At 35.9% G+C, this 115,343-nt stretch carries 96 protein-coding genes (2 of these 96 cut by a window edge); 29 read left to right on the forward strand and 67 right to left on the reverse strand.

The window, feature by feature from the left end; translation table 11 throughout:
- Positions 1–314 carry the 3' end of a L,D-transpeptidase family protein gene (locus KUA55_RS15130; protein WP_218327227.1) on the forward strand. Its footprint begins 865 nt before the window's first position, so the window shows 314 of its 1,179 coding nt (coding positions 866–1,179); the start codon falls outside the window, past its left edge; the stop codon is at positions 312–314.
- 113 nt (positions 315–427) lie between these two features.
- On the opposite strand, the gene KUA55_RS15135 is transcribed toward KUA55_RS15130, so the two are convergent.
- From KUA55_RS15135 to KUA55_RS18585, 11 genes are all read right to left on the reverse strand, one after another.
- The gene (locus KUA55_RS15135; protein WP_281419048.1) at positions 428–1,399 is read right to left on the reverse strand and encodes an aldo/keto reductase; all 972 of its coding nucleotides are present in this window, start codon (positions 1,397–1,399) and stop codon (positions 428–430) included.
- Positions 1,400–1,430: 31 nt separating this feature from the next.
- Positions 1,431–2,381, reverse strand: coding sequence for a carbohydrate kinase family protein (locus KUA55_RS15140; protein WP_218327229.1), 951 nt, complete (start codon positions 2,379–2,381; stop codon positions 1,431–1,433).
- A gap of 16 nt (positions 2,382–2,397) precedes the next feature.
- Positions 2,398–3,447 carry an NAD(P)-dependent alcohol dehydrogenase gene (locus tag KUA55_RS15145; RefSeq protein ID WP_218327230.1) on the reverse strand — a complete coding sequence of 350 codons (1,050 nt, stop codon included), beginning with the start codon at positions 3,445–3,447 and terminating at the stop codon, positions 2,398–2,400.
- A 27-nt stretch (positions 3,448–3,474) separates the two neighbouring features.
- Positions 3,475–4,875, reverse strand: a complete 1,401-nt coding sequence (locus KUA55_RS15150) for an MFS transporter (RefSeq protein ID WP_218327231.1) — start codon at positions 4,873–4,875, stop codon at positions 3,475–3,477.
- 165 nt (positions 4,876–5,040) lie between these two features.
- A complete protein-coding gene (locus tag KUA55_RS15155) occupies positions 5,041–5,799 on the reverse strand; it encodes a DeoR/GlpR family DNA-binding transcription regulator (RefSeq protein WP_218327232.1) in 759 nt (252 codons plus the stop codon).
- A 149-nt stretch (positions 5,800–5,948) separates the two neighbouring features.
- Positions 5,949–6,665, reverse strand: coding sequence for a B3/B4 domain-containing protein (locus KUA55_RS15160; RefSeq protein ID WP_218327233.1), 717 nt, complete (start codon positions 6,663–6,665; stop codon positions 5,949–5,951).
- Positions 6,666–7,100: 435 nt separating this feature from the next.
- A complete protein-coding gene (locus KUA55_RS15165; protein ID WP_218327234.1) occupies positions 7,101–7,553 on the reverse strand; it encodes a MarR family winged helix-turn-helix transcriptional regulator in 453 nt (150 codons plus the stop codon).
- Positions 7,554–7,664: 111 nt separating this feature from the next.
- Positions 7,665–8,738, reverse strand: coding sequence for an NADH:flavin oxidoreductase/NADH oxidase (locus tag KUA55_RS15170; protein ID WP_218327235.1), 1,074 nt, complete (start codon positions 8,736–8,738; stop codon positions 7,665–7,667).
- 12 nt (positions 8,739–8,750) lie between these two features.
- The gene (locus tag KUA55_RS15175; protein WP_218327236.1) at positions 8,751–9,701 is read right to left on the reverse strand and encodes an alcohol dehydrogenase catalytic domain-containing protein; all 951 of its coding nucleotides are present in this window, start codon (positions 9,699–9,701) and stop codon (positions 8,751–8,753) included.
- Between the two features lie 123 nt (positions 9,702–9,824).
- Positions 9,825–10,190 carry a hypothetical protein gene (locus tag KUA55_RS15180; protein WP_218327237.1) on the reverse strand — a complete coding sequence of 122 codons (366 nt, stop codon included), beginning with the start codon at positions 10,188–10,190 and terminating at the stop codon, positions 9,825–9,827.
- 1 nt (position 10,191) lies between these two features.
- Positions 10,192–10,323, reverse strand: coding sequence for a hypothetical protein (locus tag KUA55_RS18585; protein WP_281419047.1), 132 nt, complete (start codon positions 10,321–10,323; stop codon positions 10,192–10,194).
- Positions 10,324–10,777: 454 nt separating this feature from the next.
- On the opposite strand from KUA55_RS18585, the gene emtA reads away from it, so the two are divergent.
- The 3 genes from emtA to emtC are packed head-to-tail and all read left to right on the forward strand — an operon-like array spanning position 10,778 to position 12,995.
- Positions 10,778–11,500, forward strand: coding sequence for a metal ABC transporter ATP-binding protein EmtA (gene emtA, locus KUA55_RS15185; protein WP_218327238.1), 723 nt, complete (start codon positions 10,778–10,780; stop codon positions 11,498–11,500).
- A complete protein-coding gene (gene emtB / locus KUA55_RS15190) occupies positions 11,497–12,168 on the forward strand; it encodes a metal ABC transporter permease EmtB (RefSeq protein ID WP_218327239.1) in 672 nt (223 codons plus the stop codon). The genes emtA and emtB overlap by 4 nt, the downstream gene beginning before the upstream one ends.
- An 8-nt stretch (positions 12,169–12,176) precedes the next feature.
- Positions 12,177–12,995: a metal family ABC transporter substrate-binding protein EmtC gene (emtC, locus tag KUA55_RS15195; RefSeq protein ID WP_218327240.1), complete on the forward strand. Its 819-nt coding sequence runs from the start codon at positions 12,177–12,179 to the stop codon at positions 12,993–12,995.
- A gap of 137 nt (positions 12,996–13,132) precedes the next feature.
- On the opposite strand, the gene KUA55_RS15200 is transcribed toward emtC, so the two are convergent.
- Genes KUA55_RS15200 through KUA55_RS15210 form a run of 3 tightly spaced genes read right to left on the reverse strand, consistent with a single transcriptional unit; the run spans position 13,133 to position 16,498 of the window.
- Positions 13,133–13,972, reverse strand: a complete 840-nt coding sequence (locus KUA55_RS15200) for a class II fructose-bisphosphate aldolase (protein WP_218327241.1) — start codon at positions 13,970–13,972, stop codon at positions 13,133–13,135.
- A gap of 18 nt (positions 13,973–13,990) precedes the next feature.
- Positions 13,991–15,073, reverse strand: a complete 1,083-nt coding sequence (locus tag KUA55_RS15205; RefSeq protein ID WP_218327242.1) for a zinc-binding dehydrogenase — start codon at positions 15,071–15,073, stop codon at positions 13,991–13,993.
- Positions 15,074–15,106: 33 nt separating this feature from the next.
- Entirely contained in the window at positions 15,107–16,498 is a 1,392-nt protein-coding gene (locus tag KUA55_RS15210) for an MFS transporter (protein WP_218327243.1), read from the reverse strand.
- A gap of 316 nt (positions 16,499–16,814) precedes the next feature.
- Here KUA55_RS15210 and KUA55_RS15215 point away from each other — a divergent pair, with 316 nt between their 5' ends.
- Positions 16,815–17,444, forward strand: coding sequence for a hypothetical protein (locus tag KUA55_RS15215; RefSeq protein WP_218327244.1), 630 nt, complete (start codon positions 16,815–16,817; stop codon positions 17,442–17,444).
- Between the two features lie 149 nt (positions 17,445–17,593).
- Here the strand turns inward: KUA55_RS15215 and KUA55_RS15220 are convergent, their stop codons facing one another.
- From KUA55_RS15220 to kdpA, 7 genes are all read right to left on the reverse strand, one after another.
- Positions 17,594–17,848, reverse strand: coding sequence for a hypothetical protein (locus tag KUA55_RS15220; protein WP_218327245.1), 255 nt, complete (start codon positions 17,846–17,848; stop codon positions 17,594–17,596).
- 137 nt (positions 17,849–17,985) lie between these two features.
- Entirely contained in the window at positions 17,986–18,708 is a 723-nt protein-coding gene (locus KUA55_RS15225) for a DUF5131 family protein (RefSeq protein WP_218327246.1), read from the reverse strand.
- Between the two features lie 64 nt (positions 18,709–18,772).
- A complete protein-coding gene (locus tag KUA55_RS15230; protein WP_218327247.1) occupies positions 18,773–19,462 on the reverse strand; it encodes a response regulator transcription factor in 690 nt (229 codons plus the stop codon).
- A gap of 12 nt (positions 19,463–19,474) precedes the next feature.
- Positions 19,475–22,042, reverse strand: a complete 2,568-nt coding sequence (locus KUA55_RS15235; protein ID WP_218327334.1) for a sensor histidine kinase — start codon at positions 22,040–22,042, stop codon at positions 19,475–19,477.
- A 29-nt stretch (positions 22,043–22,071) separates the two neighbouring features.
- The gene (locus KUA55_RS15240; protein ID WP_218327248.1) at positions 22,072–22,596 is read right to left on the reverse strand and encodes a potassium-transporting ATPase subunit C; all 525 of its coding nucleotides are present in this window, start codon (positions 22,594–22,596) and stop codon (positions 22,072–22,074) included.
- Positions 22,597–22,613: 17 nt separating this feature from the next.
- Positions 22,614–24,644 (reverse strand): potassium-transporting ATPase subunit KdpB, encoded by a 2,031-nt coding sequence (gene kdpB / locus KUA55_RS15245; RefSeq protein WP_218327249.1) that lies wholly within the window; start codon positions 24,642–24,644, stop codon positions 22,614–22,616.
- Between the two features lie 14 nt (positions 24,645–24,658).
- The gene (kdpA, locus tag KUA55_RS15250; RefSeq protein ID WP_218327250.1) at positions 24,659–26,332 is read right to left on the reverse strand and encodes a potassium-transporting ATPase subunit KdpA; all 1,674 of its coding nucleotides are present in this window, start codon (positions 26,330–26,332) and stop codon (positions 24,659–24,661) included.
- Positions 26,333–26,561: 229 nt separating this feature from the next.
- On the opposite strand from kdpA, the gene KUA55_RS15255 reads away from it, so the two are divergent.
- Entirely contained in the window at positions 26,562–27,434 is an 873-nt protein-coding gene (locus tag KUA55_RS15255; RefSeq protein ID WP_218327251.1) for a MurR/RpiR family transcriptional regulator, read from the forward strand.
- 115 nt (positions 27,435–27,549) lie between these two features.
- Here KUA55_RS15255 and deoC read toward each other — a convergent pair whose 3' ends face one another.
- Entirely contained in the window at positions 27,550–28,266 is a 717-nt protein-coding gene (gene deoC / locus KUA55_RS15260; protein ID WP_218327252.1) for a deoxyribose-phosphate aldolase, read from the reverse strand.
- Positions 28,267–28,436: 170 nt separating this feature from the next.
- Here deoC and KUA55_RS15265 point away from each other — a divergent pair, with 170 nt between their 5' ends.
- The 4 genes from KUA55_RS15265 to KUA55_RS15280 are packed head-to-tail and all read left to right on the forward strand — an operon-like array spanning position 28,437 to position 29,766.
- A complete protein-coding gene (locus KUA55_RS15265) occupies positions 28,437–29,078 on the forward strand; it encodes a TetR/AcrR family transcriptional regulator (protein WP_218327253.1) in 642 nt (213 codons plus the stop codon).
- On the forward strand, positions 29,068–29,268 hold the full coding sequence (locus tag KUA55_RS15270; RefSeq protein WP_218327254.1) for a hypothetical protein: 201 nt from the start codon (positions 29,068–29,070) through the stop codon (positions 29,266–29,268). The genes KUA55_RS15265 and KUA55_RS15270 overlap by 11 nt, the downstream gene beginning before the upstream one ends.
- A gap of 18 nt (positions 29,269–29,286) precedes the next feature.
- Entirely contained in the window at positions 29,287–29,475 is a 189-nt protein-coding gene (locus KUA55_RS15275) for a hypothetical protein (RefSeq protein ID WP_218327255.1), read from the forward strand.
- A 30-nt stretch (positions 29,476–29,505) separates the two neighbouring features.
- The gene (locus KUA55_RS15280) at positions 29,506–29,766 is read left to right on the forward strand and encodes a hypothetical protein (protein ID WP_218327256.1); all 261 of its coding nucleotides are present in this window, start codon (positions 29,506–29,508) and stop codon (positions 29,764–29,766) included.
- Between the two features lie 106 nt (positions 29,767–29,872).
- On the opposite strand, the gene KUA55_RS15285 is transcribed toward KUA55_RS15280, so the two are convergent.
- The 6 genes from KUA55_RS15285 to KUA55_RS18660 all read right to left on the reverse strand — a co-directional run bounded on the left by KUA55_RS15285 (position 29,873) and on the right by KUA55_RS18660 (position 42,629).
- Entirely contained in the window at positions 29,873–31,738 is a 1,866-nt protein-coding gene (locus tag KUA55_RS15285; RefSeq protein ID WP_218327257.1) for a PTS sucrose transporter subunit IIABC, read from the reverse strand.
- The gene (locus tag KUA55_RS15290; protein WP_218327258.1) at positions 31,731–33,443 is read right to left on the reverse strand and encodes an alpha-glucosidase; all 1,713 of its coding nucleotides are present in this window, start codon (positions 33,441–33,443) and stop codon (positions 31,731–31,733) included. Before KUA55_RS15290 ends, KUA55_RS15285 begins: the two co-directional genes overlap by 8 nt.
- A 51-nt stretch (positions 33,444–33,494) precedes the next feature.
- Positions 33,495–34,493 carry a LacI family DNA-binding transcriptional regulator gene (locus KUA55_RS15295; RefSeq protein ID WP_218327259.1) on the reverse strand — a complete coding sequence of 333 codons (999 nt, stop codon included), beginning with the start codon at positions 34,491–34,493 and terminating at the stop codon, positions 33,495–33,497.
- A gap of 221 nt (positions 34,494–34,714) precedes the next feature.
- Positions 34,715–36,253: an FIVAR domain-containing protein gene (locus KUA55_RS15300; RefSeq protein WP_218327260.1), complete on the reverse strand. Its 1,539-nt coding sequence runs from the start codon at positions 36,251–36,253 to the stop codon at positions 34,715–34,717.
- A gap of 434 nt (positions 36,254–36,687) precedes the next feature.
- Positions 36,688–41,169 carry an LPXTG cell wall anchor domain-containing protein gene (locus tag KUA55_RS15305; protein ID WP_218327261.1) on the reverse strand — a complete coding sequence of 1,494 codons (4,482 nt, stop codon included), beginning with the start codon at positions 41,167–41,169 and terminating at the stop codon, positions 36,688–36,690.
- Positions 41,170–42,140: 971 nt separating this feature from the next.
- Entirely contained in the window at positions 42,141–42,629 is a 489-nt protein-coding gene (locus KUA55_RS18660) for a helix-turn-helix domain-containing protein (protein ID WP_218327262.1), read from the reverse strand.
- A gap of 296 nt (positions 42,630–42,925) precedes the next feature.
- Here KUA55_RS18660 and KUA55_RS15315 point away from each other — a divergent pair, with 296 nt between their 5' ends.
- Both KUA55_RS15315 and KUA55_RS15320 read left to right on the forward strand, forming a co-directional pair.
- Positions 42,926–43,516: a hypothetical protein gene (locus KUA55_RS15315; RefSeq protein ID WP_218327263.1), complete on the forward strand. Its 591-nt coding sequence runs from the start codon at positions 42,926–42,928 to the stop codon at positions 43,514–43,516.
- Positions 43,517–43,531: 15 nt separating this feature from the next.
- Positions 43,532–44,404: a GH25 family lysozyme gene (locus KUA55_RS15320; RefSeq protein ID WP_218327264.1), complete on the forward strand. Its 873-nt coding sequence runs from the start codon at positions 43,532–43,534 to the stop codon at positions 44,402–44,404.
- Between the two features lie 309 nt (positions 44,405–44,713).
- Here KUA55_RS15320 and KUA55_RS15325 read toward each other — a convergent pair whose 3' ends face one another.
- From KUA55_RS15325 to KUA55_RS15335, 3 genes are all read right to left on the reverse strand, one after another.
- A complete protein-coding gene (locus tag KUA55_RS15325; RefSeq protein ID WP_218327265.1) occupies positions 44,714–47,698 on the reverse strand; it encodes a hypothetical protein in 2,985 nt (994 codons plus the stop codon).
- A 96-nt stretch (positions 47,699–47,794) separates the two neighbouring features.
- Positions 47,795–50,413: an MBG domain-containing protein gene (locus tag KUA55_RS15330; protein WP_218327266.1), complete on the reverse strand. Its 2,619-nt coding sequence runs from the start codon at positions 50,411–50,413 to the stop codon at positions 47,795–47,797.
- Between the two features lie 229 nt (positions 50,414–50,642).
- Complete coding sequence (locus KUA55_RS15335; protein ID WP_218327267.1) at positions 50,643–51,026, reverse strand: hypothetical protein; 384 nt, start codon at positions 51,024–51,026, stop codon at positions 50,643–50,645.
- A gap of 550 nt (positions 51,027–51,576) precedes the next feature.
- On the opposite strand from KUA55_RS15335, the gene KUA55_RS15340 reads away from it, so the two are divergent.
- The 3 genes from KUA55_RS15340 to KUA55_RS15350 all read left to right on the forward strand — a co-directional run bounded on the left by KUA55_RS15340 (position 51,577) and on the right by KUA55_RS15350 (position 53,933).
- Positions 51,577–52,332 (forward strand): LytR/AlgR family response regulator transcription factor, encoded by a 756-nt coding sequence (locus tag KUA55_RS15340; RefSeq protein WP_218327268.1) that lies wholly within the window; start codon positions 51,577–51,579, stop codon positions 52,330–52,332.
- A gap of 190 nt (positions 52,333–52,522) precedes the next feature.
- Positions 52,523–53,599 carry a GHKL domain-containing protein gene (locus KUA55_RS15345; RefSeq protein ID WP_218327269.1) on the forward strand — a complete coding sequence of 359 codons (1,077 nt, stop codon included), beginning with the start codon at positions 52,523–52,525 and terminating at the stop codon, positions 53,597–53,599.
- Between the two features lie 133 nt (positions 53,600–53,732).
- Entirely contained in the window at positions 53,733–53,933 is a 201-nt protein-coding gene (locus tag KUA55_RS15350; protein WP_218327270.1) for a hypothetical protein, read from the forward strand.
- Between the two features lie 57 nt (positions 53,934–53,990).
- On the opposite strand, the gene KUA55_RS15355 is transcribed toward KUA55_RS15350, so the two are convergent.
- Positions 53,991–55,076, reverse strand: coding sequence for a C39 family peptidase (locus KUA55_RS15355; RefSeq protein WP_218327271.1), 1,086 nt, complete (start codon positions 55,074–55,076; stop codon positions 53,991–53,993).
- A 234-nt stretch (positions 55,077–55,310) separates the two neighbouring features.
- On the opposite strand from KUA55_RS15355, the gene KUA55_RS15360 reads away from it, so the two are divergent.
- The gene (locus KUA55_RS15360) at positions 55,311–56,483 is read left to right on the forward strand and encodes an AI-2E family transporter (RefSeq protein WP_218327272.1); all 1,173 of its coding nucleotides are present in this window, start codon (positions 55,311–55,313) and stop codon (positions 56,481–56,483) included.
- 54 nt (positions 56,484–56,537) lie between these two features.
- On the opposite strand, the gene KUA55_RS15365 is transcribed toward KUA55_RS15360, so the two are convergent.
- From KUA55_RS15365 to KUA55_RS15390, 6 genes are all read right to left on the reverse strand, one after another.
- Entirely contained in the window at positions 56,538–59,048 is a 2,511-nt protein-coding gene (locus tag KUA55_RS15365; RefSeq protein WP_218327273.1) for a sigma 54-interacting transcriptional regulator, read from the reverse strand.
- A 107-nt stretch (positions 59,049–59,155) separates the two neighbouring features.
- Positions 59,156–59,860, reverse strand: coding sequence for an HAD family hydrolase (locus tag KUA55_RS15370; RefSeq protein ID WP_218327274.1), 705 nt, complete (start codon positions 59,858–59,860; stop codon positions 59,156–59,158).
- The gene (locus tag KUA55_RS15375; protein ID WP_218327275.1) at positions 59,860–60,687 is read right to left on the reverse strand and encodes a PTS system mannose/fructose/sorbose family transporter subunit IID; all 828 of its coding nucleotides are present in this window, start codon (positions 60,685–60,687) and stop codon (positions 59,860–59,862) included. Before KUA55_RS15375 ends, KUA55_RS15370 begins: the two co-directional genes overlap by 1 nt.
- Positions 60,684–61,496: a PTS mannose/fructose/sorbose/N-acetylgalactosamine transporter subunit IIC gene (locus tag KUA55_RS15380; RefSeq protein ID WP_218327276.1), complete on the reverse strand. Its 813-nt coding sequence runs from the start codon at positions 61,494–61,496 to the stop codon at positions 60,684–60,686. The genes KUA55_RS15375 and KUA55_RS15380 overlap by 4 nt, the downstream gene beginning before the upstream one ends.
- A 13-nt stretch (positions 61,497–61,509) precedes the next feature.
- On the reverse strand, positions 61,510–62,001 hold the full coding sequence (locus tag KUA55_RS15385; RefSeq protein WP_218327277.1) for a PTS sugar transporter subunit IIB: 492 nt from the start codon (positions 61,999–62,001) through the stop codon (positions 61,510–61,512).
- A gap of 12 nt (positions 62,002–62,013) precedes the next feature.
- A complete protein-coding gene (locus KUA55_RS15390) occupies positions 62,014–62,433 on the reverse strand; it encodes a PTS sugar transporter subunit IIA (RefSeq protein ID WP_218327278.1) in 420 nt (139 codons plus the stop codon).
- Between the two features lie 402 nt (positions 62,434–62,835).
- Here KUA55_RS15390 and KUA55_RS15395 point away from each other — a divergent pair, with 402 nt between their 5' ends.
- On the forward strand, positions 62,836–63,213 hold the full coding sequence (locus KUA55_RS15395) for a DUF1694 domain-containing protein (RefSeq protein WP_218327279.1): 378 nt from the start codon (positions 62,836–62,838) through the stop codon (positions 63,211–63,213).
- 112 nt (positions 63,214–63,325) lie between these two features.
- Here the strand turns inward: KUA55_RS15395 and KUA55_RS15400 are convergent, their stop codons facing one another.
- The 7 genes from KUA55_RS15400 to KUA55_RS15430 all read right to left on the reverse strand — a co-directional run bounded on the left by KUA55_RS15400 (position 63,326) and on the right by KUA55_RS15430 (position 70,857).
- Complete coding sequence (locus tag KUA55_RS15400; protein WP_218327280.1) at positions 63,326–64,369, reverse strand: WxLIP family cell surface protein; 1,044 nt, start codon at positions 64,367–64,369, stop codon at positions 63,326–63,328.
- A gap of 124 nt (positions 64,370–64,493) precedes the next feature.
- Positions 64,494–65,132, reverse strand: coding sequence for a hypothetical protein (locus tag KUA55_RS15405; RefSeq protein WP_218327281.1), 639 nt, complete (start codon positions 65,130–65,132; stop codon positions 64,494–64,496).
- Between the two features lie 54 nt (positions 65,133–65,186).
- Positions 65,187–65,747, reverse strand: a complete 561-nt coding sequence (locus KUA55_RS15410) for a WxL domain-containing protein (RefSeq protein ID WP_218327282.1) — start codon at positions 65,745–65,747, stop codon at positions 65,187–65,189.
- Positions 65,744–66,136: a hypothetical protein gene (locus KUA55_RS15415; protein ID WP_218327283.1), complete on the reverse strand. Its 393-nt coding sequence runs from the start codon at positions 66,134–66,136 to the stop codon at positions 65,744–65,746. Before KUA55_RS15415 ends, KUA55_RS15410 begins: the two co-directional genes overlap by 4 nt.
- Positions 66,112–68,457: an L-type lectin family protein gene (locus tag KUA55_RS15420; RefSeq protein WP_218327284.1), complete on the reverse strand. Its 2,346-nt coding sequence runs from the start codon at positions 68,455–68,457 to the stop codon at positions 66,112–66,114. Before KUA55_RS15420 ends, KUA55_RS15415 begins: the two co-directional genes overlap by 25 nt.
- 322 nt (positions 68,458–68,779) lie before the next feature.
- Positions 68,780–69,469, reverse strand: coding sequence for a winged helix-turn-helix domain-containing protein (locus tag KUA55_RS15425; protein ID WP_218327285.1), 690 nt, complete (start codon positions 69,467–69,469; stop codon positions 68,780–68,782).
- Between the two features lie 266 nt (positions 69,470–69,735).
- Positions 69,736–70,857, reverse strand: a complete 1,122-nt coding sequence (locus KUA55_RS15430; protein ID WP_218327286.1) for a tyrosine-type recombinase/integrase — start codon at positions 70,855–70,857, stop codon at positions 69,736–69,738.
- A gap of 538 nt (positions 70,858–71,395) precedes the next feature.
- On the opposite strand from KUA55_RS15430, the gene KUA55_RS15435 reads away from it, so the two are divergent.
- Positions 71,396–72,163 (forward strand): LytR/AlgR family response regulator transcription factor, encoded by a 768-nt coding sequence (locus tag KUA55_RS15435; RefSeq protein ID WP_218327287.1) that lies wholly within the window; start codon positions 71,396–71,398, stop codon positions 72,161–72,163.
- Between the two features lie 28 nt (positions 72,164–72,191).
- The gene (locus KUA55_RS15440) at positions 72,192–73,469 is read left to right on the forward strand and encodes a sensor histidine kinase (protein ID WP_218327288.1); all 1,278 of its coding nucleotides are present in this window, start codon (positions 72,192–72,194) and stop codon (positions 73,467–73,469) included.
- A gap of 176 nt (positions 73,470–73,645) precedes the next feature.
- Here KUA55_RS15440 and KUA55_RS15445 read toward each other — a convergent pair whose 3' ends face one another.
- The 4 genes from KUA55_RS15445 to KUA55_RS15460 all read right to left on the reverse strand — a co-directional run bounded on the left by KUA55_RS15445 (position 73,646) and on the right by KUA55_RS15460 (position 76,652).
- Positions 73,646–73,840: a hypothetical protein gene (locus tag KUA55_RS15445; RefSeq protein ID WP_218327289.1), complete on the reverse strand. Its 195-nt coding sequence runs from the start codon at positions 73,838–73,840 to the stop codon at positions 73,646–73,648.
- 1 nt (position 73,841) lies between these two features.
- Complete coding sequence (locus KUA55_RS15450) at positions 73,842–74,432, reverse strand: undecaprenyl-diphosphatase (RefSeq protein ID WP_218327290.1); 591 nt, start codon at positions 74,430–74,432, stop codon at positions 73,842–73,844.
- Positions 74,433–74,527: 95 nt separating this feature from the next.
- On the reverse strand, positions 74,528–75,220 hold the full coding sequence (locus tag KUA55_RS15455; RefSeq protein WP_218327291.1) for a response regulator transcription factor: 693 nt from the start codon (positions 75,218–75,220) through the stop codon (positions 74,528–74,530).
- Entirely contained in the window at positions 75,198–76,652 is a 1,455-nt protein-coding gene (locus tag KUA55_RS15460; protein WP_218327292.1) for a sensor histidine kinase, read from the reverse strand. The genes KUA55_RS15455 and KUA55_RS15460 overlap by 23 nt, the downstream gene beginning before the upstream one ends.
- A gap of 519 nt (positions 76,653–77,171) precedes the next feature.
- Between KUA55_RS15460 and KUA55_RS15465 the strand changes: the two genes are divergently transcribed.
- The 3 genes from KUA55_RS15465 to KUA55_RS15475 all read left to right on the forward strand — a co-directional run bounded on the left by KUA55_RS15465 (position 77,172) and on the right by KUA55_RS15475 (position 79,794).
- A complete protein-coding gene (locus KUA55_RS15465; RefSeq protein ID WP_218327293.1) occupies positions 77,172–77,384 on the forward strand; it encodes a hypothetical protein in 213 nt (70 codons plus the stop codon).
- Between the two features lie 238 nt (positions 77,385–77,622).
- Positions 77,623–78,105, forward strand: a complete 483-nt coding sequence (locus tag KUA55_RS15470; RefSeq protein ID WP_218327294.1) for a hypothetical protein — start codon at positions 77,623–77,625, stop codon at positions 78,103–78,105.
- A 1,143-nt stretch (positions 78,106–79,248) separates the two neighbouring features.
- Entirely contained in the window at positions 79,249–79,794 is a 546-nt protein-coding gene (locus KUA55_RS15475) for a GNAT family N-acetyltransferase (RefSeq protein ID WP_218327295.1), read from the forward strand.
- 528 nt (positions 79,795–80,322) lie between these two features.
- On the opposite strand, the gene KUA55_RS15480 is transcribed toward KUA55_RS15475, so the two are convergent.
- From KUA55_RS15480 to KUA55_RS15535, 12 genes are all read right to left on the reverse strand, one after another.
- Positions 80,323–81,669 carry a HAMP domain-containing sensor histidine kinase gene (locus KUA55_RS15480; protein WP_218327296.1) on the reverse strand — a complete coding sequence of 449 codons (1,347 nt, stop codon included), beginning with the start codon at positions 81,667–81,669 and terminating at the stop codon, positions 80,323–80,325.
- Positions 81,642–82,319 carry a response regulator transcription factor gene (locus tag KUA55_RS15485; protein ID WP_218327297.1) on the reverse strand — a complete coding sequence of 226 codons (678 nt, stop codon included), beginning with the start codon at positions 82,317–82,319 and terminating at the stop codon, positions 81,642–81,644. The genes KUA55_RS15480 and KUA55_RS15485 overlap by 28 nt, the downstream gene beginning before the upstream one ends.
- 18 nt (positions 82,320–82,337) lie before the next feature.
- Complete coding sequence (locus KUA55_RS15490) at positions 82,338–83,081, reverse strand: lantibiotic immunity ABC transporter MutG family permease subunit (RefSeq protein ID WP_218327298.1); 744 nt, start codon at positions 83,079–83,081, stop codon at positions 82,338–82,340.
- A complete protein-coding gene (locus KUA55_RS15495; RefSeq protein ID WP_218327299.1) occupies positions 83,078–83,806 on the reverse strand; it encodes a lantibiotic immunity ABC transporter MutE/EpiE family permease subunit in 729 nt (242 codons plus the stop codon). Before KUA55_RS15495 ends, KUA55_RS15490 begins: the two co-directional genes overlap by 4 nt.
- A 2-nt stretch (positions 83,807–83,808) precedes the next feature.
- Positions 83,809–84,522: a lantibiotic protection ABC transporter ATP-binding protein gene (locus KUA55_RS15500; protein ID WP_218327300.1), complete on the reverse strand. Its 714-nt coding sequence runs from the start codon at positions 84,520–84,522 to the stop codon at positions 83,809–83,811.
- Positions 84,523–84,898: 376 nt separating this feature from the next.
- Positions 84,899–85,489, reverse strand: a complete 591-nt coding sequence (locus KUA55_RS15505; RefSeq protein ID WP_218327301.1) for a DUF805 domain-containing protein — start codon at positions 85,487–85,489, stop codon at positions 84,899–84,901.
- A 127-nt stretch (positions 85,490–85,616) separates the two neighbouring features.
- A complete protein-coding gene (locus KUA55_RS15510) occupies positions 85,617–86,342 on the reverse strand; it encodes a hypothetical protein (protein WP_218327302.1) in 726 nt (241 codons plus the stop codon).
- A gap of 204 nt (positions 86,343–86,546) precedes the next feature.
- Positions 86,547–89,453 (reverse strand): MucBP domain-containing protein, encoded by a 2,907-nt coding sequence (locus KUA55_RS15515; protein ID WP_218327303.1) that lies wholly within the window; start codon positions 89,451–89,453, stop codon positions 86,547–86,549.
- 158 nt (positions 89,454–89,611) lie between these two features.
- Positions 89,612–95,668, reverse strand: a complete 6,057-nt coding sequence (locus KUA55_RS18665) for a Cna B-type domain-containing protein (RefSeq protein ID WP_218327304.1) — start codon at positions 95,666–95,668, stop codon at positions 89,612–89,614.
- An 82-nt stretch (positions 95,669–95,750) separates the two neighbouring features.
- The gene (locus KUA55_RS15525; RefSeq protein ID WP_218327305.1) at positions 95,751–97,985 is read right to left on the reverse strand and encodes a MucBP domain-containing protein; all 2,235 of its coding nucleotides are present in this window, start codon (positions 97,983–97,985) and stop codon (positions 95,751–95,753) included.
- A 527-nt stretch (positions 97,986–98,512) separates the two neighbouring features.
- Complete coding sequence (locus KUA55_RS15530) at positions 98,513–99,205, reverse strand: winged helix-turn-helix domain-containing protein (RefSeq protein WP_218327306.1); 693 nt, start codon at positions 99,203–99,205, stop codon at positions 98,513–98,515.
- Positions 99,206–99,536: 331 nt separating this feature from the next.
- A complete protein-coding gene (locus KUA55_RS15535) occupies positions 99,537–100,646 on the reverse strand; it encodes a tyrosine-type recombinase/integrase (protein WP_218327307.1) in 1,110 nt (369 codons plus the stop codon).
- A gap of 1,076 nt (positions 100,647–101,722) precedes the next feature.
- Between KUA55_RS15535 and KUA55_RS15540 the strand changes: the two genes are divergently transcribed.
- A complete protein-coding gene (locus tag KUA55_RS15540) occupies positions 101,723–102,553 on the forward strand; it encodes a hypothetical protein (protein WP_218327308.1) in 831 nt (276 codons plus the stop codon).
- A 32-nt stretch (positions 102,554–102,585) separates the two neighbouring features.
- On the opposite strand, the gene KUA55_RS15545 is transcribed toward KUA55_RS15540, so the two are convergent.
- Positions 102,586–103,965: an MATE family efflux transporter gene (locus KUA55_RS15545; protein ID WP_218327309.1), complete on the reverse strand. Its 1,380-nt coding sequence runs from the start codon at positions 103,963–103,965 to the stop codon at positions 102,586–102,588.
- Between the two features lie 140 nt (positions 103,966–104,105).
- Here KUA55_RS15545 and KUA55_RS15550 point away from each other — a divergent pair, with 140 nt between their 5' ends.
- Both KUA55_RS15550 and KUA55_RS15555 read left to right on the forward strand, forming a co-directional pair.
- Complete coding sequence (locus KUA55_RS15550) at positions 104,106–104,603, forward strand: PadR family transcriptional regulator (RefSeq protein WP_425514625.1); 498 nt, start codon at positions 104,106–104,108, stop codon at positions 104,601–104,603.
- Between the two features lie 100 nt (positions 104,604–104,703).
- Positions 104,704–105,189: a nucleotidyltransferase domain-containing protein gene (locus KUA55_RS15555; RefSeq protein WP_218327311.1), complete on the forward strand. Its 486-nt coding sequence runs from the start codon at positions 104,704–104,706 to the stop codon at positions 105,187–105,189.
- 115 nt (positions 105,190–105,304) lie between these two features.
- Here KUA55_RS15555 and KUA55_RS15560 read toward each other — a convergent pair whose 3' ends face one another.
- The 3 genes from KUA55_RS15560 to KUA55_RS15570 form a co-directional block, all read right to left on the reverse strand.
- On the reverse strand, positions 105,305–105,880 hold the full coding sequence (locus KUA55_RS15560; RefSeq protein WP_218327312.1) for a DUF1062 domain-containing protein: 576 nt from the start codon (positions 105,878–105,880) through the stop codon (positions 105,305–105,307).
- Positions 105,881–106,054: 174 nt separating this feature from the next.
- On the reverse strand, positions 106,055–106,882 hold the full coding sequence (locus KUA55_RS15565; protein WP_218327313.1) for an AraC family transcriptional regulator: 828 nt from the start codon (positions 106,880–106,882) through the stop codon (positions 106,055–106,057).
- 164 nt (positions 106,883–107,046) lie between these two features.
- Entirely contained in the window at positions 107,047–107,955 is a 909-nt protein-coding gene (locus tag KUA55_RS15570) for a DUF2268 domain-containing putative Zn-dependent protease (RefSeq protein ID WP_218327314.1), read from the reverse strand.
- 345 nt (positions 107,956–108,300) lie between these two features.
- Between KUA55_RS15570 and KUA55_RS15575 the strand changes: the two genes are divergently transcribed.
- The 4 genes from KUA55_RS15575 to KUA55_RS15590 all read left to right on the forward strand — a co-directional run bounded on the left by KUA55_RS15575 (position 108,301) and on the right by KUA55_RS15590 (position 112,848).
- Complete coding sequence (locus KUA55_RS15575; protein ID WP_218327315.1) at positions 108,301–110,040, forward strand: ABC transporter ATP-binding protein; 1,740 nt, start codon at positions 108,301–108,303, stop codon at positions 110,038–110,040.
- Positions 110,037–111,770 (forward strand): ABC transporter ATP-binding protein, encoded by a 1,734-nt coding sequence (locus tag KUA55_RS15580; RefSeq protein WP_218327316.1) that lies wholly within the window; start codon positions 110,037–110,039, stop codon positions 111,768–111,770. Before KUA55_RS15575 ends, KUA55_RS15580 begins: the two co-directional genes overlap by 4 nt.
- Before the next feature lie 350 nt (positions 111,771–112,120).
- Entirely contained in the window at positions 112,121–112,276 is a 156-nt protein-coding gene (locus KUA55_RS15585; RefSeq protein WP_218327317.1) for a hypothetical protein, read from the forward strand.
- Between the two features lie 137 nt (positions 112,277–112,413).
- The gene (locus tag KUA55_RS15590; RefSeq protein WP_218327318.1) at positions 112,414–112,848 is read left to right on the forward strand and encodes a VOC family protein; all 435 of its coding nucleotides are present in this window, start codon (positions 112,414–112,416) and stop codon (positions 112,846–112,848) included.
- 551 nt (positions 112,849–113,399) lie between these two features.
- Here KUA55_RS15590 and KUA55_RS15595 read toward each other — a convergent pair.
- Entirely contained in the window at positions 113,400–114,155 is a 756-nt protein-coding gene (locus tag KUA55_RS15595) for a MurR/RpiR family transcriptional regulator (RefSeq protein ID WP_218327319.1), read from the reverse strand.
- 78 nt (positions 114,156–114,233) lie between these two features.
- Positions 114,234–115,343, reverse strand: partial view of a glycoside hydrolase family 13 protein gene (locus KUA55_RS15600; RefSeq protein ID WP_218327320.1) — the 3' portion only. Its footprint extends 567 nt past the window's final position; 1,110 of the gene's 1,677 nt are visible here — the last part of the coding sequence; its start codon lies beyond the right edge, outside the window; it ends in the stop codon at positions 114,234–114,236.

The raw sequence follows: 115,343 nt of genomic DNA on the forward strand, positions 1-115,343 counted from the left end.
CTATGCTTTCTCAAAATGTTAATTCAAAATATCAAGCCTTAACTGGCAATTATCAGATCAACGGTTATCGCGCAGATACTTTTTGGAGTCTTTGGGGCGGAGCAAACTATGCAGTTGGTTGGCAAGATGCCTTATATCTTTTCCATAGTGTGCCAATTACTTCAAAAAACGGTCCTTATGATGCGTCTTCAGGTGAACGATTAGGCGTCGTAGGTGACGGGGTTTCAGCTGGTTGTGTTATCTTATCTGTAGAAGATTCCAAATGGTTGTACGAAAATATTCCAACTGGAACACCAGTGAATATTCATTGGTAAAATAGACAATTTCAACAATAAAAAATAGATACAGATGTTTATAAAAAAGCGACCACTAAGTTAGACTTTTATGCTAACTTAAAGGGTCGCTTTATTTTATTCAACTTCTATTTTTATGAAATTTTCTCTGCTAATTCCCGCATATATGCCACATCTTCTTTTGATAATTGGATGTCTAATGCTTTACTATTTTCATCTAATTCTTCGGGTGTGGTAGATCCACTCAAAACATTAATATTATCCCCTTGGGCTAAAATCCAAGCAATTGCTAAATTAGCAATACTGCAATCATATTTTTCACACAACGGCTGCCAAAGTTCAATCATATCCACTACTTTAGCTAGGTTTTCTGGCTCAAACCATTTCTTTCCATATCGGGCAGTCCCTTTTGGTGCTACATAATCTTTATCAATAGCGCCTGTTAAAATACCCATTTCTAATGGAGAATAAGCTTGTACAGTTACGCCATGTTCTTTGCATAATGGCAGTAATTCCTCTTCAACTTGACGATCCAAAATACTATATTTCGCTTGGATAATATCCAATTGTCCCTGTTTTAAGTATTCTTTGACATGATCCACATCAACATTGGCCGCGCCGATTCCACGGATTTTGCCTTCAGCTTTCAATTCATTTAAAACTTCCATCGTTTCAGAAATTGGTGTAAAGAATGGCTCTACTGATTGCCAATGACTCATGTAAATATCAATATAATCTGTCTGTAAACGTTCTAAGCTCGACTCCACCTCTAAGCGAATCGATTCTTTTGAGAGATTTTTATATAATGATTGTTCACCAACCTTGTTGAAAAAAGCTCCCTCTCGTTCCCATGTAATCCCAAATTTAGTGATAACTGTGTATTTTTCACGGTTGCCTTTGATAGCTTCACCGACAATTTTTTCACTGTTGCCAAAATTATAGCCTGGTGCCGTATCTAAAAAGTTTAAACCTAAATCTAAGGCATGTTGGATGGTTTTAATTGACTGTTCCTTATTATCTTTGTTGCCAAAGGCCGGTCCGCCACCAATCGCCCAAGTTCCTAAACCAATTCGTGAAACTTCCATGTCTGTTTTGCCTAATGTCATATTTTTCAAGAGTTTTTCTCCACCTTCGTTTTTATTTATAGTTTTTAATCATTGTTTCTACTTGTTCACGATTTTTTACGCCAGCTGTTGCTCCGAGAGATTCGATTGACACAGCTGCGACAGCATTGCCAAAATATGCACATTCTTCAAAAGCTTTGTCTTGTAATAATTCAGCGATAAAACCAGAAACGAAATTATCTCCCGCTCCAATCGTATCAATCTTGACATCACTGTCTTTTCTAAAGGCTGGTACAATTTTTTCTATTTTTGCATTTTTTAAATAGCAGCCTCGTTTTCCGATTTTTATTACCACATTTTTAACGCCTAAATCTAAGAATGTGTCAGCAATTTCGGCCAATTCAGACTTGCCGGTTAATTCTTCCGCTTCTTCTAAGTTAGGAAAGAAATAATCGACATATGATAAAGCCTCAGAAATATCAGCTAGACTTTCCCCTAAACGACTTTTCACCATATCAGCACAAATAATCATTTTTTCAGCCTGAGCTTTTTTAAATATCTTGACTAAAGCGTCATTATTTAACAAAGGATTGTTGAAAATACTTGCCAATGACAAAACTTTGGCGTCTTTTATCGCAGTCAAATCAATATCATCAATACTCATTTTCCATAAACTACCATTGCGATTAGTTACAAAAGTTCGCTCACCATCTTCTCTCACCATGCCGATATTTAAAGATGTGGTCAATTTAGGATCGACCGTTAGATGATCGGTAATAATCTGATTTTCCTTGGCAAATTCTTGAATAAACATGCCGGCACCATCGTTGCCTACTGCACTCATCAAGGAAACCCGGTTGCCTAAACGGGTAATAATTGTTGCTTCATTAATTGCATCGCCGCCAATTTTCATGGAAATATCGTCTAACGGATAAGAAACTTCTTTAAAAATAAAATCTCCCACCGGATATAAAGGAATATCCACAATTGCGGCACCAATACAAATTACATCCACCTTACTCATTCAGTTCAACTCTTTTCTAATCTAATTTCGCCACACGAATAACACCCTTGATCAAATCACTCTTATTATTTACTGAGAATTCAAAAGCTTCTTGCGTATCTTGATAGTCAAAATATTTATCCGCCATCGACAATACATCAAATTTTCCACTAGCAATCATACTGATGGTTTTCGGATAATCGTTAGCATAACGGAATACTGTTTGAATCGAAACTTCTCGATTAATTTTCAAGAAATCAACAGGTGTATCTCCTGGAATTGTCCCAACGATCAAAATTTTACCGCGACGTTTGACTAATTCTAATGCCATTTTAGCCGTTGGAATCGCACCTGCTGTTTCGTAAACCACGTCGGCGCCATATTGCCCAACAACTTCTTTGACTTTTTCCACTAAATTATCTTCTCGACCATCAAAAATTGCCGTAGCGCCTAGTTCTTTAGCTTTATCTAGACGATTTTGTAAGACATCAATCACAACAATTTCCGCAGCACCCATTAATTTAGTTGCTTGCACCGTCATTAAACCAATACAACCGGAGCCTAAAATTACGACTTTTTTTCCTAATAAGTCTCCCGCCATTTCACCAGCGTGAATGCCGACAGCTGCTGGCTCTACTAAAGCACCTTCCACCATTGTCATCTTGTCTGGTAATAAATAAGTCATATCTTCTGGATGAGTTAAATAATTAGTCAAAGCGCCTTTATAATTTGGCTGTGTCGCCATAAAGTCAACAACTGGACAAACATTATAGTGACCTTCTAGACAAAATTCACACTTGTAACAAGGCACGCCAGGCTCGATACATACACGATCACCAACTTTAAATTTGGTAACATCGGCACCCACTTTTTCAACAACGCCTGCCATTTCATGACCTAAGCCAATCGTTTGATTGGGATCTTTTGGTGGAATGTAAGGACCATGCTGGAAGCCGTGGACATCTGAACCACAGATTCCGACATCACCAACTTTGATTAAAACCTCGTGGGCTTTTGGTTCGGGTGTTGCGGTTTCTTTGATAATCATTTTTCCTGGATGCTCTAAAATTGCTACTGTATTTTTCATGTTTGACTTGCTCCTTTATAGTTAAATTTATTTGATTGAACTAATGATGGGTGTGACTAGTTGCTCCTTTGGGTCATCGATACTAATTTCCTCCACTGATTTCTTACGGGTTTCAATCCCGAAAATTGCTAGAATCAAGGCACAAAATCCTAAAGCACAGCCTAAAACAATGAACACAGTGGTGACACTATAATTGGTTAAAATCCAAGCAATAATGTAAGGGATTACAATTGCAACAATTCGACCAATCGAATTGGAAATACCTGAACCGCGCATCTTAGCTTTTGTCGGCCAAATTTCTGGTGCGTAAACTGCCGATGAAAAACTATTGTAAATATATAAAATAAAAATTAATAAAACACCAATAGCAATAATCCCAACTTCGGTTGTTTGTAAAGAATAAACATAGCCGAGTATAGCGATCAATAAAATCAAGCTGACCCCAAACCATTTACGGGGAAATTTATCAACAATTAAAGTTGAAACAAACACGCCACAAGGTGCTCCCAGCATGATTAAGGTGGTCATCAATAAAGATTTCGAAATATTGATACCACTATTGACGAAAATTGTCGGAATCCAAACTGTAATCGTATAAAGGGAAATATTCATCGCTACTAAAACCGTCGTTGCTACAATTGTCCGGATGCCTAAAGCCCCTTTGAAGAATGATCCAAACGAAATTTTTTTCTCTACCCTGTTGGATGAAGTTCCATTACTGTCAGTTTCTAAATTCAGTGACGCTCCTTTTTCTTTTTCAATCCGAGTGACAACTTTGGTCACAATTTCTTCAGCTCGAGCTTCTTGATTATTTTCAGCACACCAGCGTGGTGATTCATCTAAAAATTTAGAAACTAAAATCAAAATAATAAAGGAGGCCGCTGAACCAACCACAAACATCGTTCGCCAACCTAGCGTCGGAATAATTAAGAAACTGGCTGATGCGGCAATCAATGGCGATAAATTTCCTAAAAATGAAATCCGCGCCGACCATTTACCACGGACATTTGCCGGAATAAATTCAGTGAAGGAAGCATAACCAATCACGATGCCAGATCCCATCCCAATGCCCATCCCACCACGACAAACAATCAAGAAATAAATATTCGGCGAAAAGCTTGCTAGTAAAGAGAAAATCGCAAAAAGTAAAATGCTCAATTGGTAAGCTTTTTTTCGACCAAATCGATCACCAAAATTTCCACCAAACAAAGATCCGATGAAAAATCCGATCATCATAGCTGAAGAAAATGCCGCATTTAAATAATTATTTGACCAACCGCTGGCTACCAAATCGGCTAAAATTGAACTGCCGGAAGAATTCAAGAAACCATTAATCTGTAATCCAAAGCCGATAAGCAAAAATACTTGCCAGTGCCATCTGGAGATCGGCAGCTGATCCAACTTTTTACCAATGTCTCTACTGTTCATGATTGACCCTCCTGTTTGTTTACGCTTTCATTTGATATCTATATATTACTTCAACAAAACCAAACTGTCAATATAAACCACAAAATTTTCTTTGAAACAAAGATTAAATTTTAAAAACAAAAAAAGAACCAGTTTTATAACTAGTTCTTTTCTCGTATTTATTCTTTAAAAATGAACTTCAATCCCTTGCTCTTTGAAAAAGTTGCGCCATTCTTGATTTGGTCTTTTGTCGGTAATCACATGTTGGATTTGAGGGAATTCCGAAAGGTGAACAAAGGCTTTTTTATCAAACTTAGATTGATCAACTAATAAAACTACTTGATTGGCTTGCTGAATCATCCGACGTTTGATCCGTGATTCCACTTCATTAGTATCAGTAACTCCGGTTTCCAAGTCAATGCCTTTACAACTAATTAAGGCAACATCAACATTGTAATGTTGAATGGCTTGCTCAGTTAAATCTCCCTGTAGCGACAAAGTACGCTTATTTAATTCTCCCCCGGTTGATAGCACATTCACATTTGAAACCAACAATTCTTTCAAGGCTTCTGATGAATTTGTCACAATCATTAAATCATCACGATCTTTTAATAGCTTCATTGTTTCCATCACTGTTGAACTTGAATCGGCGTACATTGTATTAGTCGTTGCCAGTAGTTCTCTTGCTGTGATAGCGATCGCTTGCTTAGCTTCCATATTTTTTTCTGCCCGTTTATAAAAGGGGATATTGGAGACAGTCTCTTCAACATTTAAGATTGCGCCGCCATAAGTCCTCGTCAATACACCTTCTGACTCCAGCTTATCTAAGTCACGACGAATCGTTTCCTCAGTAACAGAAAATTTTTGACTTAGATCAGCGACAGATACTTTTTTTTCATTTAGCAATAATTGTTTAATAATAATAATGCGGTCTCTTCCAGCCATATGACTCCCTCCTTTTTCTTTGTTTCATTTTAACATACAGTCAATAACAAAAAAAGGATAAAATCTTCGAAACAGACTTTTTATCTTTGTTTTATCAGAAAAACCCAAAAAAATGTTGTTTTAATATAATGATTTATACATTGTAAAGCCTATTCTATTAAGGTTGCTGACGGATTTCCGGCTGTCAAAGTAATGATTTGACTATCAATAGAAAAATACGAGTCAATCTTCTTTTTAAGCTCTTGAACCGCTTGATTAGCTCTTTCAGCTTGTTCTTGATTGATCGATTCCAAGACTAAAACGGCATCTGTTGTCTTTTCCAATAACATAGTTCTTTGGGCCTCTCGCCAATTTAAACAACGACAAACAGCACCTGTTTGATCATAATAAATGATTTCTTCTGGTAATGCCGGGGCATCTTTATCCGCGCCTAACGGAAAGAATGATTCGCCCCCTTGCGCTTTCCCTAAGATTAAATCACCATCAATTGCTTCAAGATCTTCACCGCCAGCTGGCACAGCAAATTCTAAAGATATACTATTGTAAATATCTACCAATGGATTAATCGGTTCAAACTCACGACCTTGACTTGCTCTCTTTAGCAAAGCTTCAATTGATGATCGAGCGCCTTTTTTAGTCTTAAATTGACTAAATGCTTCCCGCCACAGAGCAATTACTTCATTTTGACTAAAAACATCGGCTGTTAAAAATTTTTGACTTTCTTTAACTGCCTCTGCCAACATGTTCTTGAAGTCATCATATTTCTCATCTACAACCTGATTATTTAAACCTTTTGCAATTACTACTTGAATTTGTGCCGTTGGAAAAATCTCCCAAAAGTCTTTTGTAACAATGATTTTTTTCATATAATTTTTTCTCCTTGGTCTAATATTCGATATTTTTTGTAAATATGATTAGGCAGATCAATTGCCGTTGACAAGCTAATAATTGATATCTCCTGCTCTTCGACTATTTCTTCCACCTTTTCCCATAGCAACAAAACGAAATCAATTCTTCAAGAGTTCTCTGAAATAAATATTTCAGCAATTTCTAGACGATTATGGAGTCTTTTCTTTAGATCTTTATGATCATACTTAATTTTTAAATAACCTATAATTTGTCTATCAATTTTTATTAAATAAAATAGAGTGCCAGGACAATTCAGTTCTCTTTGCAAGTTTTGATATAGATATTGTTTTGTAAATCTGCTTAATTTAGTAAGTTTATCTTTTTCTTTTACATATGTTAACTGCATTTGATATATATTTAAAAAGGTTTCCTTCGTGGCTAATGATAGTTGTTTAATACGTTCGTTTGCCTCCTTTTTTGACATATTCCCAATCAGCTTCGACATTTTTTTTAACCATTGCCATTAGCCGAGCCAATTCGGCAATTTCTATTGCTGATAAATTTTGCAACGCCATTTGGTTGGAATAGTTGTTTTCTCTTAAAATGAAGGCTGCAGCTGCTTGTCCCTGATCAGTTACATATAAACGTTTGATCTTTTTATTTTCAGGATCATTCTTTTTTTCAATAAAATCATGATTCTCTAACTTTGAAATGGCCCGAGCCGCAGTCGTTCGATCGACTTTGATTAACTCAGCTAATTGGTCAGGAATAATCCCAGGTTGTTCAGCAATGCGCACCAGATATAAATATTGCCCACGGGTTAAATCAAATTGCTTAAATTCAATATTGGCAATGCCATCTAATGAACGGGCAATCACTCCTATTTCCCTTAAAATATCTGTCAAAATTTTACCTCCTGAATTGAATATTCACAGCTTATCTTATTTTTATTGCAAATGCAACAATTTCCATAATAAATAGAACCACTTGAAAACTTCTCTTCAAGTGGTCTAAATTTATTTAGCGTCACCAAATTGTTTACGCTCAGCAACATTTTTCATTTGCCCTCTTTGGTAAGAATGATTGTATACTTTAAAACCATGATCGTGTAAATCATTGGCTGCTTCGGCTAACCAATTAGGATTGCGAAGTAATTCTCGACCTAATACAACTAAATCGGCTTGTTGATTTTCCACAATATATTCACACATTCCAGGATCACTTAGCAAACCAACAGTGGCTACAGGAATAGTGACGGCTTCTTTCATCTTTGTCGCAAAAGGTGTTTGATAACCGGCGTGAATCGGGAAATTGGGTTGGCGATCTAATAATCCGCCAGTGGAAATATCTAAACAATTAATTCCTGCTTGTTCCAGCCATTGACCAATTTGTTGAAAATCTTCAATGCTATTTTGCTCTTTTGGGTCAGCATAATTTGTTAGTGATAAACGAATCCATAAAGGACCTTGATAAATCGCCCGAACCCTTTCTACCACTTCCTTGACAAAACGATAACGGTTTTCTAAGCTGCCGCCATACTGATCGGTTCTTTGATTCGTCAACGGTGATAAAAACTGATCCATTAAGTAACCGTGAGCCCCATGTAATTCGATCATATCCACTCCAGCAGAAACTGCTCGTTGGACCGCGTCAACAAAAGCCTGCTCCACTGATTGAATCTCATCAAGAGTCATTTCATTTGGTGTCGCAAATTCTTCGTTGTAAGCAATTGCACTAGGTGCCAACGGATAATCGGCATCTTCGGCTTTTCGCCCAGCGTGATTTAATTGTAAACTCACTTGGCTGCCTAAATAATGTAATTGATCAACTAATTTTTTTAATTCCATTTTTTGTTGATCGTTCCATAAACCTAAATCTTGGCTTGAGATTCGACCGTCTGGAGTCACGCCAGTCGCTTCAATAATTATTAAACCCACTTGACCAATCGCTCGCGCACCATAATGACCAAAATGAAAAGGAGTGACAACACCATCTTGTTTTTTGACTTCATACATACACATTGGCGACATCACTACTCGATTTTTTAAGTTCAGACCGGCAATTTCGACTGGAGATAATAATAAAGACATTTAGTTTTCCTCCTAATTTAAAATAATAGTTTTTCCAAAGCTTTTTTGACTTTCCAGATATTCATGGGCAAGACGCACTTCTGATAATTTAAAAACTTTTTCTGGTTGAATGGTTACTCGGAATTCTTCAATATAATCCAAGAGCTGATTTAATTTTGGGCTGGACACATCTCCAGAATAAAAACCCGTTAAATAACCACCATTTGTATCCATAATTGGATCAAACTCTTCTAAATACCATTTTCCACCTAGTAGGCCTGTATTACAAATAATACCTGCTAATAAAAGATGCTGAAAGCTATTTTTTATGGTAGCGGGGCCGATTAATTCAAATATTTTATCAAAGCTTGCTTCTGTTTGTAATTTTCCATCTTGATCTTCAATAACTGTATCAAAGCCTGCTTTTAATAGCTGTTCTTTTTTCGTCAAACTACGAGTTGTCCCACAAATCTCTATTTGCGGAAATTGTGCTTTAACCAAATTTAAAAAAGCAAGCCCAACACCACTAGTGGCACCTCGCACTAAAATCGAATCGGTTTCTTTAATGTTTAATCTTTTCATTGAGCCAAAAGCTGTAAAATAAGTTTCAGGAATTGTTGCTAATATTTCCCAAGGCAACCTTGTATTCACTGGGTAAATTTGCTGGTTTGGCAGCAAAACATATTCTGCGTAACTGCCGTCAAAATCGCGACCCATTTCTCCCATAATCGAAATAACTGTTTGACCGATAGGTAATTTTGCTTCATCTGTTGTTTCAACGATCACACCCACTGCCTCAATGCCTAAAATTCTGGGGAAAGAGACACTAGGTGACAAACCTTGACGAGTAAAAATTTCTGAGTGATTGATGCCAAAACCTTTTACTTGAACCAAACTCCAGCCAGCTTTAACTTTAGGTTTTTCTACATCCGTATAAATCAATTTCTCCGGTCCACCAGCTTCATATACAACAATGGCTTTCATCTAAATTCCTCCAATTCAAACTTTTTTTCGATACTATTCAATAAAATCGTCACAAATACACATAACACAACCGTAGCTAAGGTACCCCAAATCATTTTAACTATACTCTGTGTCCGTAAACCATCAAACAAAATGGTTCCTAATCCACCAGCATTCATTTTGGATCTTTAAAGGATCAATTTCTTTTAAACCCGTAGTAAACGTCCGCGATAAAATGGATTCACTATATAAGGTTAACACAATGATGGCTGTGACTTTACCCAAACCGCTAATCGGAATCAGCAAAGCAAAAAAAAGCATAGCTTGGAATCGAGTACAATGCTGAAAAAAATAGTTTATACTTGCTAGTCCTTTAGGTCGTTGTAAAAATAATAAAATCAACACTATCGCCAATACTAAATCTAAAAATAGTGAACTTAAAACCAAATGAGTATGTTGCCAAAGAGCTAACAATAAATCTGAATGGAAATCATTCCAATAGTTAAGCATATTACATCCCCCGCCAAATTTCTGCTTCTTGATAAACCGTGTCCAATAATTTTTTTACAAAAGCATCATTGGGATGAGCAATTATTTCTGAAGGTGTAGCAAATTGACATATTTTCCCTTGATTCATGATCATGACTTTATTTCCTAGAAGAAAAGCTTCGTTGATGTCGCTCATAATGTAAAGGTTGATAAATTAATGCCGTCAAACTTGCATTACTTAGACTGATTTCATTTACCAATAATATCATCTTTAAACCAATTAAACTTTGAAAAATCCAAATCACACTTCTATATTTTAAAAACTTATTTCTATGTACTTTTGTATTCTGCAACCAACTTACTCACTTAATCTACGTCCTTAAAAAATAATTCACACTTCAAAATACTACAGTAAAAAAACAGATATTATATTTTCCCTCAGCAAAAAAATTGCTTTTTGTTTCATTTTAATAGATGATGTAAGGAGTTTCATGTTTAGTTTGCTAGTGTTTTACGTTTTATTTAAAAAACATGGAATTTAATCTATAAATTTCCATGCTGATATTTATTACACAGATTTTTATACTGTTATATTTTTAGGAGGCGCTATGATTGAATTAGTCAACGTATCAAAGAATTATCCAACCACATCCGCTTTGAAAAATATTAACCTCTCTTTGACGCCAGGAGAAATCGTCGGCATCGTTGGAAAAAGCGGCTCAGGAAAGTCGACTTTATTGCGTCTACTAAATCTGATGGAATCACCTAGTGAAGGAAGCATTCTAATCGATGGTATTGATAGCCGAACTTTTACAAAAAAGGACCTCCGCCATCAGCAGCAACAAATGGCACTCGTTTTTCAAAATTTTAATCTGTTAGAGAACTTGAACGCTTATGACAATGTCGCTTTACCTTTAAAATTATTGAAGAAAAAGCAGCATGAAAAAGTCCGACAGCTCCTCACCTTTGTGGACATGAGTCACAAGGCTGCAGCCTATCCCGCCCAATTATCTGGTGGAGAAAAGCAGCGGGTTGGAATCGCACGAGCATTGAGTCGAACACCTAGTTGGTTATTTTGTGATGAAGCGACTAGTTCTTTAGATGAAGAAAATACCGCTAGTGTCGTCAGTTTATTGAAAAAAACGCATCTAGAATTTCGACCGACGATCGTCTTTGTTAGTCACGAGCTTCAGACTTTAAAAAGTCTTTGTCAACGGATTTTAGTCTTAGAAAATGGTCGTTTGATTGGAGATTTCCAAAACAATCCCCAACAATTTCCTGTTGAAACTCTAAGCTACCTTGAAAAAGTCGAAAGGAGTTTACTGCCATGAACTTCTTGGAAAAATTGGTGGCAAATTGGCCTGCTTTACTGACTGGGTTACAGGAGACTGGTTTGATGATGCTAATTTCACTATTTTTTTGCTTGATCATTGGTCTTCCGCTTGGTTTAGGGTTGTTTTTAGTCAATCCTAAAGTAAAAAGACAGCCTCCACTTTTTTATTGGCTGTTTAACTTTATCGTGACCATGATCCGCTCCTTTCCTTATTTATTACTTGTGATCGCTTTGATTCCAGTGACCCGCTCGATTTTGGGGAAAGCATTCGGTCCGATTCCTTCAGCAGTTCCATTAAGTATTGTTGCCATCGCAATTTTTGCTCGCTTAGTTGAACAAGTCTTATTGGATCTACCAGCAGAAATATCTGATTTGGCTAATTCTTTAGGCACCTCAAAATTACAATATATTTGGCATTTTCTATTAGTCGAAGCTCGTAGTGGGTTAGTTTTAGCCTTTACGACAACAACCGTTAGTCTGATTTCTTACTCAACAGTAATGGGGATTGTTGGCGGTGGTGGAATCGGTGATTTTGCGGTTCGAGTTGGTTATCAACGATACGAGTACGGCATTATGTATGTGGCGATTGTGATCATGATTACTTTAGTTTTTATTTTACAAATGCTTGGCAATACCCTTGCCCAAAAACTAGACAAAAGAAAGTAGGAGAAAAAATGAAAAAAATTTATTTTGTGTTGTTAGCTATTGTATCGGGAGTTATTTTAAGTGCTTGTGGGGAAAGTAAACAAACTGAACAAAAAGAGAATAAAGAAATCACGGTGGCTGTGCAATTAGAGTCAGCTAAGGATATTTTAGAAATCGCCAAAGAGACAGCGGAAAAACAAGGCTACCAGATTAATATTATGCAAGTCAATGATAATGTTGCTTATAATGACGCAGTGCAGCATGATGAAGCAGATGCGAACTTTGCCCAGCACGTTCCTTTCATGGAAATGTTTAATGAAGAAAAATCTGCCGATTTAGTTGCTGTCCAACCAATTTATTACTTTACTGGCGGCTTTTATTCAAAAGACTATCAAAAACTCGCTGATTTACCAGAAAATGCTAAAGTTGGCATTCCCAGCGATCCAACAAACGAAGGTCGAGCACTTGCTATTTTGAATGAAAATGGCCTAATCAAATTAAAGGCTGGAACTGGTTACAATGGCACTGTTGCTGATGTCGTTGAAAACCCCAAAAATATCACCTTTGAACAGATTGACTTATTAAATTTAGTACAGGCCTATGATGAAACTGATATTGCTATGGTTTTTTGTTATCCTTCTTATTTAGAACCTGCTGGCTTGACGACTAAAGATGCGATTTTACTTGAAGATGAGCCAGCAAGTGAACACTATGCTTTACAGCTCGTTACGCGAGAAGACGAAAAAGACAGTCAAAAAATCAAAGTCTTAAAAGAAGCAATGACTACAAAGGAAGTGGCTAATTATATCAAAGAACATTCTGGTGGTGCCAATGTGCCAGCCTTTTAACCTTAAATAATTATCGCGCGCAAGCTAAGAAATTCTCGAAATTTTGTTAGTTTGCGCTTTTTTATAAAAAAAACGCAGACAATATTCTGTCTGCGTCCTACATATAAAGTTTCACAAATTCTTTTTACTAAACTATTTTAATAATTCATCTTTCCATCTGTTCCAAACAGCAAGATTTTTTCTTTTGCCCGTTGCTTCACTGCACCACGGACAGCTCTTTCTAATTCCAAGAAAGATTTGTCAGAGCTTTCGCGAACTGCGTCCATCGCTGCTAAACATAATTCAGTATGGATGTTGATTTTTGAAACACCTAGTGAGATGGCTTTTTTAATGTCTTCGTCGCCAATACAAGAAGCACCATGTAAAACAATAGGCACATCAACTAATTCACGAACTTTTTTCAATACGTCAAAGGCAATTTTTGGATCAGAAGAATATTCACCATGAACATTTCCGATGGCAACAGCTAATGAATCACAACCAGTCCGGTTAACAAATTCTGCCGCTTCATCTGGATTTGTATATTGATAAGCCGATAATGCTTCTTCGTAAACTGTTTCGTTGCCGACATGTCCTAATTCTGCCTCCACAGGAATTCCTAATGGATGGAAATAGTCCACCACTTCTTTGGTTAAACGAATATTTTCTTCTAACGGTTCTGCCGATGCATCTCGCATCACAGAATTCATACCATAATTGTAAGCATTTTGAACAATCTCCAAGCTGCGACCATGATCCCAGTGAGTAATTACTGGTACGCTGGCATTTTTAGCCATAGAAACCATCATTGGTGCAAATTCTTCAAAAATTGTGTTGCCAATAAAGCCAGTTCCAAATGAGATAATAATTGGTGCTTTAGTTTCCTCAGCAGCTTCAATAACACCCATTAACATTTCTGCGTTCCAGACATTGAAATGTGGAATTGCAAAACCATTTTCCTGGGCAGTTTCTTCCCAATATTTAATATTTGCTAACATAATTTATTCGCTCCCTTTTTAGTCTTCGTCGTCAAAATCGTATGTGAAAATAACTTTAATGGCCTCTTTTTTAGCCATTAGTTCAAACCCTTTTTCCCATTCAGATAAACCTAAACGGTGAGTAATCATTGGTTGCACCCGGATATCGCCTTTAGCTAACAAACGAATCGCATTGCGCCAAGTCGTTGAATCATACGCCATATGTCCGATAATACTGATAGCCCAAGTGGTAATATCGTTGATTGGATAATTAAATGGTTGGAATCCCATGCCGACCCGCACCACTTCACCATTTGGTCGAAGCATATCTATCGCTTGTTTCAACGCAATATTGGCACCAGAACATTCGATTACTAAGCCTAAATTATCTTTGCCACAAATTTCTTGGCAACGAGCCACCACATCTTCAGTTGAACCATTCACCACATGAGTAGCACCTAATTCTTTAGCGACTGCAAAACGAGTTTTGGTATCTTCTTCTAAACCAACTACCACGATATTCACGGCACCCATAATGCGCGCCATTTGAACAGAGAACAAACCTAATGGTCCAGTTCCCGTTACAACAACATCTTGTCCCGGTAAGAAACTTGAACGTTGCGCGATTGCTTTATAAGCATTACTAATCGGATCTAATACACAAGCATCTTCGTAATCAAGATTTTCAGGAATTTCCCAAAGAGCATGTTTGTGAATCCGTAAAATTTCCCCTGGTACTAAACAATATTTAGAGAATCCGCCGCCCCAAGTGTTGTTATCTAAGCCTAAATTGACCTTTTCTTTACAGGTTAAGAAATCACCTTTTTCACAGGATGGACAAGTGCCACAAACGTGAGCCGAGTTATCAGATACTACTCGCTGACCGACTTTCCAATCAACTACTTTGTCACCAACTTTTACAATATCACCAGCAAACTCATGTCCGCGAATCGAGTTGAATTCATCGGAACCATTTTCTACATTGTAATGTTTCATATCGGCACCACAGATAGCTGCGGCACGAATTTTAATTAAAATATCTTCTTCTCCCACTTCAGGAACTGGGACATCGATCAAGCGGTATCCGCCAAATTCTTTTCCGTATCTTGCTAAAGCTTTCATTAGTTAGACCCTCCAATTTTTATAATTAAACAATTAGTGACTGTTTTCCGAAGCCGGTGTAACTGAACCGATTTCTTCCACTGAGGCACTTCTTGTTTCGATACCAAAAACCATAATCACTACTGCAGTGACGACTGATACGCCACCTAATAATAAGAATACACCAGTCACGCCGGTTGTATTTAAGAAATAAGCAACCGCATAAGGAGCCAAGATACCACTAATTCGACCGACGGCATTGGCTAAACCTGAACCGCGAAGTTTTGCTGCAGTTGGCCAAATTTCTGGCACATAAACGGCTGAAGCGTAACATACATACATATAAACAAAAGTAATTAAGAAAAATCCTAAGATCGAAATCGTCGTAATACTAGTTTGTAATGAATAAACGTAGCCTAAAACGGCAATCAAGATTAACAAACCTGACCCCATAATTTTACGAGGAATCTTATCAATAATAAAGGTTGCAATGAAAATTCCAATCGGTGCTCCAAACATACTCATCGTATTCAACACAACCGAATCTTTTAAATCAATCCCTTGGGTTAAGAAAATCGTCGGCAACCAATTGATCAGGGTATACTGCACCACATTCATAGCAATTAAAACGAATGAGCCTAAGATAACCCGTTTCAATAATTCCCCTTTAAATAATTGTGAATAAGAAATTTGAACTTCTTTTTTTGGTGCTGACTCAGCAATTTCAACCGGTGGTAGAGGTTCACCTGTAGCAGCTTCCACACGGGTCTCGATATCAGACATAATTTTCTCTGCTTCGGCATATTTTCCTTGTGATTCCAACCAACGAGGTGATTCTGGAAAGCGCTTATATACGACTGCAAATAAAATCGTTGATAAGACTGCTGGAATCATAAATTGTACCCGCCAATTTAGTTCTGGTGCAATCGCTGGTGTAATGAACATCGCAATCGTCGAACAAATCGGATAAGACCAGTTCCCGATAAATGATGCTCGAGCTGACCATGTCCCGCGATTTCTTGAAGGCACATATTCAGTAAAGCCAGCGAATAATGTTACCAACAAAGCCCCTAAGCCAAATCCCATAATGACTCTGAAAACAATTAAGATCGTCATATTTGGTGATAATGCTCCAGCTACCATCGAAATAACATGAATCCCAACAAACAGTAAATAACTATTACGGCGACCAATCTTGTCACCAATGATTCCGCCAATTAATGCTCCGAAAAACATGCCCGCTGTTGTTAGTGAAGAAAAAATTGCACTGATATTATTATTAGTCCAACCAATCTCCGCTAACTGAGCTAAGACCAAGCCACCAATTGCGTTGCTCCAGCTGACTAACAAGCCAAAGGCCACCATCGCAAACAAACTCCACTGCACTTTACTTGTAGGCAAGCGATCAATTCGTGGCCCACAATTTGGTTTGATTTGATTATCCATAATTCCCTCCATTTTCTGTATTTAACAAACTGATGGTAAAAAGCGCTTCCAATGTTTTGACATCATGTTGTTTACAAGACAAAGTTTACGACATCCAAAGTTAGTTGTCAACATTTTTTTATTAAAACACAGAAATTAATGTGGTTTATAAAGAATTTATTTTAAGGAAACACAGGTTTTAGTTGGGAATTATTTTTTGAAAACAAAAAAATCAATTGCTTTTTCGCGATTGATTTTCGTCATTATTAATAAAAAAAATTATATTCAGAGATTTCCCCTTCTGCTATACTGAACAAAAAGAGCGGGAGTTATCTATATGAAGAAAATAAATCAAAACGTTTCAGCCATTGAATTTTTATGGCTAGCCCTTTATGCTTTTGCCGGCTTTAGTCTTGAACTGATTCAAGGTCTTTTAGGAAGCTTTTCTCAAGGAATCTCAAATTTGATAACCGCAATCTTGTGGACTATTGTCAGTGTCGGCTTAATCTATCTAGCCAGAACCAAATTTTCTTTTTTTATATTGGATGATCAACCTATCTTAAAAAAACAAAATCACTGGGCAGCGCTATGTTGTGTCGGGATTGTGATTGTGCTGACTACTTTTGGTTTTGGTGGTTTTAAACCTTGGATAGAGTTCACATCAGTGGGAAGTTTGGCTAATTATTTGTTACGAATTTTATATTATTTAGCTGAATCACTTTTGATATTATTGGCAATTGTTTTTGCACAAAGGTTTGCTGACATAAAATTTACTTTACCGGAATGGCTTCCTGCGGGAGGAGTTTTCTTGGCAATTACTTGGGGCTTGATTCATTTCTTTTTACAAGGATTCAGTGGTGGTCTATACGCGATTGCCTTTTCGTTACTTGCCGGCATGCTTTATCTTTTTCTGAAAAAAGATTTTCGTTGGAGTTATCTATACATTGCTTTGGCATTTATTCTATAGCTAATATTTGTTAAATAAAATAACTAATCACCAGTCAAAAATAATATATATTTTTTCTTTAACATGTATTGAGCTTATTCTCGTCTTCTTCGAGAATCTCCCACAATCGCAGCCAGCAAAACTAAGACTAAAACTAGCCAACCGCTTTTTTAAAAAAAGTGTAACTGAACAATTCTTTGTCCTGTTCGTGAAGAAACTTGATCTAATCTTGGTTGGTCGGGAAAATTTACCGGATTACTTGTGATGGCCGGCTGTGATTGCGGTTCTTTTTTATGCAGAAAATTCCTAATAACTTCTTTTTCTTCTGCAAAAACAACCTGCTGCACACTACCAAACATCAAATAAAACAGACTCAACCCCAGAAACAAGCATTTTCCCCAACACAGCAATACCTTTTTATTCATTTTTATCTCCCCTTTAAAAACTGCAATAACCTGCTATTTCCCCATATTTTAAAACTTTTTTATCATTAATTCTATTTTATTTTCAGGACTCTTTTAGAGCAGAAAATCTTTTCTAATTATTATTTATTTGAGACTTTTTAAAATAAAGGCGTTTCTCCTAATAAGTTTAAATTCATTGATTTTGCCAAAGAACTTTGTTTATAGGGATTCACCTTCTGCAAAACGCCGTCACAACGGAAACGTGAACCAGTATTTTTAAACCAAAAAGTTTTTTCATGATCTAAACATTGCTGGCGCAGTGCCAAGATCCAATCCAAATTACACTCCCGCGCTTCTTTTCCAGTTTCACCGCCAACAGAGACATGATCGATTTGATCAATGTAAGCTGTTAAATCAATCGGTCCCAAAAGTGGTGTACAAGCAACAAAACGACGTTTAATTGGTAACGACAAAAATTGTGGCAAACGCAAGTCTGCAAGAGTTTGATTTTCAACACTGACACCTAGATTGACATTCGTATATCCCTCACCCCAATCTGTTGGCAACGAAACTTCAAAACGATCGATTCGCTTAGTCAAAATCAAAAAATCTAAATCTGGTCGTTGGCGAATCATTTCCCAGGCATCTTTGCGCCAAGGGTCGGCTTCTGGTAAGAAAAAATCGGTCCCAAAACAAGTGGCAACAATTTTCCCACTGGCAATTTTTGGTTGATTATTTTTTTGAAGAGCGACAGGTTTGTTAAAATCAGGTGTTTTTACAATCTGGTTTTGTCCATATCGCTTTGAATATTTCCCATAAAAATAGCAATACGTACAGCCTATACTTTGCGGATAACAACCAGTCCAAGGTTCCCAATTCATCTCTATTCCCACCTTTTTGATTTTATTATAGCAAAAAAGCAGTAGCGAAATGCTACTGCTTTGATCATTTATCTTGATAATCCTTCAATCGATACCCCACCCCAATTTCTGTCATCAGGTATTTAGGAGATAAAGTATTTTCTTCGATCTTTTTTCGTAGATTGGACATATTGACTCTTAAAGTTTGCGGATCACCTTGATAAGGCCCCCAGATCTCAGTCATTAAACTTTCGTAAGTCACAACTTTGCCTAATTCTCTAAAAAGTAAGGATAAAATACGGAATTCATTTTTTGTCAGATGGACTTCTTGTTCGTCACGATAAAATAATTGTTTATCTAAATCAATTTTCAATTTGCCATTTTCAATAATTGGTGAAGTTACTATTTGTTTATTTTTATGACGCAAGGCGGTTCGAATGCGAGCCATTAATTCATTGGTGCCAAAGGGTTTAGTGACATAATCATCTGCGCCCAAATCTAAGGCAGTTACTTTTTCAGTCTCGTTATTGCGAGCTGAAATGATAATTACTGGTAAGATCATCCGTTTGCGAATAATTTTTAATAATTCGATGCCATCGATGTCCGGCAAACCTAAATCTAACAAAACCAAATCAAAATTTTCTGTTTGAAAAGCCGTCAAGGCGGTCATGCCATTTTCAGCGATGGTCAGTTGATAGTCTGCTTTTTCTAGCACGACTGTCATGAAATCTGTTATATTTTCATCATCTTCAATCAATAATATTTTTGCTTTCAAAAGTCCACCTCCTTAGTCGGGTAAATAAATTTTAACAATGGTTTTATTATTTTGATTATCTAAGGCTAATCTACCGCCATGAGCATGAACAATCGTTTTAACGATGCTTAGGCCAATGCCCAACCCATTTTTTGAATCTACCGGTACTTCAGCTTCCGTGGTTAAATTATTTTGAATTTTTTGAAATTGACTCAAAGGAATTTCTCCGCTATTTTCGATTTCAAAGACAGTGTTTCCCTCTGCTTGATAAACCTTTAAATCAACTGGCTGTTTCGGTGTACCATGACGAAAAGCATTTTCTACTAAATTAAATAAAGCTTGCTCCATCAATATCGGATCAACCTCAATAAAAATTAAATCTGCCGGTAAATCGACGACTAGTTTTTCAGCTGGGTAGACTTTTTGAACATGTTGATATACTGCTTCTACCACTTCTTCTAGCGGCTCGGCATTTTTTTTAACGGCCATCGTATCCATGTTGATGCGGGTAATTGATAATAGATTTTCCACCATTCGAATCAGCCATTGAGATTCTTCTTGAATATCTTGTAATAATTTTTGGCGGGTGCCAGTTTGTAAGTCACTGCCGTTTTCTTTTAAGGTTTCAGCAATACCAGAAATGGCGGTTAAGGGTGTCCGTAAATCGTGAGAGACTGCCCGCAATAAATTGCTGCGAACCTTTTCCCGCTCATTTTCTAGTTCGATCTGTTCCTTTTGATTTTTTAATTGGGCTTGTTCTAAAACTACGGCTAATTGAGTCAAAATTAATTTCAAATAATTCAATTGGTTATTTTCCAACGGTAGACTAGCATTGCGCAAAATACCTAAGACTGCCAATGTTTGACCACTCGCCACAATCGGTAAATAAAAACCTTTCGCACCGATCAATGTATCGGTACCATTGCCAGCCTCTTTTTGATTTTTAGCACTCCAAAAAGCAACTGCTGATTCATCTGAATTGGCTAAAAGGTGATTTTTTTCTCCACTGGCATGTTGTAATCGGCCTAATTCATCATAAATCGCTACACCTCGTTTTAACCAACGAGCTAAGTATGTAGCGGTGATTTCAAAAATTTGCTGCTGATTATCAGCCACCACATATTGTTTATTCAACTCATACAAGATTTCCATCTGATGTTCTTTTTCTTTGGCACTATCGGCTTGTTTTTTCAAACGAACCATCAAATTACTAATCATCAAAGCAACAACAAACATAATCACCAAAGTAATCGGATAACCTTGCTTGTAAACTGTCAAAGAATATAATGGCTCCACGAAAAACCAGTTAAAAGACAAGACACTCAATATTGATGACAAACCGCTCCAAAAATAGCCGCTTGTTAGCCGAGCCACCAAAAGTACGAAGAATATATACACTAGCATCAAATTTTGATCGCCCACATGCAAATACTGCATAAATTCGGTGACTAAAGTGGCCAAAATCACACCAACAATCGCCACACCAAAATCTTTTCCGCCACCTTCAATGATCTTTTTAGGAATCTCCCAAAAAACACTGCGTTTTTCTTTATAAGGAATTAAATGCAGCTCGGTATCATCTAGGCGTTTTAGTAAACGATCTTCCCATTCTTCCGAGAACAGCTTATAATACCACGGTGTTCGTAAGTTTTTACCCATAATAATATCGGTAATACCTGCTAATTTAGCATACTCCACTACCGTTTCAAAGCTATCTTCCTCTTCAATGGTGACCACTTCTGCTCCTAGTTTTTCAGCTAAGGGTAGCTCACTGATACTATCGGATTGATGGCGAATTTGAATGACAATCCATTCAGCACCCAGACCTTGCGCCAAGCGTGCCGTCCAACGGATACATTTTTCCGCCATTCTAGGGTAATTGTCTGACACAACCGCCAACAACTTGTTTTGCATGCCACTAGTTTTACCACGGACTCGATTGATATGATCAGATGCCCGCTGAATCGCCAATCCCCTCAGTTGATCAAGTTTTTGGGGAATAAAGAAATTTTGTAGCGCCCGCTTGGCATTTTCATCGGCATAAATTTTACCTTGCTCCAAACGTTCGATTAATTCATCCGGCTCTACATCAATCACTCTCAAAGTCGCTTGCTGGAAAAAAGTATCCGGCACAGTTTCTTTAACTTCTATACCTGTCACTTCCGAAACAATATCATTCAAGCTTTCAATATGTTGCACATTGACAGTAGTAAACACATCGATTCCTGCCTGCAACAATTCTTCAATGTCTTGATATCGTTTACGGTTCCGCGAGCCTTCCGCATTACTGTGAGCCAATTCATCAATCAAAACTACATCTGGCGCCGTTTGAATTAGATAATCGATATCAGGTTCTTTCAAAGTTAAGTCTTTGTATTGGTAGTGTTTTAGCGGCGCTTGTTTTAATCCTTTTAGTAAAGCATTAGTTTCTGGTCGATCATGGGGTTCAATATAACCCACCACCACATCTTTTCCCAATAAAACTAATTCATGGGCTTCTAGCAACATGCTATAAGTTTTACCAACTCCGGCCGCAAAGCCAAAGAAGACCCGCAATTTCCCACGATTGGCGTCGCCGCGTTTAAAATTTTCTTGTGTCATTTCTGCCATCTTCAGCAAACGCCTTTCTACTAAATTAATTCATCCAGCGCGAGATTTAACTGTAAAACATTGACAAATTCACGACTGGAGAACCAATCTTTTTCCGCTGTTTCATTTATTATAGCATGAATTTTTTGCGGATTAATTTGTCGGGCTTTCGCGATTCGTTCGACTTGAAAGTTAGCGGCAGCCAAGCTAATATCTGGATCAACACCACTTGCAGAAGCAGTAACTAAATCATTCGGAACTTGTGTTTCAGTTGGGTTTTCCGCCAATAATTTTTCTTTTCTTTGGCGAACATGATCTGCTTGCTCTTTAGAGATTGGTGATAGCTGGCTAACATCACTGCTACGTCCAGAAAAATATTTGGTCTCGAAGAAATCTTGCCCCACCAAACTTGAACCCACGACTTGTTCCTCACGAGTGACCGAACTACCATTGGCTTGATGGTTAAAAAATAACTGCCCGATACCAGTCACTAATAAGGTATAGAGACCGCCAAACAAAATGACGGCAAACAATAAAAAACGTAAGCTACTAAATATTTTGCTCATTTTATTTTTCCTTTCATTTATAAAATTATCAGCGAGAGCACTAGATCAATCATCTTAATGAAGATAAACGGTGCCACAATACCACCTAAACCGTAGACTAGTAAATTATGCCGTAGAATTTGACTGGCAGGTTTCTCTTGATATTTTACACCTTTTAAAGCTAACGGAATCAAGGCAACAATGATCACGGCATTATAAATGACCGCTGATAAAATAGCTGTTAATGGACTACCTAGTCCCATTATATTTAAAGCATTTAATTGCGGATAAATTCCGTAAAATAACACTGGGATGACCGCGAAATATTTGGCGATATCATTGGCAATACTAAAAGTCGTCAAAGCACCGCGAGTCATCAATAATTGTTTCCCAATTTGGACAACTTGCAACAATTTTGTCGGACTAGAATCTAAGTCAATCATATTTCCTGCTTCTTTTGCAGCTTGGGTACCAGTGTTCATCGCCATTGCAACATCTGCTTGAGCTAAAGCTGGTGCGTCATTAGTCCCATCACCAGTCATCGCAACTAAGTGACCTTTTTCTTGGTATTCACGGATTAAATCCATTTTATTTTCCGGTGTTGCTTCCGCCAAGAAATCATCCACACCAGCTTCTGCAGCAATTGCTGCTGCAGTCAACGGATTATCACCAGTGATCATGATAGTTTTGATCCCCATTTTACGCATATCGCCAAATTGTTCCTTAACACCATTTTTAACAATATCTTTCAAATAGACCACACCTAGAACTTGACCATTTTTCACCACTACTAAAGGCGTTCCGCCAGCACGAGCAATTTGATCAACAATTTCATCACAGGCGGCTGGATAGGTTTTTCCTTGAGCCGTTACATATTGCTTCATGGTATCGGCTGCCCCTTTACGGATTTCATCGCCACGATAATCAATACCACTCATACGGGTTTTGGCACTAAATTGAATCCAGTGAACTTCCGATTGCTGGAATTCTCGTCCGCGAATATCAAATTTTTCTTTTGCTAAAATTACAATGCTTCGTCCTTCCGCTGTTTCATCGGCTAAAGAAGACAATTGCGCAGCATCTGCCAATTCTTTTTCACTGACACCAGGAACCGGTAGAAATTCACTGGCCCGGCGATTCCCCAGTGTAATTGTTCCCGTTTTATCTAATAGCAATACGTCAACGTCACCAGCAGCTTCAATTGCTCGACCACTCATGGCAATGACGTTTTCTTTCGTTAATCGACTCATTCCTGCAATCCCAATCGAAGAAATCAAAGCCCCAATAGTTGTTGGTGCCAGACAAATCAATAAAGCAATCACGATAATACTAGATAAAGCTTGCCCATTTCCAGCTAACACGCTACTGAAATCAGTAAAAGGAATCAAGGTAATTGCAACAGTTAAGAATATTAAGGTTAAAGTAATCAGAAAAATTTGTAGCCCTAATTCATTAGGCGTTTTTTTTCGTTCGGTACCTTCTACCATTGCAATCATCTTATCTAAGAAAGATTGACCATTTTCAGAAGTCACCCGAATCACCAAATAGTCAGAAACTACTGTCGTCCCACCAGTTACCGCGCTACGGTCACCACCAGATTCGCGAATAACCGGAGCTGATTCACCAGTAATGGCACTTTCATCAACTGAAGCGGCACCCTCAACAACATCACCATCCGCTGGAATTTGTTCACTTGCTTGGACATAAACTAAATCACCTTTTTTTAAATCAGATGATTTTATTTCCGTGAAATTTTGATTTTGTATATCAGTTAAGTCGCTAATTTTATAGGTCATGACTTCTTTCTTGGCTTGTTTCAAGCTATCTGCTTGCGCTTTTCCGCGACCTTCTGCTACTGCTTCAGCAAAGTTAGCAAACAACAAAGTCAACCAAAGAAAGATAGTAATCGCGATACTAAACCACAAAGGAACGCCTGTCGGATAAAAACACAAAATTGTCGTTAAGATAGCACCCACATAGACGACAAACATCACTGGATTTTTAATTTGCTGGCGCGGATCTAGTTTTTTAAAAGCCTGACCAATCGCCCATTGATAAATTTTTTTCATCTCATTCACTCCATTTATAATGCAAAGTATTCAGCCAATGGACCGAGCGCCATCACTGGTAAAAAGCTCAAGGCACCAATCACCAAAATCACGATGACTAACATGCTAATAAAAGTCGGGCTAGTAGTAGACAATGTCCCTTCACTTAAAGCCGATTGTTTTTTGACACTCATATTTGCTGCTAAAAATAAAATCGCCGCCATTGGTAAATAGCGAGTCACTAACATCATAAGACTGCCTAACAAATTAACAAAAGTAGTGTCTGCTAAAAATCCGCTGAAGGCACTTCCGTTATTATTGGCTAAAGAAGTTGCGCCATATAATAATTCTGTAAATCCGTGGGGTCCAGCATTTGTTAACCAAGACAAGACGTCTGGATGTAAAACAAAAGCCATCGCACCAAACAACGTTAGCATTAACGGTGTCAAAATCACCAAACTCGCCATTTTTATATCAAAGACATTGATTTTTTTTCCTAAGTATTCTGGTGTGCGACCGACTAATAAACCAGCAATAAATACGGCTAATAATAAGAAAGCCAACATGCCGTATAATCCACTACCGACACCACCAAAAATAATTTCACCTAGCTGCATTAAGAACATCGGAATCGCACCCGCTAAAGGTGTAAAACTATCCATCATCGCATTTACCGAGCCATTGGAAGCCGCCGTAGTTACGACTGCCCACAAACTAGACCAACCTACACCAAAACGAACTTCTTTGCCTTCCAGGTTCATTTGACCGACAACATCGGCAAATTGAGGACCATAATATTCATTGATTAACACACCAATAAAGGCTAATCCTACGAAAATCGTCGCTGTAATTAAAATTGTCCGTCCCTGTTTCCAATCCTTCACCCAAAAACCAAAAGCAAAAATTAATGCCGCTGGAATCAATAAAATCGCCATATTTTCTACAAAGTTACTTAAAATTGTTGGATTTTCAAAAGGATGGGCTGCATTGGCTGCAAAAAAACCACCGCCATTAGTCCCTAATTGCTTGATCGCTACTTGGCTAGCGACTGGACCTAAAGTTAGAAATAAATCCTGTCCTGATAAACCAGTAAAACTCGTTCCGTCACTAAAACTTTGCACCACGCCTTGAGACATCAAGACAATCGCAAAAATAACTGACAAGGGTAAAAATAAATAAACTAAGCTACGGGTTAAATCTTGCCAAAAATTACCGATGAATTTTTTCTTTCGTTGAGTAATTCCACGAATCAATGCTGCTAAAACAGCTACTCCGACGCCTGCCGAAATAAAGTTTTGCACCGTTAAACCAAACATCTGACTAAAATGAGAGAGATCGGTCTCACCTGCATACGCTTGCCAGTTAGTATTTGTTACAAAGCTAGCAGCCGTATTGATGGCTAAATCCCACGGCATATTTTTGACATTTTCACCGCCAGGAAGCCAATGTTGCGTTACTAATAAGCCAAATAATAATAGTAAAGAGAAAAAACTCAAGCTTAACAGGTTAAATAAGTAACCTTTAGCCGACATTTCTTTTTGACTAGTTGGTCCGATTATTTTATACGTTAAATTTTCTAAAGGTCGCAAAAATCTAGCGAAGCGAGGAATTTTTCCTTGCAGTATCTCCTTAATGTACCAACCTAATGGCACTGCCAGAATCAATAATATAAAAAAGAAGAAAATTCCTTGAAAAATCAAGCCGCTCATAATTTTTCCCCCTTAAATAAAAACCAAAATAAATAGATCATTAATAATAAACTAACGACTGCTAAAAACAGCATCATTTTTCTTCCACTCCTTTACTCCTTCAGAATATAAAAAAAGAAATAAAGATAGTGTGAATCTTGCTGCGATTTCTTTATACTATCTTTATACCCTGATTGACGATGGAAAATGTATCCATTAAAATGTAGTAAAAATACAAAAGGAGTAACTCTTGGAAAATAATCTATCTTATGCTGAACGAATTAAATTAAAATATCATATCCTCAGTAAAACAGAGAAAAAAATTGCCGATTACGTCTTAGCAGTTGGCTTTAAAGTATCAGAAATGACTTTGGCTGAGCTGGCTCAAGCAATTGAAGTGAGTGAACCATCGATTGTTCGCTTCACAAAAGCACTAAACTTTAAAGGTTTTAGTGATTTTAAAGCACAGGTTTTGAAGGATTGGGGGAAAGAAGAACAAACTAGCGAAAAACCAGAGAAATTTGTCGATTTAAATTTTTCTCAGGAAGACACCATCGACAGTATTCCCAATAAAATCATTCAGTCTACGATTAAAGGCTTAGAGGATACTTTGAAAATATTTGATTATCAAGCTTTTAATACCGCTATCGAAGCAATTTTAGCTGCTGATCGAATTGAAGTTTTTGGCTTAGGAACTTCTGGCAGTATCGCTTTAGATTTTGTCAGTAAATTGATTCGGATTGGTGTAAATGCCAATTATTTTGCTGATAACCATCTGGGACAATTAAGTGCCCGTTCCCTGAAAAAAACTGATGTAGCTATAGCGATTACCCATTCCGGTAGTACGATTGATGCCGTCAACACACTAGAAATCGCCCAAAAAACTGGTGCCAAAACAATTGCCTTAACCAACTATAAAGCCACGCATATTTCAAAATTTGCCGATATAGAATTACTGACTGGTGATCACGAAACAACATTTTATAGTGAAACTATGATTTCTCGGACTTCCCTCTTATCATTAGTTGACATGCTATACATGGGGATTTTGCTGAGTGATTATGAACGCTTTACAACTGAGCTTCATCAAGTTAATTCATTAGTAGAAGGAAAAAATTATTAAAGCCACTAAAAAGAGTCGATGCTCACAAAAAATGTGATAATCGACTCTTTCTTTGACTAGTTCATTTTATTTTTCAACAAAAAAGATGATGCGCAAACTGCCCATCATCCTAACTCTACTTATCCAATCCCAAAACAGTTGGCGTTGATCGATAGCCAATCCCCATGCGGTCGATGCCCATATCAATCAGTTGTAAAAAATGTTCGCGGGTGCGAATTGCTCCGCTACCTTTAATCTTGGCTTTACCAGCCACTTGATCCATCATAATCTGGATGATTTCGACTGTCGCACCGTTGCCTTCATGACCAGTTAAAAATCCGGTACTGGTTTTTACAAAATCTCCGCCAGCAGCAACCACGCAGTCACAACCTTTTCTGACTTGCTCTACCGTTAAAGCATCGGTTTCCAAAATCACTTTGACGGCAACACCATATTGATGACAAATATCTGCTACTGCTTTCAAATCTTGCGTCACTTCTTCATAACGTCCACTGCGTAACCAACCATAATTTGCCACAATGTCTAATTCCGCAATATCTTTTGCATAATCTTTTAGGATAATTTCCGCTTGAGCAACCTTTGACGCTGTCGAACTTTGGCCAAAAGGAAAATCACAGACCGGACAAACTTCAGTTTCTGTACCAGCACACATTTCAGCGGCTAATGGCACGGCCCAAGGATTGACACAGACTGTTTTACATTTAAAATCAATGCCTTCTTGAATGTACTTTTTCGTTTCTTCAATCGTAAATTCTGGCTTCAAAACAGATTGATCAATGTAACGGGCCAATTCGATTGGCGTCATATCTTGGGCTTTTTTCGTTGGTTTCATCTTATTCCCTCGCTTCGTATTTGATAGTTTCATCATAATGTATTTTTGCTACAATTGTCAATTAATTTTTGTATTTTTATTTCTTTTAAAAAATTTCAAATTCTTCTTGCAATTCGACCGTTGGTCTAGTATATTATAGCTATAGACCAACAGTCGAGAAAGGAGTCACCATGACACATACAAAAGATTTTGATCAAAAACGTAGCGAGATTTTAGATTGTGCGCAACAATTATTTATTTCAAAGAGCTATGAACTTACCTCTGTCAATATGATTTTAAAAGAAGTTGGCATCGCTAAAGGAACTTTTTATTATTATTTTAACTCTAAAGAAGAAGTAATGGACGCCGTGATCATGCGGATTGTTCTTAAGGATTTAGCATACGCCAAAGAAATTTTAGCTCGTAAAGATTTGTCGGCCTTAGAAAAATTATTAACTACCCTATTTACCAAACCTGAGACTGACGAGAAAAAAAACATTGTCAAAGAACTTCATCAAGCCAACAATGCCTTAATGAAGCAACGAGCATTACAAAGAACGATTGAACTAATTTGCCCGATTTATGCTGAAATAATCGCCGAAGGAAATGCGCAAAATGAGTTTTCCTCAAGCCAACCGTTAGCCGACAGCCAATTCTTAGTTGCTGGTGTTCAGTCTTTGCTGGACTTGAGTAATTTAAAAGATTCTAAGATTGAAATAAAGATCGAAAATATCGTGAACATATTATTTACTGTATTAAATATTAATCAGAACAACGTGGATCAGCAAACAATATTGAATAAAATTAAAGGAGGAAATAACAATGAAAACTAAAAAAATGGTAGTAATCGCAGGTATTGTATTAGGTTTAGGAGCGGCTTCTCAGATTGTTGAACACTCTGTCGATAAAACGGCTGTAAAAAATTATGTGGAGACTAATTTCACTGAACAAGACGATAACGAGACAAACTTTAATTTCAAAGACGAAGAAGAAAATACTTTTTTTGAATGGATTGGCTTTTAGTTTAAGGAGGAAATAACAATGAAAATTAAAAAAATAGTAGTAATCACAGGTATTGTATTAGGTTTAGGAGCGGCTTCTCAGATTGTCGAACATTCTGTCGATAAAACGGCTGTAAAAAATTATGTGGAGACTAACTTCACCGAACAAGACGATAATGAGACAAACTTTAATTTCAAAGACGAAGAAGAAAATACTTTTTTTGAATAGATTAGCTTTTAATTTAAGGAGGAAAAAACAATGAAATATCAAGAAATGGTCGAAAAAGTACACCAAATAACTGGTGAAAGTGCAGCTATCTGCAGCGAAATCATGGATAGCTATGAAAAATATTGCGCCCAAGAATTAAAACGTCCCTTTGCAAAAAAAATTACCCCGGAAATGATTGCTTGGATTGGTGCCAATACTGGTTGTGAAGCACGAACAGTCGAAAAAGTCATCACGGCTTTAATCAATACGCTTCGGGCTGGTGTGAAAGACAAGTTATTATTTAGAGCTTAAAAAACAACTGACCGTTGGAATGATCATTCCATCAGTCAGTTGTTTTTTTAGTTAATTCTTTTCTTCTTAGACACAATTAACCACTCTAAATTAAAACAATTTCGTTTTAAGATCCCAAAATCGGCAACACATAGTCTTGATTAAATTCTAAGCCCGAAATGGTCTCCTTAGTATCGGTAATAATCACCATAACTGTCGCGTCTTTTCCACTAGCTTCAAGCATTTTTAAATCAATGGTTCCAATTTCTTGACCTTGCTGAATCTTTTGACCTATTTCGATGTTTAACTTAAAAGGGGCGCCGTTTAATTCCACCGTATCAATGCCTAAATGAAGCAATAATTCCAAACCATCCGCTGTCACAATACCGATTGCATGTTTAGTCGGTGCAATCATGGTGATTGTTCCAGAAACGGGAGATTTGATGGTTTCTTCACTGGGAATAACCGCAAAACCTTCCCCCATCATTTTACTGGCAAAAACTTGATCATTCACCTCAGTAATGGGAATGATTTCGCCTTCAATTGGTGAATAAATTTTTTCGTTTTGAGATTTTGTTTGTGTTTTAGCGACATTTTCTACTTTACTACTTTTTTTGATTACCAATAGATTGGTTAGGATAAAAGCTAAAATAAAGGTACCAATTCCCACTAAAACATAAGTAATAACTTGATAAGGATCGTAAATATACATCAAAGGCGATAATAAAACAGCTAATCCATAGCTATTGGCTTGGATGCCCAATAACGAAAGAACCATCCCACCAACCGCTGAGCTGGCTAACATAACTACGATCGCTTTCATCCCTGTCCGCATCACGACACCAAATAAAGCTGGTTCACTAACCCCTAACATTTGCGTGATTGTCGCGGAAATACCTGCTGTTTTGACTGAAGCACTTTTTGTGCGTAAAGCAATTGCTAAACAGACTGCCGCATTCGCAAAACCATACATAGCGCAAACCGTAATCAAAGGATTAAATCCAGTAGTCGCGATTAATGACGTTTCTATCATGATAAACATATGATGCATCCCCGTCATTACCGCAATCGGATATAAGAAACCGATAATCAAACCACCAATTCCTAAAGGTAAATGCAAGAACATTTCAATGACTTTTACTGCTTGTCCTTCAAAAGCATGGACGATTGGACCCAAGACAAACAATGCAACAAATACAGAAACTAAAATGACTACAAAAGGAGTGAAAATCAAATCCATTGCATTCGGCATAATTTTACGTAATTTTTTCTCCAATGTTGCACCAATCATACCAGTAATTAAGGCTGTCAAAATCGATCCCTGATAACCCACTAAAGGAATCATGCCAAACGCCATGATAGGTTCGGCTGTTCCACCAGCTACTGCATACGCATTCGGCAACGCTGGAGAAACTAGCATCAAACCAATTAAAAAGCCGATAATCGGTAAACCGCCTAATTTTTTAAAAGCTGACCAACAAATAAAAGCTGTTAAAAAACCAAAAGCCGTATCTGTTAAAACGGTCACGGTCGCATTCAACCATTCAGGAATACTATCAGCTGTCAGTCCCATCACTTTAAGAACGGTTTCATTAAACAGAACACCCTTCAACCCTAAAAATAGTCCAGTGGCACCTAAAATTGGGATGATTGGCACAAAGATATCGGCAATATTGCGCACGGCACGTTGTAAAAAGGAAGAATCATCTTTAGCCATTTGATCTTTGGAGCTCTCATTAAAGTTGTAAATGGATTGCATCGCTGCATAAACTTTATTGACAATCCCAGTACCTAAGATAATCTGGTATTGCCCGGCATTATAGAAGACGCCCTTAACTTCTTCGACTTCCTCAACTTGGCTGTCGTCAATTGCTTTACGATCTTTAACTTGTAACCGCAAGCGGGTGGCACAGTGAGTAGAGGAGACAATATTGTCTTCTCCAATCACCGCAACTAACTTTTCTGCAATCTCTTGATAGTTTGTTTTAGTCATGAGTAGGATCCTTTCTGATTACAACGGCTTGGTAAGGTTGTAGTAAGTATCTGCCAGCTCTTTCTTGCAACTGTGAATAATTGTTCAGCAAAATTTCACCTGACGTTTCAATTGCTTCGATTTGATTACTTAGATTTACAAAAACTTGAATGGTTTGATCTCCAATGCGTTCATAAGCAATCACAGCATCACTTGCCTCTATTGGTGCAAATTGACCATAAATCAGTGTCTCACAAGCACTAGAATGGTTTCTTAATTGAATCATTTTTTTGTAAAAAGCGAAAACAGAATCAGCTTGATTAACTTGCTGAGCAGCATTGATTTCTGTCTGGTCACCAGATAATTTCAACCAAGCTTGGTCAGAATGGTTAAAGCCGGCATTATCGGAAGCATCCCATTGAAAAGGCGTCCGACCATTGTCTCTTGAACGTTGATTAACAAAATTCATGGCCTCTCCTTCAGAAAAACCTTCCATTAATGAACGATGATAATTATCAATACTGGATACATCATTGAAATCTTCAATTGTTTCTCTTTGGAAATTCTTCATGCCGATTTCTTGTCCTTGGTAGATAAATGGGGTCCCTCTCAAAAAGAAGAACAACGCCCCTAATGCTTTGGCACCAATTTCATTTTGATAATTTTTATCGGTAATATATTTTGATAATGAACGGGGTTGATCATGATTTTCTAAGAAATTAGCCCCCCACCCACTAGCTTGAATCGCCATTTGACTTTTGAATAACAATTCTTTCAGATCCTGTGGTTGCCAATTGGTCTGGCGGAACCATTCACTGCCATTTTCCACATCGATATCAGCATAATGAAAATCAAAGATCATATTGAAATAGCCATCTTCGCCAATATATTGGTCAAACTCCTCATAAGTCACTCCAGGTGCTTCCCCAACGCTAACGCATTCATGTTTTTTAAAAGTTTCGGCATTTAATTCAGTTAAAAACTGTTCAATTCCAGGTCGGTTACGGGTTTTGTGCTTCACACTGCCAAGACCATCGCTGCCATCAATCGGTGCATCCCCATAATCCTGATCTTTTTTGATAAAGGTGATGGAATCAATCCGAAAACCAGCGATCCCTTTTTCCAACCACCAGTTAATCATCTCATAAATCTCGGCACGCAAGGCAGGATTTTCCCAATTTAAATCCGGTTGTCGCTTATCAAAGGTATGAAAATAAAACATATTTTCCTCATTTGGGACCGGCTCCCAGACACTACCACCAAAAATCGAACGCCAATTATTCGGCGGATTACCTTCCTTGCCTGCTTTAAAAATGTAATAGTCGCGGTAAGGACTGTCAGCGTCTGCTAAAGCAGTTTGAAACCAAGCATGTTCATCAGAAGAATGATTGACGACTAAATCTAAAATGATTTTGATATTTTTAGCTTTCGCTGCGGCAATCAGTTCCTCTAAATCTGCCATGCTGCCAAATTCGGTTTGAATACCTTTATAATCAGCGATATCATAGCCATTATCAACCATTGGCGAGGTAAAAATGGGACAAATCCACAACATTGTCACACCTAAATCAACTAAATAATCTAATTTTTGCGTAATCCCTTTAATATCACCAATTCCGTCATTATCACTATCATAAAAACTTTTCGGATAAATTTGATAAACGACTTCCTCTTTCCAAAAATTCTGTGCTTCACTTACTCGCTGCTCTTTTAATTTAATCGTCATTTTTTTCTCCTTCTTTGTGGTATCGATACCACATTTGCTAAAAAAATCTGGCTAAGCAGATTTTCGGGTAATTAAATTTAAAACTAATTCAGACTTGTCTAACTGATAAACTTTTCCTTCCATTTGGGCAATTAACCAATTAGTGGACTCTCTTCCTAAAGCATCCACCGGCTGTTGAATCGTGGTTAGAGGAACTGCCAACATACTAGTAAAAGGCTGATTATCAAAACCCATAATGGCTAAATCCTCCGGCACTGACTGACCTTTGGCTAAATATCTCTCTAAAATACCACTAGCCACTTCATCACTGCTAGTAAATACTGCATCAGGACGCCGGTCTTTCGGCAAAGCTAAAAGTTTATCCGCGACTTTTTTACCATCTTCAATCGTATGGACTTGCTTAAAAATCCACTCAATCTTCATTGGCAAATTGCTTTCTTGTAAAGCTTTTTCAAAACCTTCTGTCCGAGAATTTCCATGTCCGCCTCGAGTCAAACTCCCACCAGTACAATAAGCAATTTTTTTATAACCCTTTTGGATTAAATAGTTGGTTGCTTCAAAAGAGGCAGTCGCTTGGTTTGTATAAACTTGTGGCAACTTTGAGCCGGGAATTTGTTCATTGCATAAAACGATTGGACCATATTCGCGGTAAGCTTCGATGACTTTCGGATCACCTTCGATAGAGCACATAATTAAACCGGCAATGACCTGCTGCTTCAGCATTTCCAACATATTGGTCTCAGCCTTTTTATCATCATAAGTCTGCATTACCAACACATTGTAACCATGTTTTCTGGCATTTTTTTCAATCGAATCAACCAAATGAGCAAAAAATGGATTTACAATCCGAGAAACAAGAATCCCAATCATCGTCCCCTTTTTTGAACGTAATTGCGTCGCTACTGAGCTAGGGGTATAATCCAACGCTTCCATCGCTGCCTGAATTCGTTTACGTTTATCTTCGGAAATATACGGATGATTATTTAAAAATCTTGAAACTGTCGAAACAGATAATCCTGCTTTCTTTGCAACATCTTTTATCGTTGCCAATATCTCACCGCCTTATGGTATCGATTTCATAAATATCATACTAAGATAAAAGTCGTTTGTCAACTTAAAAATATAAAAAATTGCTCGTCTCATTCTGTATCGACCATCATTCATCGGCAAGATTCCCTAATTTCTAATCTCTCGACAAAAAAATAACTCCTTAAAATAGATTTTCATCTACTTTAGGGAGCTGTCAATTTGAATCATTTGAAAAAATTAAATTATTCTGCAGCCCAATTAATAGTTGGCACAGTGATTTGTGGCACTACTGCTGTTAGTTCATCATCGGTTGAGATAGTTAAAACTTTTCCAATAATATTGGCTTGATTTTTATCATACTCAATATTTAAGTTTGAAATCAAGGTTTCTTTGATTTGGCTAATCATGTCATCAATATTTACTTGAGTCACTATATCAGCCGCATCAGCAGTAGGTGTGCGACCATCTGCTTCAAATAATTGTTCGTAATTTCCTTTTAATCCCATTTGATAGTAATCTAAGGCTGCCATCGTTTGACTGTCGTAGACTATTTCTGCCTTCATTTCATCAGTCACGATCGACTGATAAACTGATAAAGTCATCGTGTATTGATATAAATCACTCAAATTTCTCACAAAAACTAGATTGTCGAAGCTTTCTTGCAAAGTGGTATTGGCAGTATCAATTTTTGCTTGGGTGACTGTCGGATCAGTTCCCGCTGCAGCTAAAATCGTGACTGCATCTTGATAAGCCGCATTATAAGTATCCCATGTGTTGGTTGCATAGTTTTCTGCGACTAGATTATTTCCAGAAGCAGTGTTTGCTGCTGCCAATTTGTTGATGGAATTTTGTAAGGCTGTCGGATCTACTGACACTCTTAATGCCGAAATCGTATCTTCTAGGTTTTTTAATTGTGCATCTACTTGTGCTTGGGTCGCTGCAGCATCATTAAAAACTTTTTGTGCTTCAGTGATGGCTGTCGCTAAAGCTGCAGCCGTATCTGATGTGTAGATTGATTCATCATAATTTTGAGCTTCAGTTATTTTTGCTGATAAAGCTGTTTTATCTACTGTTCCTGGCGCTAAATTATTTAATGCCGTCTTGATTGCTTCAGTCGCTGCATCTACTTCGGCTTGGGTTGCTTTTTGATCAGCCGCCACTTTTTTACCAGCGGCAAGAGCTGTTGCTAAGTTTTGATATGTTGCCTCAGTGTAGTCATCTTTAGAGATGTTTTCCCCATTTGCGATTTCTGCATTCAATTCGTCTTTATCTACCACTTCGGTATTATTTCCAGGATTCGCTGCATAAAATGATACTTCTTCATTGGTCCAACCGATACTAATCAACGAATTGTGTTCAATAATAGAAGTCGTATACATATGGGCGCCAGCTTTAGCATTTTTATTATAGCTACGATAAACTGGATTGGTTTTATCAGTGTCGCTATAAAAAGCTTCTCCCTCTTGAATCCAGCCTTGTGTTTTCAACCAATCATATTCCGTTACGCTTTTCGTGTAAAAATGATCTCCAGTATGTTGATTGTATAGGCGATAAACTGCCTCTCCTTGGTCAGGTGTTGCCCAAGCGGCTTCTTCGTATTTCCATCCTTGTGCCACAAGCCAATTTCTTTCACTTGTACTTTCAGTAAAAAAATGCTCACCGCTGTTTGGATTATAGACTCTAAATAAGTCATTGGTTGCTGCATCTGCTGCAGTACCGCCATAAATGACTAATCCCATTCCTACTATTGCACTAAAACCTAATAATTTTACATTTTTCATATTGGCTCACCTTTCAAAAATCGAAATAATTTTTAATGAAATTAGAATATCATAAAAGATTTTTTAACGGAATTTAATAGCTTGAAATTACAATCAAAAATTTTTTTTAAAAAAATAATAGATTGGTCATTTTTGTTGCAAAAAAATAACACTTTAGTACTTCGGAATTGCACTATTTAAAAATAAGTCTAGTGATTAGGAATCGATTCATTTAACCATGAAACCTCGACCTTTTTACCAAAGTCATCTGTATAAATAATACTATTTTTAAAATATAAATTTAGCTAATATAAAAAAAGCCTAAACAGCTTATGACTAAAACTGCTTAGGCTCCCAAAGAAAGAAAATATATATAGTTCCATTGGTTTGGTTCTTCACAGATTGTCAGCTAACGGGGAGGTATAGCTGACAACCGTCCTCCCCAATGTAGCTAACTAATCTTTATCGGCTTTGGCTTTTTTACGTTTTTTCCATCCGCTAAAGCCAAGAGCGCCGATGATGCTGGCACCTAGTGCTTGATACCATGGATTACTGATATCGTTGGTTTGTGGCAAGGTCCCTTTGTTACTAGTTGATGGTAAATTATTGTTGGTTACTTGCACACCTGAGATGCGATTATCTCTCGGATCTTTGTTTGGATCCTTCACTGGTTTAATTACTGGTGGATCAATTTGTGGTATCGATGTTGGTTCACTTGGTTTGATCATAGTAATTTTCACCGGCTCAGCTGACGAAGTGATTTCATAATCTTTCTTCCCTTCTAACACAACACCTTCACCGGGATCTTTAAGTTGATTAATTGGTGTTGGATCAAATAGATCTGGTTTTTTCACATCATCAAAAGCTGTCGACTCATCAAAGGTTGGCGGTAAAACTGGCTCAGGGATCTCGTTAATCGTACCATCAGCATTTTTTGGATCCTCATTAGTTCCAGGGTCACCAACGTCCAATTCTGTTTCGCCAACATCAGTCATTGTTTCTAGTTCTGGTAGTGTTACGTCAATTGGTGTCACTTCTTCATTAGTAATATCGATGTTCTCAACTGGTTTAACCGATAAGTCTTCAACTGTCGGCAAAATAGGAAGTGCTTCTGGTTTAAGGTCGGTTACGCTAGGTACACTAAGAGTAGTATCTAAATCCTCCATCTCGACTGAGCCTAACTCAGCAGGTAGACTTAGTGGGCTTAGCGCATCCGGTTCAGGAATCGCCACAGTCGGTTGCTCCACGCTCATCGGTGTTAATTTCAATTGCGGGTTCAGGCGCAGTGCAGGTTCCCCTTCCAGCGCTTTTGTTATCTGGGGATCTGCTGATGGAAAGTTATCGTTTAGTAGAAAATAGGTATAGGGAGATTCTTCATCCCATGAATAATTAGTTTCCCAATATCCAAAAGGGTCCTCACGAATTTCCTCTTTCTCAGCCTCAGACAAGCCGCTAGTAGCCCGTATAAGTCCATTCGCCAGACAAGTATTAAACGAGTCAAGAGTAGCTTGAGTGTTATCTTCAAACGCTGTTTTATATAAACCAGGAAATATATAGGCGCTGGCATTATTTTCATTGTTAGGCAAACTGCTTTTAAGAAATTTAACCCCTGTTCCTTCAATAATATTGTCAAGGTCAGCTCTGAAATCTATTTTAACCGCCATGAATGCATCACCATCAATACTCATCTGATCTTGCCAACCTTCTAGGTCAGCTGAAATTTCAGCTCGGTTAATTGCATACTTGGCTAACATGTTGTTCCAATCGTCCTCGGTCTTAACTTCACCCAGACCCTCTATTCCTAAGCCAGTAAAATCAAAGTAATCTTTACCAGCAATAGGCTGTCCATTTTCCGTAAGTGCGGTAGCGTTAATGAAAGCTTTTGCTTTTTTATATGGCTCATAGTCGTCTGTAATTAGTGCCTCAGCCTTATCATGATAAATCTTAAACTCCACTAAATATTCTTTCAGCCTGGCTACTACTTTAAGATACGCCTGCAGATCCGTCAAGTTAGTATCGTTTGTGTCAGTAGCAGCAAACAACTTTTCAGCATCAGTAATGAAATCAGTTAGATCGAACGGATCTTTGTCTTCAGGTAGGACGGCATTATAGTCAGTTTGATATTTCTTGATGATTTTTATTTGTTCATCAAATACTTCTTTACTTGATACTAATACCTTTTGATACTCTGGCCACCACGTTTTTAATTCTGAAACTAAATCTTCATATGCAGCTAGTTGGGCGTCATCATCAACAGTATCCTGATTAATCGTTTGGTTTATTAGAATCTCAGTGTTAATCGGATAAGTATCAATAAACTCCATCAAAGGTTTGAAAGTTGTTTCATTAATTACTCCCATAGCTGCGACAGCGGCTTCATAAGTTCGCGTAATATCTCCGGTAGCACTCTCGATGTCTTCATTGTATTGTTGAATAGCCAAGATAGCAGCTGGTTGTAGATCCATCATATTCTTATGAGCTGCTTCAGCTGCTTTATAAGCTTGTTTCATGTCAGCCGCGTTAGCATCATTATTGAAGCTTTCGATTTCGGTTAAAGCTGTTTGATAGAGATCATTTGCTTTTTCAAGCTCATCGTTTAAATCATTTTCATAATAATTATTTGCAGCATCCAATTTGTCTTTCAGACCATCCGGGTCATTAATTTTATTGCCTAAATCTGTTAGAAGTTCCTCTAATTGCTCCTTTTGAGCCTCAATTGGGCCATAAAGTGATAATGCCTTGTTGTATTTTGCCTGAGCATCATTATATTGTTCCGTTAATTTTCCGTGTGCTATTTTTAGATCTTCGTATTGGTCCTCAATTATTGGTAATTCATCTTCTGCAATTTTTACTTGATCAAGCACAGCATCTCGTGCCCTTGTTGCCTCTTTAAACAAGTTGTAAACTTCAGTAAACTGTCCATGAACTATCAAATATTCATCTGAATGATCTTCTAACTGCTCTTCAAGTTCAGTTTTCGCCTTTTTTACCTCTCCCATTTCTGTATTTAATAGACCTAACTCTGTAGTCAATTCACCAAGGACTGTATTTAAAACCAGTATGTCTGCTTCCAAATTGGTTTTCGTGCCGGTCAAACTCTTAACTTTTTCTTTGGCGATAGCGTATTCTGCCATTGCTGCTCCATGATCACTTTTTGCTTTTTCGTAGGCTGCCTTAACTTCTGGGTAGTTTGTAGGAATTTTAGCGTTTATTTCATTATAAGAATTTACTAAAGCATCATATAGACCAGAGACTCGATTTTTCTCAGTTGTCAGCTCATTAAGCAGTTTTTGAATTCGGGCATGTTCATTTTTAACCTTAGAATATTGATCAAAAGCCGTTTGATAGTTTGATTTTAGTGTTTCATAGCTTGATTCAGCAGATTGTTTTTGCGCATTTAGATTATCATATTCTCTTTTAAGACTTACATATTGATTTTCTAAGGCGGTGAAGCTTTCAGTAGCTTTATCATAGTTCGTTTGGGTAGTCGTAAATTCAGCTACTAATTGATCATACGCTGCTTTAACCGGTTTATGCTTTTCAACAGTCTGATCATATAATTTAACATTTTCAATATAGACTGCATAAGCGCTTTCATATTCGGCATCGCCTTTAGCGTACTGGTCTAAAATTTTTTGCGCTGCATCTCGATTAGCCGCATAAATAGCCGCATCAGTCTCGAAAGCGCTTAACTGTTTCTCATAAGCAAGCTTGTTTTCATCATAAGACCTTTTATCTGAATTATAAGCTTCTGCTTCTTTTTGATAAGCAGCCTGAGCCTGATTATAGTCAGCTGTATTCTTTTCATAAACTGGTAATAATGCTTCGATTTTTCCAGTGGTTGATTGATAAGTAGCAACGATATCTTCATATGCTTGTTTAGTCTTTAAATAGCCGTCCCTCAACTGATTGTATCCGGCAATTTGGCGATTATACTCACCAATTTGACCTTCTAAACCAGATAGTTCTCTATCATAATTCTCCATTTGAACCTGATAAGAATCCTTAAGGTTCGCTAGGTCATCGTATTCCCCCTCATAACCCTCTTTTATGGAATTATAAGCCGCTAAGCTGCTTTGATAAGTCTGATTGAGCTCAGCCACTTTAGCATTGAGTTCAGCTTGTTCCCCTAAAGCTTGATTATATTCTGCTAATGCTTTTTCGTACAGCCCTTTTTTTCCATTATAGTCAGAAAGGTTCGATTGATAACGTCCTTGACTTATCTGGTATTCGCCTAATAGTTTATTATAATCAGTCACTAAACCTTTATAATCACTTTGCTTCTTTTCATAAGCTTTTTTAGCATCCTTATAATCACTTAATTTTATTTTATAGATAGCTTCGGCTGTCTGAAAAGCGTTTTGCAAATCGCTTCCTTCTGCTACACTAGCTTTTAAATTATTATATTCCTGTAAAGCCGCTAAATATTGACCTTCTTGCGTTTGCAAGGTTGATTTTGCATCTTCAAATGGCGCTATTAAACCTTCATAAGCATCTTTGGCAGCCTTATATTCAGGAGTCATTTCCGTATATTGTTTGTTAAGCAAATTAAATTGTTCTTCAATATCATCATAATTTCCCCTAGCTTCCTCATAGGCTCCCTTTAGACCAAGATATTCGTCTTCTGCCTCCTTAAGTTTAGTCAATTGCTCCTCATAAATCTTTTTGGCTTCAGCAGCTTTTGCATATAAGGAATTTTCTTCAGTAGTGTAGCTTTCGTAAGTCTCTTTTTTCGTTTTATAATCATTATAAGCATTAACATAATCAGTGTAAGCTTGCGGAAGTTCACCACTTTCACTTTGATCATTTGCTAGCTTCTCTGATTGAATATTTTGAGTCACAGCTGCAAGGGCACTGACAGGCGTTCCTAACATGGCAATCAATGTCGTTGAATAAAGCATCCCTTTCCAATATTTTCTCTTTCTTTGCGTGTTCATTCTAATCCCCCTCGTTTTTAAAAAGCATCTCCCATCTTAGGAAAGATGTTCAAAAAAACTAATGTAATTTTTATATTATAATTATAACATCCATTTATTAATTATTCAAAATAAATAAAATATTTTGTAATATATAACGACATAAAATATCCTTTTAAACCAATATTTATGGAATATCGGTATCGAATTGTAATAAAACGTTGTCAGAAATAAAAAAATAAACCTTTTAAATAATCGGTATAATTAATTAAATAAATAATTAATCTCTTCATTTTAGACAAAAAAGCAAAAAATATATTCAAAATAAAGATTTATTATTACGTTTAAAACGAGACTTCATAATCGGTGGGTCTTGTGGATTACTTTGAACCTCAAACAATCTTAAAAAAACTAAATAGGGATAAATATATAACGTAATCGTTTGTTTTTTAAGAATTTATCAAAAAAAAAGACCTCGATCGTATGTGATCGAGATCTCTACTAGCTATTTCCCAGCAAAAAATATTTATTAATAAGTGTGCCACTCCCCTTATCCCACATATTTATTTTTTCCTCTTGATACTTTTCAAAATTTTTTTACACCTGATATCTAAGAAAAAACTAAAAATTTTACTTGAAAAAGTACCAGTTAGATTGGTTAACCTCAGCTGATTCTTATGAGTATTTTTCACTTGTTTAATCATTCATCTGTTATTTTTGAGAAGCTTAAGCAAAAAACCTCACTCAGTAATTCAGCATGAACTAAATTATCTATAATTACTCACCTCCTTTTCATCTATCCTCATCTTATTCCGTTTATTTTTTCAGTTCGTTTTAGTTATCTTTTAAAACGATTTTCATGACAGTAAATCAATTTCCGCAACGATCTGACAATAGGCGTGGCTACCCTTTTTTTATTCCCTAAGAATTTTTACGAATTTTAGTTTATTAAGGATTATTTCTTAGAAAAATGCTGATATCAGCTCATTTTTTTAATCTTCATAAAAGTAAGATCCTAGTCGTTTGGCTAGTTGTTTGCGCCAGTAAAAAATGGTGCTGCGGCTAACCTGATATTGGTCGGCGATTTCTTGGATACTACGCCCAGCGAGCCAGCGTTCTTTTAAAAATATTTGTTCACCACGAGAAAGCTTGGGCCAATTGATGGTTAAAAATAACTTTAATTGGCTTTCAGCTTCAGGATTATTGATAGGTTCTTGGTATCGGTCATAGCTTCTTTCTTTAATCTTTTGTTGACGCAAATTTTTCCGCTGATGGTCTCTGACTTGCCAACATAAATAACGGAACATTTCTGGCAAATTAACTTCTTCTTGGGTTAAACAGCGTTGAAAGAATGCCAGCTGCAACTGTTGGAAATAATCTTCGTAATCAGGACTAAAGGGATACACGCGACTGACATGTAATACCTTGTGAAATAGACCTTGGTAATTTTTTAGGGCTGTTTCGATTTCTGCTCTTTCCACAATGCCTCCTGTAATTATTTTCTCCGGCCGGGTACTCATAATTTAGAAGCGATTGCCGCCTTTTCCCAATTTAGAACTTGCTAAATTCTTAGTATTCTTACCTGATATATCTTGCCAAAAAAGTGTTTAGTAACTTCTATAACAAACCTAAAGGAGTTGATCAATCAATGAAAAATGGACCCTATGGTAGTTGTAATACTGACATCTTGGATTGAAATATTGCCAGTCCTGTGTGGGATTTCTATCTTGAGAAAGCCACCCTTTTTCACCAAAATAACCGGTGTGAGATCCACGCTGTGTTGCCTGTGCCAAATAGTTTAGACACTTTGTTTTTATGTAACGACACGCTCGCTTTCACTAGTCAAAAAAGTTTCAAAGTATTGCAGGAGCATTTTTTTCGCGATAGTTTTTTAGATTATCAGATTGTCTGTAAAACCGTGCGAAAATTTCAGCAGTTTCCCCAATACAAAGTCCCGATGACCGATGGGCATCAGCTTTTAGTTCCGCTGGAGAGTCCGTGGGGAGCGGCGATTTGGTTGAACCCTTTGAAAATCTATCAGATCCATGAAAATCCCCATCAGACTTTGATTGAGTTTGAACAAGGACCGTTGATTGTTTCGACTTTACGGAAAAGGAGTTTGAGATGGTTGAGCTTGGAGGCTTTGCTGCTATTTGCTGTGATGCGAAGGGATTTTGCCTTTTGTCCACGAGAATTGACCGACTTAAAAAAGAATCTGCCTGATTGTGGACACTCCCCTTTTTTGCAAACTATTTTGTTGGCCTTACCACGAGATTGTCAGCAGCTTCCCTTGAATAAATTCTCGCAAACGTATTTCACTGAAGCCTTTAAATGGCACTACAACGCTTTGACTAGTGACCCAAATTAAGAAAGAAGGAAAAATATGAAACCATTAATTATCGACATCAGCGAATGGCAAGTCCCAGCCAAAATGAATTACGCCACTTTAGCCAAACAGATCGACCATGTAATCGTCCGCATACAATACGGCTCGGCTTATTTAGACAAACACTACGTCAGCCATATCAAAAATTTCCAAGCCTGCGGTATTCCAGTGGCGGTCTACGCCTTTGTCCGTGGGATCAACCATCACGATATGGAACACGAAGCACAGACTTTTTATCAACGAGCAAAAGAATTTCAGCCAACATTTTACTGGCTAGATGTGGAAGAAGTGACGATGGCAGATATGCGAGGTGGTGTGGAGGCCTTTCGCCGAAAATTAAAAGATTTAACTGGCGCAAAAGTGGGGGCTTATATCGGGCATCACCTGTACAAACAACTAAATCTCGTCACCGAAAACTTTGACGGTATCTGGTTGCCAACTTACGGACGAGACACTGGAACTTATCAAGGGGTCAATCCGTCAGTCACACAAAGATACGACCTCCACCAATATACTAGCCGTGGACGGTTGAACGGATATAACGGAGATCTGGATCTCAATCGTTTAACTGGGCAAAAGAATCTTAATTATTTCACCGGGGAACCATTAAAAGATCTCCAATGGGGCATCAGTGAACCCGGGCATTTCAAACTCCACAGCGCTATTCATTTACGCTGCGCACCTACCACAAATGCCTTGAAAATTGCGACATTAAAAGCCGGCGAAGTCCTCAAATACGATGCCTTCGCTCACGAAAACGGCTATGTTTGGCTGAGACAGATTCGCCAAGATGGCACCTTCGGCTATCTCGCCACCGGAAAAAGCGATGGCCAAAAACGAACCGAAGCACCGTGGGGAACTTTCTTTTAGGGTATTGAAAAGTGAGAAACATTCAATAATTCTCTCCAGTTATTTTTAATAGATATTTAATATCCTAAAGTATTCCAACTAATTTTTGAAAAGATAGCTTATCAATATGCAACGGATAATAATTATTGATGTACTTGAATTGTGTGCTAGATTTTTAAACAACAACAAACAAGCAGTTAGACAAGAGAGTTGTCTAACTGCTTGTATTGGTCTATTGATAAACGCACCTGATCAGAAATGTTGAGAGATCTATTCCCTTTCAAATCAACTCTTGATTATCGTAAAATAATTAGAAGTTCACTTTTGTATTTATTTCCCATAAAACCCAACTCCCTCAGAGCGCCAGCCTTCACTAACTAAGCCAGTATTTTCAGTTGTACTCAAAGTATAATGATGAGATCCCGCATCTTGCGCATTCGGATTAAATACGCGATAAATCGGAATTTCTGTTTCTTCTGATGCATAGAATGCAATTCCTTCTTTATTCCAGCCAGCTTGTCCCACCGAATCATATTCAGCTTGATCTAAAGTATAGAAATGTTCACCAGAATTGGGATTGTATAAACGATATGCTGCTTTGCCAGTTTTTTCGCCGCCATACCAACCAATACCTTCGTCTTGCCAACCTTTATTGATCAAGCCCTGTGCTTCTGTCAGGGATTTCGTGTAAAGATGTTCGCCGTTGTTTTTGTTGTAGACACGATACAACGGTACACGATCTTCTGCTGGTTTTTCTGTGACGGTCAGTGTGCCTTTTTGATAAGTAATTGTGTAATTATTCGCCGCATCTGTCACCACACCAGGGATCATTTCAATCTCAAAAGTCCCTGCTTTGGCAGTATCTGTTGTAAAATTTGCCGTTGGTAATTGAGAGAAAATGGTCGCTTCCGTCTCACCAGTCGCAAATTCACCATATTTGACTGTACCTAGGGCTGGTAGTAAATCTTCTTGTTGGACTTTGACATCTTCGGCAGTTATGGTTAGCGGTTTCGCAGTAATTTCATACTCACCGATGAAAGTATCTGCTTCTGCGTACTTTTCTGATCCATCGTTGTGGGCATAGACTTGGTACGTTCCGACATTAGATGAATCGACTTTTTGATTATTTTGTTTAATGACTGGTGTGATAGTCCCTAATTTTTCATCACTAGTAATGGTAATGACTGGTTTTTCTCCATCGTAAGTGTGTTTTTTAGAAAATGTCCCTTTATATAAATCTTTCGTTGGCGCGTTTTTCACAGTCACTGTGGCATCAGAAAGCACGAACTGGTTGGAGTTAAAATTATTATTGGTATTATGCACTGCGATTTTTATCTGGTAGGTACCTGCTTCATTCATTGTTTCAGTTTCAACGTTGTCCTTCACATATGTCACGGTAAAGTGCTCCAAGCTTTCATCTTTAGCAGTGATCGCCTTTTCCAGAGTCAGTCCTTCACCTTCGTATACTAAATCCGTTGCTCGCTCATAATGAAAATCCTTTTCTGTTGGCGTCGCTTTTTTGACGTTTACACCAGTGACTATATGTCCAGCAGAAAATAGTGTACTTTTTTCATCAGTTACATCTGCCATCACAGTATAATATCCAGCATCTTTTATCCTGTTTGATATCATGCCACTCTGGTATAGCGTCAACGTCACTTCTTCAGCGAATGCCTTTCTAAAACATTCATTCTTATCCATCGGAACCACCGTCTGTATTTTGCCATTGTAGGTTTTATCAGAAACATCCAGTAAATTTGGCGTTAATTTCAATTTTGTATCTGCCACTGGGATAAATCCACCAGCTTCTGTGCCATCTTTGTAGGCGATACCGACTGACTGGGCTTCATTTGTCCCGCTGATGGTCCAGAAAGGATCTACATCGTCTATGTTTTCACCAAGGAGAAAATCTAAATCAATAGCACTATTCCATTCAAAAGAATTTGAAGTAGTTGACGGTGCTTTGGCGATGACTACGCCATTTTCAATTGGTTTCTTCCAATTATTTCTATAGTCGTAAATCAAATCAGTCACTGAGGCAGCTTCACCGTAGACGAGACCGCCGCTTACTGTGACTGTTCCTCCTTCAGCATTGATGCCTCCTCCAGTAGCAGATTCATTGCCGCTTATGGTTCCTCCACTCATTGTGACTGTTCCGGTGTTAGCATGGATGCCTCCTCCATAGCTAGTTGCTGTATTGTCACTGATTATCCCGGTGCCATTTACTGTAACTGTTCCTCCAGTAGCATTGATGCCGCCTCCATCATCAGATTCATTGTCGCTTATGGTTCCACCTTCTATTTTAACCTCGCTATGGTAAGCATTGATGCCGCCTCCTAATCCTGGAACGGTGCCACTACTAGTTTTATTACCACTGATTGTTCCACTTCCACTTACTATGACTGTTCCGGTGTCAGCATAGATGCCGCCTCCAAAATTAGATTCATTGTCGCTGATTGTTCCGTTTCCACTTACTGTGACTGTCCCGTCATTAGCATAGATGCCGCCTCCTTCAGTATCTGCTAGATTGCCATTAACTATTCCTCCTTCTATATTGACTTTGCTAGTAGAACCTTCAGCATAGATGCCGCCTCCATTAAAAGTTGCTGTATTGTTGCTGATTGTTCCACCTTCTATATTTACGCTACTTCCGCTACCAGCATATATTGCACCGCCATCTCGTGCATTTCCATTCTTGAGAGTCCCTGATTTTAATGTGAAAGTAGCACTAGTTAGCGTAATAAGCGAACTTCCTTTTGTTGCTTTATTATTTTCATTCCCATCAATGCTTACATTATCCAGCGTTAGACTTCCTGAATTTGTTACACTGAACACACCACCGAAGTAGTTAGTCACTCTTTTTAAAGTAGTTCCATTTGCCGAAGTCAGTGTGATATTTTTTCCGCTGATGTTAATTGCTTCGTTATTAACTTCAATATTGTCAGATAGAATAATTGTTCCAGAGTCTTCAATTTTATCAATTTCACCCTGCAAGTCAGCCTGAGTTGTGATGGTATCATTCTGTGGGCTTAAATTATTTCTAGTTGTTGCTCGATCCGCCGATGCCTGACTTTCTCCGCCAGCATTCCCATCAGATTTCTGATTATCTGCTGTGAATAACTCGCTGGACATCCCTACATCCAGCGGACTTTCTGGATCGATATTTTCCGAACTATTTGGCGTGGTTTCATCTGTCGTTTCCGCCAAGACTTGCACCGGTCCGACTGCTAGCTGGCTGACTAATAATATTCCTGTAGCTACCGAGATTAACTGTTTATTCCACTTGATTAGTTTGAATTTCTGTCCTTCTTTCATTTATATTCCCCCTATTATTTATTTATGTATTGTATTTTGATGACTATAAGACTAAAAGAAAGCCCATCAAACTGAACTTTCTTTTAGTCATTTCAATTACTTTCCGTAAAACCCAATCCCTTCAGAGCGCCAGCCTTCACGAACCAAGCCAGTATTTTCAGTTGTACTCAATGTAAAATGATGAGATCCGGCATCTTGCGCATTCGGATTAAATACGCGATAAATCGGAATTTCTGTATCTTCTGATGCATAGAATGCAATACCTTCTTTATTCCAGCCAGCTTCTCCCACCGAATCATACTCAGCTTGATCTAAAGTATAGAAATGTTCACCAGAGTTTGGATTGTATAAACGATATGCTGCTTTGCCAGTTTTTTCGCCGCCATACCAACCGATGCCTTCATCTTGCCAGCCTTTATCAATCAGACCTTGAGCTTCTGACTGGCTCAAAGTATATAAATGTTCACCGTTGTTTTTGTTGTAAACACGATAAAGGGGTAATCGATCTGGATCACTTGGTTCTGGAATAGTCTGTTCCTTAACAATCAAGCTTCCTGAACTATAGGTCACTGCGTAATTATTACCTATTTCTGTTTTGATACCGGGATTCAAAGTGATGTCAAATGTTCCCGCTGTTTTTCCATCACTTTCGTAGCTGGTAGAAGGTAATGTGCTGAATAAATCAGTTTGTGTTTGCCCTGCCACAAATCCATCATAATTAATTCTTGCTTCTGGTAAAGTTTCACCTTGTTGAAGGGTAACATCTTCCACCGTCACTGCTAGTGGTTTCTCACTGATAGTGAAACTTCCTAATAAAACATCGGCTGCCCCGTAGTTTTCGGTTTCCTTTGTCCGAGCATAGACTTGGTATTCACCAACATTGGTAGAATCGGTGTCATCTTCTCCTTGCTTGAAGATGGTGTCGATTTCCCCTAATTCTGGGATATCGCTAGTGATTTCGATTGTTGGCTGTTCGTCGTTATAGACATAATTTTCTTCAATTGTTGCTTTGAAGTTAGTTGCTGCTGGTTGAGGTTTATCTGCTATGGTAATTTTTCCATTTGTAATAATACTAGCGTTTTTAAAATTCGTATTCTCACCAACAATGATCTTAATCTGATAAGTGCCAGCTTCTTTCATCGTCGCTGTCTCTCGACCGTCTTTCACATACCTCACTTTATAATTGGTTAAAGTCGCATCTTTTGGTTTAATTTGATTGTTAATAGTCCACCCTTCACTGCGATAAGCAAGATTGGTGGTGCTTGGATAGGTAAAGTCACTTTGTGTTGGCGTCGCTTTATTGATAAAAAATGTGATGGCATCTGTCGACTCGTAAGCTTGATAAATATCCCCACCAGCTGTCTCAAATTTTGCTTGGTATTCTCCTATTTGAGTTGGCATCTCATCACGATAATTTTCACTACCAGCATCGGCATATTTGAAAGTCATTGCGCCAAAATCTTGTTGATTATAGCCTTTAATATTACTTTCAGTAATTCCCTGAGGCTGACTATTATAAGTAAACTTAGCAGAATCTCCAGTCAACTGACCACTGTCGACAGTTTTTCGATTCACCGTGACACCATCCACTTCAAAGAAACCTACATTATCATCATTTTGATAGGCTATTCCTGAAACACCGTTGCGGTATGCCCAGTTTACAGTTGGTGAATAAGATTGCGTAATATCAGGGGTTACTGTTAGATCATCCGCAGTTTCAATATCATAGGTATCTTTATTTTTATCTCTTTCAATCGTAAATGCTTTTTCTTTTAGACCATCCCAACTGGAGAAGTTATCTGCTTTGTAAATTGAATCTACACCACTAATCTTTTCATTGTAGATAACGCCATTGGTTGTGTTTAGTGTTGCTTGCCGACTTGAATTAAGTCCATCTAAGTAGATATTGCTACCAAAGTCAGCAGTGTTGTTGACGATTTGACCGCCATTCAGGTTTATTGTAGAAGCATATGCATAGATGCCACCGCCGTCACGGTGTGAACTATTATTGCGAATGCTTCCACTATTTACATTTATTGTAGAATTAATAGCAAATATACCGCCTCCGCCATTCCTTTCTGATCTATTGTCACTAATTGCCCCACCATTTATATTTACTGTGCCATTACTAACATATATACCACCGCCAGAATCAATCCCACTATTTCCTCTCGTTATCTTACTGCCACTATTCAAATTAAGCGTCCCATTATCTCCCATACTGATTAGTGAACCGGTAATTTCTCTATCCTCACCATCAATCGTCACATCTTCCAGAGTCAAGCTGGCATTATTATAAACATTAAATGCTATATTACTCCCTCTCGTTATCTTAGTATTTCCACTTTCTGGTTTCAGTAAAATATGACGATCACTGTCTGATACAACAATTTCATTAACTAAATTAATCGCATCACCCAAAATAATCTCCACAGGATTCTCTACACTACCGCCTGTCGCATTTGCAATTGCCGCATTTAAATCAGCTTCTGTCGTGATTGGTCCCGTCACTTGCGGCGCGATAGGTGTCTGTAACATCCCTAATTTCAAAGATTCATTCATTGAGCTTCCTGTTCCTACTTGATTACTTGTATCTACTTCTGCAAATACAGGCAAACTCCCTAAAGCTATTTGGCTGACTAATAAGATTCCTGCGCTGACTTGGATGAATTTTTTGCTATGAGTAACTAAATGAGAATTACGTTTTTTTATCATCATTTTCGCTCCTTTTCCCTCAGTTCATTTAGGTTAATTATAGCAAATCCTCCCTAACAAAAATACATAAATTATTCTATTAAAAGTAAAATTATTTGATTTAACGCATTTTTATGGTAGTTTTTCTGTAAATGTTTTATTTTTCTAGAAATTGATATTCTTTTGAAAATTATATGTCTAAAATAAAATAATTGTTCTCATTTGTTATTTTAATCGTTAATATAAAGTCCTATCCGCTTAAAAATAAAGCTTGTCGATCCCTTTTTTTCAAAATTTCCCCGAGTATTTTGACAAAGATATATAAACGCACCAATTGGCGGTACTTTTCCATTAACAAATGCCATTCTCCTGCGGTGAAATATTCTCCGAATTGATAGATCGAAGCCGCTAACTTTGGCGTAGCCGGTTGATCAAAATAAATTTCCCTAACCACGGGATACAATGGCAAGTCTAACTTCTCTGCTGCTAATGCCCGTCTAATAAGTAATGCCTCTACAAATTTCAAGCACAAGGCAAAATTCATCGTATGCTGATAATACTTAGTCACTTGTCGTTGCATTTTTTGATAATCACGATTAAATAGTTGACGGCAAGTGAAGGGATGCTTTTTCATAAGTTTTTCTCCTCATTTTTTTCTCTTACATTTAATAACGAAAGTTTTTGAAAAAAAGTCCAAAAAATTATTCAATCCATTTTGCTTTGCAGATAAATCACTTTTATTGGATATTTATTTAAAATAATATTTGCTGCAATTTTTTGGCTAGGATAAAAAAATATTTGCTTTAAAATGGGTTAAATTTTACCGGCAGCGATTTTCCTTTTCATGATTATTTTATTTGTTTATAATAAAATCTCTCAGTTTTACTAATTCAATTTTTATTTACTTCAAAAAAATAAAAAAATTGTTATAAATATTTTTAGCCAAAATCATTTCAATTAACCATTAGACAAGAAGGCCTTTATGGTAGAAAATACCTATTTAGTGCTTCTCATTTAGAAAATCATTGCTTATATTTCTTGCAAAACATCTATTTTGCCGATTTAAGCTGAAACTTAAAAATAATTAGAAATAATGATAATTTTTTAAAATAAAGGTCTTTATGTCTTTACCGGCTTCAAACATATGCTATGTTGTTGATACAAGATACTTAGGGGGTCATTTTTTGAGAATCTTTATAATTGAAGATCAGTTTATCTTTAGAAAGAAAATCATTGATTTAATCCATTCTGCCAGTGCCCATCCTTTTGAAATAGTCGAGGTACTGAATGAACGAACCTTTTTTCAAGAAATCGAAAGAATGGATATTTATTCGACTGATTTGTTCTTTATCGATATTGATCTTAATTTTTATTTGACGGGAATTGATTTAGCAGAGGTTATTCGGGGTAGAAATAGAGAATGTGGCATTGTTTTCTGTACTTCTTTTGAAGATAAAACCATCGAAATTGTCAATCGTCAAATTCTTCCTTTAGGCTACTTAGTGAAAGATAAGAATCGGGGGTTGGTGCAGCAGGATTTAGCGCGGATTCTTCAAAAATTTGTAACAAATACGCAAAAAGATGCCGGAAGTCATCTTAAACTTATCATCAATCAAGGGCGTGAAAAAACCATCATCAATGAAGCAGATATATTTTACATAGCGACTATTCCTAGTCATAGAAATACACTTACTTTGCGTTATCAGCAGCAAGAGATCCTGGTTCCTGGTAAATTAAGAACCTTAAAAACAGAATTGAAAAGTCCCTTTTTCATAAAAGAATTGAAGTCTTTTATCTTAAATATCAATAAAATCGAAAAACTATATTCCACAGACGGTCTGGTACAATTCATCGATCAAACAATTTTAGATATCGGTTTGGTGGGTACTAAAAAAGTGCAGCAGTTTTTACGAGAGGAAAATAGTGATGTCTCCGGGTAATTCGATGGCGCTGGCTTCTTTGTGCAACATTGTACTGTTGTGGACTTTCATTGATCAAATGTTTATTTCCAGAAAATCCAGCTATCTGCTTAATGTTTTGTGGTTAGGTAATTTTTTTTTCTCTTTATTAAGCCAAGAAATTTCGGCTTTTCTAATTTTTTATTTTCTTTTTCTACTGGAATTAATATTGATGAAACGTTATTTGTCTAATTGGTTACTGCCGGCATTGATCTTGATTTTTCAATATGCCTTAATCGTGTTTGTCCGACTGATCACTTATTATCTCCCAGAATATATTATGATAGGCGTCAATTTCAATTCTGGGAAAACGCTGTCGCTACTAGCGTTTATTCAAGTGAGTTTATTGTTAGTGTTATCACATTATTTGGTTAAGTTAGACAAAAAATATCATGTGGTCGGCTCACTAAAGGAGATGCCAAAATCATTTTTTCTATCAGGTATCAGTCTGTTTATCCTATTTATTATTTTAATGACTTTGCTCACTTTTTTTTCGATTTTTGGACCATTCACCTTACTTTTTTTACAGCTGCTCTTGATTTTTTCGATTGCTACTCAGACTATTTCAGTCTTTACTTTAAGGAGCAAAGTTTATCAAAAAAATGCCTATTTAAAAGCCTTAAAACGTTCCATGAAAGAGGAGCAGGAAAATTACGAGTTGGCTAGAGAGTATCGACATAATTTTCGTGGTATTTTATTAGGTCTCAATGAATATTTAACTAGCGAAGATCTATCTGGCGCAAAAGATTATTTGCTTCAAACTTTGGCTGATTCAGAGGACTATTTTAAAGAGTATCGCTATAAACAGTTAACTGAGATTCGAAATGCCGCGATTCGCGGCGTATTGTCTGATTTTATCAATCATTGTGAAGAAGATCATATTTATCTAGAATTAAAAATTTTTGACCAAGGTACGGACCTTCCTATCTCTCAAATTGAATTGACGCGTTCCATTTCGATTGTGTTAAACAATGCCCTTGAAGCAGCTGTGATGGAACCGCAAAAGTATATTTACGTCGAACTACAAAATACAGCAACCAATTGGCAAATGACGGTGACTAATCCCTCCACCCTGAACCAGTCAAACATCACTACTTTGCTCCAAAAAAATTACTCTAGCAAAGAAAATCATAGTGGTCTGGGCTTGTTTCAATTGAATAAGATTAGTCGGAAGTACGCTGATTTTTCATTAACGATTGATAAATCCCCCGACCAATTTACCGTCGACATTACGATTAAACAAGTTTAAATTCAGTGTAATCTCAAAGACTTTTAAAATTTTTTTTGATTGCACAAACCCTTATGAAAGCGTTATCAATTTACGTATTTACTGACTATAGTTTGTTACACTTTTTACATATTCAATACGGGGAGTGGAACAAATGTTAACCATCAATTTAAAAGTAGGTACTTATGTAGAAATCAAAAAATTCGAGTATGTCTGTTACGAGTCGGGAAAAATGCTAAATAAGGCTGATTTTGATAAATTTACACTTCAGCCTAATCTTACTTATAATTTCCAAGGGGAAAACTATGTCTCTATCTTAGGATCTGAAATCATGTTTTTAGAATTAAATAATTAAATAGATCAATCACAAAAAAGCTGAACCTTTCATTATGAAAAGTTCAGCTTTCTTTGCTTAATTAATTGTAATTGCGCGACCATCTTTTTCAGCGTTGTATTGACCGACCGTGATCCATGCTCTAGCACCATTATCGTACTTCATATTTTTACCACCGCTGCCTGCACCATCATCTGCTGAATAGTACAACGGATCATAGACTAAAAATTTGCCATCTTGATAACCAGCAATGACTTTACAATGATTGCGATTGGTATCGCTATCGACTTGGTAAGATGAAAAACCATAATATAAAACTGGTTGTCCGCTTAACACGCGATTGATAATTTGGGTCGTACTTTCCCCAGAAATATCGACTGTATTGCCGCCAAACGTTTGACCATATGTGGCTAGTGCATTAGGTTTGATAACCCAGCCGAAGCCTTGACCGGTGTATACGTCGCCCTTTTGTCCATCAGGATTAGCCGGATACATCGGTAAGTTATCTTGCATTGCTTTCGGATCAGCATTGATCCCTTTTGATCCAAGTATCATCGATAAAGCCGCTGAAGCACAGCCCCATGGTGCTTTTACTGGGACGTATTGGCTCACATAAGGTACTTCTGCGATAAAACTTTTAGTCGTAACTGTTGAAGCGCCGCCGGAAACAAACCAAGAAGTCCCTTCATTTTTCCAGCCTTGACTAACTAAACCATCCCGTTCACTTGCTTCTAAAGTATAATGGTGGCTACCTGCATCTCGTGCATTAGGATTATAGACCCGATAAACTACTTCACCTGATTCTGGTGTTTTCCAAGCAACACCTTCAGCGTGCCAACCATTTGCGACTAAATTTTGTTGCTCGCCGCTATCTTTTGTATAAAAATGTTCCCCTGAATTAGGGTTGTAAACGCGGTACAAATCATTCCCGCTACCGTCAATCTGCATACTAATCCCTTCGTACACCCAGCCGATACCCATCAGGTTATCTCGTTCACCTGAATCTAGCGTGTGTAAATGTTCTCCCGAATTCGGATTATAAACCCGATAAATTGGTACCAAAGTATTGGCAAGTGTTACTTCTTCTGCATCAGCCGCCTGTGCACCAATAGCCAATAACCCAAACGCCGACAATGATAACCATAACCATTTGTTCTTCTTCATATAGCTCCTCCTTTTTATACCATAACCAATGGAAGTTGGAAATATTTTATTAAAAATAACCACTAAAATTTAGGATTATGCTTTAATTGATTCAGCTCCTAACCACATTTTAACGAATCCAAAATGAAAAATCAAAATTAAATCCAGTTATTTTTCAAATTTATTTAACTAATGCAATCCTTTTACTTTCTTTAGCTTCTATAAAAATTTATAATCTATTTGAGGAGTGATGACATGGAGAAGAAAAAACGCCAGCCTTTAATTGCTTTTTTAGGAGGTAAAACCTCTTATTATATTGTAGGCCTAGTCGTTTTATTAGCATTAGCTATTTTATTACTACAAAAAGTATCTTTTATTTTCCATCCAATTGTAGTTATTTTACAAACTATTTTACCACCGGTGGTCTTTGCCTTGCTGCTGTATTATTTACTAAATCCTTTAGTGGACTTTTTAAATAAGCATGGTGTTCCCCGAACTTTGAGTATTACTTTAACCTATCTAGTTATTTTTGGGTTATTAATATTCGGAGGCTTTCAATTGGTCCCAGTAATCGAAGACCAAAGTCGTGACTTGGCAAATAATTTCCCAAACTTAATCAACGACTTCCAAAAAGCCATCGAAAACATCTTGGCTAATACACCGTTGAAAAACTGGGCGGAACAAGCCTTTGAGTCTGTCGATGAATGGTGGAAAGATATCGCTGGGATTGTCGGTGACAACTGGCAACAAGGCGCCCAAAGCCTCGGCAATATTTTCTCAGCCGTTTCAAGTGTGGCAATTACCCTTTTCACTGGACCGATTATTGCTTTCTTTTTAATCAAGGACCCAAGAAAACTATATCAAGCGGTGATCCAAATTACCCCACCAAAATTCCGTGAAGATACCAAATCCTTAATCAAAATCGCCAACCAACAATTAGGTGCTTTTTTGAAAGGACAAGTGATTGCCTCGTTATTATTAGGCTTAATTTATTGGGGCGTTTTCTTATTAATCGGCATGGAATATTCTACCGTCCTAGCTTTAGCAGCCGGTATTTTAAGTATCATTCCATATGTTGGCGCCTTTTTAGCTTTCATTCCAGGATTATTTATCGCCTTCCAAATCTCAACTTTTATGGTGGTAAAATTCGTGATTGCCTGGTTTGCTGTTCAATTATTACACGGCGACTTAGTGGTGCCACGAGTGATGGGCGATCGTTTGAAGATCCATCCAGTCACTATTCTTGTGGTGTTACTAGTGATGGGCGACCTATTAGGTGTGGTCGGAGTAATCTTCGGGATTCCGATTTATTCAATGGTCAAATTAGTCGTCGTCTTTGTATTCCGCAAGTTTAAACAACGCTACAATCGTTACTTTGGCGATGAGGGCGAATATCAAGAGACGAAGTTTTCGGAAGATGATTATTAATTATAAAACTGCTAGGCGATCATGGTTGATTGCCTAGCAGTTTTTTGTAGGTTATTACGCTGTCAAAATCTCATATAACACATACAATTCCCAATCGGATACTTTGATTTTGTAGAATTGTTCGATGGTTGAGAAGATATCTTTAGCATTTTGATAGAATGATTTGTCGTTAATTTTCAATGGTGCAAGTTCTTGTGGAACGGCGTAATCCTCTGTCCCTAAAATGATGCGTTCTGTCATTAAAGCAATATGCATCATCAAATTAAATTTCATTTTGGCGCGGACCTGTAGCTTGAAGCGTTTTTCAAACTTGTCGATGATGTCTTCGACTTGTTTGATAATCACGTCAGGATTTAAAAAGACTAATTTCTCTGACAAGCCTTCCTTTGAGAAGAAATAAATGAATTCATTGATCACCATTGGAATATTGCTAGGATGAATCAAGTCTTTAAAGTTCTGATTTAATTGTTCTTCAGCGTTTTCGTCTAATACGTCTAAAATATTAAAGCTTGCTACATCAGTTTTGTTATCTAAATAAGAAGTCGTCAAAATCAGTGAGGTTTCCTTCAAATAATCTTTCTCTAAATAAGCGCGATCCAAGATTTTCGCCAATTCATTATAGCCGAGAACAATCAACTTAATGTCTTGATTAACGTATTTTTGACAGATCTCCATAATTTTTTTCGAAACATCTCGCCCTGAAATACTAGCAATAATGATATTTTTCTCCACTGAAAATCCTTCAAAATACTGGACTTCAGTAACAAAGTTTTCTTCGGCTGTTTTGGCAATTTCATAAAATAACTCACCATGTAATAATTTTTGACCGATTTCTAGCGCATAAGAAGTTGTCAAATTATTAATCACTAACAACTCCCCTAAAATCTGAGGCTTCAAACTTTTATACAGTTGGGTCAAAGAACCCATATCCACTAACATAATCACACCTTCAGAGGTATTTCGTTCTCCCAACCAGAGTTTCACTTGCGCTACCACATCCCGCAATGAAGCTGTCAGAGGCATATTGATGGCATCGAAAATATATTCGCCACACATTCTATTGACCACTGCTTGAATACTGGAAGCCGTCGTGTTGCCATGAGCAACTAGTAAACCCTGATAGCGAATTTCTTCTGAGACATCCTCTGTTAAAAGAACAGCTAAAATAACTTTTACGAAGCTTTGTAATTCTTGTGTCACTGATTTGGTTAAATAATTGGCTAATAATAAGGTACGAGGATATTCTTTTGATAGCTGATAGGATAAATTCTGCAGTATTTCAGCAGAAATAGTTTGTTGATATAATTGTAAAATCCTGGCTATCGTATTTATGGCTGCAAAAGTCAGTTCCTCATCGTCGATAATCAAACGATTTTGAGTTTGAACTTCTTGAATCAAACCAATCGCCAAACTATCTGAAACAAAATTGTCCGCTAAATAATCATGGTCAAATTGAAAGAGTCGCTGTTTTTTCTCGCTTAAGGAGACTGCTTCCGAAAGAATCTCTTGAAAGTGATTGATTAGATCTTGTTGGGCTAAATCATCAACTTTTTCCTCTGTGACTTGATAATCAATCCAGACCGTTTGACCATCATCTTCACCAATCAAAATGGTTTCTTGGCTTTGACTGGTTCGTAAGGCTTCAGCACAATACATTTGAACTTGATTTGCTAGACTACCAACATTTCCCGGTAGCTGTTCATTCATTAATTCATCAAAAATACGGTGGTTGATGCGAATATTTTTTTTGATTCGTTTAGCTTCCCGCAAAAATAATGCATAAACCAACTGATTTCGTTCAAATAAAGGACGCTCATGAAAAGATGGTAAATCAATCAAAACTGAAATTCGACGATAAAATGTCGGTAGCAAGACTTTTTCCGGATCTTCGGTAGTAGCAAATAGTAAACGGACATTGGATGTCTCTGTCTTTTCTTCTTCTCCAATTGGTCGAAATTTATGACTGTCCATAAACAAAAATAGTTTTTCTTGATTTTCATCAGATAAACGATGAACTTCGTCTAGAAAGAGAACACCATTATCAGCTTGAGCCAGTAAACCTTTTTTGTCTGCCTCCGCACCAGTAAAGGCGCCTTTAGTATGTCCAAAAAGTAATGATGCCACTAACTCAGGATTATTAGCATAGTCAGCACAGTTAAAGACTAAGAATTTTTCGGCACCAGCTAAGTTTTGCTGATGAAGGTAATCAAAAATCAATTCCGCCAGAAAGCTTTTCCCGACACCACTAGCTCCATGGAGCAACACTGGTAACCCTAATGGCGGATATAGCACCGCTGATTTACACTTTTCGATTTCTTTTTTAGCACTGCCATGACTACCGATATATTTTGAAAAAACATCTTCGCCTGAAAGATCATCCCCTAAAAGTTGCCAATAGACTGGTTTTGAACCCAGCTTAGTGACTTCGTTTGTTTGTAATAATTCGTTTAAATACAAACTGGTAGCTGAACGACTTAATTGGATTTTTTCAGCAATTTCTGTGGTGGTTAATTTTTCTTGTTGTTTTAAAACATCTAACAGTTGTTCTTTGGTTTCTGAACGCATAATTACACCTCTTCAATTTAAAGATACACTATTTTTCCTATGTAGAAAATAAAAATCAGGAACAATAACACTAGCAAAAACACCTGCGTGATCATTCCTGACTTCAATTAAATTAATTCCTCAATCAAATGCTTTAACTGATCAAAATCATTGGCTTGATAAGTATGATAATCGACTTTTCGCTCATTAAAACGATTCAACCAAACCGGCTGCCAACCTGCATGATAAGCTGGCACAACATCATTTTTATAACTATCCCCGACATAAAAGAATTCTTCCACCTCAGTGGGCAAGACTTCTTTTAATTTTTCAAAACAAGAGACATTTGGTTTGGCATCACCAAATAAATCTGAGACAAAAAGTTGATCTGCGGGAATATGTTGCGTTAAATTTAGTTGCTTGATCTTATTTGTTTGAGCGGTCGCAAAACCGTTAGTAAAAACACCTACCATCACTCCATTGGTTTGCAACTTTTCAAATAAACGCTGATATTCCGGTAGTAAGCTTTGCTCTTTTTGGAAAATATGATACTGCTGATCACAGACTGCTAAATCTGCTTGCGTGAAATGCTGCTGAAAATAATTAAAAACCAATTTCCAACGATCAAATTCTGAGGTCACCTTTTTTGGCTCATTAGACAATGATTCTTCATAAATCGTTTCACTTTTTAGCCGAAAAGTAACATATAATCTTTTAATTTCATCAGGATTTTGTTCTCTTTCTGGAAAATACTGCTTTAAAGTCTGACAAAAAGCCGCAAAATTATCCAACAAAGTATCGTCTAAATCAAAGAAGAAAACTTTTTTAACCATTAGCAGACGCCCAATAAACCAAGCAGAATACCTAAGAACATGATGCCAAACATGACTACGTTGATATTGACTTTTTTACGTAATAGCCAAAATGCGATTAGCGTAATTGATAAAGGCACGATACCAATGAATAATTGATCTAAATAATCTTGGATCTTTAATGCTTCGTCGCTACCTTTGACTGCTACTTCTAAAATCGTATTAAATTTAACATTGGAAGCAGTCATAGTCCCCATCATCATTAGTCCTAACATACTAGAAGATTTAGTCAGGATTCGCATTCCACCAGATTCATACATTTTTTTAATAAAATTCGCACCAACAGAATAACCACTATAAAGAGCATAATAATGAATTAAAAAGGCTGGAATATTATACAAGGCAAGGAAAACAATCGCGCCTAGCGGTGAACCTGTACTGGCTAAAGAAATCCCAATTCCTGCCGCAATTACCCGCAAAATTCCCCAAAAGAATGAATCACCAATCCCTGAAATCGGACCCATCAAGGAAGCTTTTACCGCTGTGATCGAGCTGGCATCAAAATCTTTGTCTTCACTATTTTGTCGTTCCATTGAAGAAACCAAACCCATAATAAAGTTATTAATATGCATCGTGGCATTAAACCAAGTGGTGTGACGGACGATTGCCTCGGTTTGTTCTTCTTTGGTTTTATAGAAACGATTAATCACTGGTAACAAAGTATAAATTACACCAACTGCGTGATATTGTGTCGCACCTGTTCTTGAAGCGTTCATGGTCCAAGAGCGCCAGAATACTGAACGCATCATTTTTTTATCTTCTTTACTTAAATTTTCTTGGAATTTCATGCGAAAAAGTCCTCCTCTTCATCTTCTTTCGTAACTGCAGCACCGGCAGCTGGTCGACCAGTTCCTTGGGCAATTTTATCTAATTCAAAATCACGCATCGCACTGATCACACAAATGACTACCCCAATTACAGCTACGGCTACAGCTGGTAGTGATAAATAAGCAGTCAAAACAAATCCTAAAATATAAAAGACCGCCAGTTTATTGTCCCAAAGTAATTTCATTAACATGGCAAACCCGACTGCTGGCAATAAGCCCCCAGCGGCATTCAACCCATTCATCAAGTTTTGTGGAATCGCTTCAACAAAAGCATTGACTGGTCCACTTCCGGCTAAGATACCGATAAATGAAATCGATGCGATAATCAAGAAATATAAAACCCAAGTACCATAATGCAAAGTGACAATCATTTTTTGATTGTTTTCTCGCGCTGCTTTATCTAATGGTGGTGCAAATAAGTTAAAGAAGACATTTTTCAGAAACATCACGACGAAAGCCGCCAACATACCAATTGGTACTGCTAAAGTCATAGCTGCTTGTTGTTCGACATTTGAAATAATTGCAAAAGTTGTTGCCATCGCTGTCGCTGTTACAGGTTCTGCAGCGATTACCCCACCGATATTCACATTCCCTAAGAAAACTGCTTCCAGTGAAGCTCCCATCAAAATACCCATACGCATGTCACCCATTAAAATACCGGTGACTAAACCTACGACTAAAGGACGCTCCATCATACTTTGTCCAGTTAAATAATTTCCCGCGAAACAGATAAATACGGCCAGTGCCGCCATTGTTGCATGAAATAACATGTCATTTCCTCCTTTAGTTCACCGCGTCTTTTAAATTTAATTTGGGATTAGATGGCAAGACTTGATTATAACTAGCGACGTGTTCTAAATCAGCTAATTCTCTAGCCGCTTCTAATTCCAATGGGTTTAATTGCACACTTGGAAAAATCATTTTTTTCGATTTTGGATCTGATTTATCAAAACGTCCGGCATTCGCCACATTGACTGCTTCAATATCTTGCACATTCTGCGCGATTTTATTGGCATCAACTAAACTATTCACAATCACAAAAATTCGTTTGTCTTTACCTCGAGGATCATTGAAAATCTCAATGGCTTCATCAACTGAACGAATCAATAATTTCATTCCGTTAGGTACTGCCATTTTCAAAGTCATCTGCATCACTTCATTTTTTGCAGCTTCGTCATTTGCGACTACTAATAATGGGGCATTTAATTCTTTGGTCCATACTACGGCGACTTGTCCGTGAATTAAGCGATCATCTACTCTAATTTGTGTAATCATTTTTTCTTCCTCCTAAAAGATTGAATCTTCTTCTTGTGTTTGATTGATTTTGACTAATTGTACTTGGCTTTCTTTAATCGCATCTTCAATAATTTCATCAGTAATTACTTGATCTTCTGCTAAGAACATCAAACTAAGAATAATCGCTAAGTTTGCATTAGAAACAATAAATATATTGTTTCGTTTAGCCTGTAAAACTTCAGTCACGACTTTTTGATTGACGCTACCGCCATATAAATCTGTAAAAATAATTGCTTGGTCTTCCTCATTAATTGTTTCAATAAATTGAATAATTTCCGGCGTGTAATCGGTGTCTGTCATATAAGCATTAATGACTTCAATCGATTCCCCTTTACCCGCTAAGACGTTTAAAGAACTCTGCAAACCCTTGGCCATCTCGCCATGTGTCGCGATTAATATCTTTCTCTCCACTTTCATCACCTCACTTTATATAAAGCAAGAGCCGTGCCAAAAATAAAAAAGCTAGAAACCTTTATTTAATAAGGTTTCTAGCTTTATTGATGTGTTTAAACAGATAAAATTATGCTTCAACAGATGAGAAGTTACTTCTATGGAAATGATATGGTTGTGCCAATTTCCACTAAAATTGGTATTCCTGAAGATGCGTCATATATCGCTATTAAAGGACCTGATAATGCGATTACTTTCATTAAAAAAAGAAGAAACAATTGATATTAGACCTGGGGTTCTTAAAGACAACTCGGCATTTTAATTATTATCCATAAGTAATCATCTTTTTCATTCATCCCCCTTGACCTTCCCTCTAAGGGAGCCTTTAGAATCCTATTACACTAGTAAAAGGAGTGGATGATGATGTTGAAGAAAATCACAAAATATATTGCTCTGATGCAAGGTAAAGCTAAAAATCCTTTAACTGAAGAGGAATTGTTGTTAGGTACTAAAAAAAATAAGATTATCAACTTTTTCACTTCAAAAGATTTACACAAAAATTTGGATCATACCTTGTCGCATGTAAAAGAAAAACTTGGAAAAGTCAAAGGTAGCTTGATTATTAACGGGAATTTGCCTCAACCTATCATCAATCAATTAATGAATCTTGCTTTGAAAACCAAGAATCATTTCTCCGTTGTGGTCTATGATGGTTACCGATTATGGAAATCTAAAAAGTTCGAAGGTTCTCATTCGTTGGCGTTGATTGTGGTCGATAAGAGTATGGTAAAGTCAGATTAACCGCCAAAATGAAATCATTAAAAAATTCCAAACTCAAATTTGAGTTCGGAATTTTTTTGTTTACATTTTTATCTACGCGTATATTTTTTCAATTTTACGATTTGTGCATTTTTTATTTCTTACTTTCGATATCTTTATTCGTCTGTCTTTTTTTAAGGAACCAGAAAATCAGCATACCTAACACTAAGGCACTCAAAATACCAATAACGATATAAAGCAGCGTATTGTCACTTGTAGTTGTGAAGATTTGGTTATTCACTTTTTTTGCTGCTTGTTGGCTAATTTTGAATTTTTGACTGAAGTTCCATTGATGATCGTTCTCATCTTTGACCTGCATCTCCATCCGATAATTTCCGGCTTCTAAGGGCTTGGTCTTACCGGTTTTTCCATTAAAGAAAAACAAATCAAAGACTGAATCAGGTGCAATACTACCATTTTCAATCGTCCGACTGATGATTGATTTGTCAGAGTCAGCTGAATAGATATTTCCTGTCATCGTGACATTTTTGATGGTTGTGGCAGTTGGATTTTTCAGTTGAACTTTGATACCTGCATTGTTGGAAATGTTTGCTGGAGAAATTTTTGAGAACTCAATATTTGGTGTAACCGCCTCATCATTTTCAGATAAACGCAATCCTAAAATATAATCATATTCACTTTTGATTTTCCCGTCAGCAGGTTTCTCGTTTTCTGCAAAGTGTTTTTTAACATGAATACCGCCTAATAAAATTCCATCAAATGCTTCTTCAGGAACATTGATATCAAAGGAAATAATTCCTGCTTTTTGTGCTGGAATTTCAATTTCTTTTGGATAGTCAACAAATTCCGAGATTGGCAACTGATTCATCGAGTCCTTTGGTAGCTGATTATTACTGTAATCAATCAACATGTTTCCGTTAGTTTGGGCGGTATTCACTTCAACGGAATATTTTTGGGCTTGATCAGAAAAATTATTGACTTGGACTTGAATTGTTTGGTGTTCACCTGACGTCACTCGTAAATCAAAATAAGACAACTCTTGATTGACCTGGTTTTCTGGAATAATTGCTTGAATACTATAATCCACTGAGTCCTCCTCAGCGGCATCGGTTTTTACAAATGGAAAACATATAACCATTAACATTCCTAATAAAGCTATAAAAATTTTTTTCTTCAATCTAAATCCTCCAATATTTTATGTAATATTTTTTTCTATTATGTAAAGCTTTTAAATCAAGAAATTAAAAGCTGTGACCTCAGCTTATTTCTACTAAAGTCACAGCCTAAAATCAGCTCGTTTATTAGTCAGCTGATACTGCAGTGTATGTCACAGTACCATTGTAAGTTTTTGCAGCTAATTGATTGTTTGCTAGTGTTAATTCAGGAGAGCCTAATGTGTAAGTTTTCGTACCAACTGGAGCAGTAGCAGTTTCATTAATCACCGTTCCAGCAGCTGTTAATACTTCTGTTCCGCCGATTGTTAATGAAGAACCCACGCCACTTAAGTTAGTTGCTGAAGCACTTACTGTAAAGGCAGAAGCAGGAATAGCCGCTGTCCATTTTGCTAAAGAATCGTCTTTTTCAGATTGGGTTGCTGTTGAACTACCAATTTGTAAAACTGCTGCGTCTTTACTAGATTGTGATGGACGAGTGTCTTTGATTTTTACATCTTTATCATATGTTCCAGTTAACGTTTGGTCTTTTTCAGCGATACTATCTAATGAGTGAGCGCCAAAATCAATACTTGATACATCTACTAAGTTAAATGCACCAGGATCGCTTGGTAAACCTGTTCCAGGATCAATTGTATAATCAGTGATGACCAATTGTGTTGTTCCACTGCCGTCTGTATCCAATGTTGTTGCTGCTTGTGTTGCTACTGGTGCTGCTGCTAATAATGCAACCGCTGCTAATAATGTTACTCCAAATGCCTTTTTCATATTTCTGTTCCTCCGTTTTATATAAAATATTTTATCAAAATAATTGATAACTAATTAAGGTTCGGCGTTGATTACCCGCCAATAGTTTGTTGCTGTATATTTTCCTGAAGCAGCTTGTTCCCCAAAGGATAATGATATTTTTTCCTTAGGTACTTGGTATTCAGCCCAACCGCGGCTGTGTCCTGCTTCAGAGCTTAAAATGCTTTGATAAACTTGCATACTTTCAGATGAAAAATTGTAAGTTTGCATACCGGCACCATCATCAGATACAAAGGTGCCTTCGCCGATACTCAATTTAGGATTAGCCAATTGCTGGCCGTCTAATGTTTCTAGCTTGCCGATTTTGACTTGTAATTGCCAATCACCGGGAACCAAACGTTGATCAAAAATCTTAATCACTAAATCCTCAGTTGCTTGAAATTTGGTATTGGATTCTCCTTTATTTTGAATCCCGAAATTTAAATTATTTGCTTCATAAATTCGAGGATTCTTTTCGTCTAAAGCGGTAATTGTCAGTGAGCTGCTTCCTTGCGTTGTTTGAGCGAAAGTTGGTTGGATCACGGTAGTCACCACACCCACAACTGTTAGCAGCCCACAAAAGAGTATCTTTTTCACTCCACACCACCTCGCTTTCTTAATTGATGATGTTCATAAATGACAAAGAGCAGCAAGATAGTTCCACAAAAGGACCAAATAAAGCTTTGAATTTCATTGGTTTGTGGTAGCTTTCCAGATAAGCCTGACCCACCAACTGACGGACTTCCTGTTGAACCGCCCCCTGATAAATTACCTCCAGGTTTGGAGCCATTATTATCTGTTGGTTTGCCATTAACCAACTCGATCGTAGTTTTGCTTTCCATTTGATCAGTTGCCTTTTCAGCATGGACTGGACTTGTTAACAAAATGTTTGTCGTCACCGTGACCAGCAGCAATAAAATAAACCGTTGGATAAATTTTAGCTTTCCCTCTCTCTTCAACTTTACGGAGCATCTTTGATTGTCCAATTGATGACCCCCTTATACTCTCCTGGATTATCTTGATCGCTAAGTTTTAGTAACAAGCCATCAGATTTAGAAAAGTCGTATGCTTGATTTGGCTTAAATGAAACTTCTGGCAAAGCAAAAGTCTGACCATTTTCTTTAAAAACAAACTCTGATGCTGACAAGTTATTTTTATTTGATGATAACTGTGTCGCAGATAAGGTTACTTCACTTGTCGGCTTATCTTTGGTTGTATCACGAGCTTTGATAGTCATCTGGTTTTCTCGAGCTTGCGCTTTTCGATCAGTTGGCAATTGAGTCCGACTGTAATTCCATTGATATTCCTTAGTAACCTTTTCAAATCCTTGATAGCCTTCAACGTTGAAGGTACTTTCCTTTGTTGCAACAGCCCCATTGGCATCAGTTAAAGTTACTTTTAAAGTATTGTTGCCACGAGTAAAAATGTTATTTTCATTCAGTAAATCAATTTTAGTCGTTTCTGCCCAAGGGAGATTTTGACTCGCATTTGCTGCTAGATTACTTTCGCTCACTAGTTGACCATTGACTTCAATTTTCATCTTCAATTCATTGGCAGCCGCATCGTCATCGTGATAACTCAGCTTGAATCCAAACGGGTGAACAAAGTCCTGAAAATTCGTTTGATCAAAAGTTACACCATCAATCACTGGATCATTATTACGTTTATTAATCCAAAAGTAATTCGAATCACTCTCAATAATTGTGTCAAAACTATCTGTGCCGTAACGACCATTGACACTACTATAAAATACTGTTTTTTGGGCCGATAAATTATTAACCGTTGGAAGACTAAATTTAAAAGTGACGGTACCTCCTTCTCTTGGGATAGCTAAATTAAGTCCATCTAGGCTAAAATTCCCTTTTGCATCCACCGCTACATTTTGCGTTTTAGCTTCTCCATCATTTACTGAATAAGTAACATTGATTTGCTTATTGGCAGGAATTGCAATTGCGGCAGGATCAATTTTACCTTTCCAATTATTTATCGTGTAATTACGCTGTGAGCTTTCCAATTTGTAAGTTGATTGCAACGTCACGGTATCCCCACTATTAATAAATTTATCCGTGATTGCTTCATCTCTTGGGACAGTAACTTCTGTATTATTTTTGTCATACACTTGATTACTCAAAGTGGCGACACTTTCTACCGGTGTCTCTGTAAAAGCAAATTTAGTAGTACCCGCTAAATTCCCATTAGCTGAACTAAAGCCCCAATAAGCGGTATTATTATTTTCTGATAGCTTAAGGTTTGCTTCCAATTCGGCATTAGAAATCACCACTGGTTCTGTTAGCGTATTATTGGTTGGATTAAATAAGTAATAAACTAAACCAACTCCTGATACATAATTAAACCGAAATTCATACCAACTATTACTAACAATATTTTTTAGTGATTGATAACCTTGTTTTTCTGCTCCAACATAATGTTTCTGTAAAGCAGTTGACGGAGTCCCATTACTATTCGTCCAAGAAGAATAAGAGTTATAAGGCTCGTAAGTAGTTGGATTTCCAGGAAATGAATAGGCCATATGAGTTGGACCGTTTAGAACACTAAGCCCTACCTTTCTATCAAAATTATCGCTCTCCTCATTCCAATTTCCATGCATATCAAACTCAACGGCGACAGAATTTTGAATTCCTTTTTCAGCAGGATTCCGGTAAGGGCTACTTCCAATACCTGCATAAGCGCCGTAAACCCCTAAATTTTGTCCATCTAAATCAGACGTTGCCGAAGTCATTGCTTTTGATTTGCGAGTATCATTATGCATAACAAATGCTAGTCCATCAGTAAATCCCGTATTGAAATTAATATAGACATGACCGTTAAAATCTTTGGAAAAATCCAGTTTTTGATAATCATTTGAAAAAACTGATAGCCAGTTTTGAGAGCCACTTAACTGAATCTCATCGTACGGACGATTGTCATTGGTCCCATCGGTTGGATTCTGGGGCACAAGAGCATTTTTCCAAGAACCAGAACCAGCTGAATTCAATTTATCAAAAACGCCGTCTAGTTTTTTTGCGCCATAAGGAATTTTTTTCAATCCTGCACCAGATATATCGCTAGCTCTTACTTCAATACTGTCCTGTCGGTCATCCACAACGGCTGGCTCCTCGGTATCAGTGGTGGATGAAGCAGTTGATTCTTCTTGCTCTGTTTGTGAGGTTGATTCACTTTCATTCTCACTTGAGCTAGTTGTTTCTTGTGTTTCTTGTGTTTCAGCTTTAACTCCTTCTGCTAAAGTTAATGGCGAAAATATTAACATGCCACAACTTAACAATGGTAAAATGCTTCTTTTTTTCATGAACTAATTTCCCCCACTTTTCTCTTTAATTACTTGTTGCTAGCATTCAATTATTGAAGGCTTTTTGCTAGATAACCCTAACATTTTGCCAAATTTGAACGGTCACTTCTCTCTTGATCGATTACGTTAGTCTTTAATCAAGCTCAGAAATCTCCAATGACCGAACAAATGAATAATTGAAGATTTTCAATTCATGTTTCTCATAAGAACAAGTAACGCCAGAGTCTCTCGGATAAAAATTCAATCGCAAACATCACTCCTTTTTTCCTATGATTTTTCAAGAATTATAATCACTCATACAGCTGTTGAATCACCTCTTTTCCTACAAGCGAAAATTCAAGAAAAAACTTTCTGATAAGGCATAACCTTTTCCCCAATTGGTAATCAGATAGGAGCTTTCAGGATTTTTGCTGTTAATCTTTTGACGAATTCGATTAACAATTTGAGACAATTGCGCTAAGCAAGATGAATTACTTGAGCCAAAAACTCTTTCTGACAGATCTTTTCTTTGAATAAAACGCCCTTTCAAATCAACCAAGATTTCGAAAATTTGCTGTTCCTTAGCCGATAATGAATTGAGAAATAATTCAAAACTAAGCGGTTTATCCCTTTTGAGACTTTGAACATAATTGCGCTGGTCCGAAAGATTCTCTGCTTTCTTCCTTTTTGCTAAAAGCTCTCGCAAATCTTTTACGGTGCATTCCTGGCTGAAGAAATCGGTTAATCCACTTTTTTTCCATTCTGCTATTTCTTGATCATCTTGAAGCGCATCTATTCGATAAACAGATATGCCGAAGTGATTGTTCTTTAGAATCTGTTTAACTTCATCATCACTAACACTTGAACTAACGACAATCATTTCAAAAAGCGGTAAATAGTTTGCCTTGTACTCTTGTAAAATTTCTTCAAGTAAATAAGAAGTACAGAAGACTTCATAGCCGAGTACTTGTAATTTCTCAACCAGACTTGCTTCTGATTGAACATTTTTAGTTAGTAAAATAATTGAATCCAAGTATTTAACTCCTTTCAGATGATTTGTCTCTTTGTTATATTGGGCATCCGCTTGTCCGACTAATTGTTTCTAAGAGAAGCCACTTATAAAAAGTTTACTTTTCGATATTTCTGTTATATTCTATTAAATTGACGGTCTATCTAAAGAGCAAACTTCCAACAACTGGTTATTTTCTCGATTCTCTTAAAATCGAGAAAATGAGATCAAATGAGTGATTGTTTCAACTAATCAAGGAACAATTGACGCTTTTTTTGACGGTTTATAAATTAAACTGACTGAAATAATTGATCAATTTTCGAAATACCTTGTCGCCGCGTTTCCATTAAAGAACCTGCATAAGTATCTAAAGTCATTTTGGTTGATTGATGTCCTAATATTTTACTCAGACTGGCTACGTCTACTCCCTGCTCTAAACACCTCGTGGCAAAAGTATGACGTAAAGCATGAAAATTAATATCCGGCAAATCCGTTTCAGCCAAATTTCGTTTAAATCGATTGGTGATGGATCTCGGTTCAGTTAGACCATTTTGAGTAGCAATCACATACTCGCTAGTGCCAGCAGCTCGTTTTGCCAACAAATACTTTTTCAGATTCTTTGCGATTGGAATTTTACGGGCAGAGCTAGCTGACTTAGGGGAGCCAATGATTAATTGGGTCTTTTTTTCTTCGGCATCGAGACTAAATATTCTCGAAACAGTCCGTCTAATAAAAATTGTGTCATCGACAAAATCAACATCTTCCCATTTTAAGCCGCTGATTTCTCCAATCCGCATGCCAGAGTACAAGGCAATAATTATTGGCGAACAACTAGCTTCTTTTAAAGCGACTTGTTCCAATTTTTTTTGCTGCTTAAAGGTCAAGGCACGATTTTGTTGCTGGCTGATTTTAGGGAGTTTAATATTGCTACAAGGATTCTGCTGTAGATAGCCTTGTAAATAGGCATCGGTCAATGATTTTTTTACAATATTAAAAATGTTTCTAATCGTTCCAGCTGCCAAATTTTTCCTTTGCAGCTCAGTTAAAAAAGCAACCAAATGACCGCTAGATATTTCCGTCAGTAATAACGACCCTATCGAAGGATGAATATGTACCTGTATCGTGCGGATATAAGCCGACAAAGTGGTCTTTTTTACCCGAGTCCTTTCAATTTTATTTATCCAGTAATCCAGCCATTCGGTATAAATTTTTTTTGAATGCATCGTTTTCGCAGTAGTCTCTGCTGGAGGATTTTGGACTTTTTTTTGCTGTAATTTTTTCTTCACCTCTTCATATTTTTTCCCGTAAACGGAGGAATATTTCACTTTGCCAGAACTTGTACGGACAAAATTGTAACGACCTTCCCAACGGCCATCTTTACGTTTATAGATGTTTTCACCTTTTCTTGGCATAAAAACCACTCTTTCTATTGACGATAATTTTGACGGCTGATAAAAAGAAACAACGTTTGAAAATTCAAAAAAAACTATTTTCATTATACTTTTCAATCATTTTATACAAATAATCTTTGCAATTTTAAATTGTTGTGCTAAAATAATTGACAACAACTGTTCTTTATCCTTCTTAAAGGCTTCTCAATTTTAAGAGAATTGAGAAAAAATAATATGAATTTTTTCAAGCTTTGGGTGATCTGTATTTGTCTCCCTTAGCTTTTTTTATTTTAGCAAGCTGACCCTACGCTTTTTGTCCGTTGGCGTATAAAAAACGGCTAGTTGCGTATTCCAGTTATTTTTTAGCATTTAATAACCGTTCAAAAAAGCTGAAGTCGATTATGACTTCAGCTTTTTTCCTATTTAAGACTTTATTTATATAGCAAGTTTCTTAAACCAACGCTTAATGTCGATTAAGAAATAGGCATTAATAAGCTTTTTTCTTGAAATATTGGTTGAATTATTATACTTTTCAATTAGATTGGAAGTGGTGAATTACATGTCATACACTATTAATGTTTTTGTTATTGAAGATGAGCTTTCTCACAAAAAAGCCGTCACGAACAGCTTACGAGATTTTGCTGAAAAAAGTCCGTATCTAGATTTTCACTTTCAAGATACTTTTAATTATCTGACTCTTTACAATGATATTGAAAAAATCAATTTTAGCGATAATGATATTGTCATGATTGATATTCATTTAAATACTAGCTTCACTGGTGTAGAACTGGCGCAAAAAATTCGTGCAAAAAATGCCCAATTATTTATTTTGTTTCTAACGAGTGATCAAACGCTGGGACCTTACTCGATTAATCAACAAACTTACCCGTTAGCGTATTTGAATAAAAATGTTCACTCACAGGTTATCTCTAATGAAGAATTATTTCCTTTTTTAACAGAAATTCAAAGTACGATTCTTAAAAGAGTCAGTAATAATGATGTGATTGAGATAAAAACCCAGCAGCAATTAATATTAATGAATCCATTAGACATATTTTATGTGGCTACTTTAGCAGGCGTGCAAAAAAAGACCGTCGTCAAAACAAAAAATGATGAATTTATTGCAAATGAGCGCTTGATTGATTTAAAGAAAAGGCTGACTGCCCCAGTATTTTACTTTAAAATGAAATCTTATATCATCAATTTAGCCGCTATTGTCTCCATCAATCAAAACGAAGGGGTTCTCTATTTTCCAGAGGCACAAGAATTATATGTTGGCTCAAAACAATTGAGTAAAATAAGAAAAGCTTTAGAAAAAAGCCAGTGAACTTTTCAATGAAAGGTTTTATATAATCATGAACTATCGTATTTTATTTGAATTTATCATTAGTAATGAAGCCATCCTGCTGGTTTTATGTGACTATAAAAAAATATTAGACAGTCGAAAATCTATTTTTTTAGTACTATTTTTAAGCACTATTCTTTTAGTCTCTTTTATATCTATAAAAGCCAGTTTGATTTTAATGCTCTTTTATCTCTGTCTAAAGTTCTATCTGATTCGAACGGCCTATAATACTTGGCTGGTCTCAACCTTTTCATTTCTTAGAAATCTGGTTGCCTTCTTTTCAATCTGGATATTTACTTATGATTTACCACGTTTATTATTATTGCTGGGCGTACTTCATGTGAAGCAAAGCCGGTTGCTGTGGTTTATCCCCCAGGTTGTATTGATTTTATTATTTGCGTTACTTTCTAACTTCATTTTCGAAAAATTACAATTAAACCAGCTATTTAATGAAATAAAAAAGAAATATACCCGTTTTTCAATCGTCAGTTTAGTCTTATCAATCTTCCTTTTTTTAATGTACGAATATTTTGTCCGCAGACTAGTTTACAGTGCCATTTTACTAAGCTTGATTCTCATGCTGGTGGTGACTGTTTTCTTTGTATTTTTTATCTTAATCGTCGCTACTTACTATTCCAATAAACAACAGACGCAGTATCTTAACCAATCGATCGTATCCCTTAATCAAAGCTATAACGAAATGCAAAATTTTCGTCACGATTACAAAAATATCTTAATTAGCTTGTCTCAATATTTCGAACAAGATGATTATAGTCAAGCGAAAAACTACCTATATCAAATTATCGATTACTCAAAAAATATCATTGAACCAGATTATTACTCTACTCTAGCCAACCTAAATAATTTCCCGCTACAAGGCTTGATTATTTCATTTATTAAAAGAGTGGAAACCTCTGAAAAAAAGATTCATTTACAGCTGGATATTGAAAAAATCAACTATCAAATCACAGTCGAACAAATCGATCTAGTTCGTAGTCTATCGATTTTACTGGATAATGCTTTCGAAGCGGTAGCATCTCAAACGGAAGGCAAAATTGTCCTTCATATTTTTCGTAAAGAAAATACAATTATTTTCGAAGTTCGTAATACACTTGAACATCAAATCTCATTGGAAAAAATCTTCAAAAAGAACTTCACTACTAAACCAAATCACAGTGGTCGCGGGCTTTATTCTTTAAACAATATCCTGGCAGACTATAGCAATTTGGATTTTGAAGTGTCTATCCTACAAAATTTTTTCATTGCTAAGATATTCTTAGAGGTCTAGATGAGTAAAATGTTGCTATTTTTTATTTCCACAAAATAAAAAGCTGTCAGTTGAAAATAATTCCAACTGGCAGCTATCTTTTTGTTTAAAAAGTAATCTGAAAAAGTATATCCAATCCCTTTCAGTCAAAATGAGTGGGTCAATTTTTTTTCACTTATTTTGGAAAGGCTCATTACTTAAAAATCCCCAAAAACAATGCCCTCTTTCTTCACAATAATCACAATCGATTGTTGCACTTCTCCCTTTAAGAAAGCTTCTTCACGATTAAGGACGGGTTTTAAATTTTCAGTAGCGGCTATTTTATCTGAAAATACAAAGACATAATAATTTTTATGGGCAATTTTTTGAGCTAGTTTTTGTGATAGTTTCATTTTAATGTCTCCTTTGAGAAAATTTTGGCAACAGAAAATGACTGATTTTTTGATTGATTAAATTTAGCCAAGCTAGTTTGTGATTCAGCCACAAGATACAACTGCTGCTGAAAAAACCAATCAACCCACTAGCAACTACATCGATTGGATAATGAACCCCCACCCAGATGCGCGCAAGCCCTACAAGGATCGCCGAAACCAAATATAAACTGCGATACTTACTTTGGCTAGTGAGAAATAAAAGACTCATAATAGAAAAAAATAGTAGACTATGATCACTAGGAAAAGCATTATCCACCGCATGATTAACCAATTGATGAACACCTGTCAAATGAACGAAAGGTTGCGGATGATTATATAAAAGTCCAGCAATCTTTCCTAATAATTCTGCAAAAACAAAGGAAAGTCCCGCTAAAAAAATTCGCTGACGACTATTTATCAGTTGCTTCGAGAAAAACCAGCGATACAAAATGAAAAGAATTAACAAAATCGGAGAAAAATTGGCGGCAATAATAAAAAACCAATCAATCACCTGCACTTGTCCGGCAAAATGATTGATTGCATAAAATAGGTTGTTATTGAGTTGATTCATCGGCTCACTTCTTTCTTTTATTGTCTTACATAAGATAAGAAAGAAAAGTAAATTCGATGACACGATTTGTTAAACAAAAGATAAACTCTTTTAAACTAAGGCATAAATCGATAGCCTGCACCCCAAACGGTTTGAATATGTTGTGGCTCAGATGGATTTTTTTCAATTTTTTCTCGCAGCCGGTTAATATGAACTGCCACTGTACGAATATCGCCAAAAGCATCCATTCCCCAAATCCGCTCATAAATCGCTTCTTTACTAAAAACATGTTCGGGATTTTCCATCAGAAACAACAATAATTCAAATTCTTTATGCTTTAATTGGGCCACTTCTCCAGCGACCGTAACCTTCATGGTATCAGGGCTGATCTCGATTTCACCAAATTGAAGAATTTTATTAGTACTTTTTTCTCCTTTGGCTTTCAAACGCTCGGCCTGAGCCAAATTTGATTTGACACGGGCAACCAATTCCGATGGCGAAAAAGGTTTACTGATATAATCGTCAGCACCCAAACCTAAGCCCCGCAATTTATCTAGCTCATCGCCTTTAGCTGTTACTAAAAGAATCGGCACCATGACCTTATCACGAATCCGCTTCATAATTTTGATGCCATCCATTCCCGGCAACATAACATCTAGTAACAATAAATCATATTCATTGGATAAAGCTTTTTTTAAACCTTGATGCCCATCTGTCACAATCTCGGTTTCAAAGCCGTTAATTTCTAGAAAATCCTGTTCAATTGTAGCGATAGCTTCGTCATCTTCAATAATTAATATTTTCGTCATAAATCTCCTCCGATACTAGCGGGAATGTCAGTTCAATCGTCAATCCACCACTCTGTCGATTTTTGGCAATAATCTTTCCAGCTTGGGCTTCAATCATTCTTTTGGCGATCGCTAAACCAAGCCCACTGCCCTTTTCTGGTTCAGTTCGCGCCTTATCTCCACGATAAAAAACTTCAAATAAATTTTCTAGCTGGGCTTGAGGCACGCCGGGACCATTGTCGCTAAAAGTAATCACCGCCTGATTTCCGACGATATATTGATTAATAACCATTTGATTATCTGTTTGATTACCATATTTTATTGTATTTTCCAAAATATTGATAAAGACATTTCGGGTCTGTTCTTGATCAATTTCCACATAAGCATTCGCAGTGCTAACTTCTAAGGTCATCGTTAAATGGCGCTCGCGATATTCATCTTGCGCACTTGTAACAAATTGACTGATAAATGCACCTAAATTAACAGTTTTTAAATGTAACGGAATTTCTCCGATATCAATTTTTGAAAATAGAAAAAGCTGTTCCACTAGATGATTCAGTTCATCAGTCTTTTGAGAAATAGTCGCTAAATACCGACTTTTTTTAACTGGCGTCTGAGCAACACCCGCCTGTAATCCCTCTACATAAGCTTTTATCGCTGTCAATGGCGTCCGCAAATCATGGGAAATACCAGCAATCAGCTCTTTCCGATTTTCACTATTTTTTTCTTGCTCCGCCACCATGCGTTCAATCTGACCAGCCATCTGGTTAAAACTTTCCACCACTGGATAAAATTCGTCTTGATTTTGATAATCCACGCGCCAATCCAAATTTCCATCTCGTAACTGTTTTACTCCCGAAGTTAATCGATCCAAGGCCTCATTGATGGGCTTGTAAATAAAACGAATCATCATAATATTCGTAAAAATAATTGCGCTCACCGCAAAAATTCCGCAAACTACCGCCACAAAAATAATCAAACTTTTGTTGTCCACCAACGTCTCTTCAATCATAATATGATAATTATCATTAACGGCAATGAGGGTTTCATCCCCTAGTTGAAATTTCACTAACAATAAATTATCCTGTGATTGAGAATTAGGCGCATCACTTGCAATCATGGCTTGTGGCATCTCCTGATTGGAAAAGCTACCAATTTTCTGAATCAATTCCCCTTGCCGATTATAAAGAAAAGTCGTCAGGTGCTCACTATCATATTCCTCTCGTAATTCTTTCACTTCTGCCGCCACATCAGGCGAAGGTTTCTTTTGCAGCTGTTCAATACCCTCATGAAAATAGGCAAATTTTTCGTTGGAACGATACTGGCGGAAAAAGTCAGAGCCAAAGCTTTCATTAAACGCTAAAATCAATGCTCCCAAAACCGCTAATGTCACCACAATTGGCATGACAATCATCAAAATATTCGAAATAAATAACCTTCTTTGAATCGTCAAATATAGCCCTCCTGATGACACTTAATATTATCTATACTATAGGGTAAGGAAAATAGCATAGCAACTTTTTTATGCAGCATTCGGCTAAAAATAGCCTACCGAAAATCTTTTTATCTTACGTTTTTAATGAAGCATAAGTAAACCTCATTTATTCTATGACCTCAAAAAAACTGCTATTCAACTTCATCCGTCACCATGGTAGGGTTTTGCTATCCTAGATCCTATCTAAAAAATCTTGCGATAGAAAACTGTAAAATTGTTTAACTTAAATTCGTTAAACTTAAATCTCTTATTGATATAACAAACAAATTGATGTTTTTTTAGAAAAATCATAAATATTATTAATAATTAATCAACTCCTCCTTATAATAAACACTAAAAAACAAAGAATTTATCAAATAATCAAAAAATCTACCTAACAAGCGTTAAAATGTTTTTTAATAACTATTCATATTTAACAAAATATATCATATAATAACAATACAGAAAATAACAGGCAAAATAATAAGGGGGATACATATGTTAACAATCAACTTAAAAGTAGGTACTTATATCGAGCTAAAAAATTTTGAAAAGGTCGTAATCCATTCGGAAAATGATGCAAAAGAAGTTTCTAATTCAAATTTTGAGCAATTCAAACTCAATTCACAAGTTAGCTATAATTTTTTTGGTGATTTACAAATTTCAATTCAAGGAAGAGAAATCATGTTCCTAGAATATCAAAATGTATAAAAATGGTATACTAGCTTTTTTGAAATTGTTTTAGCGTACAATACGTCCAATCATTTTTCAGATTGATCAACTAGTCACTTTTTTATGGCTGGTTTTTTTGTTATTTTTTTCCACAGTAGATTGAGTCTATAGATAAACTGGCCCCCTCAATTGCACTAACTGTACCAATAGCAGCTGAAAATTTGCATTTTAGGATATGATATAATGAAGTAAAGTTACTGTATAAAGGAGCTGTGCTATGCAAGTTGTTGGTTTATTTTTAATTGTGATCGGTCTAGGGATGATTGCTTTTGATTTTACTTACTACAAAACAAAAAACCTAAATGGCTCTTGGATCAGTTTTGGTATTTTGTATACGATAGGTATCTTAGGGGTATTGAATAACGATGCGCTAAAACAAGCATTAAATGTTGATACTGGAAAAAGCTTTTTTAGCATCTGGTCAATAATTATTTTAGTGGTTGGTATTGCCGCTGCTTATTTCTATTTTCAAATTTTATCAAACAAAGGAGATAAAAAATTAATCATAGGAATCTTGACTGCCGTAGCCATCCACTTTATTCCGTTTTTTTCCATCTACGCTTATATTTTGTCAGCAGCGTTATTAATAAATTGTTTTATCTCATTTAAAAAAAAAAGAAATCTCAATATATTCTACGGTTGCCATAGATGCCGGAATCAAAATGTTTATGGGACTACTTTTATTCATGCAAATATTTAACTAATCTTTCAGTTTTTTATTCGTTGAAAGCCTTTTGGTGTTTAATAAGCATTGTTGATTAAAGTAAAAAAATAACCACTTATTTCAGCATTTTATTCTCAAAAAAACAAATAACCAGAAATAGTAACTCTTTAATTCGATCGTCTTTATTGTCAGTTAGATGTATTTTGCGCAAACTAACAGTCTGAAACTTTGAGGAGGAGAACCTATGGGCACCTTTAGTTTTTTAATTTTTAAAAGCTATGTCATTCTTATTGCTGTAGGATACTGTTTATTGCTAGGCCTGACCTCTTACAGGACCAAATTATTTAAACCCGTTCTTATTTTAGCTAGTGTAAGTCAAATAATTTTTTTAATCTACTATTTAAAAACTGGCACCTACCTTCTCAATCACAGTGCTTCACTTACTTTGTATAATGAATTTTATTTTTATATCGAATGCTCCTGGTACTTCTTTTCAATCTTCCTACTCCTCACTATTTTTTTCAGATTACTGTTTAGCAAAACCTTTAAAGAGCAAAGTACAATGATAAAATCTCTCTTGGTAATATTCATCGCATTTTTTTCGTTTATTATGGTTAAATACGGCTTGTTTATGTATATATTACTGTATTATGGATTTGCTCCGTAGAAGGGTTGTAGATTGACCAATCAATATTTGATAAATACTTTGATTTTAAGCTGGCCACTCTATTGATACCAGACTGATTTTAATTAGCTATATTTTATATATCTAGGAGCAGTTTGCTATTAGTAAACTAGTTATAATTGGTCTACGATTTTTTATTCCAGTCATCCTAAAAAAGATACGACTTACTAACATCTAAAATATTACCATCATTTATCCAAAATAATACTGACTACACTATTCAAAAGAGAAAGATAAGGAAAATAAAGTATCTACTTCCAAATATCTTCCTCCATTTTATATTGTTTTTCTTTTACTTCTATTGATCGTCTCCATCACCTCTTCATTTTACTTTTATCAATCTGCTATAAAAAAGTGTTAAAAAATTTGATAGAATCTATGAAAATTATTTCCGGATAGTTACTAGCAACACCCTATCCATTTGACTGATATAGTCGCTAATATTTCAACATGCTATAATCAAATAAATCTTAAATTTAAGGTGGGGAAATCATATGATTTTAGAAACGGAGCGCTTAATTTTACGTCCTTGGTCAAATCATGATGCAGAGGCATTATCCGAGCTGGCATCTAATGAAAAAGTTGGGCCTATTACTGGTTGGCCGCCACATACCAGTGTTGAAAATAGTTTAGAGATAATAAAAAATGTGTTTTCTAAAGAACATGACTTTGCGATTTGTCTAAAAGAACAGCCTGAAAAAGTAATTGGTTCGATTGGAATCATTTTAAATCAAACAAGCGAACGACGCTCTTTTATGGGTAAAAAAGATGCAGAAATCGGCTACTGGCTGGGTTTTCCTTATTGGGGAAAAAGTTTCATGCCTGAGGCTGCAAAACGGGTGATTCAATATTGTTTTAATGATCTCGGTATGGAAAATGTTTGGGCCGGTATATTCATTGAAAATAATAATTCCAAAAGAGTAGTAGAAAAATTAGGCTTTGAATATGTCTTACAGCTTGATAATGTAGACATACCCTTGCTAAACGAAGTAAAAACTGAACTTTTTTTTAAATTAACAAAGAATGATTGGCAGTTTTAACTAAGGAAAGCAGTGTGAAAAATAATTTTTGCATCATCTACCTATCAATTTAAAATTTGCTGCTTTTTTTATATCATCTTTACTTTGCCTCAGTGGCTAGGGAGTTTTATTGAAGTATTCGCGAAAATCGCAATAGATACTATAAAATATATTTTATTAATTGTTGGTGTTGTTATTGTGACTGTCCTTTTGATTTATACTTTAGTAAACAAGCCAAAAAGAAGAAGTAACAAGTTTCAATATTTTACGAACATTCATTATTTTTATCTGACCGTTAAAAGCGTATAATATTAATAAAATTCAGAAAGTTGGTAAAAAATGAATAAAAAAGAGTTGTTTAAAAAGGCTTTTCTTGGTTTTTTTTTGTTAGTATTAGGTTATTTAGTAGCCATTTTTATTTCAAGAGTGATCTTAAATAGATAATATCCAAAAAGTTTACTTAGCTATCTTTAAATAGATGACTTTTTTTTATCTGTCAGCACTCTTCAACAAACCGTATGTTTTTCTTTTTAATCAATGGCTTCAATATTAACTCTCAATAACTAAAGTTACCCTTGCCCCACCATTTTTATTTTCTATATTAATTTTACCACCATGGTCTTCTGCAACTTTTTTAGCTAAAGCTAATCCAATGCCATAATTGACATTCGTTGAGCGACTCTGATCCTGTTGCCAAAACATCTCCGTAGCATGTTTCAGTCCTTCATCTGAAAAACCTGGACCAGTATCTTCAAACACAAAATTTATATAGTTGTCTTCTTTGGTGACAGAAATTTTTATTTCTCCTACTGTAGAATAATTTATGGCATTTTCTCCAAGAGTGATTAAAGCTCTGACAAGATTAAATACATCAGCAAATATTTTTAATCCTTCTGGAAAGGAATAAGTAATCAATAAATTTTTTTGTTTAGCCAAAGGACGTAAAATTTCATCGATTTCCTTTAGTAACGCTTTGACTGACATTTCAGTTTTTTCTTTCATCTGTAAATCAAAGTTGGATACTTGTTGTAGCACTTGAAGATAGTGCTGCGCTCGCTGGCTTGATTCAAAAATTGCTCGGACCGATTCTTTTTGCGGTGCTGTTAGCTCGTCTTCTAATAATAACTCTGAATTTCCGCTGATAATTGTCAGTGGTGTTTTAATATCATGGCTTAATGCTGCTAAATCTTGTTTTTGCTGCTGCTGTGCTTGCCACTGTTGAACCAATGAATTTTTAAGTGTTTGCCGCATTTCTTCCATAGAATTCAAGCTACTATCAAACTCTTTAATACCACTTTTCATTTTTATTGGTGAATCTAAATCTTGCCGTGCAACCTGCTGGCTGGCTTGATTAATTAATGAAATCTTGCTACTTAAATTTTTACTCGCAAAGCGAATGATAAATACAGAATACAGAACTAATAATAGCAAAGTGATTCCAAAGAAAAGAAACTCCGGCCTTGGTAAACATCTCCGTAACCAAACGTTAGTAAAAAGTGCTTGGTACTGCCAAACAAATAAAGAATAGCTGCCATCTGAAAATTTTAGATAAGCACCGTTAGAGTAATCTTGATTGAGGTTTTCATAACGTTTTTTTACATCTGTTAACTCTTTATTTTGCAAAGATGAAGAAACTACCTCTCCTTCAGCGTTGAAATAGATATAATTAAAATAGCTAGTATCAAAATTAGTCGAGAAATGTCCTTGTGCTGTTAAATCTTCAATGGTATTTCGTGCTGCCGTTTCTCCAATATTAGACGGTGCAATAAAATTTGTTTGTAGCATCACTAAAAATGTAGCTACTATCAGAAGGATGATTAAAAATGTCCCTCCAAATGCCATAAATAAAATGCGTGTCACATAATTGGTCAAACCAATGGATTGTTTTTTTGCCATTTATAGCCAATCCCCCAGACTGTTTGAATTGGTGCTAACTGATACTTTTTTAACTTGCTGCGGATATTTTTGATATGCTCAACAATGACGGTTTCATCTGAAACACCATCTAAACCGAATACAGCTTCATAGATTTGTTCCTTTGAAAAGACCTGTTCGGCATGCTCCAGTAAATAAACACAAATCGCATACTCAGACTTAGTAAATGAAATCATTTCTGACTGGAAATAAAACTGTTTGGCTTCTAAATCAACGGTTAGCTCTCCACTACGTAAAACATGATGATGTTCTCGCTTCTCCCTTCTTAAATGAGAAGCAACCCGGGCCCGTAACTCACCAATTGAAAAAGGCTTTTCGATATAATCATCGGCGCCAATACCTAAGCCATGAATCAAATCTTGCTCAGCTGTTTTTGCTGTTACAAAAAGGATAGGCACATCCACTTGCTGCCGAATTCTTTCTAAATAACTAAAGCCATCTTCTTCAGGCATCATCACATCAAGTAAAATCAAATCGGCAAACTTTGCTTTTGCAAGAGTGACTTCAGAAGGATTTTCAGCCGTCTCAACTTGATATCCTTGTCGCTCAAGTGCCGTTTTCATTAATTTTAAGATTTGTGGATCATCATCAATCATCAAAATTCTTGTCATCATTTCCTCCCAAAAAAACTATTCTTCGTTCGTACGACCTTCCCAGCTTCTCATGATGGCAAAGAGAATGACACCCATCACGACTGTTATAACTAATATTAGCAAAATAATGAGGGGAAAAGGAATAAATTTCAGTAGTACATCACCGGTAAAATCAGTTCCCATTAACCGAATCAGCCTCATTCCCCAGGCACTAGGGACAACCACCCAGAGAATCTCTCCTAAACTGGTCATCATTAAAGCTGCTAATAAAAATTCTAATGCGGCTACTCCAAAACTGACATGCTCCCCCAATTTAAGACATAAGCTCATATGCAAAAAATACTGGAAAATACTACAGCCAAAGACAAAAAGAAATAACTGACCCACCTGAAAAAAAGAAAATTGATAGCTTGCTACTAACAAAAAATTTAGCAAATGATAACCAAAGACTGCAATAAAACAAGCCAACAAACCACCTATCAACAAATAAAAGAGCTTAGATAATAAAGCACTACTACGAGACCTCGCACTCAGTAGAAAAAATCCTCCACCAGCTTCAATTTCTTGATTTATGACAATATTTGTTAGCCACGCAGCGACAATAGGATAGACTAAAGACAATACCTGACAAAAACTAATCATCATTAAATTACCGCTATGTTGAGCTATTACTTGATAACTAAAGAAAATGAAGATCCCTAGTAAAGGAATCAGTAAATGTAGCAGAAAAAAAGGAGTTTTTCTTATTTTAAAAAAATCAGCAAGCAAATTATCAATCATTTTTCTCTACTCCAATCAAATGATTTAGTTGTAAACCATGCACTGAAAATGAACAAGAAAATAGTAATAATAACCCCTGGAAGTATAACGCTTGTATTCCAAAGTGGACTATTTGCTGAAAGTGGCACACCATTAGGATTGATGCCAATAATTGGTGTCATTAATCTAGGTGGAATGGCAAAAGGAATATACCATAACTGCCCACCGGCAATATCTTGAAAAGAGCAAACGGTATTTGCTGCAATCAGACACAAAAATGCTGCTGTTGAATTGAATTTTGTGACTAACCACATCCCTAGCGGTACTTGCCATGCCCAAGTGATTGTCAAAAGTAAACCTGCTAATAGTCCCCCCCAGATTGGATATTGTGAACCAAAAAGCAGTCCAGAAATGGTTGAAAATCCAAACAGCATGACATTCATCAAAAAGAGATACGTAAAGCCAGTAATTATCTTTGAAACCCAAATTTTCTGACTTGAGATGGGTAACGTTTTTAGATTGATAAATCCCATCCGTTTTTCACTGTTAATTAAACTAATTACTAAAAAAGCAACGGCTGCTGGTAAAAGTAGGATATACCACCAATTATAAGCCGCAATTTGTGATAACTGACCGCTCATTAAAAAAACTGCAAAAAGTATGGCTACCATTGGAAAAATTATCATCGAACGTCTTCCAAAACTACGACGACCTTTTATATATTCTGCTTGGATTAATTGTTTCATTTTTAAAAACCTCCGACTTCAGTATATGTTTTGGCAATCTCTAAGAATAATTCTTCCAATGCTTGCGTATTCTTTGGTAAATCCCCTTGATAACCCAATCTTCCGTTTGAAATAATGCCAATTTTATCAACAGTTTGTTCAATTTCCGATAAGATATGGCTAGATAGAATAACTGTGATACCTTTTTCAGGGAACGAGCGAATCAACTGTCTAAAGTCTTGAATACCAATGGGATCCAAACCATTTGTCGGCTCATCTAAAATCAGTAGTTTGGGATTATTTAATAATGCCAAGGCAATTCCTAACCGCTGTTTCATGCCCATTGAAAATTGTCGTGCTTTTTTCTTACCTGTATCAGTCAACTGCACAATTTTTAATACCTCTTCAATGCGTTCTTTAGGTAATCCCAGTGTCACTGTTCGCACTAACAAATTTTCTTTAGCCGTTAAGTTTCCATATAAGGGTGGAGACTCGATCAAAGCACCAATCTCACTTAAATCTTTTCGTTTCCAAGATTGGTTCTGATAAAGAATTTCTCCCTTCGTCGGGGCTACAATTCCAGTCAGCATTTTTAAAGTAGTTGATTTACCCGCACCATTTGCTCCCAAAAGACCATATACACTATTTTTAGGCACCTTAATGGCTAAATCTGATACAACATTTTGATGATGATAAGACTTTGTTAGTCCCCTAGTTTCTAATAGAAGTTCATTCATGATATCGCTCCTCCTTTTGATAGCTTTATCATAGGAAAAAATTATCAGGAAACTATAAGGAAATATACATGGTAGCTCATGGATCACGAAGTTCTATTCTCTGGTATTTGTGGCTGTTGAAAAATGAAATTAGATTCCAGCACAACTTCACAAGATAAACAAAAAAACTACGATCAACTGAAATAAAAGTTAATCGTAGGGAATGTTCATTTATTATTTGTACTGGAGAAATCCGTCGTTTTTGGTCTACTCATTTCTCAACGCGTATACTATTAATAGAATTCTAATAGAAGCATACCTATAATGAACAGCTCCATTTTTATTTTATAAAGAAAAAAACAGATAACCTATAATGGTATCTGTCTTTATCAAATAATTATTTCTCAGAAAAAATTGATGTTAGTACCGAATTTTTACTAGTAGTAGCAAACATATCTGAGGGTAAAAAAGCACTAATGGTTATAAATATAGATAATAACATTGTAAAGAAGGTAAGCAATGGTGATCCAGAAAGGTTTAAAGTTGTTAAAGGTGTAGTAACGTCTGAATAGCTACTATATGCTGACGCCATGCTAGTTACTGAATTTAACACAGTTGAGTATAAATTCATCCCCCAAGTATAACTAAGGGCATAATATACAATAAATAAAACTAAAATTGTCTTACTTTTCAAGCCTGTATCTCTTAATCTTCTTACTGATAAAGCAATGGAAGGAATGATGATTGCTAAAGTAAATAGTACAATTATAAATAACATAAAGCCATTGATAGGTGATTCATAGTATTCTCTGTTGCTGGAAGATATCCCAGTAATTATAGTTAAAATGACATAAATAACTAAAATTCCTAGCATTGCAAACCAATATCCTCTACGTGTAGACCGTCCTCTAAAATCAGCATAACCTTTGAAAAAATCGCTCATGGCCTGAGGGAAAGATACTTTCCCTTGTTCTAATATTCTTTTCATAATAATCCCCTTTTAAATATTGTATTTTACAAAAAAATTAATCTACTTAAATTTGATCCAAGTTTAATTGGCATAATAAAAAGTGTTACCTTAGGTATACCCATAGGTAACACTTCTCATAAATATATTATTCTGATTCAGGTACTTCTACAGATTCTTCTAATGTAACTAAAGCATCTGCTAATTTGTTCAATTGGTCCTGTAATTCATCTTGAGTAGCCTTAGTATTATCTAACACTGCTTGAGACTCTGCTACAACTGCTTTAAAATCTGCATAATCAGTTGGATCATAATCCGCTTCTTCTAAAGAGTTAGCATACTCAATCAAATCTCCAAGCTGTTTTGCATATGATACAGCATAAAATTGAACGTCTTCGTTAATCCAACCAGATTTCACTAAACCATCATGTTCAGATTTACTTAATGTGAACATATGGGCACCGGCAGCTAGTGCATTTTTATTATAGCTTCGGTAAACTGGAGCGGTTGTGTCTGCAGAACTTAGGAATGATTCACCTTCTTGAACCCATCCTTGTTTACTTAACCAATCATATTCTACGATACTCTTGGTATAGAAATGGTCTCCAGCGTTAGGGTTGTATAGACGGTAAACTTTTTCTCCTTCAGTTGGTGTCAACCAGGCAAGGTCTTCTTGAACCCATCCCTGATCTTCTAACCAGCTGTATTCATCAAGACTTGCTGTAAAGAAATGTTCTCCTGAATTAGGATTATAGACACGATATAATTCTTTTTCTGTTTCTGGTGCTGGGGAAGTTGCCTCCGCATTTGTACTCAGCATAAAGGCTGCACCCATACCAACAAGCAATGTAGCTCCTAAAATAATTTTCTTCATGAAATTCCTCCTTAAAATAAATAATTGTCACTTTATTTATTATAACAAAGAAATCGTTTTTATGTTGATAAATTTGAAAATATTTTATCATTAATGATTTAAATCAATGAATATTGATAGATATATCGGCATAATTAAACACTATGAAATAAAAATCATTTATATAGAAACAACCTTTTTTGGTTTTTTATATTAGTTTTCTATTTATCTAGGTGTATAGAAGGCAATGCCTTCATCTCTCCAACCTAAACTAATCAACCAATCTGCTTCTGAACGAACCTTAGTATACATATGTGATCCAGGTCCAGTTGCATTAGGATTAAATACTCGGTATACAGGATCTCCTTCTTCTTTAGTAACCATATAGAAACCAATGCCTTCTTGCTTCCATCCTGCAGCCCCAACACTATTGTATTCAGTTACATCAGTTGTATAGAAATGTTCTCCTGAATTGGGATTATACAAACGGTATACTTTAGTCGCACTTTTATGAGTTGGCACGACACTTTGAAAGGCAATACCTTCTGGCGTCCATTTATATGTTTGAATCCAATCATATTCTTTTTTACTAGTCGTAAATAAGTGGTCTCCGTCATTTGAATTATATGCTCTATATACAGGAATCAATTCATCTTTCGGAATACTATTACTCTTATATACAAAGGTAACGACTTTAACATTTGATGTGTATTGACCAGTAGGTTCTCCAACAACTTCAATCATTGTATAGTTATCAATATTTAATTGAGTCGCTGCATAGTCAGAACCAATTGCACCACGGAGCATTTCATTTTCTCTTAAAGTTTTACCTTCAGAGTCTTGATACTGAACAACTACTACTCCTTCTTGAAGAGGATTATCATCTGTTAACAAGTGATAAGAAAGTTTAATTGTTTGTGCTTCTTCGTTCAGTAATAGTCCACTAAGAGGAGCGTATCCATCATCTGTAATAACACCATTAAATCCGTACTCAGGTACATAAATAATTGGTGCATCATAACGTTCACCGTATTTACCAGTTATCGTTTCATCCGCATGGATTTTTTTAATAGGATTACCATTTACATCGTACTCCCAATACTCAACAGTTATTTTTCCAGGAACAATTTCTGAGTAGATATAGGTTACTTCCTGAGATTCATTCGTAAAGGTTCCTGTTGTATTACCAACAACTTCTTTAAATTTATAACCAAAAACTTCTTGTTGCGTTGTTGTATATGATTCTCCTATTGGACCAGTTAAAATAATATCCTCAGATATTGTTTTACCTTGTTCATCTACATAGTGAGCAGTTACGCTTGCACCAGCCGCTGGTGTCCAAACTGCATATAAAGTAGCTCCTTCAGAAACAATTGTAGTTTGATTGCCAGCTTTTAAATTGTCATCTGGTTTCGTGGCACTTGGATCAGTAGACCATCCTAAGAAATCATAATTTTCTCTACTTGCATTTAAATCTGATTGTCCATTAATTATATTAACTTTTTGAGTATTATTTCCTACTTGATAATAAGTAGTAGGTTGTTTTTCTCCGTAATAAGTTGAGCCATCATATTTATCAGGTAAATTATCGAAATTAAATTTACCTCCATTACTATCATATTTCAACCAAGAAATTTCAACAGACCCAATGTCTGAAGGTTCTATTCTAGGAATATTTCTTTGATCTACAGGTAAGCTAGTCCCATCTTTAACTTTAGCATCTGCTAGAAGTTCTGGTGCAATTGGAATAGTTGGAACTGTTTCTCTGGTATTCGAACTTCCTGCACTGATAGTAGAATTATCTGGGACAAGACCATATGGAATATTTCCAAAAACTTGTTTTCCATCTTTTACAATGTCCCCTGTTGCTCCTGTCGCATCATAACCGATATTATTTCCTTTATCAGTCGATTTTACAGAAGAAGATGCAATGGAGTTTAGTGTTTCTGTTCCAGTAGAATAACCATTTACATTATCCACCAAGATATTGTTTGTAAAATTTCCTCCAGCACCATTAAAAAACGGCGCTCCGGCAAAACCAATAGCTCCTCCAGAAGTTACTGATTTGTTTGCAGCAAATGTGTTAGAAATAAAGTCAACCATAGTTTTTCTACTGGTACTTCTACCACCGTTTTGATAAATCTGAATTGCCCCGCCACTTTGAGTTACGCCACTGCTTGCAGAACCATTTGACTTATTATCATAAAAAGTATTGTTCTGGAAAAGGATCCCAGAAGTAACGCCATCAGTGGAAGTCGAACCATTCGCTTGTATTAGAATGGCTCCTCCGTTATCTCCGGCAACGTTAGAATCAAATGTGTTAGAATCGAAATCTATTTTGATTCCTTGCATTACATTGAAAAATGCGATCGCACCACCATCGGCTAGTGTTTGAACACCGGTCATAGAAGAAGCATTTTCCACAGCTTTATTTTCTTTAAAGTAATTATTCTTAAATTCAAAAGAAGCAGAAGTTGAAGGAGCATAAAACCACATTGCTCCACCCTCGCCACCAACAGCTCCTGTACCAAGAGCTAAAGTTTCATTATTGAAAAATTTAGAATTTTCAACTACTAATTTACTAGAAAATTGTTTTCCAGCAATAGCTCCACCACCATATCCAGGTGCATTTGTCGTATTATTTTCAAATGTGCTATCTACAATAGACGTATTCCCGCCAATATTCATAGCTCCACCATCAGAAGGATTATGGAAGTCTCCAACATAGACATTATCTAAATTGAAATCGCCTTTATAACCACTGGTATTTATTGCTTTACCAGAAGAGTTATTTCCTTGAAGAATCATGTTTTTAAGTGTTACAGAGCCAGCAGTACTAGAGCTCCCTCCAGAATATGAAAACATTAGAGTGCTTCCATCTGAAGTTAAGGTTTTATTTTGCCCATCAATTATAATTGGATAACTGGTATTTTCTTTCAAATCAATTGTTTTCGATATTGTTTGAGGAAAGTTGGAATCTAAAGTAATCGTTCTAGCTTGTGTCGCAGTATTAACTTGTGTGATTAAATCATCAACTGTTGATACTTGTACTGTATCTGCGAGCACTCCTTTACCAATAAATAATGTTAAAAAGACGAGTAGTCCATTTAACCAGAAAAACTTTTTGTTCATATTTAAATCCCCTTTTTTGATTGATAGTACTTCTTTCTTAAATAAAAGAAGTACTATCCTTTTAGAATCTACTGTATAAATTATTTTGATTGAACCCTAAAGATCATTTATTTTTGCTATCAATAGATCATGTATTGCAATGATAATTTCGATAATATTTATCTATTTAGTTTTCTTAATTTTCTTATGAAAAAAAGAACAACCGCCATCAATACAATTAATGTTCCTAAAATAGAAAATAAATAATTATAGTTCTCACCTGTATTAGGGAGTATTTTACTTAAAAAGCTCTTGCCAGAACTAGTGGGATTATTCGTAGTCGTTATTACTTTTGGTGTATGAGAGTTGGTAATAATGATGTTCCCTTTATCAGAATCATCAATAACTGTCGTATATCCAGGCACATCATCGATTTCTTTCACTGTGTAAGTAATATCTTTCCCATCTCTTCTTTGGTCTAAGTCTTTCCAAGTAGTTGTCCATTTGTTCCCACTATTTAGCTCTTCAGGATTACCGGTTTTCACACCATCCGCATAAAGTTGTACAGAGATTTTATCTGGTCTTAAACCATCTTGATCATTCTTATCATTCCAAGCTTTAGTAACAGTTACACTGGTTTTTCCTGGTGTATAACTATTGGTAATATCAGTACCTGTTACTGTTGGTGTATAGTCAGTCACTGTATCTTCGGTGATGGTGTAAAGAATCTTGCTACCGTCTTTGTACTTATCTATGTTAGCGAAGGAGTACTTCCAGTCCTCTTTTGCAGAGACTGTTTTTGAATCTACTTTTGTCCCATTAGCTAACAAGTTCACCTTGATTGATTCTGGACGCTTGCCATCTTGATCATTAGCATCATCCCAAGTTTTCGCACCTTCGACAGTTGTTTTCTCAGGCGTGTGTGAATTGGTAATGATGACATTCCCTTTATCAGTGTCGTCAACAGCAGTTGTGTACCCTGTAACTGTTCCTTCTTCTTTCACAGTGTAAGAAACATCTTTCTTATTTTGCTTTTGAGCTAAATCAACCCAAGTAGTTGTCCAGTTGTTATCACTATTTAACTCTTCAGGGGCACCAGATTTCACACCATCCGCATAAAGCTGAACAGAGATTTTTTCTGGTCTTAAACCATCTTGATCATTGTTATCATCCCAAGCCTTAGTAACAGTTACACTGGTTTTTCCTGGTGTATAACTATTGGTAATATCACCACCCGTTACTTTTGGCGTATAGTCTGTCACTGTATCCTCAGTAATTGTGTAAGAAATTGCTTTACCGTCTTTATACTTGTCTAAATTAGTAAAAGAGTACTTCCAATCTTCCGTTGCAGAAACTGTTTTTGAATCTTTTTTTGTTCCATCTGCTAACAAGTTTACGACGATTGATTCTGGACGTTTACCATCTTGATCATTAGCATCATCCCAAGTCTTCGTACCTTCGACAGTTGTTTTCTCAGGCGTGTGTGAATTGGTAATGATGACGTTCCCTTTATCAGTGTCGTCAACAGCAGTTGTGTACCCTGTAACTGTTCCCTCTTCTTTCACAGTGTAAGAAACATCTTTCTTATTTTGCTTTTGAGCTAAATCAACCCAAGTAGTTGTCCAGTTGTTTCCACTAGATAACTCTTCAGGAGCACCAGATTTCACACCATCCGCATAAAGCTGAACAGAGATTTTTTCTGGTCTTAAACCGTCTTGATCATTATTGTCATCCCAAGCCTTAGTAACAGTTACACTAGTTTTTCCTGGTGTGTAGCTGTTAGTTATATTTGCTCCTGTAATTTTGGTTGTGTAGTCAGTTACTGTATCTTCAGTAATTGTGTAAGAAATTGCTTTACCATCTTTGTACTTATCTAAGTTAGTAAAAGAGTATTTCCAATCTTCCGTTGCAGAAACTGTTTTTGAATCTATTTTTGTTCCATCTGCTAACAAGTTCACATTGATTGATTCTGGACGTTTGCCATCTTGATCATTAGCATCATCCCAAGTCTTCGTACCTTCGACGGTCGTTTTCTCAGGCGTGTGTGTGTTAGTAAGGTTAGTCCCTGTTACTGTCGGTGTATAATCAGCCACAGCTTCTTCGTTAATTGTGTAAGAAATCTCGGTTCCATCATCTTTGTATATTTCTAAATCAGAAAAAGAGTATTTCCAACCATTTGCCTCAGAGACTGTTTTTGAATCCACTTTTTTTCCGTCAGCCAGTAAATTTACTGTGATTGAATTTGGACGTTTACCATCTTGATCATTGGCGTCATCCCATGATTTAGTTCCCTCAATGGTCGTCTTGTCTAATTTATTAGTAATTTCATAACGGTAAGTATTTTTTTCGTTAGGATCACTCTTATCCGTCTGAGTCATAGTATAGCCACTTGGTACGTCTTTTTCGTTCACAGTATATTTATTTTCCACTGCTTTTGCATTAGACATATGATATTTTTCTAAGCCTTTAATTTCCAGCGTTTCCCAAGTACCATCTGTTGATTTAACGATTTCATATGGATCAGTTGAGCCATCTTGATTAAATGCTTTGCCATCTTTTTTCAACTCAACTACGATATTTTCTGGACGTTTGGAAGTATTCCCGCCGTCTTCCCAGATTTTTGTTACATAAAGGTCTACAGTTTCAATAAGACCTAGATCCCAGTTCTCACTTCTTTGTCCATCATTTACATGGAACTCTGCAGTTACATATGGCGCATCTATCCCTTGAGAAGTGGTATCGCTCCGATCATCAAATTTCATGCTACTACCATTGACAGTTCGCTTATATGATGCCGGCATTTCTTTTAGTCCAACTACATAATCTCCTGAAGTTAAATCGGGACCAGAAAATTCATAGTATCCATTGTTATCTGTGACAGTTGCTTTTACAAAAGCATAGGTGCCATCTGCTTCCTTTTTATACAAATTCATCGTTGTACCTTCTGGGTACGTATCTTCTATACTAGTCTGCCAGATACCATTTATAGCAGTGTCTAGCCAAACATTTCCCGATATAGCTACACTATTATTTGCACTTGATTTATCTACATATCCACCATCAACGTTATCTACCTTAATTATATTTTCAGGTGTAAGATCGATAGTATCTGTAATACCTAGATAACCACCTTTTTTATCTGATAGCCAAGGAGCATAATCGTAAATGACACTTTTATCACTCATGGGTTTCATATCATTCACGTTATTATCATTTAATTCCAGGTTTTTAGTTAGATCCCAACCAGCATCATAGCGATCATTTTGCATAATCACACGATACTTACCTGCAAATAATTGAGTGAATTCATAATATCCATTTACGTCTGTAGTAGTTTGATCAATAATATCATTGTTCTCATTTACTAAATAAACTGGATAATTAGGAATAACTGGTTCACTATCATTTCTGATCCCATCCCAATTACTATCTTCCCATGCATATCCGTTCAGACTTTTAACAGCATCATTCCCAACCATTAGACCTGCTTTTCTTGGTTCAGTGACTGCTATATTAAATTTATTATTTCCAGACTTATAATATCCGCCTAGTGCCACACTAGCCCATAAAGATTCTGTATTTGTGGTAATTTCTGGGACATGATAATCCATATAAACTTTTATGCCCTCACCAATACCAAGACCACTTTTCTTAACAATTTTTATCGCTCTATAATCATCCGTTAATTCAGTCGCTCCATCCCAAGGTTCCCATGTAGAATTAGAAGAATACCCTGAAACACCGGTATTTTTTAAATCTTTTTTATTATTAGCAGCGGTGGCGTCTTTAGAAACATATATTTCATATTCATCAAAATTGACTCCAGAAATGCCGGATCCATCATCGATTGATAAACCTTTTAGATAACCTGAAATAGTACTGTTTTTAGAGACATCATTAGTTGTGACAGTGTCGTTTTTGTAAGGCAACATACTGATTAACTCTGTTTGATTTGTGGGATTTGTTCCGATATTTTCAGCACTTAACCGGAATATTACATTTTTTCCTCCATTTTGATTTACTAATGAATTTACAAACGAAAAGTCTTCTTCATTTGTTCTACCAGTACTTACTTTAATTTCGCTTGAAAATTTTAAAGAAGAATCAAAAGTAGCCCATTGTTGAATAGCAACAGCATAGTTTGCCCATGGCATTCCTGTAGCTCCTCGCCATCCAACTCCTGCCACATATTTTTGATTTGGATTATTAGATCCTAAAAAAGCTGTAAAATCAACAGCTGAACCTGTTCTACTCGTTGGTTCAATGTCTCTAATGATCACTTGATATTTCGAATCATATGTTGTAGCCGGCATAGATTCGTTAATACTAATTTTGACTAAATTATACCCACCATCACTAGGAATAATTTCAACCGTTGGTTTTGTTTTAAAAACACCATCTTCGTATCCTTTTATGGTTACTTTTTCAGGATCAATGTTTAAAGTGTTAGGATATTTAACATATACAACAGGGTCTTCTATGGCTATATTGCCACCTGCCCATCCAACATTTGCCGGTGTATTTTTATAGGAAAATGTATCTCCTGCAGCAAATGTATTTTGAGAAGTTACTGAATCTTTGTTGTAAAATGGTTGTCCCCAACCTTCCCAGCCTGGATAAGCTCCCTGTACTTCTGGGATATAAACGGTTGTAGCATCGTACTCTTTGTTAATTTCTACATAGCTATCTCCGTCTAAATACTCTCCAGAAAACTTGGCAGTGTTAACAATATTATTATTTGTACTTAAAGTAGTGTCCGTAATATTTTCTGTTGTTTTTCCATTTAATTTGAAAATCACATCTCCACTGTTAGCTGGAATAACCTTACTTCCACCATAAGAAAGATCTAATTTTACCAATGTAACATATTCATCACTTGCTAAATTTAATGAAGAAACAGTCACGGAACCATTTTTACTAGGGTCACCAACCACTTGCCATGAACTATTTTTATTGGTTTGATAAGAGAATTGACTATCTATATTGTTTAATGTCGAATTCCAATTAAAGTCAGTGTAATTATATCCTTTAAAAAAATCTGTCTCTTTATATGGATCGTCTATGATGACCATGTTTTTTGTTTCAGAACCAGATGTATAATTAACTGAATACTCAATTGATTGATCTGCTTTTTTATAAATTTCTTCGGTTGCAGTCTTTCCTAAGACTCCAGCACCTTTATATAGTGTTTGTTTTTCTTTAATGGTACCTGCTTCAGTAAATTCTTCACCGTTGTATCTTGTGCCTGTAAAAGTAGCTTTTATTTCATAATTCTTCTCATTAACACCATCAGGAAGATCTCCATCCTTTAGCTTCGGATAATTGTAATCAATCGTTAGACCTGAAAAATTCGATTTATCTACATCAAATGGAGATACATCTAGTAATATATACTTAGTTCCATCTGGATTAGCTTTTACAGTTGATAAATCAATATTTTGTCCTTTGAAATTTAGCCCATTTAAGACAATATCTGCCGGAAAATCAACTTTCAATTTACCGTTAGCTACATTTAGCCCACCTTCTTTTAATTCTGGTGTCAAATTGATTTGAGCTGAATGTGGTATATAAGCCTTGAATGTACTAACTTGGTCAATAATATTCATGTATACCGGTTTTGCAGTATTATACGGAGAAACCTCTGGTATACTTGCCGCATCTGCATCATCTGCATTATCTCCGGTAAAAGTAACCTGGCCTGATAAAATTTCTGAAGGCAAACTTACACCCTCTTTAAATTTTACAGGGATCTTAACATCGTAATTCCCACCGGCCTGAAATTCTGCAAATCTAATGACAATATTATTTCCTTCTATTGAACAAGTGTATTCACCATTAGGATCTGTTGGTAAAGTCCCTGCCTCAAGTTTATCTGAAGAAGATAGTGGTATCGTTGCAACCGCATTATATACAGTATTGTCCGTTCCGTAAGACATTCCACCAAAAGTTAATATAAGATTGAAATAATCTCCTGAAGGAGGATTATTTTTATCAACAGCAACATCAACTCCTAATTTAGCAATCTTATCGGTTCTCGTTATACTTGGGTTCACCGTTTGATCAGCTTTCTCAATAGGGGGAATTGATTGTTCAGTTTGAACTTCATTGTTTTCTATATTTGGAACCTCTTCTGCAAAGGCTGCCCCAAAAGATGAGAATTGAGAAAACATTATCACAATCAACATAAATACATTGATTACTTTATTAAATATTTTTTCTTTACGTATTTTCTTCACAATACTCTCCTTAAAAATTATCCATATATTTTCAAAAGAAAGGACTAGCGGTATATAGATACTAGTCCTTTTTTACTCACCTTTATTTAGGAGTATAGAAAGCTATTCCTTCATCTCTCCATCCCAAACTAATTAACCAATCGGCTTCTATTTTAGAAGCTGTATACATATGAGAACCTGGCCCTGTAGCATTTGGATTAAATACACGGTAAATTGGATTACCTTGTTCTTTAGGAACCATGTAGAAAGATGTTCCTTCTTTTTTCCAGCCAGCTGCAGCTACAGTTTCATACTCAGATAAACTGGTTGTATAAAAATGCTCTCCAGAGTTAACATTGTATAAACGATAAACTTTTACTGCATCTGCATATGTTGCTTTAACACTCTGGAAGGCAGTTCCTTCACCAGACCATTTTTGATCTTGAATCCAATTGTATTCATCTTTGCTTGTTGTAAATAAATGGTCTCCATCATTTGGGTTGTATGCTCTATATACAGGTACTAAAACATCTTTAGGTACTACACTGTCTTTTTGATAAACATAAGTTACAATCGGAACGGCATTAGTAAATGTACCTGTAGCATTTCCAATAACTTCCTTAAATTTATATCCAACAATATCTTCTTTTTTTGTTGTATATGGCTTGCCAATTTCACCGCGTTCTATATAGCTAGATTTGATTTCGTTTCCATCAACATCTTGATATTGGACAAGTACCATTCCTTCAGTACTCTCACCTGCAAGCTTGTGATAGGTCAACTTGATTGAGCGATCTTCTTCATCCAGTAATCTACCTGCAGCTGGTGCATATCCCGCTTCTGTATCAGTAACTACACCATTAAATCCATATCCAGTAAGATAAAGAATTTCGGCATTATAATAGTCTCCATATTCTCCAGTAATAGTTCGCTCATCAAGTTTTTTTACTGCATTTCCTTTAGTATCATATTCCCAATACTCAACAGTTAATTTACCAGGAACTATTTTAGAATATACATAGGTGACTTGTTGCGGACTAGAAGTAAATTTCCCATTTGCATTTCCGACAACTTCTTTAAATCTATACCCATAAAAATCTTTTTGAACAGTGGTGTAGTCTTCATCAACTTCACCTTCTAAAACTGTATCTTTTTCTTGTAACTTATTGCCAGATTCATCAACGTAACTAACTGTCACATTTCCTCCCTGAACAATATCTTTCCAAACAGCATATAAAATAGTATTTTTTGCAATAGTATATTTGTCACCAGCATTATATAGAGGAGATGTGCCTGCTACATAATTTTGATCCGTACTCCAACCAATAAATTTTGCATTATCTTTTTTCATATCATTTTGATCTTTTAGTACAATTGACTTTTCACCATCATATGGACTATCCGAATCAACAGGCGCTGTTCCTGAAGAATTTCCGTTTCCGTCATATACCATTACATACCCTAAACTTAACTTTCCATAGCCTGGATTAGTTTCTAAATTGATACCCACATATGGATTAGTTACTGTGATTCCAGCCAATGAAGCATATGGTAACAACGCATCTGGAACACTTACGATGAATGTAGTCTCTCCAGAAGGCGATGAGACTGTCAGCAATCTGTCAAATTCACCTTTATTTATTTGGTTAACATCATCCCAAGTACTATCTTTCATAACTAACAAGTTTTTAAATGAAAAATTCAAGGTGCCAAATTTATTTTGTAAGTCTAAAATATTTTGTCCCGTAACATTTGGTTTTACTGATACAGAAATTTTCAAAATGTTATTTGCTGACGTTACAGACTTTATCTCAAAAATATTTGAATACGCTGCAGCTTCTTCTCCATCAAATAACAAACTATTAAAATCTGTCGTAGTTTGTAATTGATTTATAGTGTTTTGATTCAAGGAAAAATAATTTGATAGCGCACTATTTAAATCAATATTCAAGTCAAAAGAGCCCGAAATCAGTGCAGCAGACTTGAACTGTCCTATAAAAGTTTGTTCAAGGGGAGAAATTGTAGATATCTGCCCTGTAGAGACCGCTTGAATAATTCCATCAATATTATTCAAATCGAATTTAGCTTGTACACCGAGAGAATTAGAATCACTTTTTAATAAAGGATTATCCCAGCCAACCACACTACCATCTTGTTTTATAAATGATACTGTTGTATCTCCAGTCGCTTGCAACGTCCCTTTATGCATAGCTGCGTTATATTGAGCTTTATCAGCATCCGTAGACGCATGAACTTTTGCCCCTCCTGTGTACATAGTTATCCCAAACATTGCCACTAGACCTAATAAAAAAAATGGGATCTTTTTTTTCAAATTCATTTTTTCTCCTCCTTATATTTTTTAAATCCTCTTTCTAATACGCTTATGTTGAGGTATTAAAATCCCCATCCTTCCGTCCAATTTTTATAATGTTCTTATGTTCAGCCTAGTTAGAGGTAAGGTTACGACTAACTGAAATTGTCACATCTGGATTAAACTCAGGTATATCCTGACATTTCCATCAGATACTCACATACAATCTAAATTTGTTCCGTTTCTCCACCCAACGTTAACTGCAACATCACATTAAGTTTTATTTGTTGATTAAAGACGTCGCTAGAATTTGGATTTTAGATTCTATATTCTTGTTTCTTCTCTTGCATGTCTTTTTTAATAGGTCAGTAAAATATTAATCTTCTAAATCCATCTGATTCATCTGTTCCTGATATCCAACATGCGATAATAGTATTCATTTTTATTAGCAAATTATTTCCATAACCGTTGTTATATATCCGATATATAGCTGCTTCAGGACTAGCTATGGATGTTATCGTGTAGTATCTTCTTTTTTCTGCTTTGTCATCCTATTAATTTACTAATTCCAAAGAATAACCTTTGCCCCAACTGGTTAAGATCTTCATATTTTCTATGCCAAATTCCTTTAGCTTCCTATTAATATTTTTTGAAATATTTGAAAGCCGGCTTTGGGTAGAACTTGTACAATCTTTACCCCATATTTTTTCTGACAACTCTTCTCGCGAGACATATCCAGTAGCTTCTTCTAACTCTTTAAAAACAAGTTTTTCTTGATTCGATAAAGTCCTTAAAAATCTTCTTTTTTCTTCTTCCTTCATCGTTTCTTCATTAATACGAATAGATTTTTCCATATTCGTATTCATTAAAGTCAACTGATCTTCGTAATGATCACACCAAAGCAGCTCCCTGAGATAATCAAAATTCGTTTCCTCTGAAATAAAATGAGTGATTCCTTTTTCCAACCATAATCCCTTCTCATTCTCACTCAGAGAGTGACTTGTTTTTAAAATAATTATTGTCTGCTTAAAACTACAAACAGAAAGAATCTCGTAAATCATCTGATTAGATACTGTCTCACTAAAAATAACTACTTGAAAATATTTTAGTAATCCGCTAACATCACCTCCGGTTCTTAAAATTTTTAACAGTTGTTCACTGCAAAAAACCTCATGTTTTATTGCATTTAGATGTTGAATAAATTTAGTTTCAAAGAATGAACAATTAGATAATAATAAAATATTCATTTTCTCCTCCTTTTCTCAAAAATTTACATCAAAGTATGCAATAATATTACTTATTAAGAAAGGATAAAAATTGATTAAACAGCATCATCTATTTCAATAAATTCTTGTTTTTATAAAAAACAAGAAAACCGTCAGAAGCTTAGACTATTACGAGATCTAAGTGGCTTACTGACGGTCAAAGACGGCTTATAATTAATTTTGGTTAGCGAATTAAATAATGAAAAAGTAAGGAAATTAAAAAAACAAGCCCTATAGAAAGCGTTTTCATTAAAAGGCCCAAAAAAACTTTTTTTTAGTCATATATTTAAAATAATCATAGTTTTTTTTTCTCTTAAGCTCCTTTTTGATCTAATGTAGCTATTACTTGAATTCGCTGTTCTAACATAGCATCAGCATATGTATCTAATGTCATCTGAGTGGAAGCATGACCTAATAATGCGCTTACTGATGCGATATCGGCATTTTTTTCAATACAGCGAGTAGCGAACGTGTGACGCAATTGATGAAAATGAACATGATTTAATCCGGCTAAATCTCTTATTTTATGAAAGTGATAAGTTAGTAAGCGAGGCTCGCAAGGTTTCCCTTGTGTTTCTAAAACATAGTAACTATCTGACTTCTTTTTATAGTACTTTAACTGATCCAGAAGTTTTTTTGTCATAGGAATTAGTCTCGTTGAGGCATCTGATTTAGATTCGGTATAGTATAGTTTAGTATTATTTTTATCAGATAAAGAATTAATCCTTTGATACGTATAGTTAATTCTTAACAATCTTTTTTCAAAATCTACGTCTTCCCAACGCAATGCTGCGATTTCTCCTATTCTCAAACCTGCCGATAAGCCTAACTGGACTGCAAGTCTTCCTTTTCCACTGATCTGATTGGCAGCAGCTTCTATCTCTTTTTGCTGTCCTCTAGATAATGAAGAAATCCTTCTTCTTCTAATCTTTGGAAGCTGTATTTGATTGCAAGGGTTAACTGTAAGATCACCTCTTTCTACAGCAGCATTAAGACACTGATTTAATAATCGATAGATAACATGAATTGACGCATTGGATATTCCTTTTTTTTGCCACGTCGTGATTAATTCTTGAAATTGTATTTTATTTAGTTCATTTAATGGATAATCTCCAACAGATGGGTAAACGTAAGCAGTTAATTTATACTCATAACTAGCAAAGGTAGATTGTTTAACTGAGTCTTGAATGGAAGCAAGCCAGTATTTTCCCCAACTAATAAGTGGCATTACGCTATCACCATTCGTTTCTCGTAAATTCTGATACTTTGCTTTAAAAATGTACAATTTATTTTTTACTTCATGATAAGTTTTCCCATATATGTAGCCATATTTAATTTTATTATCTTCTCTTCTTCCCTTGATGAAACGACCTTCCCATCGTCCATCTTTGCGTTTATAAATGTTTTCTCCTCTTCGACTCAATTTGAAAGACTCCTTTTCAATAATATATAAATTTATGACGGCTTAATTGACGGCTAATACTTTTTTCGCGAAAATACAGCTTTCTTTTTAAAAAATAAGATATTTCGTCATAAAAAACGTTTTTAAATAAATTTGTTGATATAAACCACGAAACAAATTACAATATAAGGTATAGAAGGTTTATAAACTGCTTAACAGCACATATCTATCTCGTTTTTTATAAGAACAAGAAAAAAACAGTCATGTTTAAGCTAACTTTAAACATAACTGTTTCTCTTTTATCGCATTAATTTTTGAAATCGCTTTCTTTTTAATTTAATAAAAAATATCAATTTGGAAACACCTACTTATACGCCTTATCCCTAGAACATAAGTAGGTGTTTTTTTCTATGTTAATAGAATAAAGGTTCGCTGATATTGCTTTAAAAATGACTATTCTGAACGAATTGATAACTCTTTTACTGATATAAATCTTTTTTTTATTAAATAAAAAAAGCGCTCTTTTTCTATGATCATTTACAGATTACACGCTTATTAAATATCGAATTTTAGTATTATTTTTTTTTGGTTATTACAATTCTCCAGATACATATTATCTGTATTAAAAACAGATAATTATATGTATAATTCAAGAAATAAGTTGAATAAGTAGTAATTATATATAATATTTATCCGTAATAACGAATTATTTTCATTCTGTCTGTTGAAATTATTGTTTCTTAAAATTTTTATAATTTATCCAAAATAGAAGGATTCATACTGATTCTCAAAAATCAAATAGTCATTAATTGATTCTTAAATCTTGATAATAGACAAAAATTCAGACAATAACTTTGTAAACATAATAAACCTGCCAGTTATTAAAGAAAGGTATCCTCTAATTGCCTATAAAGATGTTGTATTTATTTCTTTTGCAATATTAATATCATTGCTTCCTTGAAGATCTCTGGTTTTGTTTGTTATTAGCAGATTTCTATATTATTTTGAGTTTGATATACTTAAGTCGAAAGCAGGTGTTGATATTGGAAAACCCACTAAAACTAAGATTGATGCAATAAAGTAAATCATTACAAGAAATGGATAAAACAGAAACACTTAACTTGCTTGGTGATTCAAAATTAATCGAAAAATTAACCCATGTTGAACACAAAAATTTGTTAACTCACATTTGGAATCTAATTGGGTTAGCGGAAATTCCCAATACAATTGACCTACCTTATACTCAGAACCTAGTTTCTTATGTTAATAAACATATTGCTACCGAAGAAGGATTTTCATATACAGGTATTGCAACTGAAATTGTCCCCTGCTACAACGCATTGATCTTTGAAGCTTACTGCCGTTTAGGTCTTGGCCATACTGATGAAGCTCAAGCGGCACTCAATTGGATAAAACAATATCAAGTTTTTGATCGAGTGACAAAAACTACTTGGCCGTATGAAGGTATTTGTAAACATGGTGGCTGTATGAAAAATGTTCCTTTTTTTATCGGGATTGGTAAAACGGTGCGGGCATTAATTACTTATCGAGATTTTTCCCAAAATGAAGACACTGAAGTAAATCAATTAATCCAAATAGGTTTGGAATATATGATGCAACATCACATGTTTCAAAGACTGAGCAATCAAAAACCCATTAGTCCACACATCACCGATATCATGTTTCCCCAAAGTTATGTGCTTTCTTTGACGGACATTGTTTATATTATTGGAAAAACGAATAGTTTAAATAGGCCTGAGATACTTCCGGTATTAGATTTATTAAAGGACAAGCAAACTTCTACGAGTGGTTGGAAAATTGACTATATTTATTCATATCAAGGCTATGTCCCATTTGATAATCGAAGGAAAGATTCCGAATGGATCACGTCTTTGTTTTTAAGCTGGCTGGGAACCGATGTGTTTTAGTGCATTGATTCTATTTCTATTTTTTTCAATAATTATCGGCTAATTTTTTCCATACTTATTGATGGAAGACGCAAATTATTTAATTGCTTTTGTAAGGCAATTGCCATGAATAACGTAATCACAGCAGTCAGGATATCTGCAATTGGTTGGGAATAAATGATTCCTTTTGTTCCCAATACTTGTGGCAACATTAAAATAACTGGAATAAAGCAGATACCTTGGCGACAAATTCCGAGAAAAAAACCTTCCTTGACTCTTCCTAATGCCAAGAAAAGTGACGAATACACGGTATGAAAGCCAAACAACATAAATGAAAGTCCAATAATTCTTAATGCTTTGGCTCCGATACGAACCATTTCGGTACTTCCAGTTGAAAATATTGAAATAATTTGAGTTGGAAATATAATCATCGTTAATCCGAAAATGATACAAAAAGCGGTTGACCAAATAATCGACACTTTAATCGCTTCAGCGAGACGATCATATTTTTTTGCGCCAAAATTAAAACCCGCAACTGCTTGAAAACCTTTGATAAATCCAAAGACCATTAATGTGCCCAAAGACACAATTCTAGTCACTGAGCCCATTCCAGCAATAAAAGAATCCCCGTATTCTCTAGATTGTATATTGGTTAAGGTAATAGAAATGCTTGTTAAAACTTGGAAGGCCAAAGTCGAAATACCCACCTTAAATACTGGCAGAAGAATATTTCTCCCTAGATCAATCTCTGAAAATTTGAAATTGAACACACTATTCTTCATTAGAATATTGAGAACTAATACTAAAATAGCCATACTTTGAGCAACGACTGTCGCAAAGGCAGCACCTGCAATCCCCATCTGAAAAGTATAAATAAAAAGTGGGTTCAGGATAAAATTTAAAACGGCAGTTAAAGAATTTACGATTAGCACTAATTTAGCTTTGCCTTCGCTAGAATTAAGGCTATTCATCGTAACGATATAAATATTTAGAATCAAAGAAGGAACATAAATTTTGGCGTAATCCAAAGCATAATTCAAATTTTCTTTGGTTCCACCTAAAAATCTTAAGAGACTGTCTAAGTTGAACATAATTAAGAGTATCGCTAAGATTCCTAAAAACAAGCTACCATAAATGGCGGTTGAGGCAACTTTGTTTGCTTCTTCCATTTTTTTTGCTCCTAATAAGCGTGGAATATACGCTCCCGCCCCATTTCCAAATAAAAGACCTAAAGCAACAACGGCTTGTCCAATCGGTGCACAGATCAGAATTGCTGAAAGTTGGCTGACCCCAAGATTGCTGATAAAAAAGGCATCCCCAATATTATCTAAAGCCGTAAATAACATTCCTAACATTATTGGCAAACCCATCTTAAATAAAAGGGGCTTAATTGGATCCGTTCCCATATTGATTTCCTGTACTTTTTCTGTCATATTAATCCCTCCAAATCTTCCATTAAAGAAAATACTATAATTTATAGCACTTTACTTCGAGAAGTTACAATACTATAATTTATAGTAAATTGTCAAGGAGGATTTTTATGGCTACAATCGATTTAATTGTTTTAGGGATATTGAAAACAGAACCACTTAGCGCATATGATATCCAAAAACTGGTTGAATACCGCAATATTTCTAAATGGGTAAAAATTAGCACCCCTTCTATATATAAAAAAGTAATTACATTAGAAGATAAAGGACTCATAAAAAAAACTTTGGTGAAAGAAGGAAAAATGCCAGAAAAAGCTGTTTATTCTTTAACAGCAGAAGGAGAAAAAGAATTTAAAAATTTGATGGTATTGACTTCACTTCAACCGATTAGAATTTTTTTAGATTTAAATGCGGTCATTGTCAATCTTGATTCCCTTTCAGCTCAGGAACAAAAGGTTTGTCTGGATAATATCGAAAAAAATCTGAAAATGCTTAAGACCTCTTTAGAAGAAAATCAAAATATGAAAGCTAGCCTCCCAGAAATATCACAAACAGGGAAAGCCGTTTTGAATCAGCAAGTGATTTTAGCAGAAGCTATTGAAAATTGGCTACAGGATACTCGAAAAAACTTAAACGAATAAGAAGTATCTTTAAATGACCTTAGTCGATGTAAAAAAGATGAAGCTACCTGACTGACTAATCCAAACTTTAGTTTAACGACCAAAAAAGGAGCAAATAGAGATGAAAAAAGAACATACTACTGAAACAGATTTATTTAAAATTCTTGATATTATGGATGAAACAGGTATCAAATATTATCTGGATGGTGGCTGGGGTGTCGATGTTTTGACAGGTAAGCAGAATCGGCAGCATCGAGATATTGATCTTGATTTTGATGCTGATTTTACAGATGATTTACTAAAAAAAATTCATGATATTGGCTATGAAACCGTCACAGACTGGTTACCGGTGAGAATAGAATTGTGGCACGAGACTTATGGTTATTTAGATATTCATCCTTTTATTTTTGATGCCGATGGTTCCGCCAAGCAGGCTGATTTAGAGGGTGGTTTTTATCAATTTGAAGCAGATTTTTTCACTACCGTTCCCTACCAAGATCGTCAAATTCCTTGTATTTCTCAAAAGGCACAATTACTTTTTCACAGCGGCTATGAGCTACGAGAAATCGATCAGATTGATTTTCAAAATTTAAAAAGCTTAGAATAATATTTTAATCAAACCTCTTACTTCCAAAAAGTTAATAGTAGTCGTTAAAAAAATTAGCTATAAAAAGAACTTGTCCCCCAAAAATCAATTATTGATTCTTAGGTGGCAAGTTCTTTTAGTTATTGTGGGTAACTATTTCTTTGGCATTAAAAAACACAATTAAATGATCATTTAATTTTTTTCTAGCTTCTCGACTATTAAGTTTCTCAAATTGACAATTAAAAAAAAGACGTTTGAATTCTCCATTAGACAATTCAAGTTTTCTTTTTAACAGAGTTGAAAGCTTGATATCCACTGGATAATCACTAAGAATTTCTAATTTAACAGACTCAGATGAAAGGAACTTTTCCCCAATGATTTCATAATCAAGTTCCTTAATATAAACCCCATTCTTTTTCAAAGTAGTTTTATCCAAACTATATTTTTTTACTAGCTCTGGATCATTATCCAAAAATTGATTCAGCATTTTTAGATCTATTTTATTTGAATTTACTCGAGAAAAGATCGTCGCATTCCAGCTAGTTTTACATTGTTCACAATTATAGATTAACCAAATATCTAGATTTTTCTTTTGCGCATTCACACGAAACATCTCTGAACAAATAAATTCAGTATCTTTGTGGCATTTTTTACAGTGGCGAATAATTGTAGGTATGGACAAGCAATTTACTTTCCATTGAACATTTTTCATCACCATCAATCCTTTCTTAATTCACTTAAGAAAGAACTGAAACAGGTGGATCTACCGCTACCATTCTCATACCAAAGCCCCCTTTTCCAATAAAAAAATCTTCTAAAACTAGTCACTTGGTTAAGTCACTTCATTTTAGAAGAAATTTGTGCTGTTGGCTTCTGAATTCTTGCTCTATTTTACTGGAATACAACAATCTAATTTAACATAACCGTTTTGCCAATCGACTTCACGATAAATATTCAAGCCATATTGCCCTCGCATATTAAATTTACTTTGCGGTAACCAGATACTAAAGAGTCCCTGCAGCTCGTTAAAAATATTCGAAATGTAGCCTTCAAAGGAATATACGGCATATTTCCCACCCGATACAGTTGCCATTGCTTTTGTTTTTTCTGTCACACTTAAACAAAGATCGCACAGGTTATTTTGCTGGGTGGTTGAAGATGGATCTGTATAAAATTTTTCAATCATGATAGTCGCCGAAGTCATATTTGCTTTGTTGTGATCAATAAAATTTGACCAATTCTGTTTGACATTCAAATAATTATCTAAAGTTCGTTGATAAATCACTGGATAATCCAGCAGATTTTTTATTTGAACAGCTTCTTGATAATTCTCAAATGATTTAAGCTCTTCTATTTTTTCGTTATTAAAAGGATTGATAACCCTGCTTGAATTAGCAGTCTTTCTAAACTCAGTTGGCGAAACTTGGAAAAGATTTTTAAAAACCGTACTATAATTATTTGCACTGTAACCATAATCCAAACCGATATCAGAAAGTGTCCGTGTCTTTTCCAGCTTGATATCGATTGCGCTTTGTTCGACTTTTAATCTTTTGATAAAAGAATAAACACTTTCCCCAGTGACTTCTTTAAAAATTCTAGAAAAATAAAATTTCGAAAGATAAAGATAATCGGCAATATCTTCAATCAAAATATTTTCCTTATAGTGTTCCAATATATAATCAATACTCGTATCTACCAGTTTTTTCTTATCCATCTGAGCTTGCCTACCTTTAGTGATCCTGATTTGTATAAGTATATCATCATTTATTTTTCCAAATTAAAAAAAGAGCTTCATTTCATTATTATTATGAAATGATCGCTCTAATTTTTCATGCAACGATTTAAATCTTTGTTACAAAAAATTGGTATCCGCATTCTTCAATCAAAAACATGTGAGCCACTGATAATTATTTCTGAGGGTGATAACGTGGCTTCTTCAATGGTGGCTCCAGAATTTTTTAGATATTCTTTTACAATATGATAGCCGATGGTATATCCAGCATTTCTGGAAAGTCCAACTGGCGCATAACCCTGTTCTCGTGCAACTTCATCGCCATACATATATGCGGCAACTTCCTCAAAGCCACGTCCTTTACGACCGTCCTTTATTACTTCAATTGAGTAAGCTAATTCTTCTTCATCGTAATCTTGCACCCAAGGACCACGCTGTTCAATTCCAAATAAGGATTCGGCAAAAACTTCTGCCAAGCCTTCAATAACTAAATATTCTTCTACGCTGACATCTCCGTGATTAAAAGGAGCATAAGTAAACCGGATATTATGATTGAATTCATGGGCTAAGGCTGATTTTAAGCGTGTACGATTATAGTCGTTAGGAAAAACAATTAAAATCATGTAGCCAGGAATCCCTCCAAAACCGCTATAACCTTCACTTGCCATCACAATTTTATTCTCAGGATCAGCCAGAAGTATATTGAGAACAAATTCTTTCAAAGGAATCTCGTAACCAATATTTTCAAACCTAGCAATTCCTGTATCAATCACTGCTTGATACTCCTCAAAAATCTTTGTCGCTTTTAACTCAGAAATTTGGTCGGCAATTAGATCAACGCTTTTTCTAGGCGTCCACATCCCCATCATCTCCGAAGCCATGACTACATCATAGCCTCCTGGTGTTTTTGGTAGAAGTGGCGCATTTAGATATTGCCACATCTTTTCCATTGGCTGCATAATTTCATAGCGAAAACTATTCTCGTCAGCTTGGCCATTGATTGCTTTTTCATAAAACGATAATGAATCAATTAATTGAACCTGCTTTTTTCCCATAATGATTCCCCCTTCTTTTTTAGAATAAGGGTTTACGCAACGTCAATGTCAAGTGGAGAAATTTATTTTAGCCAAGAGTATTTTTGTAACGTCTATATTTTTTTGTTGATTAAGCGATAGATTGGTTGTCTACTACATTTTTTAATACTTTTTCTACGTCCTCTTCATAATCATAATATAGTGTCTAAAAAACTAAGGAACCATTTTATTTTTAGTCTAACTATCAATAATTTTTCTTTTACCATCAAAATAATCATAAAAATTAAATAAATATTGAATTTCTCCTTTTTGTTGGGTAATATGTGATTGAGAATCATTCTCAATTGCGAAAAAGGAGGAGTTACTTTGAAATCTCAAAATAGTCTTAGCTATTTATTTAAATTAGCTGGTCGTTCACGCTGGTTGTTACTTTTTTCTGGAATCTTTAGTCTCATTTCAGGCTTATTAGACTTTGTCCCATTCATTATGCTTTATCGAGTATTGCTTTTTTTATTCGGTGAAAATCCTAATGGTGAATTGGCAACGCAATACGCGATATATGCAATAATTGCTATTGTTTTTAAATTTTTAACAAGTATTATCAGTGGTGCCCTTTCTCATATCGGCGCTTTTAATACACTTTATGAGATTCGGTGTCGTCTAAGCACTCATATTGCAAATATTCACTTAGGCTTTTTCACTAACAACACTTCAGGTAAAATCAAAAAAGTGATTATTGAAGATACAGAACGTATTGAAACTTTGTTGGCTCATCAAGTACCCGATCTTGTAAAAGCCGTCACCGCACCAATTATTATGTTTATCTATATGTGTACTGTTAACTGGCAAATGTCCGTCTCCCTCTTATTACCAATCGTTCTAGGGGCTGCTGTGATTATGTTAGGCATGCGTAGCAGTGGCAGTTATATGCCCCTTTATCATCAGCTAACAGGCAAATTAAATTCTTCTATCATGCAGTTTATCAATGGTATGAATGTGATGAAAGCTTTTAACGTGACTGCAAAAGGCTTCAAACAGTATTCCGATACTGTTGAGGAATACCACGTGATGTGGACAGAATGTACAAAAGCCCAAGGTCCTTACTATGCAATTTTCATGGTATTAATTGAATCAGGTATTTACTTCAGCTTCCCTATTGGTGGCTGGATGTACTTAAATGATGCCATTGATTTACCCGTTTACCTTTTCTTCATCGTGATGAGCATTGTCTTTTTAACTTCTCTAAAAAGTTTGTCTAATTTTTCTGTTGCCATTATGCAAATCATGACCGGGACAGAAAAAATTAAAGAAATCATGGATGTGCCAAATCAGCACTTTGGCTCTGTTTCAACGATGAGTCAGGAATTAAATGCGCTCGATTTTGCGAATGTTACTTTTGCTTATGAAAAAGAAAATGTGTTAAAGGATCTTTCGTTGCATATTCCTGCAAATAGTTTGACGGCATTTGTTGGCGTTTCAGGTTCTGGAAAATCAACGACTGCACAATTGATTCCCCGTTTTTGGGACAATCAAAACGGATCAATCAAGATGGATCAAACAATGCTTAAAGATTTTTCTGAAAAATCACTGATGGAAAATGTTAGCTTTGTTTTTCAGGATGCCTTTATGCTCCATGACACTATCCGAATGAATATCGCTGTTGGAAAGACCGATGCTACGGAAGATGAAATCATTGCAGCAGCTAAAGCAGCACAAATTCATGATATGATTATGGGCCTTCCAGAAGGTTATGACACGATTTTTGGAGAAGCTGGGGTAAAAATGTCTGGCGGTGAAAAACAGCGGATTTGTATTGCTCGAGCTATTTTAAAAAATTCTCCGGTCTTGGTATTAGATGAAGCCACTAGCTTTACTGATATTGAAAATGAGCGGAAAATCCAACTAGCTCTTGGGGAATTGCTGAAAGATAAAACCACAATAATGATTGCTCATCGCTTGCATACCATCATCAATGCGAATCAAATTTGTGTATTTGATGACGGTCGAATTATTGAGCAAGGAACCCATCAAGAACTTTTAGACAAAGCTGGAAAGTATGCTCATATGTGGACAGCGTATACATCAGAAAGAGCGGTGATAAGATGATTCAGATTATTAAGAATATCCAATTTATTATTGGAGAACAAACCAAATTGTTAGTCAAACCTTTGCTATTGGCGATTTTAGATGCTTTTCTTAATATGTTTTTTTATGGCGTAATGATTTTAGGGATTGTTCGATTAGTGGAGAGGAGTTTTACTAGAGATTTTTTTATTCAGTGTGTTTTCTTTCTAACAATCGTTTTTGTGATTCGTCTTTTTCTATCGCGGTTTACTTATAATTCTATGCAGATCAATGGATCAATCATTGTCACAAAGTTAAGAATTCAGTTGGCTGATCACGTTCGAGGTTTAAATTCTGGCTTTTTCAATCAGAATAGTATCGGCAAGCTTACCAGTAATTTCACTACCGACATTGCCGATTTTGAGCAGGTCTTAACCCACAACTTCATTGATTTCTTTAAGGCGTTTTTTATGGTAACGATCGGAATTATTGCAGCAGTGGTAATTGATGTTCGTTTTGCACTGATTATTGTGATAATGATTTTAGTTGCCCTGCCTTTACTGATTGTCGGTGGCGCAAAAGGAAATAAACTTGCTGGAACCCACAGGGAAAAAATTAACGATGTCATTTCTCGTGTAGTGGAATACATTAACGGTATTAAAACTTTTAAATTGTACCAATTGAGTGGCGCAAAATTTCAGCGTTTAGATCAATCCTTCAATGATTTAAAAAAATCAGCCATCAAAGTCGAACTGTCGTTAATACCATATGTTATGGTTTTTTCGACTATCGTCTCCTTTATTATTCCCGTGGCACTTGTTTGGGGCACTTATTTACTGACTAATGAAGCTAGTAGCCCAGAAAGTTTTATCGCTGTGCTGATACTAAGTATATCGATTTCTGGTCAGTTGATGGCCATCGGTATGCTTTATCCACAAATGAAATTCATTGCTAAATCTGCAGACAATTTGCGTGAAGTTTTATCAGCCAAACCTTTGAACTACCAAGTAGATGCTTTGGATGGAGCAAATCATGCGATTCAATTAGAGGATGTGTCCTTTTCTTATGAGAATGGTGTACCTGTACTGAAAAATATTTACTGTGAGATTCCCGACGGAACTACAACCGCACTGATTGGACCTTCCGGCTCTGGAAAATCTACCATCATCCATTTGATTTCTCGCTTTTGGGACGTTCGGAGCGGCAAACTAACCATTGGTGGCGTGAATCTTACTACAGTAAAACCTGATGCTTTAACTAAGCATATCAGCTGTGTTTTCCAAGAAGTCTATCTATTTAACGATACCATTTTAAATAATATCAAAATCGCGAAACCAAATGCTGATCACAGTGAAGTTGTTGCCGCTTGCCAGGCTGCAAATTGTCATGATTTCATTTTGAAACTAGAAAATCGTTATGACACGATTGTAGGCGAAGGTGGTTCTACCCTTTCCGGAGGAGAGAAACAACGGATTTCGATTGCTCGAGCAATTTTAAAAGACGCACCTATTGTTCTTTTAGACGAAACAACATCTAGTCTCGACGTCGATAATGAACGAGAAATTAATCAAGCTTTAGACAAACTGATGGAAAAGAAAACGGTGGTAGTTATCGCCCATCGTTTGAACACCATTATCAATGCCGACCAAATTATTGTACTGAATGAGGGTAAAATTCGAGAAAAAGGAACACACTTTGAACTCCTTGCAAACAATGACTGGTACGCCCAAATGTATCAAGAACAAGTAAGCGCTCGTAACTGGGTGATTTAACACTCGGAAAAATGTAGTGTCTGAATGTACCGACCCTCAAAAGTTAGACCAAAAAACTAACATTTTGGGGGTCGATTTTTTTGGCTAAATACAGTTTCGAACCGAAACTGAAAATTGTTCATGAGTATTTAGATGGTAAGGGAGGTTATCAGTATCTGACAAAAAAAACGCTATTAATTTTTAGGTCAAGTAAGGGATTGAGTTAAAAACTATCATCCATCGTTCCGTGAAGAAGGACTGCTAACGCTCTCATGATGCCACACATAAAAAAAACAATATTGCCATATTTTCAACATACCTTCTTTTGTAAATTGGAGCATGGTACACTTGATTTGCGGAGGTGTTTTCATTTGAACAAACTTGATACTACTTGGTTATTAATCGGCATTTCTTTTCTACTTTTCGGTTTTACAATTGAAAAATTTTATTTTATATTAGCTGCACCCTTCTTGCTAATCGCGATTACAGACCGTGACTCCCATAAAGACGAGCATGAAAATGGGTAAAACAAACTTACTCTTGATTTGATAGTTTACTTAGTGGTTAGCTGATTTTTTTAATGACATACAGCCTGTACATCTAATTTCCATTTAGCTAATAATAGTACCATTTATGCATTTTCCAATAATAAGGGGGAAATAAAATGAAACAAAGTATTGTTCATATTGCTTTAGTAGTTGATGACTATGATGAGGCGATTAACTTTTTTACTCAAAAGCTCGATTTTGATCTAATAGAAGATACTTATCAGCCTGAACAAGATAAAAGGTGGGTTGTGGTCTCGCCTAAAAATTCAAATGGAACCACCATTTTGTTAGCAAAAGCTTCAAAACCAATTCAAAATGACTTTATCGGAAATCAAGCTGGCGGCAGAGTCTTCCTTTTTTTGGCTACTGATGACTTTTATCGAGATTATCACAACATGCTTTCAAAAGAAATTGAGTTTGTCAGAGAACCTAAAACTGCAGATTACGGGATAGTCGCCGTCTTCAAAGACCTATATGGCAATTTGTGGGATCTGATTCAATTCAACGATGACCATTTAATGAGTATAAGAATGAATGATTCTACCAAATAATAGAGTTGGTGGAATCTTATTTTTATGCCCTTTCTTTGAACCGCTTAAAAATTTTCAAAATTCTTCTATCCAAAATAGATAAAAAGTTAAACTGGAAGTTTTCATAGAAAATGAAATAAAACAGTTTAAAGAAAACAGAAAGTCATTAAGAAAGACCTTATAGAATACCAACCTAGTTTAGTTATCAAAAAAAGCACTAGAATGAACGTGATTTATGCAAAATAAAGAGCCTACTTTTTTAATGAAAGTAGGCTCTATAAAATAATGTTTACTTCTATGTCAAATAGACCTAAATATTGCGCCAATTAACAGTTAAATTGAGACATGAATTTTTTATTACCTGATCCTAATTGTGCATTCACTTTTGTTTCCAAATACTATATTATTCAATTTTTTAGACAGAGAGCGAATTTATAGGGCAATAGTTATTGGAGGTCGCCATCCAGATAGTTGATAACTAAGTATTTAATCACAGGTCAAATTATATGAAAAAAAAGCAATTAAATTTTAGTAGTATCAACAACATTTACGAGAATATTTCTAGTTTTCGTCTATTCATCAAACAAAATATATTCTCGAAATTTTCGTGCTAAAATGGTTAAGATAATATTTAATCCGACCATAGAGTAACTTCCAGTAACCATGAGACTGGGTAATTCACTGGTTTCGTAATAAAGTTGATAGTCTGCCGCATCACTCAAAAAGTTTTTCCCAAAAAAAGTAACGGAACAAATCGGCACCTTAATTAATTGCAGGTTTTTTATAGCATTTTTAATAGCTGGTGTATTGCCACTCAATGAAGTAACAATAACTAAATCATCAGCCGTAAGTGTTTGGCTAATCATTTCAAAATTAGTCTCACCAGAAATTAAATAATTAGGTCTCCCCGATAGAAAAAGATCGTTAGAAAAATCTTTTGTATAATTATTTTGAGTAAAACCGGTTGCGTACAGATAAAGTTGATTGGCTTGTTTAATTTTATCCAATAGTGGTTGAAAATTAGTTTGGCTAGCATATTGGAACGTTTGATCAATTTCTTTTTGTAGAGTAGCTACTAAATCAGTCGGTGCAATCGTTGTTTGAAGTAAAGATTGTTCGATCGAGTATTTCATTTCTGAGAACCCTCTAAAACCTATTTTTTTTGCTAATCGCAAAACAGAACTTTTTGAAGATAGTAGCTTGTTTCCTAATTCATTTATGGAAAGTGTGATTACTTCAGTCTTATGATTGAGGATATAATAAATCATCTCTTGTTCATTTTTAGACAATTTTTCAAAATTAATTTTAATATGTTGGTCGAAATTCATCAAAAAAGCCTCCTGTCTTCTTAATACTAAAGAAAAAACTATCAGAAATCAAACAATCTCCGATAGTTTTAAAACTGATTATTTTAAAAGAAAAACGACTGCTTCGTAAGGACGTAGAGGCATTGTTTTGGAAAGAGTTTCGATTTTTTCTGGATAGTTTCCGATTAATTTCTCACCATTTTTTTCTACTAAATCTTTTGGAATCTCAACATTAACTGTATCTGGACTAAAAGAACATAGCACTAATAAAGTTTCTCCTTGATATTTTCTCAAGTAACTATAAACTGCTGAGTCCTCCTCATTAATCAATTGATACTCACCCAACTGAATAATCGGATATGCTTTTCTTAAAGCAATTAGTTTCTTATAGTAGTAAAAAATAGAATTTTCATCCTGCAAAGCTTTTTGAACATTGATCGTCTGATTGTCTGGTGAATAGTCAATCCAAGGTTTTGCCTTTGAAAAACCACTGTCAGACTCACCATTCCATGGCATGGGTGTACGAGCGTTATCCCGTGATTTTAAATAAACCGACTGTTTAATATATTCCTCAGATTCCCCTGCTGCCAGCATTTCTTGATAAAAATATTTAGTTTCAATATCTTGATATTCCTCAATTTCAGTAAAGGGAACGTTTTTCATTCCAATTTCTTCCCCTTGAAAAATAAAAGGTGTTCCCTTCATCATATGAAGCAAAGTTGCTAGCATTTTCGCCGAAGTCTCTCGATAAACGCCATCATCACCAAAACGAGTCACCGCTCGCGGTTGATCATGATTGCTCCAGTATAATGAATTCCAACCATTGGCTAATTTATTTTGCCACTCGGTTAAGACTTTTTTCAAATCACTTAACTTAAATCGAATATCTGAAAACTTTCCATACTTTCCGTAATCCAAATGCATATGATCAAAATGGAAAACCATGTCTAGTTCTTTTCTTTCAGGAAAAGTATAGAGTTGAGCTTGCGTGCTGTTTGTATTTGGCGTTTCCCCCACTGTCATAACATCAAAATCACTTAAAACTTCGTGATTCATTTCCTGCAAAAATTCGTGAACTCTAGGACCGTTAGAAGCGCCTGCATAGTATGATTTTGTATATGCTAAAGTTTGAGACGCATCTGGATAAGCAGGGTCCTTACTGATTAAGCTGATGACATCCATCCGAAAACCATCAATTCCCAACTCAAA

The organism is Enterococcus alishanensis (genome assembly GCF_019218635.1).
GTDB lineage: Bacteria > Bacillota > Bacilli > Lactobacillales > Enterococcaceae > Enterococcus_A > Enterococcus_A alishanensis.

What these genes read in the sequence shown, in the direction of transcription:
- KUA55_RS15135 (WP_281419048.1), bottom strand. Translation starts at nt 1,399, where the DNA reads ATGACATTAGGCAAAACAGACATGGAAGTTTCACGAATTGGTTTAGGA.
- KUA55_RS15140 (WP_218327229.1), bottom strand. Translation starts at nt 2,381, where the DNA reads ATGAGTAAGGTGGATGTAATTTGTATTGGTGCCGCAATTGTGGATATT.
- KUA55_RS15145 (WP_218327230.1), bottom strand. Translation starts at nt 3,447, where the DNA reads ATGAAAAATACAGTAGCAATTTTAGAGCATCCAGGAAAAATGATTATC.
- KUA55_RS15150 (WP_218327231.1), bottom strand. Translation starts at nt 4,875, where the DNA reads ATGAACAGTAGAGACATTGGTAAAAAGTTGGATCAGCTGCCGATCTCC.
- KUA55_RS15155 (WP_218327232.1), bottom strand. Translation starts at nt 5,799, where the DNA reads ATGGCTGGAAGAGACCGCATTATTATTATTAAACAATTATTGCTAAAT.
- KUA55_RS15160 (WP_218327233.1), bottom strand. Translation starts at nt 6,665, where the DNA reads ATGAAAAAAATCATTGTTACAAAAGACTTTTGGGAGATTTTTCCAACG.
- KUA55_RS15170 (WP_218327235.1), bottom strand. Translation starts at nt 8,738, where the DNA reads ATGTCTTTATTATTATCTCCAGTCGAAATTGCCGGTCTGAACTTAAAA.
- KUA55_RS15175 (WP_218327236.1), bottom strand. Translation starts at nt 9,701, where the DNA reads ATGAAAGCCATTGTTGTATATGAAGCTGGTGGACCGGAGAAATTGATT.
- KUA55_RS15180 (WP_218327237.1), bottom strand. Translation starts at nt 10,190, where the DNA reads ATGCTTAACTATTGGAATGATTTCCATTCAGATTTATTGTTAGCTCTT.
- KUA55_RS18585 (WP_281419047.1), bottom strand. Translation starts at nt 10,323, where the DNA reads ATGATCATGAATCAAGGGAAAATATGTCAATTTGCTACACCTTCAGAA.
- emtA (WP_218327238.1), top strand. Translation starts at nt 10,778, where the DNA reads ATGATTGAATTAGTCAACGTATCAAAGAATTATCCAACCACATCCGCT.
- emtB (WP_218327239.1), top strand. Translation starts at nt 11,497, where the DNA reads ATGAACTTCTTGGAAAAATTGGTGGCAAATTGGCCTGCTTTACTGACT.
- emtC (WP_218327240.1), top strand. Translation starts at nt 12,177, where the DNA reads ATGAAAAAAATTTATTTTGTGTTGTTAGCTATTGTATCGGGAGTTATT.
- KUA55_RS15200 (WP_218327241.1), bottom strand. Translation starts at nt 13,972, where the DNA reads ATGTTAGCAAATATTAAATATTGGGAAGAAACTGCCCAGGAAAATGGT.
- KUA55_RS15205 (WP_218327242.1), bottom strand. Translation starts at nt 15,073, where the DNA reads ATGAAAGCTTTAGCAAGATACGGAAAAGAATTTGGCGGATACCGCTTG.
- KUA55_RS15210 (WP_218327243.1), bottom strand. Translation starts at nt 16,498, where the DNA reads ATGGATAATCAAATCAAACCAAATTGTGGGCCACGAATTGATCGCTTG.
- KUA55_RS15215 (WP_218327244.1), top strand. Translation starts at nt 16,815, where the DNA reads ATGAAGAAAATAAATCAAAACGTTTCAGCCATTGAATTTTTATGGCTA.
- KUA55_RS15220 (WP_218327245.1), bottom strand. Translation starts at nt 17,848, where the DNA reads ATGAATAAAAAGGTATTGCTGTGTTGGGGAAAATGCTTGTTTCTGGGG.
- KUA55_RS15225 (WP_218327246.1), bottom strand. Translation starts at nt 18,708, where the DNA reads ATGAATTGGGAACCTTGGACTGGTTGTTATCCGCAAAGTATAGGCTGT.
- KUA55_RS15235 (WP_218327334.1), bottom strand. Translation starts at nt 22,042, where the DNA reads ATGACACAAGAAAATTTTAAACGCGGCGACGCCAATCGTGGGAAATTG.
- KUA55_RS15240 (WP_218327248.1), bottom strand. Translation starts at nt 22,596, where the DNA reads ATGAGCAAAATATTTAGTAGCTTACGTTTTTTATTGTTTGCCGTCATT.
- kdpB (WP_218327249.1), bottom strand. Translation starts at nt 24,644, where the DNA reads ATGAAAAAAATTTATCAATGGGCGATTGGTCAGGCTTTTAAAAAACTA.
- kdpA (WP_218327250.1), bottom strand. Translation starts at nt 26,332, where the DNA reads ATGAGCGGCTTGATTTTTCAAGGAATTTTCTTCTTTTTTATATTATTG.
- deoC (WP_218327252.1), bottom strand. Translation starts at nt 28,266, where the DNA reads ATGAAACCAACGAAAAAAGCCCAAGATATGACGCCAATCGAATTGGCC.
- KUA55_RS15265 (WP_218327253.1), top strand. Translation starts at nt 28,437, where the DNA reads ATGACACATACAAAAGATTTTGATCAAAAACGTAGCGAGATTTTAGAT.
- KUA55_RS15270 (WP_218327254.1), top strand. Translation starts at nt 29,068, where the DNA reads ATGAAAACTAAAAAAATGGTAGTAATCGCAGGTATTGTATTAGGTTTA.
- KUA55_RS15275 (WP_218327255.1), top strand. Translation starts at nt 29,287, where the DNA reads ATGAAAATTAAAAAAATAGTAGTAATCACAGGTATTGTATTAGGTTTA.
- KUA55_RS15280 (WP_218327256.1), top strand. Translation starts at nt 29,506, where the DNA reads ATGAAATATCAAGAAATGGTCGAAAAAGTACACCAAATAACTGGTGAA.
- KUA55_RS15285 (WP_218327257.1), bottom strand. Translation starts at nt 31,738, where the DNA reads ATGACTAAAACAAACTATCAAGAGATTGCAGAAAAGTTAGTTGCGGTG.
- KUA55_RS15290 (WP_218327258.1), bottom strand. Translation starts at nt 33,443, where the DNA reads ATGACGATTAAATTAAAAGAGCAGCGAGTAAGTGAAGCACAGAATTTT.
- KUA55_RS15300 (WP_218327260.1), bottom strand. Translation starts at nt 36,253, where the DNA reads ATGAAAAATGTAAAATTATTAGGTTTTAGTGCAATAGTAGGAATGGGA.
- KUA55_RS15305 (WP_218327261.1), bottom strand. Translation starts at nt 41,169, where the DNA reads ATGAACACGCAAAGAAAGAGAAAATATTGGAAAGGGATGCTTTATTCA.
- KUA55_RS15320 (WP_218327264.1), top strand. Translation starts at nt 43,532, where the DNA reads ATGAAACCATTAATTATCGACATCAGCGAATGGCAAGTCCCAGCCAAA.
- KUA55_RS15325 (WP_218327265.1), bottom strand. Translation starts at nt 47,698, where the DNA reads ATGAAAGAAGGACAGAAATTCAAACTAATCAAGTGGAATAAACAGTTA.
- KUA55_RS15330 (WP_218327266.1), bottom strand. Translation starts at nt 50,413, where the DNA reads ATGATAAAAAAACGTAATTCTCATTTAGTTACTCATAGCAAAAAATTC.
- KUA55_RS15335 (WP_218327267.1), bottom strand. Translation starts at nt 51,026, where the DNA reads ATGAAAAAGCATCCCTTCACTTGCCGTCAACTATTTAATCGTGATTAT.
- KUA55_RS15345 (WP_218327269.1), top strand. Translation starts at nt 52,523, where the DNA reads ATGAAACGTTATTTGTCTAATTGGTTACTGCCGGCATTGATCTTGATT.
- KUA55_RS15350 (WP_218327270.1), top strand. Translation starts at nt 53,733, where the DNA reads ATGTTAACCATCAATTTAAAAGTAGGTACTTATGTAGAAATCAAAAAA.
- KUA55_RS15355 (WP_218327271.1), bottom strand. Translation starts at nt 55,076, where the DNA reads ATGAAGAAGAACAAATGGTTATGGTTATCATTGTCGGCGTTTGGGTTA.
- KUA55_RS15360 (WP_218327272.1), top strand. Translation starts at nt 55,311, where the DNA reads ATGGAGAAGAAAAAACGCCAGCCTTTAATTGCTTTTTTAGGAGGTAAA.
- KUA55_RS15365 (WP_218327273.1), bottom strand. Translation starts at nt 59,048, where the DNA reads ATGCGTTCAGAAACCAAAGAACAACTGTTAGATGTTTTAAAACAACAA.
- KUA55_RS15370 (WP_218327274.1), bottom strand. Translation starts at nt 59,860, where the DNA reads ATGGTTAAAAAAGTTTTCTTCTTTGATTTAGACGATACTTTGTTGGAT.
- KUA55_RS15375 (WP_218327275.1), bottom strand. Translation starts at nt 60,687, where the DNA reads ATGAAATTCCAAGAAAATTTAAGTAAAGAAGATAAAAAAATGATGCGT.
- KUA55_RS15380 (WP_218327276.1), bottom strand. Translation starts at nt 61,496, where the DNA reads ATGTTATTTCATGCAACAATGGCGGCACTGGCCGTATTTATCTGTTTC.
- KUA55_RS15385 (WP_218327277.1), bottom strand. Translation starts at nt 62,001, where the DNA reads ATGATTACACAAATTAGAGTAGATGATCGCTTAATTCACGGACAAGTC.
- KUA55_RS15395 (WP_218327279.1), top strand. Translation starts at nt 62,836, where the DNA reads ATGTTGAAGAAAATCACAAAATATATTGCTCTGATGCAAGGTAAAGCT.
- KUA55_RS15405 (WP_218327281.1), bottom strand. Translation starts at nt 65,132, where the DNA reads ATGAAAAAGGCATTTGGAGTAACATTATTAGCAGCGGTTGCATTATTA.
- KUA55_RS15420 (WP_218327284.1), bottom strand. Translation starts at nt 68,457, where the DNA reads ATGAAAAAAAGAAGCATTTTACCATTGTTAAGTTGTGGCATGTTAATA.
- KUA55_RS15430 (WP_218327286.1), bottom strand. Translation starts at nt 70,857, where the DNA reads ATGCCAAGAAAAGGTGAAAACATCTATAAACGTAAAGATGGCCGTTGG.
- KUA55_RS15435 (WP_218327287.1), top strand. Translation starts at nt 71,396, where the DNA reads ATGTCATACACTATTAATGTTTTTGTTATTGAAGATGAGCTTTCTCAC.
- KUA55_RS15440 (WP_218327288.1), top strand. Translation starts at nt 72,192, where the DNA reads ATGAACTATCGTATTTTATTTGAATTTATCATTAGTAATGAAGCCATC.
- KUA55_RS15445 (WP_218327289.1), bottom strand. Translation starts at nt 73,840, where the DNA reads ATGAAACTATCACAAAAACTAGCTCAAAAAATTGCCCATAAAAATTAT.
- KUA55_RS15450 (WP_218327290.1), bottom strand. Translation starts at nt 74,432, where the DNA reads ATGAATCAACTCAATAACAACCTATTTTATGCAATCAATCATTTTGCC.
- KUA55_RS15455 (WP_218327291.1), bottom strand. Translation starts at nt 75,220, where the DNA reads ATGACGAAAATATTAATTATTGAAGATGACGAAGCTATCGCTACAATT.
- KUA55_RS15465 (WP_218327293.1), top strand. Translation starts at nt 77,172, where the DNA reads ATGTTAACAATCAACTTAAAAGTAGGTACTTATATCGAGCTAAAAAAT.
- KUA55_RS15470 (WP_218327294.1), top strand. Translation starts at nt 77,623, where the DNA reads ATGCAAGTTGTTGGTTTATTTTTAATTGTGATCGGTCTAGGGATGATT.
- KUA55_RS15475 (WP_218327295.1), top strand. Translation starts at nt 79,249, where the DNA reads ATGATTTTAGAAACGGAGCGCTTAATTTTACGTCCTTGGTCAAATCAT.
- KUA55_RS15480 (WP_218327296.1), bottom strand. Translation starts at nt 81,669, where the DNA reads ATGGCAAAAAAACAATCCATTGGTTTGACCAATTATGTGACACGCATT.
- KUA55_RS15485 (WP_218327297.1), bottom strand. Translation starts at nt 82,319, where the DNA reads ATGACAAGAATTTTGATGATTGATGATGATCCACAAATCTTAAAATTA.
- KUA55_RS15490 (WP_218327298.1), bottom strand. Translation starts at nt 83,081, where the DNA reads ATGATTGATAATTTGCTTGCTGATTTTTTTAAAATAAGAAAAACTCCT.
- KUA55_RS15495 (WP_218327299.1), bottom strand. Translation starts at nt 83,806, where the DNA reads ATGAAACAATTAATCCAAGCAGAATATATAAAAGGTCGTCGTAGTTTT.
- KUA55_RS15500 (WP_218327300.1), bottom strand. Translation starts at nt 84,522, where the DNA reads ATGAATGAACTTCTATTAGAAACTAGGGGACTAACAAAGTCTTATCAT.
- KUA55_RS15505 (WP_218327301.1), bottom strand. Translation starts at nt 85,489, where the DNA reads ATGAAAAGAATATTAGAACAAGGGAAAGTATCTTTCCCTCAGGCCATG.
- KUA55_RS15510 (WP_218327302.1), bottom strand. Translation starts at nt 86,342, where the DNA reads ATGAAGAAAATTATTTTAGGAGCTACATTGCTTGTTGGTATGGGTGCA.
- KUA55_RS15515 (WP_218327303.1), bottom strand. Translation starts at nt 89,453, where the DNA reads ATGAACAAAAAGTTTTTCTGGTTAAATGGACTACTCGTCTTTTTAACA.
- KUA55_RS15525 (WP_218327305.1), bottom strand. Translation starts at nt 97,985, where the DNA reads ATGAATTTGAAAAAAAAGATCCCATTTTTTTTATTAGGTCTAGTGGCA.
- KUA55_RS15530 (WP_218327306.1), bottom strand. Translation starts at nt 99,205, where the DNA reads ATGAATATTTTATTATTATCTAATTGTTCATTCTTTGAAACTAAATTT.
- KUA55_RS15540 (WP_218327308.1), top strand. Translation starts at nt 101,723, where the DNA reads ATGGATAAAACAGAAACACTTAACTTGCTTGGTGATTCAAAATTAATC.
- KUA55_RS15545 (WP_218327309.1), bottom strand. Translation starts at nt 103,965, where the DNA reads ATGACAGAAAAAGTACAGGAAATCAATATGGGAACGGATCCAATTAAG.
- KUA55_RS15555 (WP_218327311.1), top strand. Translation starts at nt 104,704, where the DNA reads ATGAAAAAAGAACATACTACTGAAACAGATTTATTTAAAATTCTTGAT.
- KUA55_RS15560 (WP_218327312.1), bottom strand. Translation starts at nt 105,880, where the DNA reads ATGAAAAATGTTCAATGGAAAGTAAATTGCTTGTCCATACCTACAATT.
- KUA55_RS15565 (WP_218327313.1), bottom strand. Translation starts at nt 106,882, where the DNA reads ATGGATAAGAAAAAACTGGTAGATACGAGTATTGATTATATATTGGAA.
- KUA55_RS15570 (WP_218327314.1), bottom strand. Translation starts at nt 107,955, where the DNA reads ATGGGAAAAAAGCAGGTTCAATTAATTGATTCATTATCGTTTTATGAA.
- KUA55_RS15580 (WP_218327316.1), top strand. Translation starts at nt 110,037, where the DNA reads ATGATTCAGATTATTAAGAATATCCAATTTATTATTGGAGAACAAACC.
- KUA55_RS15590 (WP_218327318.1), top strand. Translation starts at nt 112,414, where the DNA reads ATGAAACAAAGTATTGTTCATATTGCTTTAGTAGTTGATGACTATGAT.
- KUA55_RS15595 (WP_218327319.1), bottom strand. Translation starts at nt 114,155, where the DNA reads ATGAATTTCGACCAACATATTAAAATTAATTTTGAAAAATTGTCTAAA.